This window comes from Streptomyces sp. NPDC005805 (genome assembly GCF_040630445.1).
Taxonomy (GTDB): Bacteria; Actinomycetota; Actinomycetes; order Streptomycetales; family Streptomycetaceae; genus Streptomyces.
This window is the reverse complement of record NZ_JBEXXN010000010.1, coordinates 57,372-139,071: the sequence shown is the minus strand read 5'-3', so window position 1 is coordinate 139,071 and position 81,700 is coordinate 57,372. Positions and strand designations below refer to the sequence as shown.

The following is an 81,700-nucleotide window of genomic DNA, read 5'->3' as shown; positions in this document are numbered from 1 at the left end:
ACATCATGAAGAGCGAGCAGGCGTCGGTGTTCGGGTTCCCGAACCCGATGCTGGGGCTGGTCACCTACGGGATGGTCGTCGCGATCGGCATGGGCATCGTGGCCGGGGCCCGGTACCGGAAGTGGTTCTGGCTGGGGCTGAACGCGGGCTGCCTCTTCGGGGTCGGCTTCTGCACCTGGCTGATGCAGCAGTCCCTGTACGAGATCAACGCCCTGTGCCTGTGGTGCTGCCTGGCCTGGGTCGGGACCATCGTCATGTTCTGGTACGTGACCTCGCACAACGTGCGCAACGGGGTCCTGCCGGCGCCCGCCGGGGTGCGGTCCTTCCTCGGGGAGTTCACCTGGGTCCTGCCGGTGCTGCACATCGGGATCATCGGCATGCTGATCCTGACCCGCTGGTGGGACTTCTGGACCTCCTGACCGGCCCCCGCCCGCCGGCGGACCTCCTCCGGTCCCCGGCGGGCACTGTCGTACCCCTGGCATAGGCTTCACGGCGTGGAGCCCGATCTGTTCACCGCCGCCGCCGAAGACCGCCAGGAGAAGGACCCGGCCAGCAGTCCGCTGGCCGTCCGCATGCGCCCCCGCGTCCTGGACGAGGTCGTCGGCCAGCAGCACCTGCTCAAGCCCGGATCACCGCTGCGCCGCCTCGTCGGGGACGCGGGCGGCAGCCGGGCGGGTGCCTCCTCGGTGATCCTCTGGGGGCCGCCGGGCACCGGCAAGACGACCCTCGCCTATGTCGTCTCCAAGGCGACCGACAAGCGTTTCGTGGAGCTGTCGGCGATCACCGCCGGAGTGAAGGAGGTCCGGGCCGTCATCGACGGGGCCCGCCGGGCCGCCGGGGGATACGGCAAGGAGACCGTCCTCTTCCTCGACGAGATCCACCGCTTCTCCAAGGCCCAGCAGGACTCCCTGCTGCCCGCCGTGGAGAACCGCTGGGTCACCCTGATCGCGGCCACCACGGAGAACCCCTACTTCTCGGTGATCTCCCCGCTGCTCTCCCGCTCCCTGCTGCTCACCCTGGAACCCCTCACCGACGAGGACATCTCGGCGCTGCTGGACCGGGCGCTCGCCGAGGAGCGGGGGCTCGGCGGCGGGATCGCGCTCGCCGAGGAGGCCCGCGGGCATCTGCTGCGCATCGCGGGCGGGGACGCCCGCCGGGCGCTCACCGCCCTGGAGGCCGCGGCGGGAGCGGCGCTCGACAAGGGCGAGGAGGAGATCGGCCTCGCCACCGTCGAGGAGACCGTCGACCGGGCGGCCGTGAAGTACGACCGGGACGGCGACCAGCACTACGACGTCGCCAGCGCCCTGATCAAGTCCATCCGCGGCTCCGACGTGGACGCGGCGCTGCACTATCTGGCGCGCATGATCGAGGCGGGGGAGGACCCGAGGTTCATCGCCCGCCGGCTGATGATCTCGGCCAGCGAGGACATCGGCCTCGCCGACCCCACCGCACTGCCCACCGCGGTCGCCGCGGCCCAGGCGGTGGCCATGATCGGCTTCCCGGAGGCCGCGCTCACCCTCAGCCACGCGACCATCGCCCTGGCGCTCGCCCCCAAGTCGAACGCGGCGACGCTCGCCATCTCCGCCGCCCAGCAGGACGTGCGCGGCGGTATGGCGGGCCCGGTCCCGGCCCATCTGCGCGACGGCCACTACAAGGGCGCCGCCAAGCTGGGCCACGCCCAGGGGTACGTCTATCCGCACGACGTGGCCGGCGCCATCGCCGCCCAGCAGTACGCGCCGGACGCGGTCCACGGCCGCCGGTACTACGAGCCCACCCGCTACGGCGCGGAGGCCCGGTACGCGGACGTGGTGGAGAAGGTGCGGGAGCGGCTGCGCGGCGAGGCGAAACCACCCTCGTCCTGACGACCCGACAGACCCCGCGGACCCGACAGAACCCGCGGACCCGGCAGGCCGCAGGGACCCGGCGGCCCCGGCCGGGCCGTCAGCGGGCCGCCGCCTCGAAGAGCGCGTGCATCGCCCGGCGCAGTTCGGTGATGTCCCTGACCGGCACCGGAAAGTCGAAGCGCGCGTCGAAGGGCTGCTCACCGGTGAACCGCACCCGCAGCCCGAAGCGGTCCAGGGCCAGCGGTACCGCCCGGCGCACCGCGCCCGAGCCGTCGAGCCGCCGGTCGCCCACCAGCCCGCACAGGGCCTGCACCTGGTCGGAGTGCCCGGCGTCCAGGTGCTGGAGCAACTCGGTCTCGTACGCCGTGATCGGGTCGACGCCCGCCGCGGCGAAGGCTTCGGGCTCGACACCGCCCGCGCCCCACAGGTCGTCCACACTGGCCTCGCCCAGCTCCAGCCGGAGCATCATCAGACCGGGCTCGGAGGCGATGCCGGGGGCGCAGGTCAGCCAGCCGGAGAGCCAGGCCCGGCCGCGGATACGGTTGGGGACGGAGACCGGTGCCACATCGGTGATCTCCAGGACGGCCGGCAACTCGTCGTCCTGGGCGTGGGTGGCGGCGCGGACGACGGGGGAGTCGGCGGGGAAGAGCAGGAAGACCTCGCCGTCGGGCCCCACGGCACGGGCCTGGGGGGCGAGCTGCTCGGGCAGGGCGGTCTCGACGCCGGGCACGAGCAGTACGGCCGAGCATGTACTCTGTACGAGAGTTCGTGTGCGCTCGGCTGCTGACGGCATCCGGGTGATTTCAAGTCCGCTGGGACGCGGCTGACCATGAGCTGATCGGACCTCCGTCACCTCGACGCCCGACGTCTTCCCGACGTCCGACGCTGCGTCGGCGTTCTTCGTGCTGTCCGTGATGCGCTTGGTGTTCCCAGGGCGAGACATGCGATCTCCTTGAGTAAGGTAAGCCTAACCTAACCTACAATGGAGGTCTGGAGAACGTGCCTAACCAGTCGCGTCCCAAGGTCAAGAAGTCCCGTGCGCTCGGTATCGCGCTGACGCCGAAGGCCGTCAAGTACTTCGAGGCCCGCCCCTACCCGCCGGGCGAGCACGGCCGTGGCCGCAAGCAGAACTCGGACTACAAGGTCCGTCTGCTCGAGAAGCAGCGTCTGCGCGCGCAGTACGACATCAGCGAGCGTCAGATGGCCCGCGCCTACGACCGCGCGAAGAAGGCCGAGGGCAAGACCGGTGACGCGCTCGTCATCGAGCTGGAGCGCCGCCTCGACGCCCTGGTCCTGCGTTCGGGCATCGCCCGCACCATCTACCAGGCCCGTCAGATGGTCGTCCACGGCCACATCGAGGTCAACGGCCAGAAGGTCGACAAGCCGTCCTTCCGCGTCCGCCCCGACGACGTCGTGATGGTCCGCGAGCGCTCCCGTGACAAGGCCCTCTTCCAGGTGGCCCGCGAGGGTGGCTTCGCCGCCGACGGTGAGACCCCCCGCTACCTGCAGGTCAACCTGAAGGCCCTGGCGTTCCGCCTGGACCGCGACCCGCAGCGCAAGGAAGTCCCGGTCATCTGCGACGAGCAGCTCGTCGTCGAGTACTACGCCCGCTGATCCAGCCGGCGCAGTACCCACCGCAGCACCTCAGCCCGCCGTCTCCCCGCCGTTCCCGGTGGGGAGGCCGGCGGGCTGAGGTGTCTCACGGGCCGCCGGCGGTGCCGTCCGCTGCCGCGGCGGCACCGGCCGCACACCCCCGGGCGCGGCCAGCACCCGGCCCACCGCCGCGTCCAGCGACAGCGCCCGGCCGGTGCGCAGGCACTCCTCGTACCGGGCCGCCCCCAGCTTCGCCCGCGTCTGCTCCTCGCACAGCGCGCGCGGCGCCCCGAAGTGGGCCGAGCCGAAACGGGCCACCCCCACCGACTCCCACACCGGTGCCGTCGCCCCCATCAGCACCGCGGCCTCCACCGCGTCCCCCTCCGAGGCCGTCACCAGGGCCAGCAGCTCGATCGCCAGGACCAGCCCCACCAGGTCGTGGAAGCGGTGGTCGATCGTGACGCACTCCACCAGCAGTGCCCGCGCCCGCCCGTGCTCCTGCCCCGCCCAGGCCGCATGCGCCAGGACGTACAGCGCGTACGCCCGGGTCCACTGCTCCCCGAAGGACTCGCACACCTCCCGCACCTCGTGGCAGAGGGCGACCGCGTCCCCGGCGCGGCCCTGGAAGACCAGACTCATCGCCAGCTCGACCCGGCCCATCAGGACGTTGCTGTTCAGCTCGCCCGCCTCGTCGTACGCCTCCAGCGCACTCCGCAGCAGCCGCTCCGCACGCGGCATGTCACCGGACAGCAGCGCCAGACAGCCCCGCCGGTGCGTCGCGTACGCGCCCGCGACCCGGTTCCCCGTCCGCCGGGCGCCCTCGCCGCACTCGTGCAGGGCCGCGGCCGCCGCCGGCGCGTCCCCCTGGAGGACCGCGACATAGCCGAGCACCCACAGCGCCTTGAGCCGGGCGTCCTCGTGGCGCGTCCCCTGCGCCAGCGCCCGCTCCAGCCAGTGCCGCCCCTCGGCCAGCCGCCCGCACCCCACCCAGGAGAACCACAGCGTCCCCGCCAGATGCTGGCCCAGATGCGCCTCCTCCGGGCGCTCCAGGCACAGTTCCAGGGCAGCCCGCAGATTCGGCAGGGCGCTGTCCGTGAGTGCGGCGATCTCCGGCTGCCGGGGGCTGAACCACTCCAGCTCGCTCCAGGTGGCCAGTCCCATGTACCAGTCGCGGTGGCGGCTGCGCAGCCGCTCGGCGTCCCCGAGAGCCCCGAGCCAGTCCGCGCCGTACGCGCGGACCGTGTCCAGCATCCGGTAGCGGACCCCGGTCGGGGTGTCCTCGCGCACCACCACGGACTGCGCGATCAGCTCGCCGAGGACGTCCAGGACCGACTCCGCGGGCAGGTCCGGGCCGGTGCACACGTACTCCGCCGCCTCCAGGTCGAAGGGCCCGGCGAAGACGGAGAGCCGCGCCCACAGCAACCGCTCGGCGGGCGTGCACAGTTCATGGCTCCAGCCGACCGTGGTCCGCAGGGTCCGGTGCCGGGGCAGCGCGTCCCGCACCCCGCCGGTCAGCAGGGCGAACCGGTCGTCCAGCCGGTCCAGCAGCCCGGCGAGCCCCAGGGCGGGCAGCCGTCCCGCGGCCAGCTCCAGGGCGAGCGGGATGCCGTCCAGCCGCCGGCACAGCTCCCGCACCCGCTCCTCGTCCCCGCTCTCCGGTGCCCGGCCGGGCAGCACCGCCGCCGCCCGGTGCCCGAACAGCTCCGCCGCGTCCCCGGGCGGCAGCGGGCCCAGCGGCAGCACCGACTCGGCGGCCAGCCGCAGCGGCCTGCGCCCCGCCGCGAGCACCCGCAGCCCGGGGGCCCGGCGCAGCATCGCGCCCAGCAGCTCGGCGCACTCCTCCACCAGGTGCTCGAAACCGTCGACCAGCAGCAGGAGTTCGAGCCCGGCCACCCGGGAGAGCAGGACCTCGCGCGGCGGCCGGTCCGTGTGGTCGGTGGCGCCCAGGGCCTCCAGCAGCGCGTGCCCGACCAGACCGGGATCGTGCAGCGGCGCCAGCTCCACCTGGCGAACCCCGTCGACGTACCGATTCTGCAGCGCTGCCGCGGCGCGCCGTGCGAGGCGCGTCTTGCCGATCCCGCCCGCCCCGGCGACCGTCACCAGCCGCGCGGTCCCGAGCGCCGCGCCGATGGCGGCCACCTCCTCCTCGCGCCCGACGAACCGGTTCACTTCGGCGGGGAGGAGGCCCTGACCGGGGAGGGGAGAGGGGCCGGACGACGGGTCGGGTGCGGCACCGGGGCCGGGTGAGCGCTGCATAGGGCACGCAGCGTACCGACGCGTATGCGCTCCGTACAATCGCCCCTGTCCGGGACCCGGCGGGAGGGGGCCTCCGGGGCCGTAATCCGGTTCGGGGAGCCGGTCCCGGCGCGATAGGGTCGGTACCTGAAATCTTCAGGTACCGGACGACGAACCCGGACGCCGAACAGAGAAGACGAACAGAGCAGCCGAACAGAGAGCGGTGTCGCAGTGACCGGTGGAGAGGTTGCCGGGATTCTGGTGGCCGTCTTCTGGGCGATCCTGGTGTCCTTCCTCGCAGTGGTGCTGGTGAGGCTGGCCCAGACGCTCAGAGCGACCACCCGACTCGTGGCGGACGTGTCCGAACAGGCCGTACCCCTGCTCGCGGAGGCCTCCGCGGCCGTGCGGTCCGCGCAGACCCAGCTCGACCGGGTCGACGCGATCGCCAGCGATGTCCAGGAGGTCACCTCCAACGCCTCGGCGCTCTCCACCACCGTCGCCTCCACCTTCGGCGGCCCGCTGGTGAAGGTGGCCGCCTTCGGCTACGGCGTCCGCCGGGCGCTGGGCCGGGGGGACGGCCCGGAGCCCCGCCGCGACCGCCGCACGGTGGTCGTCGGCCGGACCCTGCCGGGCGCACGACGCAGCAAGCGGAAGGGCTGAGGCATCACCATGTTCCGCCGTACCTTCTGGTTCACCGCGGGCGCAGCCGCCGGCGTGTGGGCCACCACCAAGGTCAACCGCAAGCTCCGGCGGCTCACGCCCGAGAGCCTGGCCGCCCAGGCGGCCGACAAGGCCGTCGAAGCGGGCCACCGCCTCAAGGAGCTCGCCCTCGACGTCCGCGCGCAGATGGCACAGCGCGAGGCCGAACTCGGCGAGGTCCTGGGCCTGAACGCCGACCCCGATCCCGAGCGGGTGCTCCCGGCCGGCGGCCGGCGGCCCGCCGTCGGCCCCGCGCCCGTCACCTACCTGCGCGGCACCGCCGCCGGGAACCACCGCACCACGCAGAACCCCACCGAGGACCGGGGCCGCCCCGGCACCTCGTACAACCGGAATGAGGACCACTGATGGAGTCGGCTGAAATCCGCCGCCGCTGGCTGAGCTTCTTCGAGGAGCGCGGGCACACCGTCGTCCCTTCGGCGTCGCTCATCGCGGACGACCCGACTCTGCTGCTGGTCCCCGCGGGCATGGTCCCCTTCAAGCCGTACTTCCTCGGCGAGGTCAAGCCGCCCGCCCCGCGCGTCACCAGCGTGCAGAAGTGCGTGCGCACCCCGGACATCGAAGAGGTCGGCAAGACCACCCGCCACGGCACCTTCTTCCAGATGTGCGGCAACTTCTCCTTCGGCGACTACTTCAAGGAAGGCGCCATCAAGCTCGCCTGGGAGCTGCTCACCAGCCCCCAGGACAAGGGCGGTTACGGCCTGGAGCCGGAGAAGCTCTGGATCACCGTCTACCTCGACGACGACGAGGCCGAGCAGATCTGGCGCGACGTGATCGGCGTCCCGGCCGAGCGCATCCAGCGCCTGGGCAAGAAGGACAACTTCTGGTCCATGGGCGTCCCCGGCCCCTGCGGCCCGTGCTCCGAGATCAACTACGACCGCGGCCCGGAGTTCGGCGAGGAGGGTGGCCCGGCCGTCAACGACGAGCGCTACGTGGAGATCTGGAACCTGGTCTTCATGCAGTACGAGCGCGGCGCCGGTGACGGCAAGGAGGACTTCCCGATCCTCGGGGACCTGCCGAGCAAGAACATCGACACCGGCCTCGGCCTGGAACGTCTCGCCATGATCCTGCAGGGCGTGCAGAACATGTACGAGACCGACACCCTGCGCGTCGTCATGGACAAGGCCACCGAGCTGACCGGCGTCCGCTACGGCGCCGAGCACGGCTCGGACGTCTCCCTGCGCGTGGTCGCCGACCACATCCGCACCTCCACCATGCTCATCGGCGACGGCGTCACCCCCGGCAACGAGGGCCGCGGCTATGTGCTGCGCCGCATCATGCGCCGCGCCATCCGCAATATGCGCCTGCTCGGCGCCACCGGTCCGGTCGTCAAGGACCTGGTCGGCGTCGTCATCGACACCATGGGGCAGCAGTACCCCGAGCTGGTCACCGACCGGGGCCGCATCGAGACCGTCGCCCTGGCCGAGGAGGCCGCCTTCCTCAAGGCCCTCAAGGGCGGCACCAACATCCTCGACACCGCCGTCACCGAGACCAGGGCCGCCGGCGGCACCGTCCTCTCCGGCGACAAGGCGTTCCTGCTCCACGACACCTGGGGCTTCCCGATCGACCTCACCCTGGAGATGGCCGCCGAGCAGGGCCTCTCGGTGGACGAGGACGGCTTCCGCCGCCTGATGAAGGAGCAGCGGGAGCGCGCCAAGGCCGACGCCAAGGCCAAGAAGACCGGCCACGCCGACCTGTCCGCCTACCGCGAGGTCGCCGACACCGCCGGGACCACCGAGTTCACCGGCTACGGATCGACCGAGGGCGAGTCCACGGTCGTCGGCCTGCTGGTCGACGGCGTCTCCTCCCCGGCCGCCTCCGAGGGCGACGAGGTCGAGGTCGTCCTCGACCGCACCCCGTTCTACGCCGAGGGCGGCGGCCAGCTCGCCGACCAGGGCCGTATCCGGCTGGACTCCGGCGCGGTCATCGAGGTCCGCGATGTACAGCAGCCCGTGCCGGGCGTCAGCGTGCACAAGGGCGTCGTCCAGGTCGGCGAGGTCACCGTCGGCGCCTACGCGTACGCCGCCATCGACGTGCGCCGCCGCCGGGCCATCGCCCGCGCCCACAGCGCCACCCACCTCACCCACCAGGCGCTGCGCGACGCCCTCGGCCCGACGGCCGCCCAGGCCGGTTCGGAGAACTCCCCGGGCCGCTTCCGCTTCGACTTCGGCTCGCCCAACGCCGTCCCCGGCACGGTCCTGACCGACGTCGAGCAGAAGATCAACGAGGTCCTCTCGCGTGAACTCGACGTCCACGCCGAGGTCATGAGCATCGACGAGGCCAAGAAGCAGGGCGCCATCGCCGAGTTCGGCGAGAAGTACGGCGAGCGGGTGCGCGTGGTCACCATCGGCGACTTCTCCAAGGAGCTGTGCGGCGGCACCCACGTCCACAACACCGCCCAGCTCGGCCTGGTCAAGCTGCTCGGCGAGTCCTCCATCGGCTCCGGTGTGCGCCGCGTCGAGGCCCTGGTCGGCGTGGACGCGTACAACTTCCTCGCCAAGGAGCACACGGTCGTCGCCCAGCTCCAGGAGCTGGTCAAGGGCCGCTCCGAGGAGCTGCCGGAGAAGATCGCCGCCATGCTCGGCAAGCTGAAGGACGCCGAGAAGGAGATCGAGAAGTTCCGCGCGGAGAAGGTGCTCGGCGCCGCCGCCGGTCTCGCCGAGGGCGCCAAGGACGTGCGCGGGGTGGCCCTGGTCACCGGCACCGTCCCGGACGGCACCGGCGCCGACGACCTGCGCAAGCTCGTCCTCGACGTGCGCGGCCGCATCCCGGGCGACCGCCCGGCCGTCGTCGCCGTGTTCGCCGTCACCAACGGCCGTCCGCTCACGGTCGTCGCCACCAACGAGGCCGCCCGCGAGCGCGGCCTCAAGGCCGGCGACCTGGTGCGCACCGCCGCCGGGGCCCTCGGCGGCGGAGGCGGCGGCAAGCCGGACGTCGCCCAGGGCGGCGGCCAGAACCCGGAGGCCGTGACGGACGCCATCGCCGCCGTCGAGCGCCTCGTCGCCGAGAAGGCGTGACGGGCGTGACCGGTGCGACGTCCGGTGCGGACGCCGGCCCGGCGGGGATGCGCCGCGGCCGGCGGCTCGCGATCGACGTGGGGGACGCCCGGATCGGGGTCGCCTCGTGCGACCCCGACGGGGTCCTCGCCACCCCGGTGGAGACCGTGCCGGGACGTGACGTCCCTGCCGCCCACCGGCGGTTGCGCCAGCTGGTCGAGGAGTACGAGCCGATCGAGGTCGTCGTGGGCCTGCCCCGCTCGCTGAGCGGCGGGGAGGGCCCGGCGGCCAAGAAGGTCCGCTCCTTCGCCCGGACCCTGGCCCAGGGGATCAAGCCGGTCCCGGTGCGGCTGGTCGACGAGCGCATGACCACGGTGACGGCCACCCAGGGGCTGCGCGCCTCGGGCGTGAAGTCGAAGAAGGGCCGCTCGGTGGTCGACCAGGCGGCCGCCGTCGTCATCCTCCAGAACGCCCTGGAGTCCGAACGGGTGTCCGGCAATCCGCCAGGAGAGGGCGTCGAAACGATTGTCTGATCGCGATACGGTAACGTTCCGCGCGATGCGGCCGTGTCCGAACAGCCGCCGCACAGACAAGAGGCGAACCGTCCGCACCGCCTCGCGGCCCTAGGGGATCGATGACTGAGTATGGCCGGGGCCCCGGCTCCGAACCGTGGCATCCCGAGGATCCTCTCTACGGGGACCAGGGATGGGGTGGCCGGGACGCCTCGGGCCAGGGCGGTTACGACGCCGGGCAGCAGCAGTACCCCCAGGGCCAGGGCGGCGAGGCCCCCTACGGTCACCAGCAGCCCTACCAGGGCGGCTACGACCAGCAGCGGTACGGCCACCAGCAGCATCAGCACCAGCAGCAGTACGGCACCCAGGGCGGCGGACAGCAGTACGACAGCGGTCAGTACGACACCGGCCAGTACGCCGCCCAGCAGCACCAGCAGCAGTACGGCGGCGGGCAGCCCTACGACCCCTCATGGGACACGAGTCAGCAGACGGCCGTGCCCTACGGTGCCGACCAGGCCGGCGGCTACGGCGGAGCCCCCGCGGGCTACGGCAGCCGCCAGGAGGCCGACTACTACGGCACCACCGAGGCGTACCCGCCCCCCGAACCCCCCGCCCGCCGGGGCCGCCCCGCCCCACCGCCGCCGCCCGAGCCGGAGGCCCCCACCGACTGGGACGCCGAGGCGGCGAAGGAGGAGGACCACCCCTTCTTCACCGGCCAGGACGCCCCCAGCGAGCGCCGCGGCGGACGCCGGCGCGACGAGGACCCGGACGACGACGGCTACGACGACGAGGACGACGACCCGGACGAGCGCCACGACGGCGGAGGCGGCCGGGGCAAGGGCAAGCGCAAGAGCCGCAACGGCCTGGCCTGCCTGGTCGTCGCCGCGGTCCTGGTGGGCGGCGCCGGCGGTGCCGCGTACTTCGGCTACCAGTTCTGGCAGAACCGGGACAAGGTCGAGGACTTCGCGGGGGCGGGATCCGGCCAGGCGGTCGTCGAGATCCCCAAGGGCGCCACGGGCGCCCAGATCGGCCAGATCCTCAAGGCGGAAGGCGTCGTCAAGAGCGTCGACGCCTTCATCCAGGCGCAGAACGACAACCCCAAGGGCACCAGCATCCAGGACGGCGGCTATGTCCTGAAGAAGGAGATGTCCGGCAAGGCCGCGGTCGAGCTGATGCTCGACCCCGCCAGCCGGGACAACCTGGTCTTCGGCGAGGGCACGCGCAATGCCCGGGTCTACGAGCTGGTCGACAAGCGCCTGGAGCTGAAGCCCGGCACCACCGCCAAGGTGGCCAAGGAGAAGGCCGGCACCCTCGGCCTCCCCGACTGGGCCAAGGGCCACAAGAACGTCAAGGACCCCCTGGAGGGCTTCCTCTTCCCGGCCGCCTACCCGGCCCCCAAGGGCACCGCCCCCGAGGTGCTGCTGAAGAAGATGGTCAACCGGGCCAACCAGGAGTACGAGAAGGCCGACCTGGAGGGCAAGGCCCAGGGACTCGGGCTGAAGAACCCGTGGGAACTGCTGACCGTCGCCAGCCTGGTCCAGGTCGAGGGCAAGACGGAGGACGACTTCCGCAAGATGTCCGAGGTCGTCTACAACCGCCTCAAGCCCACCAACACCGAGACCAACCAGCTCCTCCAGTTCGACTCGGCGTTCAACTACCTCAAGGGCCAGAGCAATATCGACATCTCCGAGGCGGAGATCAACAAGAACCAGGACCCGTACAACACCTACACCCAGAGGGGTCTGACCCCGGGGCCGATCAGCAACCCGGGCAACGAGGCCATCACCGCCGCACTCAGCCCGACCGAGGACGGCTGGATGTACTTCGTGGCGACCGACGGCATGGAGGTGACGGAGTTCGCCAAGAACCACGACGACTTCCTGAAGCTGAAGAAGAAGTTCAATGACAGCTAGCTGCGGTCCGGGGAGCGATACGGGCCGGCGGGCCGCCGTGCTCGGCTCGCCCATCGCCCACTCGCTCTCCCCGGTGCTGCACCGCGCCGCCTACGCCGAACTCGGCCTCACCGGCTGGTCCTACGACCGCTTCGAGGTCGACGAGGCCGCCCTCCCCGCCTTTCTGGCCGGACTCGACGCCTTCTGGGCGGGCCTCTCGCTCACCATGCCGCTCAAGCGCGCGGTCATCCCGCTGCTGGACGGCGTCAGCGACACCGCCGCCTCGGTCGAGGCGGTCAACACCGTCGTCTTCACCGGGGACGGCCGCCGGCTCGGCGACAACACCGACATCCCCGGCATGATCGCCGCCCTGCGCGAACGCGGCGTGGCGACGGTGGAGTCCGCCGCAATCCTCGGCGCCGGAGCCACGGCCTCCTCGGCCCTGGCCGCGCTCTCCCGCCTCTGCACCGGACCCGTCACCGCCTATGTCCGCAGCGCCACCCGCGCCGAGGAGATGCGCGGCTGGGGCGAGCGGCTGGGCGTCGACGTCCGGACCGCCGACTGGGCGGACGCCGCCGAGGCCCTGCGCGCGCCCCTGGTCGTCGCCACCACCCCGGAGGGCACCACCGACGCCCTCGCCGCGGCCGTGCCCGAGGCCCCCGGCACCCTCTTCGACGTCCTCTACGAGCCCTGGCCCACCCGCCTGGCCGCCGCCTGGGCGGCGCGCGGCGGAGCGGTGGTCGGCGGGCTGGACCTGCTGGTGCACCAGGCCGTCCTCCAGGTCGAGCAGATGACCGGCCGGACGCCCGCGCCGCTCGCCGCGATGCGCCGCGCGGGCGAGGGGGCCCTCGCCGCCCGCCACGCCTCCGCCTGACGCGCCCGCCCGCCTCTCGCCCGCCGGTCCCGGCCCCGCCACGCCTCCGCCTGACGCGCCCGCCCGCTCTCGTGGGCGGGGCCCGTACGCGTCTCGGCGGACGTCCGCCTGATGGGACGGTGTCCGGGACGCCTTCCCGGACATGGGAGGATCGGGGCAGGCGTACCAGGGCCGTGATCCCGGCCGTACCCGCCGGGAGCCCCGGGCCGCGCCGCCGCAGTTCTGAGCGCGAGCATGAGGAGCACCGTTGAGCAGGTTGCGTTGGCTGACCGCGGGCGAGTCGCACGGACCCGCACTGGTGGCGACGCTGGAGGGTCTTCCCGCCGGTGTCCCCGTCACCACCGACATGGTGGCGGACCACCTCGCCCGGCGGCGCCTCGGCTACGGGCGCGGTGCGCGGATGAAGTTCGAGCGCGACGAGGTCACCTTCCTCGGCGGGGTGCGCCACGGGCTGACCATGGGCTCCCCGGTCGCCGTCATGGTCGGCAACACCGAGTGGCCCAAGTGGGAGAAGGTCATGGCGGCCGACCCCGTCGACCCCGACGAGCTCGCCGCCCTCGCCCGCAACGCGCCCCTGACCCGCCCCCGCCCCGGCCACGCCGACCTCGCCGGGATGCAGAAGTACGCCCTCGACGAGGCCCGCCCGGTCCTGGAGCGCGCCAGCGCCCGGGAGACCGCCGCCCGCGTCGCGCTGGGCGCGGTGGCCCGCTCCTACCTCAAGGAGACCGCGGGCATCGAGATCGTCTCCCATGTCGTGGAGCTCGCCGCCGCCAAGGCCCCCTACGGCGTCTACCCGACCCCCGCCGACGTCGAGAAGCTGGACGCCGACCCGGTGCGCTGCCTGGACGCCGACGCGAGCAAGGCGATGGTCGCCGAGATCGACCAGGCCCACAAGGACGGCGACACCCTCGGCGGTGTCGTCGAGGTGCTGGCGTACGGGGTGCCGGTCGGCCTCGGCTCGCACGTCCACTGGGACCGGCGGCTCGACGCCCGGCTCGCCGCCGCGCTCATGGGCATCCAGGCGATCAAGGGCGTGGAGGTCGGCGACGGCTTCGACCTCGCCCGCGTCCCCGGCTCCCAGGCGCACGACGAGATCGTCCCCACCGACGAGGGCATCCGGCGCACCTCCGGCCGCTCCGGCGGCACCGAGGGCGGGATGAGCACCGGCGAGCTGCTGCGCGTGCGCGCCGCGATGAAGCCCATCGCCACCGTGCCCCGCGCCCTGAAGACCGTGGACGTGGAGACCGGCGAGCCCGCCGCCGCCCACCACCAGCGCTCCGACGTGTGCGCGGTCCCGGCGGCCGGCATCGTCGCCGAGGCCATGGTCGCGCTGGTCCTGGCGGACGCCGTCGCCGAGAAGTTCGGCGGCGACAGCGTCACCGAGACCCGCCGCAATGTGCGGTCCTACCTCGACAACCTGCACATCCGGTGACCGCCCCGCTGATCGTTCTCGTCGGGCCGATGGGCTCGGGCAAGTCGACGGTCGGCGAGCTGCTCGCCGGCCGGCTCGGCGTCCCCTACCGGGACACCGACGCCGACATCGTCGCCGCCGAGGGCCGCGAGATCTCGGACATCTTCGTCGAGGACGGCGAGGAGCACTTCCGGGCCCTGGAGCGGGCCGCCGTGCGGGCCGCCGTCACCGGCCACACCGGCGTCCTCTCCCTCGGCGGCGGTGCCGTCCTGGACGACGGCACCCGGGCGCTGCTCGCCGGGCTGCCGGTGGTCTACCTCTCGATGGACGTGGAGGAGGCCGTGCGCCGGGTCGGGCTGAACACCGCCCGCCCGCTGCTCGCCGTCAACCCGCGCCGCCAGTGGCGCGAGCTGATGGACGCCCGCCGCCACCTCTACACCGAGGTCGCCCGCGCGGTCGTCGCCACCGACGGCCGCACCCCCGAGGAGGTCGCCCAGGCCGTCCTCGACGCACTGGAACCGAAGGGCCGCGCCCCGGGGGAGCCGTCCCCCGAGACCCGGCACAACCCGGACACCCGGCAGGAGAAGCAGTGACCGACCAGGCAGTGACGCGTATCCAGGTCGGCGGCACGGCCGGCACCGACCCGTACGAGGTGCTGATCGGCCGGCAGCTCCTGGGCGAGCTGGGCGGGCTGATCGGCCCCGGTGTGCGCCGGGTCGCCGTCATCCACCCCGAGGCCCTCGCCGAGACGGGCGAGGCCCTGCGCACCGACCTCGCCGACCAGGGGTACGAGGCCGTCAACATCCAGGTCCCCAATGCGGAGGAGGCCAAGACCGCCGAGGTCGCCGCCTACTGCTGGAAGGCCCTCGGCCAGACCGGCTTCACCCGCAGCGATGTGATCGTGGGCGTCGGCGGCGGCGCCACCACCGACCTGGCCGGGTTCGTCGCGGCGACCTGGCTGCGCGGGGTGCGCTGGATCGCCGTGCCGACGACCGTGCTGGCCATGGTGGACGCGGCGGTCGGCGGCAAGACGGGCATCAACACCGCCGAGGGCAAGAACCTGGTGGGCGCCTTCCACCCGCCCGCCGGGGTCCTCTGCGACCTGGCCGCCCTGGACTCCCTCCCCGTGCACGACTACGTCAGCGGCATGGCCGAGATCATCAAGGCCGGCTTCATCGCCGACCCGGTCATCCTGGACTTGGTCGAGTCCGACCCCGAGGGCGCGCGCACCCCCGCCGGGCCGCACACCGCGGAGCTGATCGAGCGCTCCATCCGGGTCAAGGCCGACGTCGTCTCCAGCGACCTCAAGGAGTCCGGGCTCCGCGAGATCCTCAACTACGGCCACACCCTCGCGCACGCGATCGAGAAGAACGAGCGCTACAAGTGGCGGCACGGCGCGGCCGTCTCCGTCGGCATGGTCTTCGCCGCCGAACTCGGCCGCCTCGCCGGGCGGCTGGACGACGCCACGGCCGACCGGCACCGCACGATCCTGGAGTCCGTCGGGCTGCCGCTGACCTACCGGGGCGACCAGTGGCCCAAGCTGCTGGAGACCATGCGGGTCGACAAGAAGTCCCGGGGCAACCTGCTGCGCTTCATCGTGCTGGACGGCCTCGCCCGGCCGACCGTCCTGGAGGGCCCGGACCCGGCCGTTCTGCTCGCGGCGTACGGCGAGGTGTCCGCGTGAGCCGCCGGACGCTGGTGCTCAACGGCCCCAACCTCGGCCGCCTCGGCTCCCGGGAGCCCGATGTCTACGGCTCCACCTCCTACGCGGGTCTGGTGGAGTCCTGCCGGACCCTCGGCAAGGAGCTGGGCCTCGACGTCGAGGTGCGCGAGACCAACGACGAGGGGGAGATGATCCGCTGGCTCCACGAGGCCGCCGACGGATCGATTCCGGTCGTTCTCAACCCGGGCGCCTTCACGCACTACTCGTACGGCATGCGGGACGCGGCGGCCCAGCGGACCGCGCCGCTGATCGAGGTGCACATCTCCAACCCGTACACGCGCGAGGCGTTCCGGCACACCTCGGTGGTGGCGGCCGTCGCCAGCGGGACCGTCGCCGGCTTCGGCATCGGCTCCTACCGGCTGGCGCTGCGGGCGCTGGCGGAGGAGCTTGCCGACGCCTGACGCCCGCGGCGCGGGGGTGGCCGACCCGGCCACCCCGGCCCGGTGACGCCGAACGGGCCGGGCATGCGGGGCACTTCGGGAGACATCCGGCCGTTGTGAGAAGAGCGACTGGTCACGGTCGCACATCGGAACGGCTTCGGGAAGGTACCGTTCGGTGGCGGGAGGCCGAACGGCCGCCCGTTCAGCGTCAGTCGCACGAGACGGAGTGGCACCGGATGCAGCACGCAGTGGGGGCTCCGCCGCCACCGCCCCACGGACCGGGGCAGGGACCGGCGGGCCGGCCGCCCGGCGCCCATCACCCGGGACCGGTTCCCGGCCCCCCTGCCGGACCGCCCCCGCCGCTGGCCGCGCCCGCCCCGCAGGGGCCCGGGCAGCCGGGCCATGCGCCGGTGCATCCGCCCGTCGCCCCGCCCGTGCCCGGCGCTCCCGGGCACGGCTGGCACGGCCCCCTGGCCCGGCACCCCTCCGGACCGCAGCCGCCCGCCGGGCCGCCGCAGCCGGACACCACCGGCCATGTCCGCCTCCCCGCGGGCGAGCCCGTGCCGATACCCGCCCCGCCCCCGGCGGAGGGCGGCACCGGCACGGCGATGCTCGCCGTGCTCCTGATCGGCCCGGCCGGCGCGGGCAAGACCACCGTCGCCCGCCACTGGGCCCGGACCCGGCGCGTCCCCACCGCCCACATCAGCCTGGACGATGTGCGCGAGTGGGTCTGCTCCGGCTTCGCCGACCCCCAGGACGGCTGGAACGACCACTCCGAGGCCCAGTACCGCCTGGCCCGCCGCACCTGCGGCTTCGCCGCGCGCAACTTCCTCGCCAACGGCATCTCCTGCATCCTCGACGACGCGGTCTTCCCCGACCGGCCCGTGGTCGGCCTCGGCGGCTGGAAGCGCCATGTGGGCCCGGGGCTCCTCCCGGTGGTCCTCCTCCCGGGCCTGGAGATCGTCCTGGAGCGGAACGCGGAACGTTCCGGCAACCGCCGCCTCTCCGACGAGGAGGTGGCCGGCATCCACGGCCGCATGGCGGGCTGGTACGGCTCGGGCCTCCCGATCATCGACAACTCCACGTACGACGTGGAGACCACGGCCCGCGTCCTGGACGACGTCCTCGCCCGCGCCATCGCCAGCCCGCCCAGCTGGTAGCCGCCCCGGACACCCGCCGGGCCCGCGCCACGTCGGCCGCCCGGCGGGGCGCGCCGTCCCCGGCCGCCCGGCGCCGCCCCGCCCGGGAGAGCGCGCCCCGTTCCGGCCGCCCCGGAAGCCCGGCCCGCACCGACGGACGCGCCACCGGGCCGAGGCGGCGGCGGGCTCGTACGCTCGGAGAATGTCCGAGGTGTTCGCCGACCGGCGCGGCCGACTGCGCGACCGGTGTGCGGCGGCCGGGACCGCCGCCGTCCTGGTCTCCCGCCCCGCCAACGTCCGCTATCTCGCCGGCGCCGCCCCGCCCGGCGCCGTCCTGCTGCTCGGGCCCGGCGCCGAGGACGCGCTGCTCTGCCCCCGCGCCCCCACCGGCGACCCGGTGGAAGGACATCTGGACGACGGGCTGCGCACCGCCGTGCTGCCCGCGGGCGGCGTCGACCCCGCCGTGGCCGCCGCCGAGCGCGCCCGCGCCGGCGGGGCCGGCTCCCTCGCCGTGGAGGAGCACCATCTGACCGTCGCCCGGCACCGGGCGCTGGCCGCCGCCGCGCCCGCGCTGACCGTCACCGACCTGGGGACCGCCGTCGAGCAGCAGCGCGTCGTCAAGGACGAGGACGAGATCGCGGCGCTGCGGATCGCCGCCGAGATCACCGACCAGGCCCTCGGTGAACTCCTCGAATCGATCCTCGTCGGCCGCACCGAACGGCACCTCGCCCTGGAGCTGGAGCGCCGCCTCGTCGACCACGGCGCCGACGGGCCCGCGTTCCCCACCTGCGTCGCCGCCGGCCCCAACTCCGGGCTCCCCGGCCACCGGCCCTCGGACCGGCGGGTGGAGGAGGGCGACTTCCTGTCGGTCTCGCTCGGCGCCAGCTACCGCGGCTACCGCTGCGAGATCGGCCGGACCTTCGTCATCGGCACCTCCCCGGCGGACTGGCAGATCGAGCTGTACGACCTCGTCTTCGCCGCTCAGCGGGCCGGACGGGAGGCGCTGGTGCCCGGCGCCGCGTACCGCGAGGTGGACCGCGCCGCCCGGCAGATCCTGGACGGCGCCGGGTACGGCGAGAACCTCGCGCCCCGCACCGGCCACGGGGTGGGGCTCGAAATCGGCGAGGACCCGCAGCTGGCCCCTGCGGCCATGGGTAAACTGGACGCTTGCGTGCCGGTCACCGTCGAACCGGGGGTCCACCTCCCGGGACGGGGCGGTGTCCGGATCGATGACACGCTCGTCGTGCGCCAGGAGGCGGACGGCGGCCCCGAGCTACTCACCATCACGACCAAGGAGCTGCTCGCGCTGTAGGGCGCGTACCTCGGTCGTCCACCAGCGTCAGTCCAGGAGATTCCGCAACCGTGGCTTCCACGAACGACCTCAAGAACGGCATGGTGCTCAAGCTCGACGGAGGCCAGCTCTGGTCCGTCGTCGAGTTCCAGCACGTCAAGCCCGGCAAGGGCCCGGCCTTCGTGCGCACCAAGCTCAAGAACGTGCTCTCCGGCAAGGTCGTCGACAAGACCTTCAACGCAGGCGTGAAGGTCGAGACGGCCACCGTCGACCGCCGCGACATGCAGTTCTCGTACATGGACGGCGAGTACTTCGTCTTCATGGACATGCAGACGTACGACCAGCTGATGATCGACCGCAAGACGGTCGGCGACGCCGCGAACTTCCTCATCGAGGGCTTCACGGCCAGCGTCGCGCAGCACGAGGGCGAGGTGCTCTACGTCGAGCTCCCGGCCGCCGTCGAGCTGACGATCCAGCACACCGAGCCGGGCGTGCAGGGCGACCGCTCCACCGGTGGCTCCAAGCCCGCCACCCTGGAGACCGGTTACGAGATCCAGGTCCCGCTGTTCATCACCACCGGCGAGAAGATCAAGGTCGACACCCGTTCGGGCGACTACCTCGGCCGGGTGAACAGCTAACCGTGGCTGCCCGCAACAAGGCCCGCAAGCGTGCCTTCCAGATCCTCTTCGAGGCCGACCAGCGCGGGGCGTCCGTGCAGGACGTCCTCGCCGACTGGGTCCGGCACGCGCGGTCCGACGACCGTCAGCCGCCGGTCGCCGAGTACACCATGGACCTCGTCGAGGGCTATGCGCAGCACTCCGACCGCATCGACGAGCTGATCGCCACCTACGCGGTCGGCTGGACCCTCGACCGGATGCCCGTCGTCGACCGGAACATCCTGCGCCTCGGCGCCTACGAGCTGGTGTGGGTGGACGGGACACCGGACGCCGTGGTGATCGACGAGGCGGTGCAGCTCGCCAAGGAGTTCTCCACCGACGAGTCCCCCTCGTTCGTGAACGGCCTGCTGGGCCGCTTCAAGGACCTCAAGCCGAGCCTCCGCCGCGACCAGTAGCCCCTGGGCGGGGCGGCGAGCGAGCCGGCGGCACCGGGCCCGGTGCGGAGCGACACGACGTCCTCCGCACCGGGCCTGGCGCGTTCTCGCCGTAAGAAACGGGCCCCGAGGGGCCCGAACGCGCCGGAGGGCGGAAGCGGATGACCGCTTCCGCCCTCCGGCGTGACGTTTTTTCAGCGCTGATCCCGTCCGGGAATCAGCCCTCCTCGTGGGCGACCGCGCGCCGCGCGTCCGCGTCCAGCACACCCCAGCTGATGAGCTGCTCGGTCAGGACCGAGGGGGACTGGTCGTAGATCACGGCCAGGGTGCGCAGGTCGTCCTGGCGGATCGACAGCACCTTGCCGTTGTAGTCGCCGCGCTGGGACTGGATGGTGGCCGCGTACCGCTGGAGCGGGCCGGCCTTCTCCTGCGGGACGTGGGCCAGGCGCTCCAGGTCGAGCACCAGCTTCGGCGGCGGCTCGGCGGCCCCGCCCGGCGTGGTGCCCGGCAGCAGCTCCTGCACGGGGACGCCGTAGAAGTCCGCCAGCTCGGCGAGGCGCTGCACCGTCACCGCACGGTCGCCCCGCTCGTAGGAGCCCACCACCACGGCCTTCCAGCGCCCCTGGGACTTCTCCTCCACGCCGTGGAGGGACAGACCCTGCTGGGTGCGGATGGCGCGGAGCTTGGCCCCGAGCTGCTTTGCGTATTCGCTGGACATATAGCTCCCCGGACGCTGTGACAACGTGCGGCTCCGCCGCGCGACTGGTAACTCACTGTGAGGTTACGCAGCGTGACTTGGCTGAGTCAAGCCGAATGATCCGGACCGGTTTCGGCCACGGGCCGGCGTACCCGGATCAGTACACCCATCAAGCACTGGTAACGTGGACGGCGCAATTCCGACGTCCTTTAAGAACCGTCCCGTGAGGCGGAGAAGGAGGTCCGTTTCGTATGGACACACAGCACAGCCCCGAGGTCCCGCGCCCCGTTCTGGAGGCCCCGGACATCGCGCGGGTACTCACCCGCATCGCCCACGAGATCGTCGAACGCGCCAAGGGCGCCGACGACGTGGTACTTCTCGGCATCCCGACCCGCGGCGTCTTCCTCGCCCGCCGGCTCGCCGACAAGCTCGAAGGCATCACCGGCCGGAAGATCCCCGTCGGCTCCCTGGACATCACCATGTACCGGGACGACCTGCGGCTCAAGCCCGCCCGCGCCCTCGCCCGCACCGAGATCCCCGGCGACGGCGTCGACGGCCGCCTCGTCGTCCTCGTCGACGACGTGCTCTTCTCCGGGCGCACCATCCGCGCCGCCCTCGACGCCCTCGGCGACATCGGCCGGCCGCGCGCCGTGCAGCTCGCCGTCCTCGTCGACCGCGGCCACCGCGAGCTGCCCATCCGCGCCGACTACGTGGGCAAGAACATCCCCACGTCGCTGCGCGAGGCGGTCAAGGTCCAGCTCGCCGAGGAGGACGGCCGCGACACCGTGCTGCTCGGCCTGAGGGGGACCGCCCCGGCCGCCGCCGGCGAGCAGTAGCACCCCCGTACGCCCCACCCCCGCGTACGGCGCGCGCTCCCGCGCGCCCGCACGTCTCGCGAACCTCCACAGACCTGGAGAAAACCCCCGATGATGCGCCACCTCATCTCGGCCGCCGATCTCACCCGCGACGAAGCCGTCCGCATCCTCGACACCGCCGAGGAGATGGCCCGGGTCGCCGACCGGCCGATCAAGAAACTGCCCGCCCTGCGCGGCCGCACGGTCTGCAACCTCTTCTTCGAGGACTCGACCCGGACCCGGATCTCCTTCGAGGCCGCCGAGAAGCGCCTCTCCGCCGATGTCATCAACTTCGCCGCCAAGGGCTCCAGCGTCTCCAAGGGCGAGTCGCTGAAGGACACCGCCCAGACCCTGGAGGCCATGGGCGTCGACGCCGTCGTCATCCGGCACGGCGCCTCCGGCGCGCCCTACCGGCTCGCCACCTCCGGCTGGATCGACGCCCCCGTCATCAACGCCGGCGACGGCACCCACCAGCACCCCACCCAGGCCCTGCTGGACGCCTTCACCATGCGCCGCCGCCTGATCGGTCCGGACGCCGGGATCGGCCAGGACCTGGCCGGCCGGCGGATCACGGTCGTCGGCGACATCCTGCACAGCCGGGTCGCCCGCTCCAACGTCGACCTGCTGCACACCCTCGGCGCCGAGGTCACCCTCGTCGCCCCGCCCACCCTGGTCCCCGTCGGCGTGGAGCACTGGCCCTGCGAGGTCTCCTACGACCTCGACAGCGTCCTCACCAAGTCGGACGCCGTGATGATGCTCCGCGTCCAGCGCGAGCGCATGAACGCGGCCTTCTTCCCCACCGAGCGCGAGTACTCCCGTCGCTACGGCCTCGACGGCGACCGGATGGCGAAGATGCCCGGCCACGCGATCGTGATGCACCCCGGCCCGATGGTCCGCGGCATGGAGATCACCGCCGAGGTCGCCGACTCCGACCGCTGCACCGTGATCGAGCAGGTCGCCAACGGTGTGTCCATCCGGATGGCCGTGCTCTACCTGCTGCTCGGCGGCAACGAGTCCGACGCCCCCAACCCCCGTACCGAGGAGAAGTAAGACCATGAGCAAGATCCTGATCCGCGGTGCGAGGCTGCTGGGCGGCGAGGCGCTGGACGTGCTGGTCGACGGCGCGGTGATCGCCGAGACCGGTACGGGGCTGTCCGCCGAGGGCGCCGAGGTGGTCGACGCCGCCGGGCAGATCCTCCTGCCGGGCCTGGTCGACCTCCACACCCATCTGCGCGAGCCCGGCCGCGAGGACTCCGAGACCGTCCTCACCGGCACCCGGGCCGCCGCGAGCGGCGGCTACACCGCCGTCTTCGCCATGGCCAACACCCACCCGGTCGCCGACACCGCCGGCGTGGTCGAGCAGGTCTACCGACTCGGCAAGGAGTCCGGCTACTGCGACGTGCAGCCCATCGGCGCCGTCACCGTCGGCTTGGAGGGCCGCAAGCTCGCCGAGCTGGGCGCCATGCACGAGTCCGCCGCCGGCGTCACCGTCTTCTCCGACGACGGCAAGTGCGTGGACGACGCCGTGATCATGCGCCGCGCCCTGGAGTACGTGAAGGCCTTCGGCGGGGTCATCGCCCAGCACGCCCAGGAGCCCCGGCTGACCGAGGGCGCCCAGATGAACGAGGGCGTCGTCTCCGCCGAACTCGGCCTGGGCGGCTGGCCCGCCGTCGCCGAGGAGTCGATCATCGCCCGGGACGTCCTCCTCGCCGAGCACGTCGGCTCCCGCGTCCACATCTGCCACCTGTCGACCGCCGGCTCCGTCGAGATCGTCCGCTGGGCCAAGTCCCGCGGCATCGACGTCACCGCCGAGGTCACCCCACACCACCTGCTCCTCACCGACGAGCTGGTGCGCAGCTACAACCCGGTCTACAAGGTCAACCCGCCGCTGCGCACCGAGCGGGACGTGATGGCCCTGCGCGAGGCGCTCGCCGACGGCACCATCGACATCGTCGCCACCGACCACGCCCCCCACCCGCACGAGGACAAGGACTGCGAGTGGGCCGCGGCCGCCATGGGCATGGTCGGCCTGGAGACCGCGCTCTCCGTCGTCCAGCAGACCATGGTGGAGACCGGGCTCCTGGACTGGGCGGGCGTCGCCGAGCGGATGTCCTTCGCGCCCGCCCGCATCGGCGGGGCCAAGGGCCACGGACGGCCCGTCTCGGCTGGTGAGCCCGCCAACCTCACCCTGGTCGATCCGGCTTACCGTGGTGTCGTGGACCCCGCGGGCTTCGCCTCCCGCAGCCGCAACACCCCCTACGAGGGCCGCGAGCTGCCCGGGCGCGTGACGCACACCTTCCTGCGGGGCCGTGCGACGCTCATGGACGGGAAGCTGGCGTGACACCTGCACTTGTGAATCTGGCCCTCACCGCGGCGAACACCGCCGCCGAGCGGAAGTCGGCGGAGGTGACCGACTGGGCCGCGCGCATCGGGTGGACCGTCGGACTGCTGATCTTCGTCGCCTTCGTCTACTGGCTGATGCGCCAGGGCTGGAAGTGGCGCGGCAGCCTCCAGTCGGACCTGCCCGAGCTGCCCGCCCTGCCCGAGGCGCCCGGCGAGCCGAGGCTCACCCTGTCCGGCCGCTACCACGGCTCCACCACCGCCGGGCAGTGGCTGGACCGGATCGTCGCCCACGGCCTCGGCGTCCGCAGCCGCGTGGAACTCACCCTCACCGACGCCGGGCTCGCGGTCGTCCGCCCCGGCGCCCGGGACTTCTTCGTGCCCGCCGACGCCCTGCGCGAGGCCCGCCTCGACAAGGGGATCGCCGGCAAGGTCCTCGCCGAGGGCGGTCTGCTGATCGTCACCTGGCAGCACGGCGAGCGGCTGATCGACTCCGGCTTCCGCTCCGACCGGGCCGCCGAGCAGACCACCTGGGCCGACACCCTCAACGACATGATCAAGACGACGGAAGGCACCGCACGATGACCACCTCCACCAGGGGAGCGGCCACCGCTCCCGCCGTGCTCGTCCTGGAGGACGGCCGCACCTTCCGCGGCCGCGCCTACGGGGCCGTGGGGGAGACCTTCGGCGAGGCGGTCTTCAACACCGGTATGACCGGCTACCAGGAGACCCTCACCGACCCGTCGTACCACCGGCAGGTCGTCGTGATGACCGCCCCGCACGTCGGCAACACCGGCTACAACGACGAGGACGACGAGTCCCGGCGGATCTGGGTCGCCGGATACGTCGTCCGCGACCCCGCCCGCGTCCCGTCCAACTGGCGCTCCCGCCGCACCCTGGACGACGAGCTGACCGCCCAGGGCGTCGTCGGCATCTCCGGGATCGACACCCGCGCCCTCACCCGGCACCTGCGCGAGCGCGGCGCCATGCGCGTCGGCATCTTCTCCGGCGAGGCCCTGGCCGACGAGGCCGCCCTCCTCGACCGGGTCCGGCAGGCCCCCGCGATGAAGGGCGCCGCCCTCGCCGCCGAGGTCGCCACCACCGAGCCGTACGTGGTGCCGGCCGTGGGCGAGAAGAAGTTCACCGTCGCCGCCCTCGACCTCGGCATCAAGGGCATGACCCCGCGGCGGATGGCCGAACGCGGCATCGAGGTGCACGTCCTGCCCGCCACCGTCACGGTCGAGCAGGTCTACGCCGTCGAGCCGGACGGCGTCTTCCTCTCCAACGGCCCCGGCGACCCCGCCACCGCCGACCTGACCGTCGTCAAGGCGGTCCTGGAGCGCGGCACCCCGCTGTTCGGGATCTGCTTCGGCAACCAGCTCCTCGGCCGGGCCCTCGGCTTCGGCACCTACAAGCTCAAGTACGGCCACCGGGGCATCAACCAGCCCGTGCAGGACCGCACCACCGGCAAGGTGGAGGTCACCGCGCACAACCACGGGTTCGCCGTCGAGGCCCCCCTCGACCGCGTCTCCGACACCCCCTACGGCCGCGCCGAGGTCTCCCACGTCTGCCTCAACGACGACGTGGTGGAGGGGCTGCGGCTCCTCGACCGCCCGGCCTTCAGCGTCCAGTACCACCCCGAGGCGGCCGCCGGCCCGCACGACGCCGCGTACCTCTTCGACCGCTTCGTATCTCTGATGAGCACCGCCCAGATGGAGGCCGAGCGTGCCTAAGCGCACCGATATCCAGTCCGTCCTGGTCATCGGCTCCGGCCCGATCGTCATCGGCCAGGCCGCCGAGTTCGACTACTCCGGCACCCAGGCGTGCCGCGTCCTCAAGGCCGAGGGCCTGCGGGTGATCCTGGTCAACTCCAACCCGGCCACGATCATGACCGACCCGGAGATCGCCGACGCCACCTACGTCGAGCCGATCACCCCCGAGTTCGTCGAGAAGATCATCGCCAAGGAGCGCCCCGACGCCCTGCTGCCCACCCTCGGCGGGCAGACCGCGCTCAACACCGCCATCTCCATGCACGAGCAGGGGGTGCTGGAGAAGTACGGCGTCGAGCTGATCGGCGCCAACGTCGAGGCGATCAACAAGGGCGAGGACCGCGACCTGTTCAAGGAGGTCGTCGAGGAGGTCCGGCGGAAGATCGGCCACGGCGAGTCCGCCCGCTCGGTCATCTGCCACACCATGGACGACGTCCTCGCCGGCGTCGACACCCTCGGCGGCTACCCGGTCGTCGTGCGCCCCTCCTTCACCATGGGCGGCGCCGGCTCCGGCTTCGCCCACGACGAGGAGGAGCTGCGCCGCATCGCCGGCCAGGGCCTCACGCTCTCCCCGACCACCGAAGTGCTCCTGGAGGAGTCCATCCTCGGCTGGAAGGAGTACGAGCTGGAGCTGATGCGCGACAAGAACGACAACGTCGTGGTCGTCTGCTCCATCGAGAACTTCGACCCGATGGGCGTCCACACCGGCGACTCCATCACCGTCGCCCCCGCGATGACCCTGACCGACCGCGAGTACCAGCGGCTGCGGGACATCGGCATCGCGATCATCCGCGAGGTCGGCGTCGACACCGGCGGCTGCAACATCCAGTTCGCCGTCGACCCGGCGGACGGCCGGATCATCGTCATCGAGATGAACCCGCGCGTCTCCCGCTCCTCGGCCCTCGCCTCCAAGGCCACCGGCTTCCCGATCGCCAAGATCGCCGCCAAGCTCGCCGTCGGCTACACCCTCGACGAGATCCCCAACGACATCACCGAGAAGACGCCGGCCTCCTTCGAGCCGACCCTCGACTACGTGGTCGTCAAGGCCCCCCGCTTCGCCTTCGAGAAGTTCCCGCAGGCCGACTCCACCCTCACCACCACCATGAAGTCGGTCGGCGAGGCCATGGCCATCGGCCGCAACTTCACCGAGGCCCTCCAGAAGGCCCTGCGCTCGCTGGAGAAGAAGGGCAGCCAGTTCGCCTTCACCGGCCCGGTCGGCGACAAGGCCGAGCTGCTGCGCGAGGCCGTGCGGCCCACCGACGGCCGGATCAACCTCGTGATGGAGGCCATCCGCGCCGGGGCCACCCCCGAGGAGGTCTTCGACGCGACCCGGATCGACCCCTGGTTCGTCGACCAGCTCTTCCTGATCAAGGAGCACGCCGACGAACTGGCCGCCGCCGACAAGCTCACCCCCGAGCTGCTCGCCGACGCCAAGCGCCACGGCTTCTCCGACGCCCAGATCGCCGACATCCGCGGCCTGCGCGAGGACGTCGTCCGCGAGGTCCGCCACGCCCTCGGCGTCCGCCCGGTCTACAAGACCGTCGACACCTGCGCCGCCGAGTTCGCCGCGCGGACCCCGTACTTCTACTCCTCCTACGACGAGGAGTCCGAGGTCGCCCCGCGCGAGAAGCCCGCGGTGATCATCCTCGGCTCGGGCCCCAACCGCATCGGCCAGGGCATCGAGTTCGACTACTCCTGCGTCCACGCCTCCTTCGCGCTGCACGACGCCGGCTACGAGACCGTCATGGTCAACTGCAACCCCGAGACCGTCTCCACCGACTACGACACCTCCGACCGGCTCTACTTCGAGCCGCTCACCCTGGAGGACGTCCTGGAGATCGTGCACGCCGAGTCCCTGGCAGGACCGATCGCCGGTGTGGTGGTCCAGCTCGGCGGCCAGACCCCGCTGGGCCTCGCCCAGGCCCTCAAGGACAACGGCGTGCCCGTGGTCGGCACCTCCCCGGAGGCCATCCACGCCGCCGAGGACCGCGGCGCCTTCGGCCGGGTGCTCGCCGAGGCCGGGCTCCCCGCGCCCAAGCACGGCACCGCCACCACCTTCGCCGGCGCCAAGGCCATCGCGGACGAGATCGGCTACCCGGTCCTGGTCCGCCCCTCCTACGTCCTCGGCGGCCGGGGCATGGAGATCGTCTACGACGAGACCCGGCTGGAGGCGTACATCGCCGAGTCCACCGAGATCTCCCCGTCCCGCCCGGTCCTGGTGGACCGCTTCCTCGACGACGCCATCGAGATCGACGTCGACGCCCTCTACGACGGCCATGAGCTCTACCTCGGCGGCGTCATGGAGCACATCGAGGAGGCCGGCATCCACTCCGGCGACTCCGCCTGCGCCCTGCCCCCGATCACCCTCGGCGGGCACGACATCAAGCGGCTGCGCGCCTCCACCGAGGCCATCGCGGCGGGCGTCGGCGTCCGCGGACTGATCAACATCCAGTTCGCGATGGCCGGCGACATCCTCTACGTCCTGGAGGCCAACCCCCGCGCCTCGCGGACCGTGCCCTTCACCTCCAAGGCCACCGCGGTGCCGCTCGCCAAGGCGGCCGCCCGGATCTCGCTCGGCGCCACCATCGCCGAACTGCGCGCGGAGGGCCTGCTGCCGCGCCAGGGCGACGGCGGCACCCTGCCGATGGACGCGCCGATCTCCGTCAAGGAGGCCGTGATGCCGTGGACCCGCTTCCGCGATGTGCACGGCCGCGGCGTGGACACCGTCCTCGGCCCGGAGATGCGCTCCACCGGCGAGGTCATGGGCATCGACTCGGTCTTCGGCACCGCCTACGCCAAGTCCCAGGCCGGCGCCTACGGCCCGCTGCCCACCAAGGGCCGCGCCTTCGTCTCCGTCGCCAACCGGGACAAGCGGTCGATGATCTTCCCGGCGCGGGAGCTGGTCGCCCACGGCTTCGAGCTGATGGCCACCTCCGGCACCGCCGAGGTCCTGCGGCGCAACGGCCTGCACGCCACGGTCGTCCGCAAGCAGTCCGAGGGCGAGGGCCCAGGCGGCGAGAAGACCATCGTCCAGCTCATCCACGACGGCGAGGTCGACCTCATCGTCAACACCCCCTACGGCACCGGCGGCCGGCTCGACGGCTACGACATCCGCACCGCGGCCGTCGCCCGCTCCGTCCCGTGCCTGACGACGGTCCAGGCCCTCGCCGCCGCCGTGCAGGGCATCGAGGCGCTCGGGCGCGGCGACATCGGCGTCCGCTCCCTCCAGGAACACGCCGAACACCTGACCGCAGCCCGCAACTAGCACCGAGGGGGACACCGGAAACGGTGTCCCCCTCCTCATGCCCCATGAGGACACCGCTGTGTACAAGCTCTTCTTCCGACTCGTCTTCACCCGCATGGACCCCGAGCGGGCCCACCACCTCGCCTTCCGCTGGATCCGCCGCGCGGCCCGCGTCCCCGTCCTGCGCACCTTCCTCGCCGCCGCCCTCGCCCCCCGCTTCACCGAACTGCGCACCGAGGCGTTCGGCCTGCGCATGCACGGCCCCTTCGGGCTGGCCGCCGGCTTCGACAAGAACGCGGTCGCGATCGACGGCATGGCCATGCTCGGCTTCGACCACGTCGAGATCGGCACGGTCACCGCACGGCCCCAGCCCGGCAACCCGAAGCAGCGCCTCTTCCGGCTGGTCCCGGACCGGGCCCTGATCAACCGGATGGGCTTCAACAACGACGGCTCCGCCGTGGTCGCCGCCCGCCTCGCCGCCCGCCGCGAGGTCTTCCGCACCACCGTCGGCGTCAACATCGGCAAGACCAAGGTCGTGCCCGAGGCCGAGGCCGCCGCCGACTACGTGGAGTCCACCGAGCGGCTCGCCCCGCACGCCGACTACCTGGTGGTCAACGTCTCCTCGCCCAACACCCCCGGGCTGCGCAACCTCCAGGCCACCGAGTCCCTGCGGCCCCTGCTCACCGCCGTGCGCGAGGCGGCCGACCGGACCGTCACCGGCCGCCGCGTCCCCCTCCTCGTCAAGATCGCCCCCGATCTCGCGGACGAGGACGTGGACGCCGTCGCCGACCTGGCCGTGGAACTCGGCCTGGACGGCATCATCGCCACCAACACCACCATCGCCCGCGAGGGCCTGGCCTCCCCGGCCGCCCTCACCGCCGAGACCGGCGGCCTCTCCGGCGCCCCCCTCAAGGAGCGCTCCCTGGAGGTGCTGCGCCGCCTCTACGCCCGTGTCGGCGACCGGATCACCCTGGTCGGCGTCGGCGGCGTCGAGAACGCCGAGGACGCCTGGCAGCGCATCCTCGCCGGGGCCACCCTCGTCCAGGGCTACAGTGCCTTCGTCTACGAGGGCCCCTTCTACGCCCGCGCGATCCACAAGGGCCTCGCCGCCCGCCTCGCGGCCAGCCCGTACGCCACCCTCGCCGAGGCCGTCGGCGCCGAGACACGGAAGGCAGCCACCGCATGAGCCCCCTGGAACCCTTCGGCACCCGGCTCCGCCACGCCATGGACACCCGCGGTCCGCTCTGCGTCGGCATCGACCCGCACGCCTCCCTGCTCACCGCCTGGGGCCTGAACGACGACATCGCGGGCCTGGAGCGGTTCACCCGCACCACCGTCGAGGCGCTCGCCGACCGGGTCGCGGTCCTCAAGCCGCAGTCCGCCTTCTTCGAGCGCTTCGGCTCCCGGGGCATCGCCGTCCTGGAGAAGGCCGTCGAGGAGGCCCGCGCCGCCGGGGCCCTGGTGCTGATGGACGCCAAGCGCGGCGACATCGGCTCCACGATGGGCGCCTACGCGGAAGCCTTTCTGCGCAAGGACTCGCCGCTCTTCTCGGACGCGGTGACCCTCTCCCCGTACCTCGGCTTCGGCTCACTGCGCCCCGCGCTGGACCAGGCCGTGCTGAGCGGCAGCGGGGTCTTCGTGCTGGCGCTCACCTCCAACCCGGAGGGTGCCGAGGTGCAGCGCGCCGCCGCGGCGGACGGCCGGTCCCTGGCCCAGCTGATGCTGGACCACATGCGGGCCGAGAACGAGGGGGCCGCGCCCCTCGGCCCGGTCGGCGCGGTCGTCGGGGCCACCCTCGGCGACGCGGGCGCGGACCTGGACATCAACGGCCCGCTGCTGGCCCCCGGGATCGGCGCGCAGGGCGCGACCGCGGCCGACCTGCCGGCCGTGTTCGGGGCCGCGGTGCGCAATGTGGTGCCGAGCGTCAGCCGGGGGGTCCTCGCCCACGGCCCGGACGCGGCGGCGCTGCGCGCGGCGGCGGACCGGTTCGCCGGCGAGGTCCGCGAGGCCGTGGCCTCGGCGGAGGGCTGAGCGCGCCCCGGCGGAGGGCTGTGCGTGGCCCCGGCGGGGGGCTCTGCGCGTCCCTGGGGCGCGACCCCGACAGTTTCTTCACAGAAACCCGGTCATTATGTCTGAAAAGTCCTGGTCGGCCGATGCTGACCAGGACTTTTCGTCTGTTCTCGCTGACTGGAGCCCTGTTGGCCGCTAGTCTCCGTCGAAGAGCGAACGAGCAGGGCCGCTGTACCGCACTGTTCGCGCGCTCACCTGGTGCGGAGCGACCGAGTTCCGCGCCCGGTCCGTATCCGACAGTTCGACATCCGAGGTGACGTAGGCGTGGCTCTTCCGCCCCTTACCCCTGAACAGCGCGCAGCCGCGCTCGAAAAGGCCGCCGCGGCTCGCCGGGAGCGGGCCGAGGTCAAGAATCGACTCAAGCACTCCGGCGCCTCCCTCCACGAGGTCATCAAGCAGGGCCAGGAGAACGACGTCATCGGCAAGATGAAGGTCTCCGCCCTCCTGGAGTCCCTGCCGGGCGTGGGCAAGGTCCGCGCCAAGCAGATCATGGAGCGGCTCGGCATCTCCGAGAGCCGCCGCGTGCGCGGTCTCGGCTCCAACCAGATCGCGTCCCTGGAGCGCGAGTTCGGCGGCGGCGCCGCCTAGCAGGCGTCCGCGCAGGCGTCCGGATGCCCGCCGGCCGTTTCCCGGTCCTGCCGGGAACGGTCCCGGGCACTCCCCGGAACCTGGATAATCGCTGCATGGCAGCAGAGGTTCGTCCGCGGCTGACCGTGCTCTCCGGCCCCTCGGGGGTCGGCAAGAGCACGGTCGTCGCGCATATGCGCAAGGTTCACCCCGATGTGTGGCTCTCGGTGTCCGCGACGACACGCAAGCCCCGCCCGGGCGAGAAGCACGGCGTCCAGTACTTCTTCGTCTCCGACGACGAGTTCGACAAGCTGGTCGCCAACGGCGAACTGCTGGAGTGGGCCGAGTTCGCGGGCAACCGCTACGGCACCCCGCGCCGCGCGGTGCTGGAGCGCCTGGAGACGGGCGAGCCGGTGCTGCTGGAGATCGACCTCCAGGGCGCCCGGCAGGTCAAGGAGTCCATGCCGGAGTCGCAGCTGGTCTTCCTCGCGCCGCCGAGCTGGGAGGAGCTGGTCCGCCGGCTCACCGGCCGGGGCACCGAGTCCGCCGAGGTGATCGAGCGCCGCCTCGCCGCGGCCAAGGTCGAGCTGGCCGCCGAGGCCGAGTTCGACACGACCCTGGTGAACACCTCCGTCGAAGGCGTGGCCCGTGAGCTGCTAGCCTTGATGGAAGTTGTTTGATCGTACGTCCGATCGTTCTGCAAGTTCTTCGGAAGGCTAGAGAGTGTCCTCTTCCATCACCGCGCCCGAGGGCATCATCAACCCGCCGATCGACGAGCTGCTCGAGGCCACCGACTCGAAGTACAGCCTCGTGATCTACGCGGCCAAGCGCGCCCGTCAGATCAACGCGTACTACTCGCAGCTCGGCGAGGGCCTCCTTGAGTACGTCGGGCCCCTGGTGGACACCCACGTCCACGAGAAGCCGCTCTCGATCGCCCTGCGCGAGATCAACGCGGGTCTGCTGACCTCCGAGGCCATCGAGGGCCCGGCTCAGTAGCGGCGCAGTACCCAGCTCTTCCCACAGGCCCGGCGGCCCGACCGCCGGGCCTGTGGTCTGTCCGGGCCCGGTCCGGCCGCGATGGTCCGCCGTGGGCGGCGCGGCGGGAGTGGTGCAGCATGGTGTCGAGAATCCGAGCGCGGGGAGGCGCAGTGGGCAAGCCGAAGGTGGTCCTGGGAGTCAGCGGCGGCATCGCCGCCTACAAGGCGTGCGAACTGCTCCGCCGGCTCACCGAGTCCGGGCACGAGGTCCGGGTGGTCCCCACCGCGTCCGCACTGCACTTCGTGGGCGCCCCCACCTGGTCCGCCCTCTCCGGGCACCCGGTCTCCACCGAGGTCTGGGACGACGTCCACGAGGTCCCGCACGTCCGCATCGGCCAGCACGCCGACCTGGTCGTGGTCGCGCCCGCCACCGCCGACCTGCTCGCCAGGGCCGCCCACGGGCTCGCCGACGACCTGCTCACCAACACCCTGCTCACCGCGCGCTGTCCGGTCGTGTTCGCCCCCGCGATGCACACCGAGATGTGGGAGCACCCGGCCACCCGGGAGAACGTCGCCACCCTGCGCCGCCGCGGGGCCGTCGTGATCGAGCCCGCGGTCGGCCGGCTCACCGGTGTCGACACCGGCAAGGGGCGGCTGCCCGAGCCGGGGGAGATCTTCGAGGTCTGCCGCCGGGTCCTCGCGCGCGGCACCGCCGCGCCGGACCTCGCCGGGCGGCACCTGGTGATCAGCGCCGGCGGCACCCGCGAGCCCCTGGACCCGGTCCGTTACCTGGGCAACCGCTCCTCTGGCAAGCAGGGCTACGCGTTGGCCCGGACCGCCGCCGCGCGGGGCGCCCGGGTCACCCTGATCGAGGCCAACACCGGGCTGCCGGACCCGGCGGGCGTGGACGTCGTCCACGTCGGCACCGCGATCCAGCTCCGCGAGGCGGTGCTGAAGGCGGCCGCCGACGCCGACGCGGTGGTGATGGCCGCCGCCGTCGCCGACTTCCGGCCCGCCGAGTACGCCACCGGGAAGATCAAGAAGCGGGACGGCGTCGAGGCCCCCGAGATCACCCTGGTCCGCAACCCGGACATCCTCGCGGAGATCTCCGCCGACCGCGCCCGCCCGGACCAGGTGGTCGTCGGCTTCGCCGCCGAGACCGACGACGTCCTCGCCAACGGCCGCGACAAGCTCCGCCGCAAGGGCTGCGACCTGCTGGTGGTGAACGAGGTGGGCGAGCGCCGCACCTTCGGCGCGGAGGAGAACGAGGCGGTGGTCCTCGCGGCGGACGGCACCGAGACGCCGGTCCCGCACGGCCCGAAGGAGGCGCTGGCCGACACGGTCTGGGACCTGGTGGCCCCACGCCTCGGGGGCGGGGCGGGCGCGGGCGCGTAGCCGGGCCCGCCCGGCGGCCCGGGCACGGGCGGTGCTCCCGGCCCTCGCCGTGCAGGGCGCACTTGAGGAGGCGGGGGGCCCGCGCGGGCGGTGCTCCCGCCCCGGGCGCGTAGCCGGACCTGCCCGGCGGGCCCGGGCCACGGACTCGGGGCCTGCGCGGCGCGGGGCGGCGCTCTCTCCGAACCCGACCCGGCTCGACCACCGGCCGAGCCGGGGCGGGGCCGGTGGTGGGGCCGCCCGGGCGGCCCGCCTCGGGTGCCGGACCTGCCCGGCGGGCCCGGGACGCCTGCGCGGCGCGCGGCGGGGCTTTCCTCGGCCGGGCCGAGTCGTCGACCGGCGGGACCCGGCGAGTCCCCGGACCGCCGGTCGGGCCGCGGAGGGGCCCGGCTCGGGTGGGGGCGAGGCCCCGCTCGCGGGGGCCTCGCGGGCGGAGTGTGTCGGGCGTTCGACGGCTGTGAGAAACCCCGCGAATGTCGCGAAGCGCACACCGCACAGGCGCTATCGTCGTAGCGATTCGACCGCGCGCCACAGGTCAGCGGGCTCCCAAGGTGCGAGACGGGTGTCCGAGCCCGGGACGCGACCGATAAACTGATACGCGGAACGTCGCGGGGCGCAGCCCCCTGCCGGTCCGTCAATGATCAGCCAGCAGCCGCTGCAACCCCAGGGAGCGATGTGTCCCGCCGTCTCTTCACCTCGGAGTCCGTGACCGAGGGTCACCCCGACAAGATCGCCGACCAGATCAGCGACACCATTCTCGACGCCCTGCTCCGGGAGGACCCGACCTCCCGCGTTGCCGTCGAGACCCTGATCACCACCGGCCTCGTGCACGTCGCCGGCGAAGTGACCACCAAGGCGTGGGCCGACATCCCCACCCTGGTGCGCAACCGGATCCTCGACATCGGCTACGACTCCTCGAAGAAGGGCTTCGACGGCGCCTCCTGCGGTGTCTCGGTGTCCATCGGCTCGCAGTCGCCCGACATCGCCCAGGGCGTCGACACCGCCTACGAGAAGCGCGTCGAGGGCGACGAGGACGAGCTCGACAAGCAGGGCGCCGGCGACCAGGGCCTGATGTTCGGCTACGCGTGCGACGAGACGCCCGAGCTGATGCCGCTCCCGATCCACCTCGCCCACCGGCTCTCCCGCCGCCTGTCCGAGGTCCGCAAGAACGGCACCATCCCCTACCTGCGCCCCGACGGCAAGACGCAGGTCACCATCGAGTACGACGGCGACAAGGCCGTCCGCCTCGACACCGTGGTGGTCTCCTCGCAGCACGCCTCGGACATCGACCTGGACTCGCTGCTCGCCCCCGACATCCGCGAGTTCGTCGTCGAGCACGTCCTGAAGCAGCTCGTGGACGACGGCATCAAGCTCGACACCGAGGGCTACCGCCTGCTGGTCAACCCGACCGGACGCTTCGAGATCGGCGGCCCGATGGGCGACGCCGGCCTCACCGGCCGCAAGATCATCATCGACACCTACGGCGGCATGGCCCGCCACGGCGGCGGCGCCTTCTCGGGCAAGGACCCGTCCAAGGTCGACCGCTCCGCCGCGTACGCCATGCGCTGGGTCGCGAAGAACGTCGTCGCCGCCGGCCTCGCCTCGCGCTGCGAGGTCCAGGTCGCGTACGCGATCGGCAAGGCCGAGCCCGTCGGCCTCTTCGTCGAGACCTTCGGCACGGCCACCACGGACGTCGAGAAGATCGAGCAGGCCATCACCGAGGTCTTCGACCTGCGCCCGGCCGCGATCATCCGCGACCTGGAGCTGCTGCGCCCGATCTACGCCCAGACCGCCGCGTACGGCCACTTCGGCCGTGAGCTGCCGGACTTCACCTGGGAGCGCACCGACCGGGTGGACGCGCTGCGCGCGGCGGCGGGCCTCTAGGCACCGACCGCCCGCTCCTCCGAAGGGCCCCGGACCGAGCGGTCCGGGGCCCTTCGGGCGTTGTCGGCGGTCGTCCGGACGTCGGCCGCCGGGCCGGCCGGGGTGTCGGTGGGCTCTGGTAGGAATGGGGCTGTGAGCAGCGACGACCAGCAGCCCGGGGAGCCCGCCGACGGCGGGCCGGAGCAGCTCGCGCTCATCCGGGAGACCGTGCGCCGGGCCAAGGTGCCGCGGGCCAAGCCGCGCACCTGGCGGGGCGCCGCCCTGGCCAAGGAGCTGCCCGTCGCCCGGGTCATGGTCGACAAGGGCGCCCTCCACCTCGACCGCCTCTGGGACTACGCGGTCCCCGAGGAACTGGACGAGGCCGCGCAGCCGGGCGTGCGGGTGCGGGTCCGCTTCGGCGCCGGCGCCCACCAGGTGCGGGACGGGCGGCGCGAGGGCGGCGGCCTGATCGACGGCTTCCTCGTCGAGCGCCTCGCCGAGTCGGACTACAACGGGCCACTCGCCGCCCTCGCCCATGTCGTCTCGCCCGAGCCCGTCCTCAGCCCCGGGATGCTGGGCCTCGCCCGCGCCGTCGCCGACCGGTACGCGGGCAGCCTCGCCGACGTCCTCCAGCTCGCCGTCCCGCCGCGCAACGGCAAGGCGGAGGCGGCCGCCTCCCCGGAGCCCCTGCCGCCCCCGCCCGCCCCCGAGCCCGGCACCTGGGAGCGGTACGGGCGCGGGCCCGCCTTCCTGGAGTCCCTGGCCGGCGGCGGCTCGCCGCGCGCGGTGTGGACGGCCCTGCCCGGACCGCACTGGCCGGAGGAACTGGCCCGGGCCGTGGCCGCCACCCTGGCCTCCGGCCGGGGCGCCCTGGTCGTGGTCCCGGACGGCCGCCGGGCGGCCCGGGTGGACGAGGCCCTCACCGGCCTCCTCGGCCCCGGCCGGCACGCCCTGCTGACCGCCGAGTCCGGACCGCAGAAGCGGTACGCGCAGTGGCTCGCGGTGCGCCGGGGCTCGGTCCGCGCGGTAGTGGGGACCCGGGCCGCGATGTTCGCCCCCGTCCGGGACCTGGGCCTGGTCGTGATCTGGGACGACGGCGACGCCAGCCACAGCGACGACAACGCCCCCTTCCCGCACGTCCGGGAGGTCCTGGAGCTGCGCGCCGCCCACGCCGGCTGCGGCTTCCTGCTCGGCTCCACGAGCTGCACGGTGGAGGCGGCGCAGCTCGTGGAGAGCGGCTGGGCCGCCCCCCTCGTCGCCGACCGGGCCCGGGTCCGGGCCGCCGCGCCGCTGGTGCGGACCGTCGGCGACCAGGACCAGGCGCGGGACGAGGCGGCCCGGGCCGCCCGGCTGCCCAGCATCGCCTGGGAGGCGGCGCGGGAGGGGCTGCGCCACGGGCCGGTCCTCGTCCAGGTGCCCCGGCGCGGCTACGTCCCCCGGCTCGCCTGCGAACGCTGCCGCACCCCGGCGCGCTGCCGGCGCTGCGCCGGGCCCCTGGAGGCGCCGGACGCCCGGGATCTGCACTGCGGCTGGTGCGGGGCGGCGGAGGGGGAGTGGCACTGCGCGGAGTGCGGCGGCTTCCGGCTCCGGGCGAGCGTGGTGGGCGCCCGGCGCACGGCCGAGGAGCTGGGGCGGGTCTTCCCGGCGGTGCCGGTGCGCACCTCGGGCCGGGACCATGTCCTCGACGCCGTCCCGGGGCGGCCCGCGCTGGTGGTGTCCACGCCCGGCGCGGAACCGGTCGCCGAGGGCGGTTACGCGGCGGCCCTGCTGCTCGACGGCTGGGCGATGCTCGGGCGGCCCGACCTGCGGGCGGGCGAGGAGGCCCTGCGCCGCTGGATCGCGGCGGCCGCGCTGGTGCGGGGGCAGGAGGAGGGCGGCCGGGTGGTCGTGGTCGCCGAACCGACCCTGCGCCCGGTGCAGGCCCTGGTCCGCTGGGACCCGGTGGGCCACGCGCTGCGGGAGCTGGCGGAGCGGGCGGAGCTGGGCTTCCCGCCGGTCTCCCGGATGGCGGAGGTCGTCGGGCCGCCCGAGGCCGTGCTGTCCTTCCTGGCCGCCGCGGAACTCCCGCCGGACGCGGAGGTGTTGGGCCCGGTCCCGCTGCCCCCGCCCGGACCGGGCCGTGCCCCGGGCGGCCGGACCCGGCCAGGCCCGGGAGAGCGGTGGGACCGGGCGCTGCTGCGCGTCCCGCCGGGCAGTGGCGCGGCCCTGGCCGCCGCCCTGAAGACGGCCCAGGCGGCCCGCCTGGCCCGTGGCGGCGCGGACCCGGTCCGCATCCGGGTGGACCCGCTCTCCATCGGCTGAGGAGCCCGCCGCCGGGCTCGCGGACCGCGCGGCCCCGCCCGCTCTCCGGCGCGCCGGCCGCCGGCACCCGCGCGGGCACTGCTTCGGCAACGACCGCACGCGGGCCTGCGCGAGGCGGTCGCCCCGGGGCCGTGGCGCGGGACCGGCGTGCCCGGCTCGGCCCGCGCGGGGCGCAGGCCGAGCCGGAGTCCGGCCCGCCCGCGCGAGGGGCCGCTGTGCCCGGACCGCGGCGCGCCCCGGCCCCGGAGGAGGTGCTCTCCGGGGCCGGGGCGCCTGCGGCCGGGGGTGTGCCGCGGGCTCGGGTCGTCAGCCGTTGCGGGGGCCGGGGAAGGCGCCCGGGCGCTGGTCCGCCGGCATGGAGCGGGCGGCCGGGACCGAGGGGAGGGGGCCCGGCAGGGTGCGGGCCGCCGGGGCGTCCGCGGTGTGCTCGACCGGGTCCACGGGGCCGGGCTGCGGCGGGGCGGTGGCCCGGCGGGAGCCGTAACGGCGGTGCACGGCCTGTTTGGTGACGCCGAGCGCGGACCCGACGGCGTCCCAGGAGAACCCGAGGGAGCGGTCGAAGTCCACGGCCGCGGTCACCAGGGTCTCGACGCTGTCCCGCAGTTCCTGCGCGAGGCGCACGGTCGGGGCCGGGGCCCTGCCGTAGACGACGAAGCCCGTGGACGGGCCGGAGCGGCGCGGGCGGTAGACATTGCCCAACTGGGCGGTGAGGGTGCGCAATGCGTCCACCTGCCGGCGGACCCGCTCGATGTCCCGCACCAACAGGTGCAGGCTGGCCCGGGCTTGGGCATCGTGGGTTGCGTGGTCGGCCATCGACAAGCCTCTCGAACCGGCGTTGAAAGGATCGGGCCGCGTACCGGCGGCCCGCTTCGGTCAATCTCTCTTGACCAACGCGCCAGGCGCCGATGTGGTCACGCTTCGGGGCGTATGCGCATATGCGCGGGGCGCGCGTGCTCGCGTACGCCCCCTGCGCCCACGGGTCATAGACTGGTGAGCTGCCCGTCGCCGTGCGCGCCGCCGTCGCCGACGGTTCCCGTCCGCGCGAGCCCGTTCCGCCCGTTCCCGCCCCGAGAGGCAGTCAGCCACCGATGAAGCTCGTCTTCGCAGGTACCCCCGAGGTCGCCGTCCCCGCCCTGGACGCCCTGATCGCCTCCGGGCGGCACGAGATCGCCGCCGTCGTCACCCGCCCCGACGCCCCGGCGGGCCGGGGCCGGCACCTGGTCGCGAGCCCGGTCGCCCAGCGCGCGGAGGAGGCCGGCATCGAGGTCCTCAAGCCCGTGAAGCCGCGCGACGAGGACTTCCTGGCGCGGCTGCGCGAGATCGCCCCGGACTGCTGCCCCGTCGTCGCCTACGGGGCCCTGCTGCCCAAGAGCGCCCTCGCGATCCCGGCCCGCGGCTGGGTCAACCTGCACTTCTCCCTGCTGCCCGCCTGGCGCGGCGCGGCCCCCGTCCAGCACGCCGTGATGGCCGGGGACGAGATGACCGGCGCGGCCACCTTCCAGATCGAGGAGGGGCTCGACTCCGGGCCGGTGTACGGCGTGGTCACCGAGCCCGTGCGGCCCACCGACACCAGCGGCGACCTGCTCACCCGTCTCGCCTTCGCGGGTGCCGGGCTGCTCGCCGCGACCATGGACGGCATCGAGGACGGCACCCTGCACGCCGTCCCGCAGCCCGCCGACGGCGTCACCCTCGCCCCGAAGATCACCGTCGAGGACGCGCACGTCGACTTCCGGGCCCCGGCCCTGCGCGTCGACCGCGTGGTGCGCGCCTGCACCCCGGCGCCCGGCGCCTGGACCGTCTTCCGGGGCGAGCGGCTGAAGCTGATCCAGCTCGCCCTGCTGCCCGACCGCGCGGACCTCGCGGCCCTCGCCCCCGGGGAGCTGGCGGCCGGCAAGAACAACGTCTACGCGGGCACCGGTTCGCACGCGGTGGAGCTGCTGTGGGTCCAGCCGCAGGGCAAGAAGCCGATGCGCGCGGCCGACTGGGCCCGCGGGACGCGGATCGCCCCCGGTGAGCGCCTGGCCACGGCGGACGTAGGCTGAGGGGGATCCACCCCACCCCGAACGCGGAGCACCTTTTGAGCGAGCAGGCCCGTCGCCGTCCCCCCAAGCCGCACCGCCGCCCCAAGAAGGATCCGGTCCGGATCCTCGCCTTCGAGGCGCTGCGTGCGGTCGACGAACGGGGGGCGTACGCGAACCTCGTCCTGCCGCCGCTGCTGAAGAAGGCCCGCGCGGGCGGCGACTTCGACGGGCGGGACGCGGCGCTGGCGACCGAGCTGGTCTACGGCACCCTGCGCCGCCAGGGCACCTACGACGCGATCATCGCCGCCTGCGTGGACCGTCCGCTGCGCGAGGTGGACCCGCCGGTCCTCGACGTCCTCGCCCTCGGCGCCCACCAGCTCCTCGGCACCCGCATCCCGACCCACGCGGCCGTCTCGGCCACCGTCGAACTGGCCCGGGTGGTCCTCGGCGACGGCCGGGCCAAGTTCGTCAACGCGGTGCTGCGCAAGATCTCCCAGGAGGACCTGGACGCCTGGCTGGAGCGGGTCGCCCCGCCCTTCGAGGAGGACGCGGAGGACCACCTCGCCGTCGTCCACTCCCACCCGCGCTGGGTGGTCTCGGCCCTGTGGGACGCCCTCGGCGGCGGGCGCGCGGGCATCGAGGACCTGCTGGAGGCGGACAACGAGCGGCCCGAGGTCACCCTCGTCGCCCGGCCGGGCCGGGTCACCGCGGCCGAACTGCTGGACGCGGTGGGGCAGGACCAGGCGCTGCCCGGGCGCTGGTCCCCGCACGCGGTACGGCTCGCGGAGGGCGGCGAGCCGGGCGCGATCGAGGCGGTCCGCGAGGGCCGGGCCGGGGTCCAGGACGAGGGCAGCCAGCTGGTCGCCCTCGCGCTGGCCGCCGCCCCGCTGGACGGCCCCGACCGGCGCTGGCTCGACGGCTGCGCCGGCCCCGGGGGCAAGGCGGCCCTGCTGGGCGCGCTCGCCGCGGAGCGGGGCGCCTTCCTGCTGGCCTCGGAGAAGCAGCCGCACCGGGCCCGGCTCGTCGGGCGGGCGCTGGCCGGCAACCCCGGCCCGTACACGGTGATCGCCGCCGACGGGACCCGCCCGCCGTGGCGCGAGGGCACCTTCGACCGGGTCCTCGTCGACGTCCCCTGCTCGGGCCTCGGCGCGCTGCGCCGCCGCCCGGAGGCCCGCTGGCGCCGCCGCCCCGAGGACTTCGACGGCTTCGCCCCGCTCCAGCGCGGCCTGCTCCGGCAGGCGCTGGGCGCGGTGCGCGTCGGCGGGGTCGTCGGGTACGCGACCTGCTCCCCGCACCTCGCGGAGACCCGGGTCGTGGTGGAAGACGTGCTGCGCGGCCGCGGCGGACCGGCCCTCTCCGCCGAGTGGATCGACGCCCGCCCGCTGATGCCCGGGGTCCCGGCTCTCGGCGACGGCCCGGACGTCCAGCTCTGGCCGCATCTGCACGGCACCGACGCGATGTACCTGGCGCTGCTGCGCCGCACGGCCTGACGGCCCCCGCGCTGCCGCGCCGCACGGCGCCGCTTGACGGCCCGGCGCCCTGCGGCCGCCGTGCTGCCTGCCTGCCTGCCTGCCTGCCGCCCGGGCCGCGCGGCCGGAACCTGCCGGTCCCCGTCGGCCGTGCCGCTCGCGCAGCCGTGCCGCGCTGCCTGACGGCCCAGTGCCCGGGACGCGCGGCCGGAACCCGGTCGGCCCCGAGGGCGCGGCGTCCCACGCTGCCTGACGCCCCGGCGTTGCCTCACCGCCTGACCGCAGCCCGGGCCGCGCGGCCGGAACCCGGTCGGCCCCGAGGGGGCGTGGCCGCCCCCGGTCCTGCCGCTCGCGGGCCGCGGCGCGCCCCGGCCGTGCCCCTCGGGCGCCGCCCGTCGGGCGATAGGTCCGCCTTGTGGTGAGCTGTCGTCAGATCCCGGCGTCTTGGTCCGGACCGGATCCCGTCCCGGGGAGGGGAAGCGGCGGATAACGTGGCAGGCTTGGCACATGGCCGCACAGATCAACCCCAGCATCCTCTCCGCCGACTTCTCGCGCCTGGCCGAGGAGGCGAAGGCCGTCGACAACGCCGACTGGCTCCATGTCGACGTGATGGACAACCACTTCGTGCCCAATCTGACGCTGGGTGTGCCGGTCGTGGAGTCGCTGGCGAAGGCGACGGACACCCCGCTGGACTGCCACCTCATGATCGAGGACCCGGACCGCTGGGCGCCGCAGTACGTGGAGGCGGGGGCCGGGTCGGTCACCTTCCATGTGGAGGCCGCCGCCGCCCCGGTGCGCCTCGCGCGGGAGATCCGGGCCAAGGGCGCCCGCGCCTCGATGGCGCTCAAGCCCGCGACCCCGATCGAGCCCTACGAGGACCTGCTGCCCGAGCTGGACATGCTCCTCATCATGACCGTGGAGCCCGGCTTCGGCGGCCAGGCGTTCCTGGACATCATGCTGCCGAAGATCCGCCGCACCCGGGAGCTGATCTCCAAGCACGGTCTTGAGCTGTGGCTCCAGGTCGACGGCGGGGTGTCCGCGGCCACGATCGAGCAGTGCGCGGAGGCCGGGGCGGACGTCTTCGTCGCCGGCTCCGCCGTCTACAACGCGGACGACCCGGCGGCGGCGGTGGCGATGCTCCGCGAGCAGGCGCAGACGGTGATCGCCCGGGCGCCCTGGGCGTGCGCGCACTGAGGGCGCGCCCGCCCGGCGCGGGCGGGTCCGTTCACTGGATGTTGGCCCGACAGGACCGATCAAGGACCGGTGGATCTGACAGGATGGCGGGTCCGGGGAGTGTGTACGTGTGTACGGCAGTGAGGAGATCGCGGTGACTGCTAGGCCGGCGGGACGGTCCGCCCTGCGGATGGGACCCGCCGAGCTCGTCCAGGCGGCGGCCATGGCGCGCCGCTTCTACCTGGAGGGCAAGTCCAAGATCCAGATCGCGGAGGAGTTCGGCGTCAGCCGCTTCAAGGTCGCGCGGGTGCTGGAGACGGCCCTCGAACGCGACCTGGTGCGCATCGAGATCCGGGTCCCCGCCGAGCTCGACGCCGAACGCTCCGACGCCCTGCGCGCCCGGTTCGGCCTGCGCCACGCGGTCGTCGTCGAGTCCCCGGCCGAGGCCGACGAGTCGCCCGACCCGGAGAACCTCGGCGAGGTGGCCGCCGACCTGCTCGGCGAGCTGGTGAACGAGGGCGATGTGCTGGGCCTGGCCTGGGGCCGGTCCACGATCCACATGGCCGCGGCCCTGGACCGGCTGCCGCCCTGCACGGTCGTCCAGCTCACCGGCGTCTACGACGCGGGCACCGCCGAGCGCGGCTCCGTCGAGGCGGTCCGGCGGGCGGCCCAGGTCTCCGGCGGCGAGGCGCACCCGATCTACGCGCCGATGCTGCTGCCCGACCCGGCGACGGCCGCCGCCCTGCGGCACCAGACGGGCATCGCGCGCGCCTTCGAGTACTTCGACAAGGTCACGGTCGCCTGTGTGTCCATCGGCTCCTGGGAGCCGGGCATCTCCACCGTGCACGACATGCTCTCCGACGAGGAGCGCGCGCACTACGCCTCCCTCGGCGTCGCCGCCGAGATGTCCGCGCACCTCTTCGACACGGAGGGCCGCCGGGTCGGCCGCGACCTGGGGGAGCGCTGCATCACGGTGGAGGCCGACCGGCTGCGCCGTATCCCCGAGGTGGTCGCCATCGCGGGCGGGCAGCGCAAGGCGGAGGCCATCGGCGCGGTCCTCCGCTCCGGACTGGTCACCAGCCTGGTCACGGACACCGCCGCGGCGGACCAGCTCCTGACCGCCGAGCCCGGACCCCGCCCGGCGCTGGAGCGCGCCGACCCGGACGACTGACGGCCCCGCGTGCCCCGGGTGAGAACCCGGTGCGCGAACGGCCCCGGCCCCGTCGCGCGAGCGGCCCCCGCACCGGTGGACGAGCGGCCCCCGGCCCGCCCCGCGCGGGCACGGGGGCCGCACCCGTTTGGAGGATCACCTCGGCCGGCGCCCCCGTGACTGGAGGTTCCGCCCGGGGATGACCACCGCCGCCGCATGGGAGAATGAAGTACGTGCGTTTTCCTCCGGCCGTGCCCGCCGGGGGGCCAACTCCGATCGACTGGGATGTTCTGCACGTGCGTTTCCTCAATGACCAGAAGCCGCCGTACGACCTGACGTACGACGATGTGTTCATGGTGCCGAGCCGTTCGGCCGTGGGTTCCCGCCAGGGCGTCGACCTCTCCTCGCCCGACGGCACCGGCACCACCGTGCCGCTGGTCGTCGCCAATATGACGGCCATCGCCGGCCGCCGGATGGCCGAGACCGTCGCCCGCCGCGGCGGTCTCGTCGTGATCCCCCAGGACATCCCGATCGAGGTCGTCACCGACGTCATCTCCTGGGTCAAGACGCGCCACCTCGTCCTCGACACCCCGATCGTCCTCGCCCCCCACCAGACGGTGGCGGACGCGCTCTCCCTGCTGCCGAAGCGGGCGCACGGCGCCGGTGTCGTCGTCGACGAGGAGCAGCGCCCGGTCGGCATCGTCACCGACCACGACCTCGCCGGGGTCGACCGCTTCACCCAGCTCTCCGAGGTCATGTCCAAGGACCTCCTCCTGCTGGACGCGGACATCGACCCGCGCGAGGCGTTCAACCGGCTCGACTCGGCCAACCGCCGCTACGCCCCCGCCGTGGACGCCGAAGGCCGCCTGGCCGGTGTGCTGACCCGCAAGGGCGCCCTGCGCGCGACCCTCTACACCCCGGCCGTCGACGCCGCCGGCAAGCTGCGCGTCGCCGCCGCCGTCGGCATCAACGGCGATGTGGCCGGCAAGGCCAAGCAGCTCCTGGACGCGGGCGTGGACACCCTCGTGGTGGACACCGCGCACGGCCACCAGGAGTCCATGATCAGCGCGGTCCGCGCCGTCCGGGCCCTCGACCCGCAGGTCCCGATCGTCGCGGGCAACATCGTCGCCGCCGAGGGTGTGCGCGACCTGATCGAGGCCGGCGCGGACGTCGTCAAGGTCGGCGTCGGCCCGGGCGCCATGTGCACCACGCGCATGATGACCGGCGTCGGCCGCCCGCAGTTCTCCGCCGTCCTGGAGTGCGCGGCCGAGGCGAAGAAGTACGGCAAGCACGTCTGGGCGGACGGCGGGGTGCGCCACCCGCGCGACGTCGCCATGGCCCTGGCCGCCGGCGCCTCCAACGTGATGGTCGGCTCCTGGTTCGCCGGCACCTACGAGTCCCCGGGCGACCTCCAGCAGGCCGCCGACGGCCGGCTCTACAAGGAGTCCTTCGGCATGGCCTCCGCCCGCGCCGTGCGCAACCGCACCAGCGAGGAGTCCGCCTACGACCGGGCCCGCAAGGCCCTGTTCGAGGAGGGCATCTCGCACTCCCGGATGTTCCTGGACCCCGCCCGCCCGGGCGTGGAGGACCTGATCGACTCGATCATCGCCGGTGTCCGCTCCTCCTGCACCTACGCGGGCGCGGGCTCCCTGGAGGAGTTCGCCGCCAACGCGATCGTCGGCGTGCAGAGCGCCGCCGGGTACGCGGAGGGCAAGCCGCTCCACGCCAGCTGGAGCTGACGCCCCCTCACCACCCGTGGAACCGGCCCCCGCGCGCACGCGCGGGGGCCGGTCCGCGTCCGGGCAGGTGCCGGTTCGCGTCCGTGCGGGCGGAGTTGCGGCAGGTCACGGGCGGTCCCGCCGGAACTCCCGGAAAAAACTTCGGAATCGGCGGGCATGAGGTCGCGCTCCGGGGGTAGGCGCGCTCTCGCACTGACATCGGAGCAGGGGAGGACGTAGTGTCCACGGCGAGCACGGTCCCGACCGCAGGCACGCAGACCCGGGAGCAGCGCGCGCACACGGCGGCGCCGGACCTCCCGCTCGTGCAGAACCCGGGAGAGGTCGCACCGAAGGACGCACGCGAGATCTCACGCATCTTCTTCGCCCGCCTCGCGGAGCTGGAGGAGGGCACCCGCGAGCACCAGTACGTCCGCAACACCCTCATCGAGCTCAACCTGGCGCTGGTGAAGTACGCCGCGGGCCGCTTCCGCAACCGCGCCGAACAGATGGAGGACATCGTCCAGGTCGGCACCATCGGCCTGATCAAGGCGATCGACCGCTTCGAGCTCAGCCGCGAGGTGGAGTTCGCCACCTTCGCCGTCCCGTACATCGTCGGCGAGATCAAGCGCTTCTTCCGTGACACCAGCTGGGCCGTGCACGTGCCGCGCCGCCTCCAGGAGCTGCGCATCGACCTGGCCAAGGCCGTCGACGAGCTCTCCCAGAAGCTCGACCACGCCCCGACCACCGCCGAACTCGCCGAGCACCTGGGCATCGACGAGGAGGAGGTCGTCGAGGGCGTCGTCGCCAGCAACGGCTACACCGCCGGCTCCATCGACATGCCGATGGACGACTCCTCCGACCACACCGCCGTCCCCCTCTCCGACCGGCTCGGCGCCCTCGACGCCGACCTGGAGACCGCGGAGAACGTCCAGGCCCTCAAGCCCCTGATCGAGGAGCTGGACGACCGCGACCGCCGGATCCTGCGGATGCGCTTCGGTGAGGAGTTGACCCAGGCCGAGATCGGCGAGGCCCTGGGCGTCTCGCAGATGCACGTCTCCCGGCTGCTCGCCCGGATCACCGGGCGGCTGCGCGCGGGACTGCTCGCCGTGGAATGACCCGCGGCCCCCGGGGCGCCCCGCGCCCGGCCATGAACCATGTTCCCCCCACGGCAGGTACGGCGCCCCGGATTCCGGGGCGCCGTACCTGTGGTCGCGGCCGTGGCCGTCGGCTGGGGCGAGTACCTCAACGAGCTGCTGCACGGCACCCTCGGCGTCACCATTCCGGAGTCGGTCTCGGCGCCGCTCGGCGAGGGCGGGTACGTCAACCTGCCCGCGCTGGTGGTCGTGCTGCTCGCCATGGTCTTCCTGATGGGCGGCGCGAAGGAGAGCGCCCGCATCAACACGATCATGGTCGTGGTGAAGATCGCCACCCTGCTGCTCTTCTGCGGCATCGGCTTCCTCGGCATCAAGGCGGGCAACTACACCCCCCTCGCCCCGCTCGGCATCACCGGCATCAGCGCCGCCGCCGCGACCCTCTTCTTCTCCTACATCGGCTTCGACGCCGCGTCCACGGCCGGTGAGGAGGCGAAGAACCCCAAGCGGGACCTGCCCCGGGCGATCATGCTCTCGCTGCTGATCGTCACCGTGCTCTACTGCCTGGTCGCCCTCGTCGCCGTCGGCGCCATGCCCTGGCAGGACTTCGAGGGCACCGAGGCCGCGCTCGCGCAGATCATGAAGGACGTCACCGGCCACGGCTTCTGGAGCGTGGTGCTCGCCGCGGGCGCGGTCGTCGCCATCGCCAGCGTCGTCTTCGCCGTGCTGTACGGACAGACCCGCATCCTCTTCGCGATGTCCCGGGACGGCCTGGTGCCCAAGGTGTTCGCCCGGGTGGACCGGCGGACCGGCGCGCCGCGCGCCAACACGGTCATCGTCTCGCTCTTCTGCGGACTGCTCGCCGCCACCATCCCGCTCGGCGAGCTGGCCAACGCCACCAGCATCGGCACCCTCTTCGCGTTCGCGCTGGTCAACGTGGCCGTCGTCATCCTGCGCTACACCCGCCCGGACATGAACCGCACCTTCAAGGTGATGCTCTTCCCGCTCACCCCGGTGCTCGGCTTCGGCTTCTGCGCCTGGATGATGCTCAGCCTCCCGGGGGTGACCTGGCTGGTCTTCGCCGGCTGGATGGCGGCGGGCCTCGTGTTCTACTTCAGTTACGGCCTCCGCCGTTCCCGACTCGCCACCGCAGAGAAGTGATCCACCCGCAGTGCGACTGAACGATCTCGACGAACGCATCGTCCACGCCCTCGCCGAGGACGCCCGCCGCAGCTACGCCGACATCGGCCAGGCGGTCGGCCTCTCGGCGCCCGCGGTCAAGCGGCGGGTGGACCGGCTGCGTGCGGAGGGGGCCATCACCGGCTTCACCGTCCGCGTCGACCCGGCCGCGCTCGGCTGGGAGACCGAGGGCATCGTCGAGATCTTCTGCCGCCACAACACCTCGCCGGACGACATCCGGCGGGGGCTGGAGCGGTACCCGGAGGTGGTGTCCGCGTCGACCGTCACGGGCGACGCGGACGCCGTGGTCCAGGTCTTCGCCGCCGATATGCGGCACTTCGAACGGGTGCTGGAGCGGATCGCGGGGGAGCCGTTCGTGGAGCGCACCAAGTCCGTGCTGGTGCTGTCGCCGCTGCTGCGGCGCTTCTCCTCCGGCTCACCCGCGTAGCGACAGCCCGCGCCGGCCCGCGTCCGGCCGTGTTCGGCCGTGTTCGGCCGTGCCCGGCCGCCTCCGTCAGAGGGCGGGGTTCCAGGGCACCACGCGGAAGTCGCCGGTGCCCCCGCGGACCTTCTCGAAGGGCGCCGAGCCCACGCACGGCGGCAGCTCGCCCTGGTGGGCCGGGCTGCCGGTGGCCGCCCAGCTGTAGCCCAGGCGGTCCTTGCCGCCGCTGTCGTGCACGGTGATCCCCACCCGGGTGCCCTTGGCGCCCGGCAGGTCCGACCGCACGATGACGCCGGAGACGACCGCGACCTTCCCGCCGGTCAGCAGGCAGTCCACCTCGGCCTCCGCCGAGGCGCCCCGGCCGTTCAGATAGTGGCTGAAGCGGAAGGTGCCGGTGGCCTTCGTCGGGTCGTCGTTGTCGGCGGCGGCGAGCCGGGCGTCGAAGGTGAAGGTGATGTCGTCGCCCTGCGAGCGGTACAGCTTCGCCGTCCCGGTCAGCGCGGCGGCCGGCCGGGCCGTGGCGGCCTTTCCGGAGGTGACCTTTCCGGAGGCGGCTTCCCCGGGAGCGGCCTTCCCGGGGGCGGCGGCCGACGCGGTGCCCGCGGCCCCCGCGGTCAGCAGCGCCGCCGTGACAAAGGCGGCGAGGCGGGTGCGGCGGTGGGCGGTGCGCAGACGCATGGTGGCGGTCCTTCCGATCGGTGAAGCGGACACGTCACACTCTTCCGGCCCCGGCCCCGCCGGACATCGGACGACGGGAGGGACCGGACCTCCCCCGAGCGGCGGGGAAGGGCCCTCCCGGACCCGTTCCCGGGTCGCACGGCCGTCCTCCCCCGAGCGGGGCCCCGGGGGGGCGCAACGAATCGCCGCGGCGATGCCCGACGACGCAACGGATCGTCCGGATGCGCGCAACGCTCGCGCCTTGTCCGGGCCGGACGGCGGACCGTACCTTCGTAGACGTATCCCGTACACCCCCTGTCCCGAGGTCGTCCATGCCGTCGTTGCGTACCGCCCTGCTCCAGAGTTCCGGCCGGCCGGGCGACGTGGCGGAGAACCTGAAGCGGCTCGACGAGTACGCCGGACGCGCCGCCGAGGCCGGCGCCGGCCTGCTGGTCTGCCCCGAGCTGTACCTCACCGGCTACGCGATCGGCGACGACGTGCCCCGGCTGGCCGAGCCCGCCGACGGCCCCGGCGCGGCCGCCGTCGCCGGGATCGCCGCCCGCCACGGCATCGCGATCCACTACGGCTACCCCGAGCGGGCCGGCGATCTGGTCCACAACGCGGCCCAGCTCATCGGCGCCGGCGGCGAGCGCCTCGCGAACTACCGCAAGACCCACCTCTTCGGCTGCTTCGAGCAGGAGCACTTCACCCCCGGCGGCCAGCCCGTCGTGCAGGCCGAACTGAACGGCCTCACCATCGGCCTGCTGATCTGCTACGACGTGGAGTTCCCGGAGAACGTCCGGGCGCACGCGCTGGCCGGCACCGATCTGCTGCTGGTGCCCACCGCGCAGATGCACCCCTTCCAGTTCGTCGCCGAGTCGATGATCCCGGTACGGGCCTTCGAGAGCCAGATGTACATCGCGTACGTCAACCGCACAGGCCCGGAGGGCGAGTTCGAGTTCGTCGGCCTCAGCTCCCTCGCGAGCCCCGACGGGGCCGTCCGCGCGCGCGCCGGGCGCGGCGAGGAACTGGTCCTCGGCGAGGTCGACCCCGTTCTGCTGTCCGCCTCGCGCGAGACCAACCCCTACCTCCAGGACCGCCGCCCCGGCCTGTACGGCTCCCTGAGCTGAGTCCACAGGAGAGCCGGCCGGCTCACGCCCCCGCGTTCCCCACCCCCGCCCCACCGCATCACCCCGTGCAAGGAGTCCGTACCCCATGACGTCCACGGTGCCCACCACCGCTGTCCAGCACAGCGACGCGCAGCCGCCGATCACCATGTTCGGCCCGGACTTCCCCTACGCCTACGACGACTACCTCGCCCACCCGGCGGGCCTCGGCCAGATACCGGCGACCGAGCACGGCAGCGAGGTCGCGGTCATCGGCGGCGGCCTCTCCGGCATCGTCGCCGCCTACGAGCTGATGAAGATGGGCCTCAAGCCCGTCGTCTACGAGGCCGACCGGATCGGCGGCCGGCTGCGCACCGTCGGCTTCGAGGGCACCGGCACCGACGAGCTGACCGCCGAGATGGGCGCGATGCGCTTCCCGCCGTCGTCCACCGCCCTCCAGCACTACATCGACCTGGTCGGGCTGACCACCAGCCCCTTCCCCAACCCGCTGGCGCCCTCCACCCCCTCGACCGTCGTCGACCTCAAGGGCGAGTCCCACTACGCGGAGACCATCGACGACCTCCCGCAGGTCTACCGCGATGTGATGGACGCCTGGAACGCCTGCCTGGAGGAGGGCGCGGACTTCTCCGACATGAACCGCGCCATGCGCGAGCGCGACGTCCCGCGCATCCGCGAGATCTGGGCGAAGCTCGTCGAGAAGCTGGACAACCAGACCTTCTACGGCTTCCTCTGCGACTCCGAGGCGTTCAAGTCCTTCCGCCACCGGGAGATCTTCGGCCAGGTCGGCTTCGGCACCGGCGGCTGGGACACCGACTTCCCCAACTCCATCCTGGAGATCCTGCGCGTCGTCTACTCCGAGGCCGACGACCACCACCGCGGCATCGTCGAGGGCAGCCAGCAGCTCCCGCTGCGCCTGTGGGAGCGCGAGCCGCGGAAGATCGTGCACTGGCCGCTCGGCACCTCGCTCGCCTCGCTGCACGACGGGGACCCCCGGCCCGCCGTCACCCGCCTCAACCGCACCGCGGGCAACCGGATCACCGTCACCGACGCCTCCGGCGACATCCGCACCTACCGGGCCGCGATCTTCACCGCGCAGTCCTGGCTGCTGCTCTCCAAGATCGCCTGCGACGACTCGCTCTTCCCGATCGACCACTGGACGGCGATGGAGCGCACCCACTACATGGAGTCCTCCAAGCTGTTCGTGCCGGTGGACCGGCCGTTCTGGCTGGACAAGGACGAGGTGACGGGCCGCGACACCATGTCGATGACCCTCACCGACCGGATGACCCGCGGCACGTACCTGCTGGACAACGGCCCGGACAAGCCCGCCGTCATCTGCCTCTCCTACACCTGGTGCGACGACAGCCTGAAGTGGCTGCCGCTCTCGGCGAACGAGCGCATGGAGGTCATGCTCAAGTCGCTCGGCGAGATCTACCCGAACGTCGACATCCGGAGCCACGTCATCGGCAACCCGGTGACCGTGTCCTGGGAGAACGAGCCCTACTTCATGGGCGCGTTCAAGGCCAACCTGCCCGGCCACTACCGCTACCAGCGCCGTCTGTTCACGCACTTCATGCAGGACCGGCTGCCCGAGGACAAGCGGGGCATCTACCTCGCCGGCGACGACATCTCCTGGACCGCCGGCTGGGCGGAGGGCGCCGTGCAGACCGCGCTCAACGCGGTGTGGGGTGTGATGCACCAGTTCGGCGGCGCGAGTGACCCGACCAACCCGGGTCCGGGCGATGTGTACGAGGAGATCGCGCCGGTGGAGCTGCCGGAGGACTGACGACACGGCCCGCCGGTCCGTCGGGGACCGGCGGGGGCGCGCTCACGGGCGGGGCGGGGCCGGGCCGATGTGCCGGTCCGGCCCCGCCCGTCGCCGTGCCCGTCGCCGTGCCCGTCGCCGTGCCCGGCTCGCCGTGCCGCGCTCGCCGTGCTCAGTGCCAGGGGGTGAGGAGGCAGCGGCCGACCAGCCCCACCCCGGCGTCCAGCCGCTCGGTGAACTCGTCGGCCAGGTCGGGCGCGTCCCGCAGCCCCCACAGCAGCCGGGCCGCCGACCAGGCCGCGTCCCTGGCCCGGGCCAGGGACCAGGTGCCCACCAGATGGGTGAGCGGGTCCGCGATCTGGAGCAGGTCCGGGCCCGGCATCAGGTCCTCGCGGATGCGCTCCTCCAGCAGGACCAGGATCTCGCCGACGCGCTCGAACTCGTCCTCCAGATCCGCCGGGACGCAGCCGAGGGTGTGGCAGGTCTCGACGACGGCGAGCGGCAGGTCGTGGCCGATGTGCGCGTTGATCCCGGCCAGCGCGAACTGGAGCGGGCGCACCCCGGGATGGCGGCGGAACTGGAACAGCGGCCGCCAGCAGGCGGGCGGACGGGTGCCCTCCGCCGCCGCCTCCACGGCGTCGAGGTAGTGCTCGGCGAAGATGCCGCCGAGGGCCCCGGCCGCGCGCCGGTCCGGGAACTCGCCCGCCGCCACCCGGCGCACCAACTCCTCGGTGACCGCGAGGTAGACGCGGTGGAAGACCGCGAGCCCGTCCCCGGCGGGCCAGTCGGCGCCGAGCGCCCGCATCCGCCCGAGGACCGGGTCCGCCGCCGGGCTGGAGGGGGCCGGGCCGGGACCCGGCCGGACCGCGAGCTGTTGCCTGTGCGCCATGGTGGCAGGGTCCCAGCCCGGAGCCGGGCGGCGCGGTGCCGGGCCGTGGCTTCCCCGGAACGGGGGACGCCCGCTCGGACGTCCGGGGCGGGGGAGGGGAGCGTGCCGTGGGCCTTTGGTGAAGTGGCGGGCGCACAGGTCTTGGCAGTGCCATTTCACATTACTATGTTACAGGTCACATCGCGGTTGCTTTCGGCTCGTCAGAAACCGCGCGCACCACGGCACTTCAGGCACAGCCCCCCACTTCCCCCTCCCTCAGCAGGAGCCGCAGGTGTCCCAGCCCAGAGCCGTGCGCACATCCGTCCTCGCCGCCGCCCTCGCGGTGGCCCTCGCCGCCTCCCTGGGGCCGGCCGCCGCCCGGTCCGCGTCCCCGGCCGCCGTCCCCGTCCCCGCGTCCACTGCCGCCCCGGCGCCGGGCTCCGGCGCCACCGACCCGTACGACCGGGCGGAACGCAGAGCCTCCGCCCCGCCCGCCCGGACCGCACAGGCCCCCGCCCCGGGTGACGTGAAGCCCGGCCGGATACCCGGCCCGGCCACGCCCGCCGCGGCCGCCCACACCGCTCCCGCCGCCGGGGTCCCCTGCACCCTGGACGCCGTGACCGCCCTCGGGCCCGAACCCTTCGCCGACTTCCTCACCGACCCGGCCGTCCTCGCCGACGGCTGTCTGCGCGCCCTCCTGTGGACCTGGGACGCCCGGCTCGCCCCCGTCATGAGCGACGCCCATGTCCAGGCCGCCGCCCGCCGCGCCGGGGCCCTCGCGCCGGGCCACGACGGACAGAACTCCGCCCACCTGGAAGAGCTGTTCACCTATCTGCACGCGGTCGTGTACCACGACTTCTCCCGGGACGAGATCGACATCTCCGACCCGCCCACCCTGGCGGCCGTCCGCGGCGCCGTCGACGAACTCGGCGGCGCCGCCCGGACCTTCGACGCCACCGCCGCCAACGCCCGGACCCTGCGCGAAGCCCTCTACACGGCCAGTGCCGCCGGACTGCGCCACCACCAACTCCCGCTCACCGCACGGGTGCTGGCGACCATGGGCCCGGACCGGCCCGCCACCCACCACGACACCGCCTGGGCGGGCGCGGCCCTCGCCGGCCTCTCCCTGAACTACCTCGGCCTCTACCCGGGCAACCAGGACGCCGCCTTCCACGCCGCCGCCGCGGCCGATCCCGGCTACCGCGCCGCGTTCAAGGGTTTCGCCGCCCACACCCACCTCAAGGGCACCGCCAACGCCTGGCTGGTGCGCGACGCCCTCAACGAGTACGGGCGCTTCGGGCAGGTGGCCGGACTGCGGGAGGCCGTCGCCGCCGACCTGGGCGCCCTCCTGGAACCCGTCCGCACGGCCTGGGGCGACGGCAGCGCGCCCTGGGTCTCCCTGGCCTCCTGGCTGAACCACTTCGAGGCGTGCGCGCCGTACGGCGTCTGCCGCGCGGACATCGAGAAGCGCCTGTTCCCGCACACCTACACCTACGACAACGGCGGCGTCCGGGTGCGCACCGCCCTGGACCGGGCCCTCGTCGACAAGCTCCACCACGCGAGCAAGCAGGTGAAGGCGCAGTTCCACCGCGTACTCGGGGCCGACGCGCCCCTGGCCGGCGACCCCCACACCGTGCTGACCGTGGTCCTCTACGCCTCCCGCGCCGACTACGAGAACTACCACCCGCTGCTCACCGGTATGGGCACCGACAACGGCGGCATCTACATCGAACGCGGTGCCACCTTCTACACCTACGAGCGGCGCGTCCCCCAGGACTCCTCCCTCACCCTGGAGGAGCTGTTCCGCCACGAGTACACCCACTACCTCAACGGCCGCTTCGCCGTCCCCGGCTTCTTCGGCGAGGGCCCCTGGTACGAGGGCGACCGGACCACGGCCATGGACGAGGGCACGGCGGAGTTCTTCGCCGGAGCCACCCGTGACGACGGCGTCGCGGTCCGCCGGGCCCTGGTGCGCGGGATCATCGCCGACACGGCGGGCGGCGGGCCCCGGATGAGCGTCGAGCAGATCCTCAACGCCACCTACGACGGCGACGGCTTCCGCTTCTACGACTACGCGGGCACCTTCTTCGCCTACCTGTGGACCAGCCGGCCCACCCTGCTGCGGACCATGTACACGCAGCTGCGGAACGACGACGTTGCCGGGTACGACGCCTGGCGGCGGAGCGCGGGCGCGGACGCCGGTATCCAGCAGGGCTACGACCGCTTCCTGGACGCGCGGATCGCCGAGGTGGACGACCTCTTCGTGCCGGACACCGCGTACACACCGGGCCATCTACTGCGGCACGCCACCGTGGCGGGCGTGCGGGACGCGTTCGCCGGGGCGACGTACACCCGGCCGCAGTGCGCCGGGGACGGTGACCCGGGGCGGCCGAGGTTCGTCTGCGCCGGGCGGATCACGGCCCGGCTGACGGACGGTCACAGCCCGGACCAGGTCTTCCGGGACATGTCGGAGACCGTGGACGCCTTCCTTCTCGACCGGGCGGCCCCGGCGGCGGACAACCTCGCCGACATGACCTGCTCCTTCGGGCCGGTCGACATCTGGCCGGGGCGGGACGGGGGCACCTCCGACTACCGCTGCGAAGGCCCGCTGCGGCACTGAACACCTTTCGCGGGCCGGTCCGTTGCGCCTTGTCACGGCCCGGACCGGCCCTCTGGGCAGACCCGAGGAAATGTGACATGTTACTGCCGTGCCCACGAGACCTCCTCCGGACGCGGGACCCTCTCCGCGCGCGAGACCTTCTCCGGACGCACCCGAGCCCGAGCCCCCGGCGGACCCGGTGAGGTGTGCCCTCGCGCGTTCCGCCCCCGCCCGGGCCGCCGCCGACCCGTCGGACGCCGTGGTGGACGCCGTGGTCGTCGGCGCGGGCGTGGTGGGGGCCGCCTGCGCCCACGGGCTGGCGCGTGCCGGGCTCTCGGTGGCCGTCGTGGACCGCGGCCCGGTCGCGGGCGGCACCACCGGCGCGGGGGAGGGCAACCTCCTCGTCTCCGACAAGGCCCCCGGCCCCGAACTCGACCTCGCCCTCCTCTCCGCCCGGCTCTGGCGCGAACTCGCCGCCGAGACCGGGGACCTCGGCGGCGAGCGCGGGGACCTCGGCGCCGGGCCGGTGGAGTACGAGGCCAAGGGCGGTCTGGTCGTCGCCCCGGACGCCGTCGCGCTGAAGGCCCTGCGCGCCTTCGCGGAGGGCCAGCGGGCGGCCGGGGTGGCGGCGGCCGAGATCGCCGCCGGTGAACTCGGCGCGCTGGAACCGCATCTGGCGCCGGGTCTCGCGGGCGGTGTCCACTACCCGCAGGACGCCCAGGTGCAGCCCGCCCGGGCGGCCGCCCACCTGCTCGCCGCCTCCGGGGCCGCCCTGGTGCTCGGGGAGGAGGTCGTCGCCGTCCTCCGGGACGCCTCGGGCGCGGTCCTGGGCGTCCGCACCGCGCGGCGCACCCTCTCCGCGCCCGTGGTCGTCAACGCGGCCGGTACCTGGGGCGGGCAGCTCGCCGCCCTCGCCGGAGTGACGCTGCCGGTGCTGCCCCGTCGGGGGTTCGTGCTGGTCACCGAGCCCCTGCCGCGCGTGGTCCGGCACAAGGTCTACGCCGCCGACTATGTCGCCGACGTGGCCAGCGGCTCGGCCGCCCTCCAGTCCTCGGCGGTGGTCGAGGGCACCCCGGCCGGGCCGGTCCTCATCGGTGCCACCCGGGAGCGGGTCGGCTTCGACCGGAGCCTGTCCACCGAGGCGCTGCGGCGGCTCGCCGCGCAGGCCACCGCGCTCTTTCCGGTGCTCGGCGGGGTGCGGGCGATGCGCGTCTACCACGGGTTCCGCCCCTATCTGCCCGACCACCTCCCCGCGATCGGGCCCGACCCCCGTGCGCCCGGGCTGTTCCACGCCTGCGGGCACGAGGGCGCGGGCATCGGACTCGCCCCGGCCACGGGTGCGTTGATCGCCGCCGCGGTCACCGGGGCGCTGCCGCCGCTGGACCCGGGGCCGTTCCGTCCGGACCGGGCCTTCCCCGAGGAGGACCACCCGGCGGCCGGTCCGGGCGCCGGGTCCGTGAACCTCCATTCCGTCCGCAGCCGAGAGGGTGACGCCCCATGAGCCCCGTCCCGTTCCCCTTGCCCTTGCCCTTGCCCTTGCCCTTTGCCGGTCGGCGCCGGAGCCCGCGCGCGCTCGTGGGCGGGGCCCCGCGCACGGTGTACGCGATCGAGGTGGACGGGGCCGAGGTGTCCGTCCAGGAGGGCCAGAGCGTGGCCGCGGCCCTGTGGGGGGCCGAAATTCCCGCCTGGCGCACCACTCGTTCCGGCGGTGCGCCCCGGGGGGTTTTCTGCGGCATCGGCACCTGCCACGACTGCCTGGTCACCGTCAACGGCCGCCCCAACCAGCGCGCCTGCCTGGTCCCCGCCCGCCCCGGCGACACCGTCACCACCCAGGAGGGCACGGGCCGTGCCGGTCTCGCCGTCTGAGCCGGGTCCCGGTGCGGGGGAGGCGCGGGGCGTGGAGCCGGCGGTCGTCGGCGCCGGTCCCGGCCCGGGGGAGGCGCGGGACGTGGACCTGGCGGTCGTCGGGGCCGGTCCCGCCGGGCTCGCCGCGGCCGTCACCGCCGCGCGCCTCGGGCTCACCGTCGCCCTCCTCGACGCGGGCGAACGGCCCGGCGGCCAGTACTACCGCCACCCCGCCCCGGCCCTCGGCGCCGCCCGGCCGGAGGCCCTGCACCACCGCTGGCGCGCCTTCGTACGGCGGGACGCGGAGCTGCGCACGGCCACCCGGGCGGGGCGGGCCGTGCACCTGGCCGCCCACCACGTCTGGGCCGTCGTCCGGGACCCGGCCGCCGGCTGGCGGCTGCACGCCGTCGCCGGCACCGGGGCCGAGGAGCGGCCCGCCGCCGTCACCGCGCGGGCGGTCCTGCTGGCCACCGGCGCGTACGAACGCCAACTCCCCTTCCCCGGCTGGACCCTGCCGGGGGTGGTCGGCGCGGGCGGGGCCCAGGCCATGCTCAAGTCCGGGCTGGTGCTGCCCGGCCGCCGGGTGGTCGTCGCGGGCAGCGGCCCGCTGCTGCTCGCCGTCGCCGCCTCCCTGGCCGACGCGGGCGCCCGGGTGCCCGCGGTCGTGGAGGCCGCCTCCTACCGCGGGTACGCCGAGTGCCCCGGCGCCCTGCTGCGGAACCCGGGAAAGCTCGCCGAGGGCGCGGTGTTCGGCGGCGCGCTGCTGCGGTCCGCGACCCGGCTGCTCACCGGGCACGCGGTCACCGAGGCGCACGGCGAGGACGGCCGGGTGGCGGCCGTGACCGTCGCCCGGCTGGCCGGCGACTGGCGGCCCGTCCCGGGCAGCGGCCGGCGCATCCCCTGCGACGCGGTCGCCGTCGGCCACGGCCTGGTCCCCCAGCTGGAGCTGGCCACGGGGCTGGGCTGCGCCACACGGACCGCGCCGGACGGCAGCCCGGCGCTGGTCCTCGGCCCGGGGCAGGAGACCTCGGTGCCCGGGGTGTGGGCGGCGGGGGAGACCGGCGGCATCGGTGGCGCCGAACTCGCCCTGGCCGAAGGGGAACTGGCCGCCTCCGCCGTCGCCCGGGCGCTCACCGGCCGGACCCTGCCCCCGCGCCGCACCGCCGCGCTGGGCCGCCGCCGCGACCGGCTGCGCGCCTTCGCCGCCGCCATGGGCGCGGCCCACCGGCCCGGTCCGGGCTGGACCGGCTGGCTGCGGGACGGCACCGAGGTCTGCCGCTGCGAGGAGGTCCCGGCCGGGGCCGTCCGGGAGGCCGTCACGGAACTGGGCGCCCGCGACGCCCGTACGGTCAAGCTGCTCACCCGGGCCGGGATGGGCTGGTGCCAGGGCCGGATGTGCGGCCCGGCCGTCGCGGCGCTGACCGGCGAGGACCCGGAGCCCGCCCGCCGCCCGCTCTCCTGCCCGGTCCCGCTGGCGCACCTCGCCGCGCTGCCCCGCACCGAGTGAAGCGCGCCGCCGCCGCGCGCCCGCCGTGCCGAGTGGACCGCCGCGCGTCCCCGGCGCGAACCCCCTTTCCCCCGGGGCGTGTTCGCGCTCTTGTCCGCCACCCGCACCCGTCAATAAAATGTCACACCTCACACAAGGGAGCCGCTGATGCCCGCTGCGCACATCCCCGCCCCCGAGCCCACCCCGCTGCCCGGACCCGCCCACGGGGCCCACGGGTGGAGCGCCGAACGCCCCTGGCGGGGGCTGATGGTGGCCACCGCCCTGCCGTTCCGGGCGGACGGGACCGTCGACCACGACGCCTACGCCGAGCACGTCTCCTGGCTGATCGGGAACGGCTGCGACGGGGTCGTCCCCAACGGCTCCCTCGGCGAGTACCAGACCCTCACCGAGGAGGAGCGCGCCCGGGTCGTCGCCACCGCCGTCGCGGCGGCCGGGAGCGGGGCCCGGGTGATGGCCGGGGTCTCCGCGTACGGCAGCGGGGAGGCCCGCCGCTGGGCCGACCGGGCCGCCGGGGCGGGCGCCGGAAGCGTGCTGCTGCTGCCGCCCAACGCCTACCGGGCCGACGCCCGCGCGGTCCGCGCCCACTACGCGGAGGTCGCCGGGGCCGGGCTGCCCGTGGTCGCGTACAACAACCCCGTCGACACCAAGGTGGATCTCACCCCGGAGCTGCTGGCCCGGCTGCACGCGGACGGCAGCGTCGTCGCCGTCAAGGAGTTCAGTGGAGATGTGCGCCGGGCGTACGAGATCGCCGAACTCGCCCCCGGTCTCGACCTGCTGGCCGGCGCGGACGACGTCCTGCTCGAACTGGCCCTGGCGGGCGCGGTCGGCTGGATCGCCGGCTTCCCCAACGCCCTCCCGCGCGTCTGCGCCGACCTCTACCGGGCCGCGCTCGCCCGGGACCTGCGGGCCGCGCTGCCGCTCTACCGGATGCTGCACCCGCTGCTGCGCTGGGACTCCCGGACCGAGTTCGTCCAGGCGATCAAGCTGGCGATGGACGTGGCGGGCCGGCCGGGCGGGACCAGCCGTCCGCCGAGGCCCCCGCTGGACGCGGCCCAGGAGGCCGCCGTGCGCGCGGCGACCGAGAAGGTCCTCGCGGAAGGACTCCGCTGACCATGCGCACCCGTCACATCTACCACGCGGTGGACTCCCACACCGAGGGCATGCCGACCCGGGTGATCACCGGCGGTGTCGGGATCGTCCCCGGCGCCACCATGGCCGAGCGCCGCCGCCACTTCGCCGAGCACCTGGACCATCTGCGCACCCTGCTGATGTACGAGCCGCGCGGGCACTCCGCGATGAGCGGCGCGATCCTCCAGCCTCCCACCCGGCCCGATGCCGACGTGGGCGTGCTCTTCGTGGAGGTGTCCGGGCTGCTGCCCATGTGCGGCCACGGCACCATCGGGGTGGCGACCGTCCTGGTGGAGACCGGGATGGTCCCCGTCACCGAGCCGGTCACCACGGTCCGGCTGGACACCCCCGCCGGGCTGGTCAGCGCCGAGGTCCAGGTGACGGACGGCGCGGCGCGGGCCGTCACCCTCACCAACGTCCCCGCCTTCTGCGCCGGACTCGACCTCAAGGCCGAGGTGCCGGGGTACGGCCGGATCACCTACGACCTGGCCTACGGGGGCAACTTCTACGCCTTCGTGGAACTCGACGCCCTCCGGCTGCCCTTCGACCGGGCGGCCAAGGACGAGCTGCTGGCGGCGGGCCTCGCGGTGATGGAGGCCGTCAACTCCGGCCCCGACCGGCCCGTCCACCCCGCCGACCCGGCCATCTCCGGCCTCAAGCACGTCTATCTGGCCGCGCCCGGCTCGACCGCCCGCCGCTCGCGGCACGCCATGGCCATCCACCCCGGCTGGTTCGACCGCTCGCCGTGCGGCACGGGAACCAGCGCGCGGATGGCCCAGTTGCACGCCCGGGGGCTGCTGCCGCTGCACACCGACTTCGTCAACGAGTCCTTCATCGGCACGGAGTTCACCGGGCGGCTGACCGGCGAGACGGAGGTCGGCGGGGTGCCCGCGGTGGTGCCCCGGGTCACCGGCCGGGCCTGGATCACCGGCACCGCCCAGTACTTCCTGGACCCGGCGGACCCGTTCCCCGCGGGCTTCCTGCTCTGACCGGCCCGGGCCCGGCGGGGAAACGTGACATTGTACGCTGACCCTCCGCCAAGTCCCGGAGGAAACGCGATGGGCGACCTGAAGCACCACGGCCTCATCAGGGCGCAGGAACGCCTGCGCGACCAGGTCGGCCACGCCCTGCGCGCCGCGCTGATCGCGGGCGAACTCCGCCCCGGCCAGGTCTACTCCGCGCCCGGCCTCGCCGCCGACCTGGGCGTCTCCGCCACTCCCGTGCGCGAGGCCATGCTCGACCTCGCCCGGGAGGGCCTGGTCGAGCCGGTCCGCAACAAGGGCTTCCGGATCACCGAGGTCAGCGAACGCGACCTCGACCAGTACACCGAACTCCGCGCGCTGATCGAGGTCCCCACGGTCGGCCGGGTCACCCGCACCGCGACCGCCGGGGAACTGGAGGCGCTGCGCCCGCTCGCCGAGCAGATCGTCACCAGTGCCCGCGAACACGACCTGATCGGCTATCTGGAGGCGGACCGCCGCTTCCACCTCGGCCTGCTCGGCCTCGCGGGCAACGACCGCCTGGTCGAAACCGTCGGCGACCTGCGCAAGCGCTCCCGCCTCTACGGGCTGACCGCCCTGGACGAGGCGGGCAAGCTGGTCTCCTCCGCCGAGGAGCACCTGGAACTCCTGGACCTGATGCTCGCCGGCGACGCGGTGGCGGCCGAGGCGTGCATGCGGCGGCACCTGGGCCATGTGCGCTCCCTCTGGGCGGCCGCCCGCGACGAGCCGCCCTACCGCGTCCCACCCGTGCCCGGCCCGGTCTCGCCGTCCCCCTTGTCGTAGGAGGCCCCCGACCCGGACGCGAGGGTGTCCCGAACCTCCGCCGCCGTGGGCCGATCCGCGGGCCGGTGACTCAGCATCGCGTCCACGACCGTGCCCAGGTCTCCGGCGATCGTCACCGGCCGGTGGGGATTCTCCACGACGGCTCGACGCTGTTCCTCACGGGGAGCGTCGTCGGGGTAGGCGACATGCCGCCACCCCGTAGCGCTGATCAGCAGGGAAGCGCCGAGCGCGTACACGTCGGATTCCCGGGTGGGCCGCGCGGTCCCGTGGGCCAGGACGCTTCGGGCGATCTCCGGAGCCTCGTAGTGGACGAGACAACCCCGGTAGGGGAAGTCCCATCGAGGCGGTACGTAGCCTCCCCTCGCCAGGCCGAGGTCGATCAACGTCGCGCCCGTCGCATCCAGGATCAGGTGCGCGGGTTGCACGTCTCCGTGCACCCACCCCGTTCGGTGCAGATCCGCGAGGGCCGTTGCGGCCGCCACGGCATCAGGACGGTCCGGAGGCGTCGCCCTTCCCGGGCGCCTGCACTCTGCCCACTTGTCGTGCAGGGAGAGCCCTCCGTGCCACGGCTGGATGCTCCACGTGCCTTCGGCCCACTGGCCGTCGTGGACGTCATCCGCTCCGAGACTCCGCAAGATGTGTGCCTCGCGGCTCGGCGCAAGCGCTGTGTGCGCATGGGTCCGGCTGGGGTACCCGATCTTCACCGCACGAGCGCCGGCGTCGGTCTCGATGTACCACACCGTCGACCCCCTGCGGTTCGCCACGAGACGCTTCAGCCTCGGTGCGGCCGTCGCCAGGACCTCACAGGGAAGGTCTTTGGGCTCTGCACGTGTCGTCATAGTCCACTCTCCAGACGCCGCGGAACCGCCCCCCCCACGGGGCAGTCGGCTCCGCGGCTCTCATCTGCCGGACGGAAGTGCTCAGACGGCCCGGTAGTCCCGCCCGCAGTCCGAGTCGCACTGAGCCGCGCTCTCGCCGTTCACGGTCCACAGGTCATCCATGACCATGAAGCCCATCGCCTTCATGGCGTGCGCCGTGGCCCGGACCTCCTCCAGGACGCGGCCCCCGCCGCCGGGGCGGGGGTTGTGTTCCAGGAACCGTCCGGCGTACTTCTGACAGAACTCGCGGTAGTCGGAGGTGTGCAGGATGAACGAGTGGAGCGCTCCGTCCACGTCGTCGCTGGGAACCATCTTGACGGTGGCCGTGCTCACCGTGGCGAGGAACGCCAGTGCCTGGTCCGTCGAGCGCTCGGCCTTCCCCTGGTCGTAGCCGAAGTGATGTGCCGTGAATTCGGCGATGCTGTCGAACAGTTCCGGCGCGACCAGGTCTCGTCCCGTTCGCAGGTCCTTGTGTACGGCGGTCATGTCTGTCACTGCTCTCTTTCGCTGTGATGAGTGCGGAACCCGCCCAGGCCGTCCATCCTTCGCCTGCTTGTCGCGAGGGAGACCAGGACGGGGTGGTTCCCCCGCCTCAGGGCGACGAAATGCCGTAAGGAGACGGCGAATCGGCGCGCTTCTGAGGCGGGGAGTCATGTCGCGGGCAGGCGCAGGGCAGGTAGCCGGACGCAGGTGACACCGTTTCCAGCGGCTCGACTTCCCGCCTGGGCCGGATCTCCTGCTCGTCGCCATTGGGCGTGACCCGGTACACGCGGATCGTCATCACGGCTGCGTCAGCTTCTTCCTGATCCAGTGGGCCAGGGTGAAGACCTCACCGGCCGGTGCGCTCCCCAGGTTCACGAAAGAGCGCCCCTCGGCGGACTCGGAGCCCGCCACGTCGGGGAACGAGACCCCGATGAGCGCCAAGGTCTCCCGTAGCTCGGTTGCCGCGTTCGTGGCGATGGTCTCCTTCGCGTTCCACCTCATGCGCTGCCTCGCCCCGGTTGTCTCCGCCATGGCTGCTCACTCCCTGTTGCCTTCCGATCACTGATGTGCCGCCAGATTGCCGCTCTGTGAACGGCGTCACCAGTGGCACGGGTAGTGGCAAGCTGGGGCACATGGGCATCGGGGAGTTGATCAGAGACCTCCGCAGGGCGCAGGGTTGGTCACAGGGCGGGTTGGCGACGAGGCTGACGGAATCGGCGCCCGGCTACAACATGAGCCGAGAGACCGTCTCCCGCTGGGAGAACGGGAAGATCAAGCCCGGCCCCTTCTGGCTCGGACACCTGGCAGCCGTACTTGAGGCTCCCTTGGCAGTCTTGGAGAACGCGTTGAAGCGCAGGACGTTCCTCACCGACGTGGCCGCCACGGCGATAGCCCCTCTGGTGGCGTCGGACCTGATCGAGCACGGCTTCAGCGCACGATTGGGCGGCCTCGCCCCGGACGCCGACGACTGGGAAGGCAAGCTGGCCGCCTATGGCACGCAGTACATGTCCCTGGGGGCGGCGGACATTCAGCGACGGCTTTCCGGCGAGCTGGTGGTCATCCAGCAGCAGCTCGATGAACCGAGGCTCTGGTCCGTCGCCGCCCGGCTGATGACCCTCTACGCCAAGACCTTCCCCGGCTCGGACGGTTCGAAGGCGGTGAACTGGTACCTCATGGCGGCCAGGGCCGCAGACCGCAGCGGGGACGAGCAAACCCGGGTGTGGGTGCGCGGTCGGGCATCCATCGCACTCGGATACGAAGGGGCCTCGCTCGACGTGGCCACCATGTTCGCGGACCAGGCTCTCGCCATCTCCGACAAGCCGAGTCTCGGGCTGCTGAACTCCGTTATGGGCAAGGCCCATGCCGCCGCGATCCGCGGTGACAAGGTCATCTCCCTGGCCATGGCCGAGGAAGGCCGACGTATCTTCGACTCGGCCGGCTCCTGCGAGCAGACCAGCGACTACGCCGTGCCGTACTGGCGCATGAATGTGTTCCTGAGCCTGCTGTTCGCCCGGTTGGGTAGGGAAAGGCAGGCGTTGGAAGCGCAGGAAGCGTCGGCCAAGGAGCTGCCCGCCACGCTGCCGCGCTTCGCGACACACCTGGAAATGCACAAGGGGCTGATGATCGCGAGAGCAGGGGATCAGGCAGGAGGGTACGCCTTCGCCAAGGCCGCGCTCGATGAACTGCCCCCGGAGAAGCATTCCCTCACTCTTCGGATGCTCCTGGACGAGATCAGGGGCAAGTGACCGGAAAGTTTGGGGCCATTCGTCCGTGCGGCGGATGTACGGACCGGCGGGAGCCGTGCCGTCGGAGCGCTAACTCCGGCCGCGCGTCATCGACATCAGCAGCCCGTGGGTCTCGTCGTCGGCGGCGACCACCAGGCCGTGGCCGCCCTCGCCGACGGGGGCGCCGTCGATGCCGGTGACCGTGCAGCCGGCCGCCCGGCACAGGGCGATGCCGGCCGCGAAGTGCACGCTTTCGGAGAGGTCGCCGCCGTCGGTGACATAGGCGGCGCGCTTGCCCGCGGCCACCCAGGCGAGCGCCAGGGTCGTGGAGGCGACGCGCGGCCGGAAACGTTCGGCGAACTCGGGGCGGGCCAGCAGGTCCACGGCGCGGAAGCCGGGCGCACTCGGGAACGGCGGGTCCAGGTTGACATCGACCAGGCGGGTGGCGGCCGTGGGCGTCAGGAGGGTGTCGTCGGCCCCGTCGCGCCGCACCCAGGCGGCCTCGCCGTCGGTGACGTACACCTCGCCGCTGAACGGGTCGGCCACGGCCGCCGCCCCACCGCGCAGCGCCACGTTGACGGCCACCAGCATGGTGCCGACCGCGTAGTTCAGCGTGCCGCACAGGGGATCCACCAACCACTGGCGCGCGGGATCGGCGGCGCCCTGCTGCCCGCCTTCCTCGCCGAGTACCGCGTCATCGGGCCGTGCGGCACCGATGACGCCGAGGATCGCCTTCTCGGCCGCCACATCGGCGGCGGTGGCGAAGTCCCCGGCACCCTTGTCGATGCGGTCGAGTCGCCGGCCGTACAGGGCGCGGACCACGTCCGCACCGGCCCGCGCCCCGGCCACCGCGACTGCCGCATCGTCAGAACCCGTGTACGAGTTGATCACGCCGCCAGCCTAGCGGCCGCCCCCGCCCCCGTCCGCCCCGCCGGGCGCGTCCACCTTGTCGTAGGAGGACGTCCCCGAATCCAGCAGCGGCTCCTGCGACGTGAGGTGGGCCGGGGCGAAGGCGCGCAGGACGTGGTAGCCCGTGATGACGACGATCGTGCCGAGGGCGATCCCGCCCAGCTCGAAGGTGTCGGTGATCTTCAGGCTGACACCGCCGACGCCGATGATGATGCCCGCCGCGGCCGGGACCAGGTTGAGCGGATTGCGCAGGTCCACGCCCGCGTTGATCCAGATCTGCGCGCCGAGCAGACCGATCATGCCGTAGAGGATCACGGTGATGCCGCCGAGCACCCCGCCGGGGATCGCGGCCACCACCGCGCCGAACTTGGGGCAGAGGCCGAAGAGCAGGGCGAAGAACGCCGCCGCCCAGTACGCGGCCGTGGAGTAGACCCGGGTCGCGGCCATCACGCCGATGTTCTCGGAGTAGGTGGTGTTCGGCGGGCCGCCGACCGCCGTGGAGAGCATCGAGGCGGCGCCGTCGGCCGCGATCGCGGTGCCCAGCTTGTCGTCGAGCGGGTCGCCGGTCATCTCGCCGACCGCCTTGACGTGCCCGGCGTTCTCCGCGATCAGGGCGATGACGACCGGCAGGGCGACGAGGATCGCCGACCACTCGAAGCTCGGCGCGTGGAAGGACGGCAGCCCGATCCAGTCGGCCTGCCCGACCGCCGACAGGTCCAGCCGCCAGTGGTCGACCGCCTCGCCGCCGCCCACCGGGGAGTGGATCCGCCCGAAGACCAGGTCCAGGACCCAGGAGAGGGCGTACCCGAAGACCAGCCCCAGGAAGATCGCCACACGGGAGAAGAAGCCGCGCAGGCAGACCACCGCGAGTCCGGTGAAGAGCATCACCAGGAGCGCGGTCCACTGGTCCTGCGGCCAGTACGTCGCGGCCGTGACCGGGGCCAGGTTGAAGCCGATGAGCATGACGACCGCGCCGGTGACGATCGGCGGCATCGCGGTGTGGATGACCCGCGCGCCGAAGCGCCGCACCGCGAGGCCGGCCAGGAAGAGGGCCGCGCCCACCACCAGCACCGCGCCGGTGACCGTCCCGCTGTCCCCGCCGGAGGCCCGGATGGCGGCGGCGACGCCGACGAAGGAGAGCGAGCAGCCGAGATAGCTGGGCACCCGGCCGCGCGTGGCCAGGAGGAAGATCATGGTCGCGACGCCGGACATCATGATCGCGAGGTTCGGGTCCAGGCCCATCAGCACGGGGGCCACGAAGGACGCCCCGAACATCGCCACCACGTGCTGGGCGCCGAGCCCGGCCGTCCTCGGCCAGGAGAGCCGCTCGTCGGGTCGTACGACGGCACCGGGAGCGGGGGTCCGCCCGTCGCCGTGCAGGGTCCAGCGCACGCCGAGGTCCACGGGCCGCTCCACTTCCTGTCCGTTGCTGTGCGGGGTCCGGGCTCCGGGCCGCCGGGTTCGCCGTGGCCGGAAGGGGGTCCCTCGCTCGGTGATCGGCGTCATCGTAGTGGCCCGGGGTGGCCGTGACCGGGGCAGGGGCGGTCGGCAGGGGTACTGAGCGACCGCTTAGGATGAATGGAATCCAGACAGTCCGGGCCCCCGCCGCCCGTACTGCCCGAACCGCCCTTCCCGCAGAGGAGCCAGGACCGTGACCGTGCCCGCCCCGACCGTCCCCGCCGCCGAGCGCGGCGTCCTCGTCCCCGTGGACGTCCACTTCGACGACCTCGACGCCCTCGGGCTGCTGCACAACGCCCGCTACCCGCTGCTCGTCGAGCGCGCCTGGGTGGCCCACTGGCAGGCGCAGGGCTTCGCCTACGAGGGCGACTGGGCCGCCGCCGGGGACGCCTGCAACGCCGTACGGGAACTGCGCGTCGGGTACGAGCAGCCGGTGACCCGGGCCGGGGCCTACGCCGTGGAGCTGTGGCTCGACCGCCTCGGCACCACCGGCCTGACCTACGGCTTCCGCTTCTGCTCGGCCGACGGGCGGACCACCTACGCGCGCGGGCACCGCGTCCTCGTCCGGCTGGACGCGGCGACCCTGCGGCCCGCCCCCTGGAGCGAGCGGTTCAGGGCCGCCGGTCGGGCACTGCTGCGTCCGGAGCCGCGGGACTGACCGGCGCGGCCTTCCGGCCCGCCGTGCGCAGCACCCCCGCGCCCGCCACCAGGCCCAACGCCAGCGCGGTCACCAGGCCGAACGACACCACCAGACTGGTCGCGTCGGCCACCGCGCCGATCGCCGAGGGCGCGATCAGGCCCGAGGTGTAGGTGATGGTCGCGACGCCCGCGATGGCCTGGCTCGGGTTCGGCCCGCTGCGCCCGGCCGCCGCGAAGGCCAGCGGCACCACGACGGCGACGCCGAGGCCGAGCAGCCCGAAGCCCGCCAGCGCGGTCGCCGGATGGGGCGCGAAGACCACGAGCAGCCCGCCGCCGGTCGCGAGCACCCCGCCCGTGCGCACCGTGCGCACCGCGCCGAACCGGTCCACGATCCCGTCCCCGGCGAACCGGGCCACCGCCATGGTCAGCGCGAACGCCGTGGTGGACGCCGCCGCGAGACCGGGGGAGGTGCCGAGGACGTCCCGCAGGTAGACGGCCGACCAGTCGAGGCTGGCGCCCTCCGCGAAGACCGCGCAGAAGCCGATCGCGCCGATCAGCAGCGCCGACCGGGGCGGCAGCGCGAAACGCGGCGGCGGCTCCTCGTCCGGGGCGCCGCGCACGTCCAGCACCCCCTGGCAGACGACGAGTCCGGCCACCGTCAGCACGGCGGCGGCCAGCGCGTGGTGCAGCCGGGCGTCGCTGCCGAGATGGGCGGCGACCGTGCCCGCCGCCGAGCCGATCAGGGCGCCCGCGCTCCACATGCCGTGCAGGCCGGACATGATCGAGCGGCCGACCCGGTTCTCGGTCTCCACCCCCAGGGCGTTCATCACCACATCGCTCATCCCGGAGGTCGCGCCGTACACGAAGAGCGCGGCGCACAGGGTGAGCAGGTTCGGTGCGAGGGAGGGCAGGACCAGGCTGAGCGTCCAGAGCGCGAGCAGGCCGCGCAGGGCGGTGCGCGCGCCCAGGCGGTGGCTCACCGCGCCCGCCAGGGGCATCGCCAGGGAGGCGCCGAGGGCGGGGAAGGCCAGCGCCAGGCCGAGCTGCCCGGCGCTGACCTGGGCATGGTCCTGGATCCATGGGATCCGGGTGGCGAGGCTGCCCGCGACCGCGCCGTGGACGCAGAAGACGGCGGCGACGGCGGTACGGGCGCGCCTGAGGCGGTGCGGCTGCGGTGCCGCGCCGGCCGGCTGGTCGGACATGCGGGTACCCCTCCCCGGGGACGGCGGTTGAGAGAGTGCGGGCGGGAACGGGCGGTAAACTATCAGGAACCCTGCCTGATAAATAGACGGGCGGGGCCGGGTCGTCCCCTGCGGTGGGCCGGTCCGGTGCACCCGGGCGGGGGCGGTCCGCCTCCGCCCGTCTGGAAGGATTCCGGCATGGCCGCATCCCCGCGCACCGCCAGGGCGCTCAACGACCGGCTCGCCCTGGAACTCCTCCAGCGGGAGGGCCCGTTGACGGCCGGGCAGCTCAAGACCATGACCGGGCTCTCCCGCCCGACCGTCGCCGACCTGGTGGAGCGGCTCCAGGGCTCGGGGCTCGTCCAGGTGGTGGGGGAGTCCGGGGCGCAGCGGCGCGGCCCGAACGCCCGCCTGTACGGGATCGTCGCCGACCGGGCCCATCTCGCGGCCCTCGACGTGCGCACGGGCGGGGTGCGCGTGGTCGTCGCCGACCTCCTCGGCCGCACCCTCGCCGAGGCGTCGCTGCCCATCGGCGGCGACACGGGCACCGAGCCGGCCGCCGAGCGGGCCGTCGCGCTGCTGGCGGGGGCCGTCACCGAGGCGGGCGCGACCCGGCTGCACAGCGTCGGGGTGGGCGCGCCCGGACTCGTCGACCCCGCGACCGGCGAGCTGCGCCCGACCAGTGGACTGCCCGCCTGGCACCGGCAGTTGGTCGCCGCCCTCCAGGAGCGCCTGCCCGCCCGGGTGCTCGTCGAGAACGAGACCAATCTCGCCGCCCTCGCCGAACAGCGCCTCGGCAGCGCGCGGGACCGGGAGTCCTTCGCCTTCCTGTGGCTCGGCCACGGCGTCGGCGCGGGGCTCTTCCTCGACGGGCGGCTGCGGCGCGGGTCCTCCGGCGGCGCGGGCGAGGTCGGCTTCCTGCCGGTGCCGGGCACGCACGGGCTGCCCTCGCGCGGCGACTGCGACGGCGGGTTCCACACGCTGGCGGGCGCGGCGGCGGTCGCCGCGCTGGCGGCGCGGCACGGGGTGGTCGCGCGACCCGGGGCGGCCGCCCCCCGGCCGGGTGACGCCGTGACCGGGCCCGGCCCGGGGGCGGCCGCGCTCGGTGACGCGGGGGCCGCGTCCGGTTCGGTGGGGGCCATGTCCGGTGACGCGGTGACCGGGCCCGGCCCGGCGATGGCCGCGTCCGGCGACGCCACCGCGCCCCCGCCCGGCCCGGGGGTCGCCGACCGGGCCGCCGCCCTGGTCGCCGAGGCCGTCGCCGCCGGCCACGACGCCTTCCTCGACGAACTCGCCGCCCGCCTCGCCCTCGGCGCGGCGGCGATGGTCTCGGTCCTCGACCCCGGCTGCGTCGTCCTCGGCGGCGAGATCGGCCACGCCGGCGGCCCCGCGCTCGCGGCCCGCGTGGAGGAACGCGTCGCCGCGATGTCCCCGCTGCCGACGCTGGTCCGCCCCGGCGCCCTCGGCGGCACCGCCGTCCTCGGCGGGGCCCTGACCATGGCCCGCCAGGCGGCCCAGGACGACCTGTTCGGCGCGTAGCGCCCCGCCGGGGCCCGGGCCCAGCCCGCCCACCGAACCCGCCCCGCCCGCCCGCTGAACCGTCCCCGCCCGCCCGCCGAACCGGCCCCCGCCAGGGCCGGCGGGCGTCCGCCGGGGCGGGAACCTCACCCGGCGTCCCGCGCGTCCATGACACCGGTGGGTCCGCCGGGACCGGAACCGGACGGGGAACGGTCTCTTCCGTTCGCCCTCCTCCGTTCGCGCGAAGTGTTCTACGGTGCCCACAGCGACCAGGAACAGTGAGTCCGGGGGTAACTGGCCATGGGCATCGGCGACTTCGTCAGGGACATCACGCCCGATGCGGTCGAGGAGGCGGTCGAGGACGGCGTCGAGTGGGTCGGCGACCGGGTCGAGGACGCCGGGAACTGGACCGCCGACCGGCTGGAGGACGTCGGCTGGGAGTCCGGCGCGGACTGGGTGCGCGAGCAGTCCCGTTCCGTGGCCAACCGGCTGGGCGCCGAGGTCGACGAGATGGACCTCGGGCAGACCGAGGACAAGACGAAGCTGATCTACGGCAGCCCGGAGAAGATCCGTTCCACCGCCGAGAAGCTGCGCGCCTTCCAGACCTCCTTCGACGACGCGGGCGGCGGGCTCAAGGGGCTGGACTCGTCCCGGCTGAAGGGCGAGGCGGCCGAGGCACTGCGCAAGGCGGTGAGCACCCAGCCGCCCAAGTGGTTCACCGGCGCGGACGCCTGCGAGAAGGCCGCCGCCGCGCTGGAGGCGTTCGCCGGGACCGTGGTGTGGGCGCAGAACCAGGCGCAGACGGCGATCGAGATGTGGAAGGAGGGCGTCAAGGCGTCCGAGAACGCCGCCGACGCCCACCGCAAGAAGATCGACGCCTACAACACGGCCGTCGACCGCTACAACGCGCTGCCCGCCGACGAGCGCAACCCGGCCACCCTCCCGCCCTGCCCCGCGCCGACCTTCACCGACCCGGGCAAGAAGCTGATGCAGGACGCGCAGAGCCTCCTCGGCCAGGCCCGCACCCAGCGGAACACCGCCGCGGAGACGGCGCGCACCGCGGTCCGGGCCGCCCGGGACAAGGCCCCCGAGAAGCCGTCCTATGCCGAGCAGTTGCGCGACGGACTCCAGGAACTCCAGTACATGGGCGACCACGTCGGCGGCGGCCTCATCAAGGGCACCGCGGGCATCCTCAACTTCGTCCGCCAGGTCAACCCCCTGGACCCGTACAACATCACCCACCCCGCCGAGTACGCGACCAGCCTCAACAGCCTGGCCGCCGGGCTGGTCGTCGCCGTCAACGACCCCGTCGGCACCGGCAAGCAGATGATCAACGACTTCATGAAGGACCCCTACGAGGGCTTCGGCCGGCTGCTGCCCGACGCCGCCCTCACCGTGGCGACCGGCGGAAGCGGCGCCGCCGTCAAGGGACTTCGTCTCGCCGGTGACGCCGCGGACGTCGCCCGCACCCGCAGGCTGATCGACGACGCGCCCGACGGCGCGCACAACCGCCCCGACGGAACCCGGCCCGTCGCCAACACCGACCCGGTGGACCTGGCCACCGGCCGGATGTTCCTGCCGCAGGTCGACGTGGTGCTGCCCGGCACCCTCGCGCCGGTGTTCACCCGCCGCACCGAGTCCGGGTGCGCGGTGGGCCGCTTCCTCGGCCCCGCCTGGACCTCCACCGTCGACGAACGCCTGGAGATCGACGCCGTGGGCGTCGTCCATGTCACCGCCGACGGCCTGCTGATCCCCTACCCGCACCCGGTGCCCGGCGCCCCCACCCGCCCCGAGTCCGGCCCCGCGCGGACCCTGCTGGCCCGCGACGGCAACGGCGACTACACCGTCACCGACCCGGACTCCGGGCTGACCAGCCACTTCCCGGCCCCGCCCGGCAGCGACCCGGGGGACGACGGCATCGCGTGGCTGGAGCGCACCGAGGACCGGCACGGCAACTGGCGGGCCGTGGTCCGCGGCGAGGACGCGGTGCCGCTGGCGCTCACCTCCTCGGCCGGCGCGCAGGTGACGGTCGCGGTCAGCGAGGGCCGCATCACCGCCCTCGCCCTGGCCGGCGCGGGAGAAGCGGCCTCGGAGGCCGGCGGGCCGGGCGCGAACGCCGGTGCGCCGGGCGCGGACCTTCCCCTGATGTCCTACGGCTACGAGGACGGCGACCTCACCACCGTCACCCGCCCCTCCGGCGCCATCACCGCCTTCGCCTACGACGACCGCCGCCGCGTCACCTCCTGGACCGACTCCAACAACAGCCGCTACGACTACGTCTACGACGACCGCGACCGTGTCGTCGCCGAGGGCGGCGAGGCCGGCCACGTCCAGCTCACCGTCGCCTACACCGAACCCGACCCGGAAACCGGCCACCGCACCACCACCCTGACCACCGCCGAGGGGCACGCCACCCGCTTCCTCATCGACGGCCGCAGCCGCGTCCTCGCCACCACCGACCCGCTCGGCCACACCACCCGGGTCACCTACGACGAGCGCGGCCATGTGCTCTCCCGCACCGACCCGCTGGGCCGCACCACCGCCTTCACCCACGACGAGGAGGGCCGGCTGCTCACCGTCACCCGGCCCGACGGCAGCGAACTGGCCACGGTGCGGGGGAGGTTCGGCCTCTCGACCGAGTTCCGCGGCCCGGACGGGGCCCGCTGGCGCCAGGAGTTCGACGAGCGCGGCAACCGCACCGCCGTCACCGACCCGGCCGGCTCCACCACCCGGTACGCGTACGACGACCGCGGCCAGCTCACCACCGTCACCGATGCCCTCGGCGCCGTCTCCACCGTGCGCTGCGACGCGGCCGGGCTGCCGGTGGCGGTGACCGACCCGGCCGGCGCCACCACCCGGCTGGAACGCGACGCGCTGGGCCGCCCGGTGCGCATCACCGACCCGGTCGGCGGCGTCACACGCCTCGCCTACGACGCCGACGGCAACCTCGTCCACCGCACCGCCCCGGACGGCTCCGCCGAGTCGTGGACCTACGACGGCGAGGGCAACTGCCTCACCCGCACCGACCCGGCCGGCGGTGTGCACCGCTACGCGTACACCCACTTCGACCTGCTCACCGCCCACACCCACCCGGACGGCTCCCGCCACACCTTCGAGCACGACGCCGGGCTGCGCCTCACCAAGGTCACCGGTCCGCACGGCCTGAGCTGGAGCTACGCCTACGACGCGGCCGGCCGGCTCACCTCCGAAACCGACTTCGACGGCCGCACCCTGACCTACCGCCACGACGCCGCCGGGCAGCTCACCGCCCGCACCGACGCCCTCGGCCGGACCGTCGCCCACACCTACGACCAGCTAGGCCAGGAGATCCGCAAGGACGTCGACGGCGAGGTGACCGCGTACGAGTACGACCGGGCCGGGCGCCTGCTGCGGGCCACCGGACCGGACAGCGAACTCGCCTACGTCTACGACCGGCGGGGCCGGATCAAGACCGAACTCGTCGACGGCCGCGCCATGAACTACGCCTACGACGCCCTGGGCCGCCGGACCCGGCGCACCACCCCCACCGGCATGGTCACCACCTACGCCTACGACGCCACCGGCCGCCCGCTCCGGATGCGGGTCGGCGGCCACGAGGTCGCCTTCGCCCACGACGCGGCGGGCCGGGAACTCCAGCGCGTCTTCGGCGGCACCCTCGCCCTGACCTCCGCCTGGGACGAGGCCGGGCGGCTCGCCGCCCAGGAGCTGACCGCGGACGGCCGCCCGCTCAACCGCCGCCGCTACTCCTACCGCGCCGACGGCCATCCCACCTCCGTCGCCGACACACTGTCGGGATCGCGTGCCTTCGACCTGGACACGGCCGGCCGGGTCACCGGCGTCCGGGCCGAGGGATGGTCCGAGCGCTACACCTACGACGAGGCGGGCAACCAGGCGTCGGCCTCCTGGCCGTCCGGCCACGCGGGCAGCGAGGCCACCGGGGAGCGCGCGTACCGGGGCACCGCCATCACCCGGGCCGGGGGTGTCCGCTTCGAGCACGACGGCCTCGGGCGGGTGGTCCTGCGGCAGAAGACCCGTCTCTCCCGCAAACCCGACACCTGGCGCTACACCTGGAGCGCCGACAACCGCCTCACCTCCGTGGTGACCCCCGACGGGACCCGGTGGCGCTACCGCTACGACCCCCTCGGCCGCCGCACCGCCAAGCAGCGCCTCGCCGGGGACGGCGAGACCGTCGCCGAGGAGATCCGTTTCAGCTGGGACGGCGGCACCCTGTGCGAACAGACGGTCCACACCCCCGGGCTGCCGCATGTGGTGGCCCTCACCTGGGACCACCGGGGCCTGGTCCCCCTCTCGCAGACCGAACGCCTCCTCACCCCGGACGCCCGGCAGGAGGAGATCGACCGGCGCTTCTTCGCCATCGCCACCGACCTCGTCGGCACCCCCACCGAACTCGTCGACGAGTCCGGGGACATCGCCTGGCGGGCCCGGAGCACCCTGTGGGGGAGGACCGCGTGGACCCGGGACAGCAGCGCCCACACCCCGCTGCGCTTCCCCGGCCAGTACGACGACCCCGAAACCGGCCTCCACTACAACCTGTTCCGCCACTACGACCCCGAGACCGGCCGCTACGCCTCACCGGACCCCCTGGGCCTCGGCCCCGCGCCGAACCCGGTCGCCTATGTGCACAACCCGTTCACGGTCTGCGACCCGCTCGGCCTCTCCCCGTACTCCCGGTTCAAGGGCCTGGGCTGGCTGACCGAGAAGATGCTCGAACGCCCGTCGTTCAAGTACCAGCGGCTGGTCACCGACCAGAAGTACGAGCAGCAGTGGATCCTGCCGGACGGCCGGGAGGTCCATGTGGACGGCGGCCCGCGGGACGGCTGGATCACCGAGGCCAAGTGGACCGGCGGCGAGAAGCCCGGGGAGTGGGAGAAGTCCCCGTACAACCCCGATTTCGAGTTCTACGACGAGAGCCGGATCACCACCCAGGCCGACAAACTGCTGACCCTCAACGAGAGCCTCGGCGGCAAGGGGGTGCGCTATATGGTGTCCAACGAATCGGGCGCCGCGCATGTGAACGAGGTGCTGTCCAAGGCGTTCCCGGAGGCGTACGCCAACGGGACGCTCAGGGCGTATCACGTGCCCGGCAACGGCATGAGTGGAATGAGTTCATGGCTGCAGTGACCGCGATGCTGGAAGAGTTCCGGGGCCTCGTCCCGCTGACCGCCGAGGGCGCCGCGACGGCCTTCGCCGCCCAGGGGTGGACGCCGAGAGGGAAGCTCAAGGACGGCGTGGAGACCTCCTGGCAGCGGGACGGCGTCCGGGGGTGGATCCAGACCTTCTCCCGTGGGGCGGTCCGGGCCTCCTTCGCGGTCTGGATCCGCGATGTGGACGAGTCGGGCTACTTCGACGACCTCGACGCCGTCTACGAGGAGGGCGAGCGGGCACTCGCCGCCTTCCTCCCGGAGATCGAGGAATCCCCGCTCGCCGCCCACCTCACCGGGGCCGCGCCGACGGACGAGGACCGGGACGAGTTCATCGCGGTACGGAAGTGGACCCTGGACGGCCGGGTCCTGACCGCCGGGGTCGTCCAGCAGGACACCGACCTCCCGGTCATGGTCGTGGTCGCCCTGGAGGAGCCGGCGGGCGCCGCCGCCTGACGACCGCTCCCACGGGAAGGGCCCGGCGGCGGGCAAGGGCCGTTCGACCGCCGCCGGGCTGATCGGGTGGGGTCAGCAGGCGCCGAGGTCCTGCCAGACACCCCACTCACCGGTGGTACCGGGCTTCTCGCCCTTCGTCCACCACTTGGACTTCCAGTTGCGGCCCTCGTGCGAGACGGTCGTCCCGCCGCCGTACTCCGCGCTCGCCGACCAGGCCGGCGCCGTGCAGGAGCCGGTCCCGCCCGTGCCACCGGTCCCGCCCGTGCCACCGGTCCCGCCCGTGCCACCGGTCCCGCCCGTGCCACCGGTCCCGCCCGTGCCGCCGGACTCGCTCGGCGACGGGGACGGGGACGGCGTGCCGCCCGAACCGGGCTCCACCACGGTGGTGCCGCGCGCCAGGTCGGTGGTGAGGGCGTACTTCTTGCCGCCGATCGTCACCGTCCAGTTGGAGGGCGTGGACACCGGCAGGTAGTAGTTGAACGCCAGGTCCACGGTCGCGCCCGGGGCCAGCGACTGCCAGGCCGGGAGCTTCAGCGACACCCGGTGGAAGTTGCCCTTCAGACCGCCGATGTTGTTGCCCGTGTGGTCGCTCCTGATCACCGTGGTGCCGAAGCCCGACTGGTCGGAGGCGTTGCCGGGGGCGGCCGTCGCGTAGTCGAACTGGAACTCGGTGCCGCCCGGCAGGGCGGTGGCCGTGTTGTTGGTGATCTTCAGCTTGGGTGTCAGCGGGTAGTTGGAGTCGCCGAGCTTGAACTCGGTGAAGTCCACCGCGATGTCGGCCGCCTCGGTGGGCAGCGCGGTGTCGGACTTCTTCGCGCCGTAGGGGGCGGCCGCCTTGAACTTGTCGTACATCAGGGTGGTGAGCGTGTCACCCTGCTCGTACTGGCCCTTGGCCGCGTTCCAGCCGTAGTCGCCCGCCAGCTCCCAGACCATGGTGCCGCCGATGCCGCGGTCCACCACGTAGTCGGCCTTCACACCGACCGACTGCTCGTCCTCGGTGGAGATGAAGACCTTCTTCTGGGCGTTCCACAGCCACGGCGCGACCAGCGTCGAGTCGTACTTGCGCGCGTAGACGCCGGTGAGCTGGGTGTTCGCGGGGAAGCCGTACTGGGTGACGTAGTCGCCGACGATCCCCTTCTCCAGGTTCTTGGCGTGCCACATCGGGTTGGAGCCCGCGGGGGACTCGTTGCCGTTGTCGTCCTTGTCGTGCCAGAGGTTGTCGATGCCGACCGCGCCGTCACCGCACTTGGTCAGACCGGAGCCCGCCGGGCAGGAGGTCGCGGCGGCCTTGCCCCACAGGCCGTCGGTGCCGCCCTGCACGTTCTTGTGGCCGCGGGTGTAGTAGGGCAGGCCGATGTTGATGCGGCCGGCCGGCATGGAGCCGCGGAAGTAGTGGTACGCCCAGTCGGTGTTGAGGTAGCCGATGCCGCCGTACTGGGAGCTGCCGTAGACGTTGGCGGCGGCCAGCTCGGCGTCCTTGCCGTCGTCGAAGAGCGAGGCGTTCGGGCCGACGTACTCGTTCCAGGCGCCGTGCAGGTCGTAGGACATGATGTTGACGTAGTCCAGGTACTTCTGGACCTGGAAGGTCTCCATGCCGCGCAGCAGATAGCCGGAGGAGGGGGCGGCGACGGTCAGCAGGTAGTGCCTGCCGTCGGCGGCCCCGGCCCGGTCGAGCTTCTCGCGCAGGGTCTTCATCAGGGCCGCGTAGCCCTTGTTGAGGCCGGCGCGGCGGGCGTTGGAGATCGGGAAGTCGGCGGGGTGGCCGGCGTCCTTCATCGAGGTCGGGTACTCGTAGTCGATGTCGACGCCGTTGAAGCCGTACTTCTTGATGAAGGCCACGGCCGAGTCGGCGAAGGTGTTGATGCCCGCCTGGTTCACGGAGCCGTCCGCGTTGGTGGCCATCGTGTAGAAGCCGCCGGAGGCGACCCGGTCGCCGTCCTCGTCGAAGTAGCCGCCGGTCTCGGCCCAACCGCCCACGGATATCAGCGTCTTGACGTCCGGGTGCTGCTTCTTGAACTTGTTGAGCTGGTTGAAGTGGCCCTGGTACGGGAACGCCGGGTCCATCTCGGACCCCGCCACGCCGGGCCAGGTCATCCCGGTGGCCGCGTTGTTCGCGCCGTCGGGGCCCACGGACAGCTTGTTGGCCGCGTCCACGTGGGCGAAGGCGTAGTTGATGTGCGTGACCTTGTCCCACGGCACGTCGGAGGCGAGGTACGCGGACTGCCCGTTCTTGCCCGTACGCCAGCCGGTGAAGTAGCCGATGACGCGGCGCTGGTGGTCCGCGCCCATCTTCTCTCGGCCCTCGGTGTCGTAGACGGAGCAGTACGGGACGTCGACGCCGGGAGTGGCGTACAGGCCGTCGGGGCGACAGCTCTCGTTGTCGGCGGCGTGCGAGACGCCGGTCGAGAGCGTGCCGGCAAGCAGCGCGACGGCGGCGACGCCGGCTGCGAGCACGCCCGCTCTGAAGGGGGTGGGGGACTGCACGGTCGGTTCCTCCTGATGGGGGAGCCCCTGATCGCCCGCCAGGGCGTCAAGGGGTGTTCGGCCTTGCACAACTGGTATGGGGATGCGATGGGTTGGCCCGACGTGGTGCGCACCCCGGCGGGCCGGTTCCGCGGAGGTGTCGCAGAGATTAAGAGGACTAGACCAGTGCGTCAATAGGTCTGGACCATTTCGTTGCCGAGTGCCGCTTGTGAGTCAAGCCACACCCTTCGCCTGTCGGGGCCGCCTGTGGCCGTGGCACACTGGCCCTGTATCAGCAGCAGCGCACTCCGGGGTCGGTGAAAGTCCGAACCGGCGGTTACAGTCCGCGACCCGGCCGCATCCAGTGGCCGGTTGACCAGGTGAAACTCCTGGACCGACGGTTAAAGTCCGGATGGGAGGCAGTGCGCGGCGGGTGAGCCCTCACGGGTGCGCCGGCCGTCTGCGCGGACCGCCGTCACGGCGTCCGCGCTTCTCGGCGCCGGTGTGTCCTCCGTGCGGTGCCGTCGTCCGCTCTCTGTCGTCATCGACAGCCCCGGAGTCCGTGCCCGAAGAGGCAGGAGGACCCGGTGGCCACCGCAGCCGACACCGCCGCCATGCGCCGAGCCGTCGCGCTCGCCGCCCGCGGACTCGGCTCCACCAGCCCCAACCCGGTCGTCGGGTGCGTCGTCTCGGACGCCTCCGGACAGGTCGTCGGCGAGGGCCACCACGAGCGCGCCGGCGGACCCCACGCCGAGGTCGTCGCCCTGCGCGCGGCCGGCGAGGCCGCCCGCGGCGGCACCGCCTACGTCACCCTGGAGCCCTGCAACCACACCGGCCGCACCGGCCCCTGCGCCCAGGCCCTTCTGGCCGCCGGGATCGCCCGCGTCGTCTACGCGGTCGCCGACCCCACCCCGCAGGCCACCGGCGGCGCCGGGACGCTGCGCGCGGCCGGCGTCCGGGTCGAGCAGGGGCTGCTGGCCGAGGAGGCCGAGGCGGGGAACGCCGCCTGGCTCACCTCCGTCCGCCGCGGCCGCCCCCATGTCACCTGGAAGTACGCCGCCACCCTCGACGGCCGCACCGCCGCCGCCGACGGCACCAGCCGCTGGATCAGCTCCCCGGCCTCCCGCGCCGACGTCCACCGCCTGCGCGCCGAGTCCGACGCCGTCCTCGTCGGCGCCGGCACGATGCGCGCCGACGACCCCCACCTCGCCGCCCGCGGCGTCGAGGGCGCCGTCCAGCCACTGCGGGTCGTCCTCGACACCGAGGCCACCGCCGTCCGCCCCGGCGCCCGGGTCCTGGACGACGCCGCCCGCACCGTGGTCGTCGTCGCCGACGACCTCGCCCCCGGAGCTGCCGGGGCGACCGGCGCCGCCGAGGTCTGGCGCCTGCCCCGCGCGGCCGCCGGCGGCATCGACCTCACGGCCCTGCTGGCCGCCCTGCACCGGGACGGCGTCCGCTCCGTCCTCCTCGAAGGCGGCGCCACGCTCGCCGGGTCCTTCGTCGCCGCCGGCGCCGTGGACCGCGTCGTCGGCTACCTCGCCCCCGTACTCCTCGGCGCGGGCCCCGCCGCCCTCGCCGACGCCGGAATCACCACCATCACCGAGGCGTTGCGCCTCCATGTCACCGGGGCCGAACGCATCGGCCCCGACCTGCGCATCACCGCGACCGTCCCCGAGGGAGCCTGAGTTGTTCACCGGAATCGTCGAAGAGCTGGGTGAGGTCACCGCCGTCGAGAACCTCGGCGACGCCTCCCGCTTCCGCCTCCGCGGCCCCGTCGTCACCGAGGGCGCCAAGCACGGCGACTCCATCGCCGTCAACGGCGTCTGTCTCACCGTCGTGGACACCGAGGACGGCGAGTTCACCGCCGACGTGATGGCCGAGACGCTCAAGCGCTCCAGCCTGGGCGCCCTCGCCGTCGGCTCCCGGGTCAACCTGGAGCGCCCGATGGTCGCCGACGGGCGCTTCGGCGGGCACATCGTCCAGGGCCATGTGGACGGCACCGGCACCATCAGCGGGCGGGAGCCCTCCGAGCACTGGGAGCTCGTCACCGTCTCCCTCCCCGCGGAGCTGGCCCGCTATGTCGTCGAGAAGGGCTCCATCACGGTGGACGGCGTCAGCCTCACCGTGGTCGACGCCGGGGACGACTTCTTCACCATCAGCCTCATCCCCACCACCCTCGCCCTGACCACGCTCGGCCTCAAGCAGCCCGGCGACCCGGTCAACCTGGAGGTCGACGTGATCGCCAAGTACGTCGAGCGGCTGCTCGGCGCACCGAAGGAGAACGGCCGATGAGCGCCCTCTCCTGGCTGAACTCGGAGGCGTTCACCCTCCTCGACCAGCGCATCATCTGGTCCGACATGATCGGCAACGTCATCGGGCTGACCGCGCTCGCCCTCGGCTGGCGCCGCTCGGTGTGGACCTGGCCCGCCCAGTTCCTCTCCGGGATCATCCTGTTCGCCGCCTTCGCCGGGCACATGACCGGCAGCGCGGGCAAGCAGGTCGTCGTCATGCTGGTCGCCGCCTGGGGCTGGTGGCAGTGGACGCACGGCCGGGCCCGCGCCCAGGACGGCACCATCGCGGTGCGCTTCGCCACCTGGCGCGAGCGCGGCGCGATGGCCGGGGCGGCCCTGGTCGGCACCCTCGCCGTGGGCGGCCTCTTCACCGCGTTCCCCTCGCTCTCCTGGGACGCCTGGCCCGACGCGTACATCTTCGTCGGCACCCTGGTCGCCATGTACGCCCAGGCGCGCGGCATGGTCGAGTTCTGGTTCGCCTGGCTGCTGGTCGACCTCGTGGGCGTCCCGCTGAACTTCGCCAACGGCTACGCCTTCTCCGGTTTCGTCTACGTGATCTACGGCGCGCTCGTCCTGTGGGGCCTGCGCGACTGGTGGCTCCGCTCCCGCCGGAGCGCCGAGCCCGCCCTGGAAGGAGCGGCAGCATGAGTGCCCTGCCCACCTGGTACGCCTCCGGCGACGCCGAGGACCTCCGGCTCGACCCCGTCGCCCAGGCGATCCGCGACATCGCCGCCGGGCGGCCGGTCGTGGTCGTCGACGACGAGGACCGGGAGAACGAGGGCGACCTCGTGATCGCCGCCGAGAAGGCGACCCCCGAGATCATCGCCTTCATGATGAGCGAGTGCCGCGGCCTGATCTGCGCGCCCATGGAGGGCGAGGAGCTGGACCGCCTCGAACTCCCGCAGATGGTCGAGCACAACACCGAGTCCATGCGGACCGCGTTCACCGTCTCCGTCGACGCGGGCCCCCAGCACGGCGTCACCACCGGCATCTCCGCCGCCGACCGGGCCGCCACCCTGCGCCTGCTCGCCGACGGCGCCGCCGGCCCCGGCGACTTCGTGCGCCCCGGCCACATCTTCCCGCTCCGCGCCCGCCCCGGCGGCGTGCTGGTGCGCAACGGCCACACCGAGGCCGCCGTCGACCTGGCCCGGCTCGCCGGACTGCGCCCCGCCGGCGCGATCGTGGAGATCGCCGGCGAGGACGGCGTGATGCTGCGCCTGCCCGAGCTGGTGCCCTTCGCCCGCAAGCACGGCCTGACGATCATCTCCATCGAGGACCTGATC

At 73.5% G+C, this 81,700-nt stretch carries 70 protein-coding genes, 1 pseudogene and 1 riboswitch (1 of these 72 running past the window's edge); of the genes and pseudogenes, 57 read left to right on the top strand and 14 right to left on the bottom strand.

All coding sequences use genetic code 11. The features are described 5' to 3' along the window. Both ABZ457_RS08675 and ABZ457_RS08670 read left to right on the top strand, forming a co-directional pair. A partial coding sequence (locus ABZ457_RS08675) for a vitamin K epoxide reductase family protein (protein WP_359155375.1) occupies positions 1-419 on the top strand: 419 nt, incomplete at its 5' end. Between the two features lie 75 nt (positions 420-494). Then, on the top strand, positions 495-1,862 hold the full coding sequence (locus ABZ457_RS08670) for a replication-associated recombination protein A (protein WP_359155373.1): 1,368 nt from the start codon (positions 495-497) through the stop codon (positions 1,860-1,862). A 79-nt stretch (positions 1,863-1,941) separates the two neighbouring features. Here the strand turns inward: ABZ457_RS08670 and ABZ457_RS08665 are convergent, their stop codons facing one another. Next, a complete protein-coding gene (locus tag ABZ457_RS08665) occupies positions 1,942-2,637 on the bottom strand; it encodes a DUF2470 domain-containing protein (RefSeq protein WP_359155371.1) in 696 nt (231 codons plus the stop codon). A 206-nt stretch (positions 2,638-2,843) separates the two neighbouring features. Here ABZ457_RS08665 and rpsD point away from each other — a divergent pair, with 206 nt between their 5' ends. After that, positions 2,844-3,458, top strand: a complete 615-nt coding sequence (gene rpsD / locus ABZ457_RS08660; RefSeq protein ID WP_018850070.1) for a 30S ribosomal protein S4 — start codon at positions 2,844-2,846, stop codon at positions 3,456-3,458. A gap of 30 nt (positions 3,459-3,488) precedes the next feature. Here rpsD and ABZ457_RS08655 read toward each other — a convergent pair whose 3' ends face one another. Next, complete coding sequence (locus ABZ457_RS08655; RefSeq protein ID WP_359155368.1) at positions 3,489-5,693, bottom strand: AAA family ATPase; 2,205 nt, start codon at positions 5,691-5,693, stop codon at positions 3,489-3,491. A gap of 210 nt (positions 5,694-5,903) precedes the next feature. Here ABZ457_RS08655 and ABZ457_RS08650 point away from each other — a divergent pair, with 210 nt between their 5' ends. The 14 genes from ABZ457_RS08650 to nusB all read left to right on the top strand — a co-directional run bounded on the left by ABZ457_RS08650 (position 5,904) and on the right by nusB (position 19,679). Further along, complete coding sequence (locus tag ABZ457_RS08650; RefSeq protein WP_359155366.1) at positions 5,904-6,332, top strand: DUF948 domain-containing protein; 429 nt, start codon at positions 5,904-5,906, stop codon at positions 6,330-6,332. Between the two features lie 9 nt (positions 6,333-6,341). Continuing rightward, positions 6,342-6,737 carry a hypothetical protein gene (locus tag ABZ457_RS08645; protein WP_359155364.1) on the top strand — a complete coding sequence of 132 codons (396 nt, stop codon included), beginning with the start codon at positions 6,342-6,344 and terminating at the stop codon, positions 6,735-6,737. Beyond that, positions 6,737-9,406 carry an alanine--tRNA ligase gene (gene alaS, locus ABZ457_RS08640; RefSeq protein ID WP_359155362.1) on the top strand — a complete coding sequence of 890 codons (2,670 nt, stop codon included), beginning with the start codon at positions 6,737-6,739 and terminating at the stop codon, positions 9,404-9,406. Before ABZ457_RS08645 ends, alaS begins: the two co-directional genes overlap by 1 nt. Before the next feature lie 47 nt (positions 9,407-9,453). After that, entirely contained in the window at positions 9,454-9,918 is a 465-nt protein-coding gene (ruvX, locus tag ABZ457_RS08635; protein ID WP_359155389.1) for a Holliday junction resolvase RuvX, read from the top strand. A 101-nt stretch (positions 9,919-10,019) separates the two neighbouring features. Beyond that, entirely contained in the window at positions 10,020-11,810 is a 1,791-nt protein-coding gene (mltG, locus tag ABZ457_RS08630) for an endolytic transglycosylase MltG (protein ID WP_359155360.1), read from the top strand. After that, the gene (locus tag ABZ457_RS08625; protein WP_359155358.1) at positions 11,800-12,663 is read left to right on the top strand and encodes a shikimate dehydrogenase; all 864 of its coding nucleotides are present in this window, start codon (positions 11,800-11,802) and stop codon (positions 12,661-12,663) included. Before mltG ends, ABZ457_RS08625 begins: the two co-directional genes overlap by 11 nt. 247 nt (positions 12,664-12,910) lie before the next feature. Continuing rightward, positions 12,911-14,095: a chorismate synthase gene (gene aroC / locus ABZ457_RS08620; RefSeq protein WP_359155356.1), complete on the top strand. Its 1,185-nt coding sequence runs from the start codon at positions 12,911-12,913 to the stop codon at positions 14,093-14,095. Then, complete coding sequence (locus ABZ457_RS08615; RefSeq protein WP_359155354.1) at positions 14,092-14,667, top strand: shikimate kinase; 576 nt, start codon at positions 14,092-14,094, stop codon at positions 14,665-14,667. The genes aroC and ABZ457_RS08615 overlap by 4 nt, the downstream gene beginning before the upstream one ends. Next, positions 14,664-15,758: a 3-dehydroquinate synthase gene (gene aroB, locus ABZ457_RS08610; protein ID WP_359155352.1), complete on the top strand. Its 1,095-nt coding sequence runs from the start codon at positions 14,664-14,666 to the stop codon at positions 15,756-15,758. The genes ABZ457_RS08615 and aroB overlap by 4 nt, the downstream gene beginning before the upstream one ends. Next, positions 15,755-16,198: a type II 3-dehydroquinate dehydratase gene (locus tag ABZ457_RS08605; protein WP_359155350.1), complete on the top strand. Its 444-nt coding sequence runs from the start codon at positions 15,755-15,757 to the stop codon at positions 16,196-16,198. Before aroB ends, ABZ457_RS08605 begins: the two co-directional genes overlap by 4 nt. A gap of 215 nt (positions 16,199-16,413) precedes the next feature. Further along, entirely contained in the window at positions 16,414-17,337 is a 924-nt protein-coding gene (locus ABZ457_RS08600) for an AAA family ATPase (RefSeq protein WP_359155348.1), read from the top strand. Between the two features lie 181 nt (positions 17,338-17,518). Next, the gene (locus ABZ457_RS08595) at positions 17,519-18,628 is read left to right on the top strand and encodes an aminopeptidase P family protein (protein WP_359155346.1); all 1,110 of its coding nucleotides are present in this window, start codon (positions 17,519-17,521) and stop codon (positions 18,626-18,628) included. A gap of 50 nt (positions 18,629-18,678) precedes the next feature. Next, a complete protein-coding gene (efp, locus tag ABZ457_RS08590; protein WP_359155344.1) occupies positions 18,679-19,245 on the top strand; it encodes an elongation factor P in 567 nt (188 codons plus the stop codon). A gap of 2 nt (positions 19,246-19,247) precedes the next feature. Further along, positions 19,248-19,679, top strand: coding sequence for a transcription antitermination factor NusB (gene nusB / locus ABZ457_RS08585; RefSeq protein WP_018850084.1), 432 nt, complete (start codon positions 19,248-19,250; stop codon positions 19,677-19,679). Positions 19,680-19,875: 196 nt separating this feature from the next. On the opposite strand, the gene bldD is transcribed toward nusB, so the two are convergent. Further along, positions 19,876-20,376: a transcriptional regulator BldD gene (bldD, locus tag ABZ457_RS08580; RefSeq protein ID WP_030355502.1), complete on the bottom strand. Its 501-nt coding sequence runs from the start codon at positions 20,374-20,376 to the stop codon at positions 19,876-19,878. Positions 20,377-20,606: 230 nt separating this feature from the next. Between bldD and pyrR the strand changes: the two genes are divergently transcribed. The 14 genes from pyrR to ABZ457_RS08510 all read left to right on the top strand — a co-directional run bounded on the left by pyrR (position 20,607) and on the right by ABZ457_RS08510 (position 37,732). Beyond that, positions 20,607-21,191: a bifunctional pyr operon transcriptional regulator/uracil phosphoribosyltransferase PyrR gene (gene pyrR, locus ABZ457_RS08575; protein WP_359155341.1), complete on the top strand. Its 585-nt coding sequence runs from the start codon at positions 20,607-20,609 to the stop codon at positions 21,189-21,191. Between the two features lie 90 nt (positions 21,192-21,281). Continuing rightward, a complete protein-coding gene (locus ABZ457_RS08570) occupies positions 21,282-22,259 on the top strand; it encodes an aspartate carbamoyltransferase catalytic subunit (protein WP_359155339.1) in 978 nt (325 codons plus the stop codon). Positions 22,260-22,263: 4 nt separating this feature from the next. After that, positions 22,264-23,550 carry a dihydroorotase gene (locus tag ABZ457_RS08565; RefSeq protein WP_359155337.1) on the top strand — a complete coding sequence of 429 codons (1,287 nt, stop codon included), beginning with the start codon at positions 22,264-22,266 and terminating at the stop codon, positions 23,548-23,550. Next, on the top strand, positions 23,547-24,134 hold the full coding sequence (locus ABZ457_RS08560) for a hypothetical protein (RefSeq protein WP_359155335.1): 588 nt from the start codon (positions 23,547-23,549) through the stop codon (positions 24,132-24,134). Before ABZ457_RS08565 ends, ABZ457_RS08560 begins: the two co-directional genes overlap by 4 nt. Further along, positions 24,131-25,282 (top strand): glutamine-hydrolyzing carbamoyl-phosphate synthase small subunit, encoded by a 1,152-nt coding sequence (carA, locus tag ABZ457_RS08555; RefSeq protein ID WP_359155334.1) that lies wholly within the window; start codon positions 24,131-24,133, stop codon positions 25,280-25,282. The genes ABZ457_RS08560 and carA overlap by 4 nt, the downstream gene beginning before the upstream one ends. Beyond that, a complete protein-coding gene (gene carB, locus ABZ457_RS08550; RefSeq protein WP_359155332.1) occupies positions 25,275-28,583 on the top strand; it encodes a carbamoyl-phosphate synthase large subunit in 3,309 nt (1,102 codons plus the stop codon). The genes carA and carB overlap by 8 nt, the downstream gene beginning before the upstream one ends. 58 nt (positions 28,584-28,641) lie before the next feature. Further along, positions 28,642-29,748 (top strand): quinone-dependent dihydroorotate dehydrogenase, encoded by a 1,107-nt coding sequence (locus tag ABZ457_RS08545; protein WP_359155387.1) that lies wholly within the window; start codon positions 28,642-28,644, stop codon positions 29,746-29,748. Further along, a complete protein-coding gene (gene pyrF, locus ABZ457_RS08540) occupies positions 29,745-30,593 on the top strand; it encodes an orotidine-5'-phosphate decarboxylase (protein ID WP_359155329.1) in 849 nt (282 codons plus the stop codon). The genes ABZ457_RS08545 and pyrF overlap by 4 nt, the downstream gene beginning before the upstream one ends. Before the next feature lie 303 nt (positions 30,594-30,896). Continuing rightward, positions 30,897-31,220 carry an integration host factor gene (locus ABZ457_RS08535; protein ID WP_005319887.1) on the top strand — a complete coding sequence of 108 codons (324 nt, stop codon included), beginning with the start codon at positions 30,897-30,899 and terminating at the stop codon, positions 31,218-31,220. 95 nt (positions 31,221-31,315) lie between these two features. Then, a complete protein-coding gene (gene gmk / locus ABZ457_RS08530; protein WP_359155327.1) occupies positions 31,316-31,879 on the top strand; it encodes a guanylate kinase in 564 nt (187 codons plus the stop codon). A 43-nt stretch (positions 31,880-31,922) separates the two neighbouring features. Further along, positions 31,923-32,195, top strand: a complete 273-nt coding sequence (gene rpoZ / locus ABZ457_RS08525; protein WP_005319902.1) for a DNA-directed RNA polymerase subunit omega — start codon at positions 31,923-31,925, stop codon at positions 32,193-32,195. A 119-nt stretch (positions 32,196-32,314) separates the two neighbouring features. Next, the gene (gene coaBC, locus ABZ457_RS08520; protein WP_359155325.1) at positions 32,315-33,571 is read left to right on the top strand and encodes a bifunctional phosphopantothenoylcysteine decarboxylase/phosphopantothenate--cysteine ligase CoaBC; all 1,257 of its coding nucleotides are present in this window, start codon (positions 32,315-32,317) and stop codon (positions 33,569-33,571) included. A 672-nt stretch (positions 33,572-34,243) separates the two neighbouring features. Further along, a complete protein-coding gene (gene metK, locus ABZ457_RS08515) occupies positions 34,244-35,452 on the top strand; it encodes a methionine adenosyltransferase (protein WP_359155323.1) in 1,209 nt (402 codons plus the stop codon). 132 nt (positions 35,453-35,584) lie between these two features. After that, entirely contained in the window at positions 35,585-37,732 is a 2,148-nt protein-coding gene (locus tag ABZ457_RS08510; protein WP_359155321.1) for a primosomal protein N', read from the top strand. Between the two features lie 306 nt (positions 37,733-38,038). Here ABZ457_RS08510 and ABZ457_RS08505 read toward each other — a convergent pair whose 3' ends face one another. Beyond that, positions 38,039-38,545, bottom strand: coding sequence for a hypothetical protein (locus ABZ457_RS08505; protein WP_359155319.1), 507 nt, complete (start codon positions 38,543-38,545; stop codon positions 38,039-38,041). A gap of 275 nt (positions 38,546-38,820) precedes the next feature. Here ABZ457_RS08505 and fmt point away from each other — a divergent pair, with 275 nt between their 5' ends. The 8 genes and pseudogenes from fmt to ABZ457_RS08465 all read left to right on the top strand — a co-directional run bounded on the left by fmt (position 38,821) and on the right by ABZ457_RS08465 (position 47,981). Further along, positions 38,821-39,774, top strand: coding sequence for a methionyl-tRNA formyltransferase (fmt, locus tag ABZ457_RS08500; protein WP_018850098.1), 954 nt, complete (start codon positions 38,821-38,823; stop codon positions 39,772-39,774). Between the two features lie 35 nt (positions 39,775-39,809). After that, on the top strand, positions 39,810-41,243 hold the full coding sequence (locus ABZ457_RS08495) for a transcription antitermination factor NusB (RefSeq protein WP_359155316.1): 1,434 nt from the start codon (positions 39,810-39,812) through the stop codon (positions 41,241-41,243). Between the two features lie 486 nt (positions 41,244-41,729). After that, positions 41,730-42,416 carry a ribulose-phosphate 3-epimerase gene (gene rpe, locus ABZ457_RS08490; RefSeq protein ID WP_359155314.1) on the top strand — a complete coding sequence of 229 codons (687 nt, stop codon included), beginning with the start codon at positions 41,730-41,732 and terminating at the stop codon, positions 42,414-42,416. 109 nt (positions 42,417-42,525) lie between these two features. Further along, positions 42,526-43,566, top strand: coding sequence for a sugar-binding domain-containing protein (locus ABZ457_RS08485; RefSeq protein ID WP_106434750.1), 1,041 nt, complete (start codon positions 42,526-42,528; stop codon positions 43,564-43,566). 275 nt (positions 43,567-43,841) lie between these two features. After that, on the top strand, positions 43,842-45,284 hold the full coding sequence (locus ABZ457_RS08480) for a GuaB1 family IMP dehydrogenase-related protein (protein WP_359155311.1): 1,443 nt from the start codon (positions 43,842-43,844) through the stop codon (positions 45,282-45,284). Between the two features lie 218 nt (positions 45,285-45,502). After that, positions 45,503-46,378 carry a SigB/SigF/SigG family RNA polymerase sigma factor gene (locus ABZ457_RS08475; protein WP_359155309.1) on the top strand — a complete coding sequence of 292 codons (876 nt, stop codon included), beginning with the start codon at positions 45,503-45,505 and terminating at the stop codon, positions 46,376-46,378. Positions 46,379-46,471: 93 nt separating this feature from the next. After that, a pseudogene (locus ABZ457_RS08470) lies at positions 46,472-47,515 on the top strand (amino acid permease); the annotation flags it as partial. Positions 47,516-47,525: 10 nt separating this feature from the next. Further along, entirely contained in the window at positions 47,526-47,981 is a 456-nt protein-coding gene (locus tag ABZ457_RS08465; RefSeq protein WP_018850105.1) for an Lrp/AsnC family transcriptional regulator, read from the top strand. 66 nt (positions 47,982-48,047) lie between these two features. Here ABZ457_RS08465 and ABZ457_RS08460 read toward each other — a convergent pair whose 3' ends face one another. Beyond that, a complete protein-coding gene (locus ABZ457_RS08460; RefSeq protein WP_359155306.1) occupies positions 48,048-48,653 on the bottom strand; it encodes a Repetin in 606 nt (201 codons plus the stop codon). Between the two features lie 311 nt (positions 48,654-48,964). Between ABZ457_RS08460 and ABZ457_RS08455 the strand changes: the two genes are divergently transcribed. Together ABZ457_RS08455 and ABZ457_RS08450 are read left to right on the top strand one after the other, a co-directional pair. After that, positions 48,965-49,762: a carbon-nitrogen hydrolase family protein gene (locus ABZ457_RS08455; RefSeq protein ID WP_359155304.1), complete on the top strand. Its 798-nt coding sequence runs from the start codon at positions 48,965-48,967 to the stop codon at positions 49,760-49,762. Between the two features lie 85 nt (positions 49,763-49,847). Beyond that, on the top strand, positions 49,848-51,545 hold the full coding sequence (locus tag ABZ457_RS08450; protein WP_359155302.1) for an NAD(P)/FAD-dependent oxidoreductase: 1,698 nt from the start codon (positions 49,848-49,850) through the stop codon (positions 51,543-51,545). Between the two features lie 151 nt (positions 51,546-51,696). On the opposite strand, the gene ABZ457_RS08445 is transcribed toward ABZ457_RS08450, so the two are convergent. Continuing rightward, a complete protein-coding gene (locus ABZ457_RS08445) occupies positions 51,697-52,413 on the bottom strand; it encodes a DUF5995 family protein (protein WP_359155300.1) in 717 nt (238 codons plus the stop codon). Positions 52,414-52,684: 271 nt separating this feature from the next. Between ABZ457_RS08445 and ABZ457_RS08440 the strand changes: the two genes are divergently transcribed. The 7 genes from ABZ457_RS08440 (at position 52,685) to ABZ457_RS08410 (ending at position 61,255) form a co-directional block, all read left to right on the top strand. Continuing rightward, on the top strand, positions 52,685-55,012 hold the full coding sequence (locus tag ABZ457_RS08440) for a collagenase (RefSeq protein ID WP_359155298.1): 2,328 nt from the start codon (positions 52,685-52,687) through the stop codon (positions 55,010-55,012). Between the two features lie 250 nt (positions 55,013-55,262). Further along, a complete protein-coding gene (locus tag ABZ457_RS08435; RefSeq protein ID WP_359155385.1) occupies positions 55,263-56,492 on the top strand; it encodes an FAD-dependent oxidoreductase in 1,230 nt (409 codons plus the stop codon). 74 nt (positions 56,493-56,566) lie between these two features. Then, positions 56,567-56,857 carry a (2Fe-2S)-binding protein gene (locus ABZ457_RS08430; RefSeq protein WP_359155296.1) on the top strand — a complete coding sequence of 97 codons (291 nt, stop codon included), beginning with the start codon at positions 56,567-56,569 and terminating at the stop codon, positions 56,855-56,857. Between the two features lie 31 nt (positions 56,858-56,888). Beyond that, on the top strand, positions 56,889-58,343 hold the full coding sequence (locus ABZ457_RS08425; RefSeq protein ID WP_359155294.1) for an FAD-dependent oxidoreductase: 1,455 nt from the start codon (positions 56,889-56,891) through the stop codon (positions 58,341-58,343). 246 nt (positions 58,344-58,589) lie between these two features. Continuing rightward, positions 58,590-59,453, top strand: a complete 864-nt coding sequence (locus ABZ457_RS08420; protein WP_359155383.1) for a dihydrodipicolinate synthase family protein — start codon at positions 58,590-58,592, stop codon at positions 59,451-59,453. 2 nt (positions 59,454-59,455) lie between these two features. Beyond that, positions 59,456-60,460, top strand: a complete 1,005-nt coding sequence (locus ABZ457_RS08415) for a proline racemase family protein (protein WP_359155292.1) — start codon at positions 59,456-59,458, stop codon at positions 60,458-60,460. A gap of 69 nt (positions 60,461-60,529) precedes the next feature. Further along, on the top strand, positions 60,530-61,255 hold the full coding sequence (locus ABZ457_RS08410) for a GntR family transcriptional regulator (RefSeq protein ID WP_359155289.1): 726 nt from the start codon (positions 60,530-60,532) through the stop codon (positions 61,253-61,255). Here ABZ457_RS08410 and ABZ457_RS08405 read toward each other — a convergent pair. The 4 genes from ABZ457_RS08405 to ABZ457_RS08390 form a co-directional block, all read right to left on the bottom strand. Continuing rightward, positions 61,204-62,094, bottom strand: coding sequence for a protein kinase (locus ABZ457_RS08405; RefSeq protein ID WP_359155287.1), 891 nt, complete (start codon positions 62,092-62,094; stop codon positions 61,204-61,206). The genes ABZ457_RS08410 and ABZ457_RS08405 overlap by 52 nt on opposite strands. An 81-nt stretch (positions 62,095-62,175) precedes the next feature. Beyond that, positions 62,176-62,619 carry a hypothetical protein gene (locus tag ABZ457_RS08400; RefSeq protein ID WP_359155285.1) on the bottom strand — a complete coding sequence of 148 codons (444 nt, stop codon included), beginning with the start codon at positions 62,617-62,619 and terminating at the stop codon, positions 62,176-62,178. Between the two features lie 106 nt (positions 62,620-62,725). Then, positions 62,726-62,917: a hypothetical protein gene (locus ABZ457_RS08395; protein ID WP_359155283.1), complete on the bottom strand. Its 192-nt coding sequence runs from the start codon at positions 62,915-62,917 to the stop codon at positions 62,726-62,728. Beyond that, positions 62,914-63,147: a hypothetical protein gene (locus tag ABZ457_RS08390; RefSeq protein WP_359155281.1), complete on the bottom strand. Its 234-nt coding sequence runs from the start codon at positions 63,145-63,147 to the stop codon at positions 62,914-62,916. Before ABZ457_RS08390 ends, ABZ457_RS08395 begins: the two co-directional genes overlap by 4 nt. Positions 63,148-63,248: 101 nt before the next feature. Here ABZ457_RS08390 and ABZ457_RS08385 point away from each other — a divergent pair, with 101 nt between their 5' ends. Further along, positions 63,249-64,361: a helix-turn-helix transcriptional regulator gene (locus tag ABZ457_RS08385; protein WP_359155381.1), complete on the top strand. Its 1,113-nt coding sequence runs from the start codon at positions 63,249-63,251 to the stop codon at positions 64,359-64,361. Between the two features lie 69 nt (positions 64,362-64,430). Here ABZ457_RS08385 and ABZ457_RS08380 read toward each other — a convergent pair whose 3' ends face one another. After that, a complete protein-coding gene (locus ABZ457_RS08380) occupies positions 64,431-65,231 on the bottom strand; it encodes an inositol monophosphatase family protein (RefSeq protein WP_359155279.1) in 801 nt (266 codons plus the stop codon). 9 nt (positions 65,232-65,240) lie between these two features. Continuing rightward, on the bottom strand, positions 65,241-66,653 hold the full coding sequence (locus ABZ457_RS08375; protein ID WP_359155277.1) for a solute carrier family 23 protein: 1,413 nt from the start codon (positions 66,651-66,653) through the stop codon (positions 65,241-65,243). A gap of 247 nt (positions 66,654-66,900) precedes the next feature. Here ABZ457_RS08375 and ABZ457_RS08370 point away from each other — a divergent pair, with 247 nt between their 5' ends. After that, complete coding sequence (locus ABZ457_RS08370) at positions 66,901-67,365, top strand: thioesterase family protein (RefSeq protein ID WP_359155275.1); 465 nt, start codon at positions 66,901-66,903, stop codon at positions 67,363-67,365. On the opposite strand, the gene ABZ457_RS08365 is transcribed toward ABZ457_RS08370, so the two are convergent. Beyond that, positions 67,319-68,548, bottom strand: coding sequence for an MFS transporter (locus ABZ457_RS08365; RefSeq protein WP_359155273.1), 1,230 nt, complete (start codon positions 68,546-68,548; stop codon positions 67,319-67,321). The two genes, ABZ457_RS08370 and ABZ457_RS08365, sit on opposite strands and share 47 nt — an antisense overlap. 177 nt (positions 68,549-68,725) lie before the next feature. Here ABZ457_RS08365 and ABZ457_RS08360 point away from each other — a divergent pair, with 177 nt between their 5' ends. The 3 genes from ABZ457_RS08360 (at position 68,726) to ABZ457_RS08350 (ending at position 75,663) form a co-directional block, all read left to right on the top strand. Next, positions 68,726-70,066 (top strand): ROK family transcriptional regulator, encoded by a 1,341-nt coding sequence (locus tag ABZ457_RS08360; RefSeq protein ID WP_359155271.1) that lies wholly within the window; start codon positions 68,726-68,728, stop codon positions 70,064-70,066. A 279-nt stretch (positions 70,067-70,345) separates the two neighbouring features. Then, positions 70,346-75,187 (top strand): putative T7SS-secreted protein, encoded by a 4,842-nt coding sequence (locus ABZ457_RS08355; RefSeq protein WP_359155269.1) that lies wholly within the window; start codon positions 70,346-70,348, stop codon positions 75,185-75,187. Then, positions 75,175-75,663 carry a hypothetical protein gene (locus ABZ457_RS08350; protein ID WP_359155267.1) on the top strand — a complete coding sequence of 163 codons (489 nt, stop codon included), beginning with the start codon at positions 75,175-75,177 and terminating at the stop codon, positions 75,661-75,663. The genes ABZ457_RS08355 and ABZ457_RS08350 overlap by 13 nt, the downstream gene beginning before the upstream one ends. 72 nt (positions 75,664-75,735) lie before the next feature. Here the strand turns inward: ABZ457_RS08350 and ABZ457_RS08345 are convergent, their stop codons facing one another. Next, complete coding sequence (locus ABZ457_RS08345; protein ID WP_359155265.1) at positions 75,736-78,147, bottom strand: chitinase C-terminal domain-containing protein; 2,412 nt, start codon at positions 78,145-78,147, stop codon at positions 75,736-75,738. A gap of 278 nt (positions 78,148-78,425) precedes the next feature. Beyond that, positions 78,426-78,556: riboswitch (FMN riboswitch) on the top strand. 157 nt (positions 78,557-78,713) lie between these two features. Between ABZ457_RS08345 and ribD the strand changes: the two genes are divergently transcribed. The 4 genes in view from ribD to ABZ457_RS08325 are tightly spaced (at most 1 nt apart) and all read left to right on the top strand, a layout consistent with a single transcriptional unit that may run on beyond the window. After that, positions 78,714-79,811 (top strand): bifunctional diaminohydroxyphosphoribosylaminopyrimidine deaminase/5-amino-6-(5-phosphoribosylamino)uracil reductase RibD, encoded by a 1,098-nt coding sequence (gene ribD, locus ABZ457_RS08340; RefSeq protein WP_359155263.1) that lies wholly within the window; start codon positions 78,714-78,716, stop codon positions 79,809-79,811. Position 79,812: 1 nt separating this feature from the next. Further along, on the top strand, positions 79,813-80,418 hold the full coding sequence (locus ABZ457_RS08335; RefSeq protein WP_359155260.1) for a riboflavin synthase: 606 nt from the start codon (positions 79,813-79,815) through the stop codon (positions 80,416-80,418). Further along, positions 80,415-81,065: a nicotinamide mononucleotide transporter family protein gene (locus ABZ457_RS08330; protein ID WP_359155258.1), complete on the top strand. Its 651-nt coding sequence runs from the start codon at positions 80,415-80,417 to the stop codon at positions 81,063-81,065. Before ABZ457_RS08335 ends, ABZ457_RS08330 begins: the two co-directional genes overlap by 4 nt. Beyond that, positions 81,062-81,700, top strand: the start of a protein-coding gene (locus ABZ457_RS08325; protein WP_359155256.1) for a bifunctional 3,4-dihydroxy-2-butanone-4-phosphate synthase/GTP cyclohydrolase II. The gene runs 654 nt beyond the window's last position; 639 of the gene's 1,293 nt are visible here — the first part of the coding sequence; the start codon lies at positions 81,062-81,064; its stop codon lies beyond the right edge, outside the window. The genes ABZ457_RS08330 and ABZ457_RS08325 overlap by 4 nt, the downstream gene beginning before the upstream one ends.

Excerpts from the sequence above, each read along its gene's own strand:
- ABZ457_RS08385 (WP_359155381.1), top strand. The coding sequence starts at position 63,249 with ATGGGCATCGGGGAGTTGATCAGAGACCTCCGCAGGGCGCAGGGTTGG.
- ABZ457_RS08595 (WP_359155346.1), top strand. The coding sequence starts at position 17,519 with ATGTCCGAGGTGTTCGCCGACCGGCGCGGCCGACTGCGCGACCGGTGT.
- ABZ457_RS08600 (WP_359155348.1), top strand. The coding sequence starts at position 16,414 with ATGCAGCACGCAGTGGGGGCTCCGCCGCCACCGCCCCACGGACCGGGG.
- fmt (WP_018850098.1), top strand. The coding sequence starts at position 38,821 with ATGAAGCTCGTCTTCGCAGGTACCCCCGAGGTCGCCGTCCCCGCCCTG.
- ABZ457_RS08415 (WP_359155292.1), top strand. The coding sequence starts at position 59,456 with ATGCGCACCCGTCACATCTACCACGCGGTGGACTCCCACACCGAGGGC.
- ABZ457_RS08505 (WP_359155319.1), bottom strand. The coding sequence starts at position 38,545 with ATGGCCGACCACGCAACCCACGATGCCCAAGCCCGGGCCAGCCTGCAC.
- rpe (WP_359155314.1), top strand. The coding sequence starts at position 41,730 with ATGGCCGCACAGATCAACCCCAGCATCCTCTCCGCCGACTTCTCGCGC.
- ABZ457_RS08360 (WP_359155271.1), top strand. The coding sequence starts at position 68,726 with ATGGCCGCATCCCCGCGCACCGCCAGGGCGCTCAACGACCGGCTCGCC.
- ABZ457_RS08570 (WP_359155339.1), top strand. The coding sequence starts at position 21,282 with ATGATGCGCCACCTCATCTCGGCCGCCGATCTCACCCGCGACGAAGCC.
- ABZ457_RS08355 (WP_359155269.1), top strand. The coding sequence starts at position 70,346 with ATGGGCATCGGCGACTTCGTCAGGGACATCACGCCCGATGCGGTCGAG.
- ABZ457_RS08330 (WP_359155258.1), top strand. The coding sequence starts at position 80,415 with ATGAGCGCCCTCTCCTGGCTGAACTCGGAGGCGTTCACCCTCCTCGAC.
- mltG (WP_359155360.1), top strand. The coding sequence starts at position 10,020 with ATGACTGAGTATGGCCGGGGCCCCGGCTCCGAACCGTGGCATCCCGAG.
- bldD (WP_030355502.1), bottom strand. The coding sequence starts at position 20,376 with ATGTCCAGCGAATACGCAAAGCAGCTCGGGGCCAAGCTCCGCGCCATC.
- ABZ457_RS08405 (WP_359155287.1), bottom strand. The coding sequence starts at position 62,094 with ATGACGACACGTGCAGAGCCCAAAGACCTTCCCTGTGAGGTCCTGGCG.
- ABZ457_RS08390 (WP_359155281.1), bottom strand. The coding sequence starts at position 63,147 with ATGGCGGAGACAACCGGGGCGAGGCAGCGCATGAGGTGGAACGCGAAG.
- ABZ457_RS08655 (WP_359155368.1), bottom strand. The coding sequence starts at position 5,693 with ATGCAGCGCTCACCCGGCCCCGGTGCCGCACCCGACCCGTCGTCCGGC.
- ABZ457_RS08410 (WP_359155289.1), top strand. The coding sequence starts at position 60,530 with ATGGGCGACCTGAAGCACCACGGCCTCATCAGGGCGCAGGAACGCCTG.
- ABZ457_RS08565 (WP_359155337.1), top strand. The coding sequence starts at position 22,264 with ATGAGCAAGATCCTGATCCGCGGTGCGAGGCTGCTGGGCGGCGAGGCG.
- ABZ457_RS08365 (WP_359155273.1), bottom strand. The coding sequence starts at position 68,548 with ATGTCCGACCAGCCGGCCGGCGCGGCACCGCAGCCGCACCGCCTCAGG.
- ABZ457_RS08350 (WP_359155267.1), top strand. The coding sequence starts at position 75,175 with ATGGCTGCAGTGACCGCGATGCTGGAAGAGTTCCGGGGCCTCGTCCCG.
- ABZ457_RS08420 (WP_359155383.1), top strand. The coding sequence starts at position 58,590 with ATGGTGGCCACCGCCCTGCCGTTCCGGGCGGACGGGACCGTCGACCAC.
- coaBC (WP_359155325.1), top strand. The coding sequence starts at position 32,315 with ATGGTGTCGAGAATCCGAGCGCGGGGAGGCGCAGTGGGCAAGCCGAAG.
- ruvX (WP_359155389.1), top strand. The coding sequence starts at position 9,454 with ATGCGCCGCGGCCGGCGGCTCGCGATCGACGTGGGGGACGCCCGGATC.
- ABZ457_RS08665 (WP_359155371.1), bottom strand. The coding sequence starts at position 2,637 with ATGCCGTCAGCAGCCGAGCGCACACGAACTCTCGTACAGAGTACATGC.
- gmk (WP_359155327.1), top strand. The coding sequence starts at position 31,316 with ATGGCAGCAGAGGTTCGTCCGCGGCTGACCGTGCTCTCCGGCCCCTCG.
- ABZ457_RS08455 (WP_359155304.1), top strand. The coding sequence starts at position 48,965 with ATGCCGTCGTTGCGTACCGCCCTGCTCCAGAGTTCCGGCCGGCCGGGC.
- ABZ457_RS08625 (WP_359155358.1), top strand. The coding sequence starts at position 11,800 with ATGACAGCTAGCTGCGGTCCGGGGAGCGATACGGGCCGGCGGGCCGCC.
- pyrR (WP_359155341.1), top strand. The coding sequence starts at position 20,607 with ATGGACACACAGCACAGCCCCGAGGTCCCGCGCCCCGTTCTGGAGGCC.
- ABZ457_RS08450 (WP_359155302.1), top strand. The coding sequence starts at position 49,848 with ATGACGTCCACGGTGCCCACCACCGCTGTCCAGCACAGCGACGCGCAG.
- ABZ457_RS08400 (WP_359155285.1), bottom strand. The coding sequence starts at position 62,619 with ATGACCGCCGTACACAAGGACCTGCGAACGGGACGAGACCTGGTCGCG.
- alaS (WP_359155362.1), top strand. The coding sequence starts at position 6,737 with ATGGAGTCGGCTGAAATCCGCCGCCGCTGGCTGAGCTTCTTCGAGGAG.
- pyrF (WP_359155329.1), top strand. The coding sequence starts at position 29,745 with ATGAGCCCCCTGGAACCCTTCGGCACCCGGCTCCGCCACGCCATGGAC.
- ABZ457_RS08645 (WP_359155364.1), top strand. The coding sequence starts at position 6,342 with ATGTTCCGCCGTACCTTCTGGTTCACCGCGGGCGCAGCCGCCGGCGTG.
- ABZ457_RS08445 (WP_359155300.1), bottom strand. The coding sequence starts at position 52,413 with ATGGCGCACAGGCAACAGCTCGCGGTCCGGCCGGGTCCCGGCCCGGCC.
- carA (WP_359155334.1), top strand. The coding sequence starts at position 24,131 with ATGACCACCTCCACCAGGGGAGCGGCCACCGCTCCCGCCGTGCTCGTC.
- ABZ457_RS08460 (WP_359155306.1), bottom strand. The coding sequence starts at position 48,653 with ATGCGTCTGCGCACCGCCCACCGCCGCACCCGCCTCGCCGCCTTTGTC.